The organism is Hahella sp. KA22 (assembly GCF_004135205.1).
Taxonomy (GTDB): domain Bacteria; phylum Pseudomonadota; class Gammaproteobacteria; order Pseudomonadales; family Oleiphilaceae; genus Hahella.
In genome coordinates this window covers 6,542,078-6,657,420 of sequence record NZ_CP035490.1, presented here as the reverse complement: position 1 = coordinate 6,657,420, position 115,343 = coordinate 6,542,078, and the positions used below count along the sequence as shown (strand labels likewise).

At 53.6% G+C, this 115,343-nt stretch carries 111 protein-coding genes and 5 tRNA genes (2 of these 116 running past the window's edge); 89 read left to right on the top strand and 27 right to left on the bottom strand.

Features of this window, described 5'->3' with window-relative positions:
* From EUZ85_RS29515 to rplQ, 47 genes are all read left to right on the top strand, one after another.
* A protein-coding gene (locus EUZ85_RS29515; RefSeq protein WP_127973672.1) for a hypothetical protein crosses the window boundary here: on the top strand, positions 1–10 show its final stretch. The gene continues 710 nt to the left of window position 1, outside the view; the window shows 10 of its 720 coding nt (coding positions 711–720); the start codon falls outside the window, past its left edge; its stop codon occupies positions 8–10.
* A gap of 33 nt (positions 11–43) precedes the next feature.
* Positions 44–119, top strand: a tRNA-Thr gene (locus EUZ85_RS29510).
* 42 nt (positions 120–161) lie between these two features.
* Positions 162–245 (top strand) — tRNA-Tyr (locus EUZ85_RS29505).
* A gap of 11 nt (positions 246–256) precedes the next feature.
* Positions 257–331: transfer RNA gene (locus EUZ85_RS29500), tRNA-Gly, on the top strand.
* 20 nt (positions 332–351) lie between these two features.
* Positions 352–427 (top strand) — tRNA-Thr (locus tag EUZ85_RS29495).
* A gap of 52 nt (positions 428–479) precedes the next feature.
* Positions 480–1,673, top strand: a complete 1,194-nt coding sequence (gene tuf, locus EUZ85_RS29490) for an elongation factor Tu (RefSeq protein ID WP_011399922.1) — start codon at positions 480–482, stop codon at positions 1,671–1,673.
* A 13-nt stretch (positions 1,674–1,686) separates the two neighbouring features.
* Positions 1,687–1,762 (top strand) — tRNA-Trp (locus EUZ85_RS29485).
* A gap of 25 nt (positions 1,763–1,787) precedes the next feature.
* Complete coding sequence (gene secE / locus EUZ85_RS29480) at positions 1,788–2,156, top strand: preprotein translocase subunit SecE (RefSeq protein ID WP_127973671.1); 369 nt, start codon at positions 1,788–1,790, stop codon at positions 2,154–2,156.
* A gap of 10 nt (positions 2,157–2,166) precedes the next feature.
* Positions 2,167–2,700, top strand: coding sequence for a transcription termination/antitermination protein NusG (gene nusG, locus EUZ85_RS29475; protein ID WP_127973670.1), 534 nt, complete (start codon positions 2,167–2,169; stop codon positions 2,698–2,700).
* 96 nt (positions 2,701–2,796) lie between these two features.
* Entirely contained in the window at positions 2,797–3,225 is a 429-nt protein-coding gene (gene rplK / locus EUZ85_RS29470) for a 50S ribosomal protein L11 (RefSeq protein ID WP_127973669.1), read from the top strand.
* A gap of 3 nt (positions 3,226–3,228) precedes the next feature.
* Positions 3,229–3,927 carry a 50S ribosomal protein L1 gene (gene rplA / locus EUZ85_RS29465; RefSeq protein ID WP_127973668.1) on the top strand — a complete coding sequence of 233 codons (699 nt, stop codon included), beginning with the start codon at positions 3,229–3,231 and terminating at the stop codon, positions 3,925–3,927.
* Between the two features lie 195 nt (positions 3,928–4,122).
* Positions 4,123–4,653, top strand: coding sequence for a 50S ribosomal protein L10 (rplJ, locus tag EUZ85_RS29460; protein WP_127973667.1), 531 nt, complete (start codon positions 4,123–4,125; stop codon positions 4,651–4,653).
* Positions 4,654–4,689: 36 nt separating this feature from the next.
* Positions 4,690–5,064, top strand: a complete 375-nt coding sequence (rplL, locus tag EUZ85_RS29455) for a 50S ribosomal protein L7/L12 (protein WP_127973666.1) — start codon at positions 4,690–4,692, stop codon at positions 5,062–5,064.
* Positions 5,065–5,247: 183 nt separating this feature from the next.
* Complete coding sequence (gene rpoB / locus EUZ85_RS29450) at positions 5,248–9,321, top strand: DNA-directed RNA polymerase subunit beta (RefSeq protein WP_127973665.1); 4,074 nt, start codon at positions 5,248–5,250, stop codon at positions 9,319–9,321.
* A 120-nt stretch (positions 9,322–9,441) separates the two neighbouring features.
* Complete coding sequence (rpoC, locus tag EUZ85_RS29445; protein WP_129498774.1) at positions 9,442–13,632, top strand: DNA-directed RNA polymerase subunit beta'; 4,191 nt, start codon at positions 9,442–9,444, stop codon at positions 13,630–13,632.
* A gap of 134 nt (positions 13,633–13,766) precedes the next feature.
* Positions 13,767–14,141 carry a 30S ribosomal protein S12 gene (gene rpsL, locus EUZ85_RS29440; protein ID WP_127973663.1) on the top strand — a complete coding sequence of 125 codons (375 nt, stop codon included), beginning with the start codon at positions 13,767–13,769 and terminating at the stop codon, positions 14,139–14,141.
* An 87-nt stretch (positions 14,142–14,228) separates the two neighbouring features.
* A complete protein-coding gene (gene rpsG / locus EUZ85_RS29435; RefSeq protein WP_011399924.1) occupies positions 14,229–14,699 on the top strand; it encodes a 30S ribosomal protein S7 in 471 nt (156 codons plus the stop codon).
* An 18-nt stretch (positions 14,700–14,717) separates the two neighbouring features.
* On the top strand, positions 14,718–16,817 hold the full coding sequence (fusA, locus tag EUZ85_RS29430; protein ID WP_127973662.1) for an elongation factor G: 2,100 nt from the start codon (positions 14,718–14,720) through the stop codon (positions 16,815–16,817).
* 55 nt (positions 16,818–16,872) lie between these two features.
* Positions 16,873–18,066 (top strand): elongation factor Tu, encoded by a 1,194-nt coding sequence (gene tuf / locus EUZ85_RS29425; RefSeq protein WP_011399922.1) that lies wholly within the window; start codon positions 16,873–16,875, stop codon positions 18,064–18,066.
* A gap of 154 nt (positions 18,067–18,220) precedes the next feature.
* Entirely contained in the window at positions 18,221–18,532 is a 312-nt protein-coding gene (gene rpsJ, locus EUZ85_RS29420) for a 30S ribosomal protein S10 (RefSeq protein WP_011399921.1), read from the top strand.
* Between the two features lie 92 nt (positions 18,533–18,624).
* Positions 18,625–19,263 (top strand): 50S ribosomal protein L3, encoded by a 639-nt coding sequence (gene rplC, locus EUZ85_RS29415; RefSeq protein ID WP_127973661.1) that lies wholly within the window; start codon positions 18,625–18,627, stop codon positions 19,261–19,263.
* A gap of 12 nt (positions 19,264–19,275) precedes the next feature.
* On the top strand, positions 19,276–19,884 hold the full coding sequence (rplD, locus tag EUZ85_RS29410) for a 50S ribosomal protein L4 (protein ID WP_127973660.1): 609 nt from the start codon (positions 19,276–19,278) through the stop codon (positions 19,882–19,884).
* Positions 19,881–20,177 (top strand): 50S ribosomal protein L23, encoded by a 297-nt coding sequence (gene rplW, locus EUZ85_RS29405; protein WP_127973659.1) that lies wholly within the window; start codon positions 19,881–19,883, stop codon positions 20,175–20,177. The genes rplD and rplW overlap by 4 nt, the downstream gene beginning before the upstream one ends.
* A gap of 14 nt (positions 20,178–20,191) precedes the next feature.
* Positions 20,192–21,016, top strand: coding sequence for a 50S ribosomal protein L2 (gene rplB, locus EUZ85_RS29400; RefSeq protein ID WP_127973658.1), 825 nt, complete (start codon positions 20,192–20,194; stop codon positions 21,014–21,016).
* An 11-nt stretch (positions 21,017–21,027) separates the two neighbouring features.
* Positions 21,028–21,303, top strand: a complete 276-nt coding sequence (rpsS, locus tag EUZ85_RS29395) for a 30S ribosomal protein S19 (protein WP_011399916.1) — start codon at positions 21,028–21,030, stop codon at positions 21,301–21,303.
* A gap of 12 nt (positions 21,304–21,315) precedes the next feature.
* On the top strand, positions 21,316–21,648 hold the full coding sequence (gene rplV, locus EUZ85_RS29390) for a 50S ribosomal protein L22 (protein ID WP_011399915.1): 333 nt from the start codon (positions 21,316–21,318) through the stop codon (positions 21,646–21,648).
* A gap of 10 nt (positions 21,649–21,658) precedes the next feature.
* Complete coding sequence (gene rpsC, locus EUZ85_RS29385) at positions 21,659–22,342, top strand: 30S ribosomal protein S3 (RefSeq protein ID WP_127973657.1); 684 nt, start codon at positions 21,659–21,661, stop codon at positions 22,340–22,342.
* Between the two features lie 11 nt (positions 22,343–22,353).
* The gene (rplP, locus tag EUZ85_RS29380; RefSeq protein ID WP_127973656.1) at positions 22,354–22,767 is read left to right on the top strand and encodes a 50S ribosomal protein L16; all 414 of its coding nucleotides are present in this window, start codon (positions 22,354–22,356) and stop codon (positions 22,765–22,767) included.
* Complete coding sequence (gene rpmC, locus EUZ85_RS29375) at positions 22,768–22,959, top strand: 50S ribosomal protein L29 (protein ID WP_127973655.1); 192 nt, start codon at positions 22,768–22,770, stop codon at positions 22,957–22,959.
* 1 nt (position 22,960) lies between these two features.
* Positions 22,961–23,227, top strand: a complete 267-nt coding sequence (rpsQ, locus tag EUZ85_RS29370; protein ID WP_011399911.1) for a 30S ribosomal protein S17 — start codon at positions 22,961–22,963, stop codon at positions 23,225–23,227.
* A gap of 30 nt (positions 23,228–23,257) precedes the next feature.
* On the top strand, positions 23,258–23,626 hold the full coding sequence (gene rplN / locus EUZ85_RS29365; RefSeq protein ID WP_011399910.1) for a 50S ribosomal protein L14: 369 nt from the start codon (positions 23,258–23,260) through the stop codon (positions 23,624–23,626).
* Positions 23,627–23,640: 14 nt separating this feature from the next.
* On the top strand, positions 23,641–23,958 hold the full coding sequence (gene rplX / locus EUZ85_RS29360; protein ID WP_011399909.1) for a 50S ribosomal protein L24: 318 nt from the start codon (positions 23,641–23,643) through the stop codon (positions 23,956–23,958).
* Between the two features lie 17 nt (positions 23,959–23,975).
* Positions 23,976–24,515 (top strand): 50S ribosomal protein L5, encoded by a 540-nt coding sequence (gene rplE, locus EUZ85_RS29355; RefSeq protein ID WP_127973654.1) that lies wholly within the window; start codon positions 23,976–23,978, stop codon positions 24,513–24,515.
* An 11-nt stretch (positions 24,516–24,526) separates the two neighbouring features.
* Positions 24,527–24,832, top strand: a complete 306-nt coding sequence (rpsN, locus tag EUZ85_RS29350) for a 30S ribosomal protein S14 (RefSeq protein WP_011399907.1) — start codon at positions 24,527–24,529, stop codon at positions 24,830–24,832.
* 75 nt (positions 24,833–24,907) lie between these two features.
* Positions 24,908–25,300, top strand: a complete 393-nt coding sequence (gene rpsH, locus EUZ85_RS29345; protein WP_127973653.1) for a 30S ribosomal protein S8 — start codon at positions 24,908–24,910, stop codon at positions 25,298–25,300.
* 9 nt (positions 25,301–25,309) lie between these two features.
* The gene (rplF, locus tag EUZ85_RS29340) at positions 25,310–25,843 is read left to right on the top strand and encodes a 50S ribosomal protein L6 (protein WP_011399905.1); all 534 of its coding nucleotides are present in this window, start codon (positions 25,310–25,312) and stop codon (positions 25,841–25,843) included.
* Positions 25,844–25,852: 9 nt separating this feature from the next.
* Positions 25,853–26,203, top strand: coding sequence for a 50S ribosomal protein L18 (rplR, locus tag EUZ85_RS29335; RefSeq protein ID WP_127973652.1), 351 nt, complete (start codon positions 25,853–25,855; stop codon positions 26,201–26,203).
* A 12-nt stretch (positions 26,204–26,215) separates the two neighbouring features.
* Positions 26,216–26,719 carry a 30S ribosomal protein S5 gene (gene rpsE / locus EUZ85_RS29330; protein ID WP_011399903.1) on the top strand — a complete coding sequence of 168 codons (504 nt, stop codon included), beginning with the start codon at positions 26,216–26,218 and terminating at the stop codon, positions 26,717–26,719.
* A gap of 3 nt (positions 26,720–26,722) precedes the next feature.
* Complete coding sequence (rpmD, locus tag EUZ85_RS29325) at positions 26,723–26,914, top strand: 50S ribosomal protein L30 (protein WP_127973651.1); 192 nt, start codon at positions 26,723–26,725, stop codon at positions 26,912–26,914.
* Between the two features lies 1 nt (position 26,915).
* Positions 26,916–27,350 (top strand): 50S ribosomal protein L15, encoded by a 435-nt coding sequence (rplO, locus tag EUZ85_RS29320; RefSeq protein WP_127973650.1) that lies wholly within the window; start codon positions 26,916–26,918, stop codon positions 27,348–27,350.
* Positions 27,351–28,682: a preprotein translocase subunit SecY gene (gene secY / locus EUZ85_RS29315; protein ID WP_127973649.1), complete on the top strand. Its 1,332-nt coding sequence runs from the start codon at positions 27,351–27,353 to the stop codon at positions 28,680–28,682.
* A 44-nt stretch (positions 28,683–28,726) separates the two neighbouring features.
* On the top strand, positions 28,727–28,843 hold the full coding sequence (gene rpmJ / locus EUZ85_RS29310) for a 50S ribosomal protein L36 (RefSeq protein WP_011399899.1): 117 nt from the start codon (positions 28,727–28,729) through the stop codon (positions 28,841–28,843).
* A gap of 104 nt (positions 28,844–28,947) precedes the next feature.
* Positions 28,948–29,304 carry a 30S ribosomal protein S13 gene (gene rpsM, locus EUZ85_RS29305; RefSeq protein ID WP_127973648.1) on the top strand — a complete coding sequence of 119 codons (357 nt, stop codon included), beginning with the start codon at positions 28,948–28,950 and terminating at the stop codon, positions 29,302–29,304.
* Positions 29,305–29,320: 16 nt separating this feature from the next.
* Positions 29,321–29,710 carry a 30S ribosomal protein S11 gene (gene rpsK / locus EUZ85_RS29300; RefSeq protein ID WP_011399897.1) on the top strand — a complete coding sequence of 130 codons (390 nt, stop codon included), beginning with the start codon at positions 29,321–29,323 and terminating at the stop codon, positions 29,708–29,710.
* A 15-nt stretch (positions 29,711–29,725) separates the two neighbouring features.
* Positions 29,726–30,346: a 30S ribosomal protein S4 gene (rpsD, locus tag EUZ85_RS29295; protein ID WP_127973647.1), complete on the top strand. Its 621-nt coding sequence runs from the start codon at positions 29,726–29,728 to the stop codon at positions 30,344–30,346.
* Positions 30,347–30,379: 33 nt separating this feature from the next.
* A complete protein-coding gene (rpoA, locus tag EUZ85_RS29290) occupies positions 30,380–31,384 on the top strand; it encodes a DNA-directed RNA polymerase subunit alpha (protein ID WP_011399895.1) in 1,005 nt (334 codons plus the stop codon).
* A gap of 34 nt (positions 31,385–31,418) precedes the next feature.
* Positions 31,419–31,808, top strand: a complete 390-nt coding sequence (rplQ, locus tag EUZ85_RS29285) for a 50S ribosomal protein L17 (protein ID WP_011399894.1) — start codon at positions 31,419–31,421, stop codon at positions 31,806–31,808.
* Between the two features lie 121 nt (positions 31,809–31,929).
* Here rplQ and uvrA read toward each other — a convergent pair whose 3' ends face one another.
* Entirely contained in the window at positions 31,930–34,755 is a 2,826-nt protein-coding gene (uvrA, locus tag EUZ85_RS29280) for an excinuclease ABC subunit UvrA (RefSeq protein ID WP_127973646.1), read from the bottom strand.
* Between the two features lie 144 nt (positions 34,756–34,899).
* On the opposite strand from uvrA, the gene EUZ85_RS29275 reads away from it, so the two are divergent.
* The 4 genes from EUZ85_RS29275 to EUZ85_RS29260 all read left to right on the top strand — a co-directional run bounded on the left by EUZ85_RS29275 (position 34,900) and on the right by EUZ85_RS29260 (position 38,571).
* Positions 34,900–36,282, top strand: a complete 1,383-nt coding sequence (locus tag EUZ85_RS29275; protein WP_127973645.1) for an MFS transporter — start codon at positions 34,900–34,902, stop codon at positions 36,280–36,282.
* 15 nt (positions 36,283–36,297) lie between these two features.
* Positions 36,298–36,930, top strand: a complete 633-nt coding sequence (gene ssb, locus EUZ85_RS29270; protein WP_127973644.1) for a single-stranded DNA-binding protein — start codon at positions 36,298–36,300, stop codon at positions 36,928–36,930.
* 110 nt (positions 36,931–37,040) lie between these two features.
* Complete coding sequence (locus tag EUZ85_RS29265; protein WP_127973643.1) at positions 37,041–38,036, top strand: D-alanine--D-alanine ligase; 996 nt, start codon at positions 37,041–37,043, stop codon at positions 38,034–38,036.
* A gap of 169 nt (positions 38,037–38,205) precedes the next feature.
* On the top strand, positions 38,206–38,571 hold the full coding sequence (locus EUZ85_RS29260) for a hypothetical protein (protein WP_127973642.1): 366 nt from the start codon (positions 38,206–38,208) through the stop codon (positions 38,569–38,571).
* 63 nt (positions 38,572–38,634) lie between these two features.
* Here EUZ85_RS29260 and EUZ85_RS29255 read toward each other — a convergent pair whose 3' ends face one another.
* Complete coding sequence (locus EUZ85_RS29255; protein ID WP_127973641.1) at positions 38,635–39,081, bottom strand: hypothetical protein; 447 nt, start codon at positions 39,079–39,081, stop codon at positions 38,635–38,637.
* A 479-nt stretch (positions 39,082–39,560) separates the two neighbouring features.
* Here EUZ85_RS29255 and EUZ85_RS29250 point away from each other — a divergent pair, with 479 nt between their 5' ends.
* Positions 39,561–40,637: a beta-galactosidase gene (locus tag EUZ85_RS29250; RefSeq protein WP_164887392.1), complete on the top strand. Its 1,077-nt coding sequence runs from the start codon at positions 39,561–39,563 to the stop codon at positions 40,635–40,637.
* A gap of 42 nt (positions 40,638–40,679) precedes the next feature.
* Here EUZ85_RS29250 and EUZ85_RS29245 read toward each other — a convergent pair whose 3' ends face one another.
* The 12 genes from EUZ85_RS29245 to EUZ85_RS29190 form a co-directional block, all read right to left on the bottom strand.
* Positions 40,680–41,336, bottom strand: a complete 657-nt coding sequence (locus tag EUZ85_RS29245) for a hypothetical protein (RefSeq protein WP_127973639.1) — start codon at positions 41,334–41,336, stop codon at positions 40,680–40,682.
* Between the two features lie 34 nt (positions 41,337–41,370).
* Entirely contained in the window at positions 41,371–41,964 is a 594-nt protein-coding gene (locus EUZ85_RS29240; RefSeq protein ID WP_127973638.1) for an SIS domain-containing protein, read from the bottom strand.
* Positions 41,965–41,989: 25 nt separating this feature from the next.
* The gene (locus EUZ85_RS29235) at positions 41,990–42,751 is read right to left on the bottom strand and encodes a nucleotidyltransferase family protein (RefSeq protein ID WP_164887391.1); all 762 of its coding nucleotides are present in this window, start codon (positions 42,749–42,751) and stop codon (positions 41,990–41,992) included.
* A gap of 20 nt (positions 42,752–42,771) precedes the next feature.
* Complete coding sequence (locus tag EUZ85_RS29230) at positions 42,772–44,403, bottom strand: glycosyltransferase family 39 protein (protein WP_127973636.1); 1,632 nt, start codon at positions 44,401–44,403, stop codon at positions 42,772–42,774.
* The gene (locus EUZ85_RS29225) at positions 44,400–45,893 is read right to left on the bottom strand and encodes a hypothetical protein (protein ID WP_127973635.1); all 1,494 of its coding nucleotides are present in this window, start codon (positions 45,891–45,893) and stop codon (positions 44,400–44,402) included. The genes EUZ85_RS29230 and EUZ85_RS29225 overlap by 4 nt, the downstream gene beginning before the upstream one ends.
* A gap of 2 nt (positions 45,894–45,895) precedes the next feature.
* Positions 45,896–47,152, bottom strand: coding sequence for a M48 family metallopeptidase (locus EUZ85_RS29220; protein ID WP_127973634.1), 1,257 nt, complete (start codon positions 47,150–47,152; stop codon positions 45,896–45,898).
* A gap of 4 nt (positions 47,153–47,156) precedes the next feature.
* A complete protein-coding gene (locus EUZ85_RS29215) occupies positions 47,157–48,617 on the bottom strand; it encodes a flippase (protein ID WP_127973633.1) in 1,461 nt (486 codons plus the stop codon).
* Positions 48,618–48,620: 3 nt separating this feature from the next.
* Complete coding sequence (locus tag EUZ85_RS29210) at positions 48,621–49,988, bottom strand: TolC family protein (RefSeq protein ID WP_127973632.1); 1,368 nt, start codon at positions 49,986–49,988, stop codon at positions 48,621–48,623.
* 7 nt (positions 49,989–49,995) lie between these two features.
* Positions 49,996–51,117, bottom strand: coding sequence for an efflux RND transporter periplasmic adaptor subunit (locus EUZ85_RS29205; protein WP_127973631.1), 1,122 nt, complete (start codon positions 51,115–51,117; stop codon positions 49,996–49,998).
* Positions 51,114–51,692, bottom strand: a complete 579-nt coding sequence (locus tag EUZ85_RS29200; protein ID WP_127973630.1) for a metal-dependent hydrolase — start codon at positions 51,690–51,692, stop codon at positions 51,114–51,116. Before EUZ85_RS29200 ends, EUZ85_RS29205 begins: the two co-directional genes overlap by 4 nt.
* A 10-nt stretch (positions 51,693–51,702) precedes the next feature.
* On the bottom strand, positions 51,703–52,278 hold the full coding sequence (locus EUZ85_RS29195) for a serine O-acetyltransferase (RefSeq protein WP_127973629.1): 576 nt from the start codon (positions 52,276–52,278) through the stop codon (positions 51,703–51,705).
* A gap of 213 nt (positions 52,279–52,491) precedes the next feature.
* Positions 52,492–53,769 (bottom strand): glycosyltransferase family 4 protein, encoded by a 1,278-nt coding sequence (locus EUZ85_RS29190; protein ID WP_127973628.1) that lies wholly within the window; start codon positions 53,767–53,769, stop codon positions 52,492–52,494.
* A gap of 874 nt (positions 53,770–54,643) precedes the next feature.
* Here EUZ85_RS29190 and cysC point away from each other — a divergent pair.
* The 25 genes from cysC (at position 54,644) to EUZ85_RS29065 (ending at position 80,022) form a co-directional block, all read left to right on the top strand.
* Positions 54,644–55,306: an adenylyl-sulfate kinase gene (gene cysC, locus EUZ85_RS29185; protein WP_127973627.1), complete on the top strand. Its 663-nt coding sequence runs from the start codon at positions 54,644–54,646 to the stop codon at positions 55,304–55,306.
* Positions 55,307–55,382: 76 nt separating this feature from the next.
* Positions 55,383–56,447, top strand: coding sequence for a GHMP kinase (locus tag EUZ85_RS29180; RefSeq protein WP_127973626.1), 1,065 nt, complete (start codon positions 55,383–55,385; stop codon positions 56,445–56,447).
* A 60-nt stretch (positions 56,448–56,507) separates the two neighbouring features.
* Positions 56,508–57,317, top strand: a complete 810-nt coding sequence (locus EUZ85_RS29175; RefSeq protein ID WP_127973625.1) for a glycosyltransferase family 2 protein — start codon at positions 56,508–56,510, stop codon at positions 57,315–57,317.
* Between the two features lie 17 nt (positions 57,318–57,334).
* Positions 57,335–58,774 (top strand): class I adenylate-forming enzyme family protein, encoded by a 1,440-nt coding sequence (locus tag EUZ85_RS29170; protein ID WP_127973624.1) that lies wholly within the window; start codon positions 57,335–57,337, stop codon positions 58,772–58,774.
* A gap of 30 nt (positions 58,775–58,804) precedes the next feature.
* Entirely contained in the window at positions 58,805–59,386 is a 582-nt protein-coding gene (locus EUZ85_RS29165; protein WP_127973623.1) for a chorismate lyase, read from the top strand.
* A 74-nt stretch (positions 59,387–59,460) separates the two neighbouring features.
* Entirely contained in the window at positions 59,461–59,712 is a 252-nt protein-coding gene (locus tag EUZ85_RS29160) for an acyl carrier protein (protein WP_011399865.1), read from the top strand.
* Positions 59,713–59,734: 22 nt separating this feature from the next.
* On the top strand, positions 59,735–60,334 hold the full coding sequence (locus EUZ85_RS29155) for a serine O-acetyltransferase (RefSeq protein ID WP_241566891.1): 600 nt from the start codon (positions 59,735–59,737) through the stop codon (positions 60,332–60,334).
* 9 nt (positions 60,335–60,343) lie between these two features.
* Positions 60,344–60,925, top strand: coding sequence for a serine acetyltransferase (locus EUZ85_RS29150; protein WP_127973622.1), 582 nt, complete (start codon positions 60,344–60,346; stop codon positions 60,923–60,925).
* On the top strand, positions 60,918–61,763 hold the full coding sequence (locus tag EUZ85_RS29145; RefSeq protein WP_127973621.1) for a sulfotransferase: 846 nt from the start codon (positions 60,918–60,920) through the stop codon (positions 61,761–61,763). Before EUZ85_RS29150 ends, EUZ85_RS29145 begins: the two co-directional genes overlap by 8 nt.
* 363 nt (positions 61,764–62,126) lie before the next feature.
* Positions 62,127–63,056, top strand: coding sequence for a hypothetical protein (locus tag EUZ85_RS29140; RefSeq protein WP_127973620.1), 930 nt, complete (start codon positions 62,127–62,129; stop codon positions 63,054–63,056).
* The gene (locus EUZ85_RS29135) at positions 63,056–63,745 is read left to right on the top strand and encodes a hypothetical protein (protein ID WP_127973619.1); all 690 of its coding nucleotides are present in this window, start codon (positions 63,056–63,058) and stop codon (positions 63,743–63,745) included. Before EUZ85_RS29140 ends, EUZ85_RS29135 begins: the two co-directional genes overlap by 1 nt.
* The gene (locus EUZ85_RS29130; RefSeq protein WP_127973618.1) at positions 63,742–64,380 is read left to right on the top strand and encodes a type II secretion system protein M; all 639 of its coding nucleotides are present in this window, start codon (positions 63,742–63,744) and stop codon (positions 64,378–64,380) included. The genes EUZ85_RS29135 and EUZ85_RS29130 overlap by 4 nt, the downstream gene beginning before the upstream one ends.
* On the top strand, positions 64,373–64,744 hold the full coding sequence (locus EUZ85_RS29125) for a general secretion pathway protein GspB (protein ID WP_241566890.1): 372 nt from the start codon (positions 64,373–64,375) through the stop codon (positions 64,742–64,744). The genes EUZ85_RS29130 and EUZ85_RS29125 overlap by 8 nt, the downstream gene beginning before the upstream one ends.
* Positions 64,745–64,746: 2 nt before the next feature.
* Positions 64,747–66,432: a pilus (MSHA type) biogenesis protein MshL gene (gene mshL, locus EUZ85_RS29120; protein ID WP_127973616.1), complete on the top strand. Its 1,686-nt coding sequence runs from the start codon at positions 64,747–64,749 to the stop codon at positions 66,430–66,432.
* Between the two features lie 18 nt (positions 66,433–66,450).
* Positions 66,451–67,299, top strand: coding sequence for an ExeA family protein (locus EUZ85_RS29115; protein WP_127973615.1), 849 nt, complete (start codon positions 66,451–66,453; stop codon positions 67,297–67,299).
* Positions 67,296–68,627 (top strand): lipopolysaccharide assembly protein LapB, encoded by a 1,332-nt coding sequence (locus EUZ85_RS29110; protein WP_127973614.1) that lies wholly within the window; start codon positions 67,296–67,298, stop codon positions 68,625–68,627. Before EUZ85_RS29115 ends, EUZ85_RS29110 begins: the two co-directional genes overlap by 4 nt.
* Before the next feature lie 34 nt (positions 68,628–68,661).
* Positions 68,662–70,398 (top strand): GspE/PulE family protein, encoded by a 1,737-nt coding sequence (locus tag EUZ85_RS29105; RefSeq protein WP_127973613.1) that lies wholly within the window; start codon positions 68,662–68,664, stop codon positions 70,396–70,398.
* Between the two features lies 1 nt (position 70,399).
* Positions 70,400–71,629 carry a type II secretion system F family protein gene (locus EUZ85_RS29100; protein ID WP_127973612.1) on the top strand — a complete coding sequence of 410 codons (1,230 nt, stop codon included), beginning with the start codon at positions 70,400–70,402 and terminating at the stop codon, positions 71,627–71,629.
* 2 nt (positions 71,630–71,631) lie between these two features.
* Entirely contained in the window at positions 71,632–72,201 is a 570-nt protein-coding gene (locus tag EUZ85_RS29095) for a hypothetical protein (protein ID WP_127973611.1), read from the top strand.
* A gap of 84 nt (positions 72,202–72,285) precedes the next feature.
* Positions 72,286–72,744, top strand: coding sequence for a type II secretion system protein (locus tag EUZ85_RS31950; RefSeq protein WP_127973610.1), 459 nt, complete (start codon positions 72,286–72,288; stop codon positions 72,742–72,744).
* Positions 72,745–72,774: 30 nt separating this feature from the next.
* Complete coding sequence (locus tag EUZ85_RS29085; protein WP_127973609.1) at positions 72,775–73,296, top strand: Tfp pilus assembly protein FimT/FimU; 522 nt, start codon at positions 72,775–72,777, stop codon at positions 73,294–73,296.
* Complete coding sequence (locus tag EUZ85_RS29080; RefSeq protein WP_127973608.1) at positions 73,274–73,777, top strand: prepilin-type N-terminal cleavage/methylation domain-containing protein; 504 nt, start codon at positions 73,274–73,276, stop codon at positions 73,775–73,777. Before EUZ85_RS29085 ends, EUZ85_RS29080 begins: the two co-directional genes overlap by 23 nt.
* 8 nt (positions 73,778–73,785) lie before the next feature.
* Complete coding sequence (locus tag EUZ85_RS29075) at positions 73,786–74,568, top strand: type II secretion system protein J (RefSeq protein WP_127973607.1); 783 nt, start codon at positions 73,786–73,788, stop codon at positions 74,566–74,568.
* Positions 74,558–74,983, top strand: a complete 426-nt coding sequence (locus EUZ85_RS29070; protein WP_127973606.1) for a hypothetical protein — start codon at positions 74,558–74,560, stop codon at positions 74,981–74,983. The genes EUZ85_RS29075 and EUZ85_RS29070 overlap by 11 nt, the downstream gene beginning before the upstream one ends.
* Positions 74,983–80,022 carry a LamG domain-containing protein gene (locus EUZ85_RS29065; RefSeq protein ID WP_127973605.1) on the top strand — a complete coding sequence of 1,680 codons (5,040 nt, stop codon included), beginning with the start codon at positions 74,983–74,985 and terminating at the stop codon, positions 80,020–80,022. The genes EUZ85_RS29070 and EUZ85_RS29065 overlap by 1 nt, the downstream gene beginning before the upstream one ends.
* 568 nt (positions 80,023–80,590) lie before the next feature.
* Here EUZ85_RS29065 and EUZ85_RS29060 read toward each other — a convergent pair.
* Positions 80,591–82,078 (bottom strand): AAA family ATPase, encoded by a 1,488-nt coding sequence (locus EUZ85_RS29060; protein WP_127973604.1) that lies wholly within the window; start codon positions 82,076–82,078, stop codon positions 80,591–80,593.
* A gap of 168 nt (positions 82,079–82,246) precedes the next feature.
* Here EUZ85_RS29060 and EUZ85_RS29055 point away from each other — a divergent pair, with 168 nt between their 5' ends.
* On the top strand, positions 82,247–83,110 hold the full coding sequence (locus tag EUZ85_RS29055) for a phosphoribulokinase (protein ID WP_127973603.1): 864 nt from the start codon (positions 82,247–82,249) through the stop codon (positions 83,108–83,110).
* Positions 83,111–83,141: 31 nt separating this feature from the next.
* On the opposite strand, the gene rrtA is transcribed toward EUZ85_RS29055, so the two are convergent.
* The 3 genes from rrtA to EUZ85_RS29040 form a co-directional block, all read right to left on the bottom strand.
* A complete protein-coding gene (gene rrtA, locus EUZ85_RS29050) occupies positions 83,142–83,732 on the bottom strand; it encodes a rhombosortase (protein WP_127973602.1) in 591 nt (196 codons plus the stop codon).
* Positions 83,733–83,776: 44 nt separating this feature from the next.
* Positions 83,777–84,571: an adenosylmethionine decarboxylase gene (gene speD, locus EUZ85_RS29045; RefSeq protein ID WP_127973601.1), complete on the bottom strand. Its 795-nt coding sequence runs from the start codon at positions 84,569–84,571 to the stop codon at positions 83,777–83,779.
* A 504-nt stretch (positions 84,572–85,075) separates the two neighbouring features.
* Positions 85,076–85,507: an OsmC family protein gene (locus EUZ85_RS29040; protein ID WP_127973600.1), complete on the bottom strand. Its 432-nt coding sequence runs from the start codon at positions 85,505–85,507 to the stop codon at positions 85,076–85,078.
* 560 nt (positions 85,508–86,067) lie between these two features.
* Between EUZ85_RS29040 and crp the strand changes: the two genes are divergently transcribed.
* Positions 86,068–86,715: a cAMP-activated global transcriptional regulator CRP gene (gene crp / locus EUZ85_RS29035; RefSeq protein ID WP_011399839.1), complete on the top strand. Its 648-nt coding sequence runs from the start codon at positions 86,068–86,070 to the stop codon at positions 86,713–86,715.
* A 68-nt stretch (positions 86,716–86,783) separates the two neighbouring features.
* Here crp and EUZ85_RS29030 read toward each other — a convergent pair whose 3' ends face one another.
* Both EUZ85_RS29030 and EUZ85_RS29025 read right to left on the bottom strand, forming a co-directional pair.
* A complete protein-coding gene (locus EUZ85_RS29030) occupies positions 86,784–87,539 on the bottom strand; it encodes a hypothetical protein (RefSeq protein WP_127973599.1) in 756 nt (251 codons plus the stop codon).
* A gap of 322 nt (positions 87,540–87,861) precedes the next feature.
* Positions 87,862–88,071, bottom strand: a complete 210-nt coding sequence (locus EUZ85_RS29025; RefSeq protein ID WP_127973598.1) for a DUF1127 domain-containing protein — start codon at positions 88,069–88,071, stop codon at positions 87,862–87,864.
* A gap of 86 nt (positions 88,072–88,157) precedes the next feature.
* Between EUZ85_RS29025 and EUZ85_RS29020 the strand changes: the two genes are divergently transcribed.
* The gene (locus tag EUZ85_RS29020; protein WP_241566888.1) at positions 88,158–89,060 is read left to right on the top strand and encodes a LysR substrate-binding domain-containing protein; all 903 of its coding nucleotides are present in this window, start codon (positions 88,158–88,160) and stop codon (positions 89,058–89,060) included.
* Between the two features lie 26 nt (positions 89,061–89,086).
* Here the strand turns inward: EUZ85_RS29020 and trpC are convergent, their stop codons facing one another.
* The 7 genes from trpC to EUZ85_RS28985 form a co-directional block, all read right to left on the bottom strand.
* The gene (gene trpC / locus EUZ85_RS29015) at positions 89,087–89,884 is read right to left on the bottom strand and encodes an indole-3-glycerol phosphate synthase TrpC (RefSeq protein WP_127973596.1); all 798 of its coding nucleotides are present in this window, start codon (positions 89,882–89,884) and stop codon (positions 89,087–89,089) included.
* Positions 89,885–89,894: 10 nt separating this feature from the next.
* Positions 89,895–90,935: an anthranilate phosphoribosyltransferase gene (trpD, locus tag EUZ85_RS29010; RefSeq protein WP_127973595.1), complete on the bottom strand. Its 1,041-nt coding sequence runs from the start codon at positions 90,933–90,935 to the stop codon at positions 89,895–89,897.
* An 89-nt stretch (positions 90,936–91,024) separates the two neighbouring features.
* Entirely contained in the window at positions 91,025–91,615 is a 591-nt protein-coding gene (locus EUZ85_RS29005; protein ID WP_127973594.1) for an aminodeoxychorismate/anthranilate synthase component II, read from the bottom strand.
* Between the two features lie 52 nt (positions 91,616–91,667).
* Complete coding sequence (gene trpE, locus EUZ85_RS29000) at positions 91,668–93,143, bottom strand: anthranilate synthase component I (protein WP_127973593.1); 1,476 nt, start codon at positions 93,141–93,143, stop codon at positions 91,668–91,670.
* A gap of 255 nt (positions 93,144–93,398) precedes the next feature.
* A complete protein-coding gene (locus tag EUZ85_RS28995; RefSeq protein ID WP_127973592.1) occupies positions 93,399–94,442 on the bottom strand; it encodes an ACP S-malonyltransferase in 1,044 nt (347 codons plus the stop codon).
* Between the two features lie 72 nt (positions 94,443–94,514).
* Positions 94,515–96,752 (bottom strand): thiamine pyrophosphate-dependent enzyme, encoded by a 2,238-nt coding sequence (locus EUZ85_RS28990; protein ID WP_127973591.1) that lies wholly within the window; start codon positions 96,750–96,752, stop codon positions 94,515–94,517.
* A gap of 69 nt (positions 96,753–96,821) precedes the next feature.
* Positions 96,822–98,009 (bottom strand): acyl-CoA dehydrogenase, encoded by a 1,188-nt coding sequence (locus EUZ85_RS28985; protein WP_127973590.1) that lies wholly within the window; start codon positions 98,007–98,009, stop codon positions 96,822–96,824.
* Between the two features lie 142 nt (positions 98,010–98,151).
* On the opposite strand from EUZ85_RS28985, the gene EUZ85_RS28980 reads away from it, so the two are divergent.
* The 9 genes from EUZ85_RS28980 to EUZ85_RS31770 form a co-directional block, all read left to right on the top strand.
* On the top strand, positions 98,152–99,021 hold the full coding sequence (locus EUZ85_RS28980; protein WP_127973589.1) for a LysR family transcriptional regulator: 870 nt from the start codon (positions 98,152–98,154) through the stop codon (positions 99,019–99,021).
* A gap of 169 nt (positions 99,022–99,190) precedes the next feature.
* Positions 99,191–99,772, top strand: coding sequence for a zinc ribbon domain-containing protein (locus tag EUZ85_RS28975; RefSeq protein WP_127973588.1), 582 nt, complete (start codon positions 99,191–99,193; stop codon positions 99,770–99,772).
* A 108-nt stretch (positions 99,773–99,880) separates the two neighbouring features.
* Complete coding sequence (locus tag EUZ85_RS28970; protein WP_127973587.1) at positions 99,881–103,255, top strand: zinc ribbon domain-containing protein; 3,375 nt, start codon at positions 99,881–99,883, stop codon at positions 103,253–103,255.
* Positions 103,252–104,436 (top strand): DUF1266 domain-containing protein, encoded by a 1,185-nt coding sequence (locus EUZ85_RS28965; protein WP_127973586.1) that lies wholly within the window; start codon positions 103,252–103,254, stop codon positions 104,434–104,436. Before EUZ85_RS28970 ends, EUZ85_RS28965 begins: the two co-directional genes overlap by 4 nt.
* A 213-nt stretch (positions 104,437–104,649) precedes the next feature.
* On the top strand, positions 104,650–106,857 hold the full coding sequence (locus EUZ85_RS28960; RefSeq protein ID WP_164887390.1) for a type I secretion system permease/ATPase: 2,208 nt from the start codon (positions 104,650–104,652) through the stop codon (positions 106,855–106,857).
* On the top strand, positions 106,854–108,224 hold the full coding sequence (locus EUZ85_RS28955; protein ID WP_127973584.1) for an HlyD family type I secretion periplasmic adaptor subunit: 1,371 nt from the start codon (positions 106,854–106,856) through the stop codon (positions 108,222–108,224). The genes EUZ85_RS28960 and EUZ85_RS28955 overlap by 4 nt, the downstream gene beginning before the upstream one ends.
* A gap of 1 nt (position 108,225) precedes the next feature.
* Positions 108,226–108,753, top strand: coding sequence for a hypothetical protein (locus EUZ85_RS28950; RefSeq protein WP_127973583.1), 528 nt, complete (start codon positions 108,226–108,228; stop codon positions 108,751–108,753).
* Between the two features lie 304 nt (positions 108,754–109,057).
* On the top strand, positions 109,058–114,820 hold the full coding sequence (locus EUZ85_RS28945) for a calcium-binding protein (protein ID WP_127973582.1): 5,763 nt from the start codon (positions 109,058–109,060) through the stop codon (positions 114,818–114,820).
* Positions 114,821–115,025: 205 nt separating this feature from the next.
* Positions 115,026–115,343 carry the 5' portion of a calcium-binding protein gene (locus EUZ85_RS31770; protein WP_127973581.1) on the top strand. 2,862 nt of this gene lie beyond the right edge of the window, so only the first 318 of its 3,180 coding nucleotides appear in the window; the start codon lies at positions 115,026–115,028; its stop codon lies off the right edge, out of view.

Sequence of the window (115,343 nt, the reverse complement as noted above, 5' to 3'; positions counted from 1 at the left end):
ACTTCCCTAATATAGCGGCCTCGCGAAACAGGCGAGATGTAGAGCTGGTGTAGCTCAGTTGGTAGAGCAGCTGACTTGTAATCAGCAGGTCGGGGGTTCGATTCCGTCCACCAGCTCCATTTTTTTTAGGGTTTCACTTTGTGGTGGGTGAGCCTGTTCTGGGAGGGGTTCCCGAGTGGCCAAAGGGATCAGACTGTAAATCTGACGCGCAAGCTTCGCTGGTTCGAATCCAGCCCCCTCCACCACTTATTCAAGCGCGGGCATCGTATAGTGGCTATTACCTCAGCCTTCCAAGCTGATGACGCGGGTTCGATTCCCGCTGCCCGCTCCACGCTTTGTGGTATTGGTTTTGCTCATGTAGCTCAGTCGGTAGAGCACATCCTTGGTAAGGATGAGGTCACCGGTTCAATTCCGGTCATGAGCTCCACTAATTAATTCACTGAAGTCTCGGCTGCTGCATTTCTTTAGGGGATGGTCAAATGGCAAAAGAAAAGTTTGAGCGTAGTAAGCCTCACGTAAACGTAGGCACCATTGGTCACGTTGACCACGGTAAGACTACTTTGACAGCGGCCTTGACCCGCGTGTGTTCTGAAGTTTGGGGTGGTCAGGCGGTAGCGTTTGACGGTATCGATAATGCTCCAGAAGAAAAGGCGCGTGGTATCACTATCGCGACTTCTCACGTTGAGTACGAATCTCCCATTCGTCACTATGCGCACGTTGACTGCCCTGGGCACGCTGACTATGTGAAAAACATGATCACTGGTGCGGCGCAGATGGATGGCGCTATTCTGGTATGTTCCGCGGCTGACGGCCCTATGCCTCAGACTCGTGAGCACATCCTGCTGGCGCGTCAGGTTGGTGTTCCATACATCGTTGTGTTCCTGAACAAAGCGGACATGGTTGACGACGAAGAGTTGTTGGAACTGGTTGAGATGGAAGTTCGCGACCTGTTGAGCCAATACGAATTCCCCGGTGACGATACTCCAATTATCGTTGGTTCTGCGCTGTTGGCGTTGGAAGGTAAAGACGATAACGGTATGGGCACCAGCGCTGTTAAGAAGCTGGTGGAAACTCTGGATGCATACATCCCAGAGCCTGAGCGTGCAATTGACAAGCCGTTCCTGATGCCGATCGAAGACGTATTCTCTATCTCTGGTCGCGGCACAGTTGTAACTGGTCGTGTAGAGCGCGGCATCGTCAGGGTTGGTGAGGAAGTTGAGATTGTTGGTATCAAAGATACTACTAAGACTACCTGTACTGGCGTTGAGATGTTCCGTAAGCTGCTGGACGAAGGTCGTGCAGGTGAGAACGTTGGTGTGTTGTTGCGCGGCACTAAGCGTGATGACGTAGAGCGTGGTCAGGTACTGGCCAAGCCAGGAACTATTACTCCGCACACTGTGTTTGAGTCAGAAGTATACGTTCTGAGCAAAGACGAAGGTGGACGTCATACTCCTTTCTTCAAAGGCTACCGTCCTCAGTTCTACTTCCGTACAACGGATGTGACTGGTGCGTGTGAACTGCCAGAAGGCGTCGAGATGGTTATGCCTGGCGACAACGTAAAAATGAAAGTCAGTCTGATCGCTCCAATCGCGATGGAAGAAGGTTTGCGCTTCGCAATTCGTGAAGGCGGCCGTACAGTTGGCGCTGGCGTTGTTGCTAAAATTTTCGAGTAACCTTTTTTAAGGTAGGCCAGTAGCTCAATTGGCAGAGCGGCGGTCTCCAAAACCGCAGGTTGGGGGTTCGATTCCCTCCTGGCCTGCCACCTTAAATTTTGGGTTTGGGTGGTTATGTCTTCAAACGTAGAGAAAAGTTCTGGAGCTTTCGATAAGCTGAAGTGGCTGCTTGTTGTTGCTTTGGTTGCCGTAGGGGTTGTTGGTAACTCCTTTTACGCTGATCAGTCGCTTCTTTATCGTGTGCTTGCTCTGGTAGCTTTGGCTCTGGTTGCGGGTTTTGTGGCAGTGCAGACTGAGAAAGGTAAGTCCTTTCTGGTTTTGCTTAAAGAAGCTCGTATGGAGATAAGGAAAGTGGTTTGGCCAACCAGGCCCGAGTTGACTCAGACAACCCTGATAGTAGTTGTTTTTGTCCTTGTTGTGGCGTTGTTGCTATGGGTCATTGATTCCCTGATCAGCTGGCTCGTGTCAGGCTTAATAGGGTAGGAGAAGGCCTTTGTCTAAGCGATGGTTTGTTGTTCAAGCCTATTCCGGCTTCGAGAAGCATGTTATGCGCTCCCTTAAGGAGCGTATAGTGCTTAAAGGGATGGAAGATCAGTTTGGTGAGATCTTGGTTCCTACCGAAGAAGTTGTGGAGATGAGAGAAGGGAAGAAGCGTAAAAGTGAGCGCAAATTCTACCCGGGCTATGTGCTTGTCCAAATGGAAATGAATGACGACACTTGGCATTTGGTTAAGTCCACGTCTCGTGTGCTGGGCTTTATAGGTGGTACTCCTGATAAACCGGCGCCAATAAGCGATAAAGAAGCTGAAGCAATTCTTCGTCGAGTTGAAAGTGGCGCTGATAAGCCCAAGCCGAAGACGTTGTTTGAAGCCGGTGAAGTTGTTCGTGTTATTGATGGTCCTTTTGCCGACTTTAATGGTGTCGTTGAGGAAGTCGACTACGAAAAGAGTCGAGTGAAGGTGGCGGTTCTCATTTTTGGTCGTTCAACGCCAGTCGACTTGGAGTTTAGTCAGGTCGAAAAAGATTAATGATTGCATGACGACTGCTCGCTTCGCCTTAGGTGGGGCGAGCTTTTTGTGTCTGTTCGGGGAGCACTAAGTGCGTTACACCCATTAGGAGGAAAAATGGCTAAGAAAGTTAATGCCTATATTAAGTTGCAAGTAAAAGCCGGTCAGGCTAACCCTAGTCCACCTGTTGGTCCTGCATTGGGGCAGCATGGTGTGAATATCATGGAATTCTGTAAGGCATTCAACGCCAAGACGCAAAATCTTGAGCCTGGTTTGCCGACTCCGGTTGTAATTACCGTATACAGTGACCGTAGTTTCACGTTTATTACAAAAACTCCACCTGCTTCAGTGCTGCTTAAGAAAGCTGCTGGTATTAAGAGCGGCTCTGGTCGTCCGAATACAGAAAAGGTAGGTACAGTGAATCGTGCGCAGTTAGAAGAAATTGCGAATGTTAAAATGCCTGACTTGTCTGCGGGTAGCCTCGACGCTGCTGTTCGAACTATCGCTGGCACAGCTAGAAGCATGGGTCTGAACGTAGAGGAGTAAAACGTGGCTAAGTTGACTAAGCGCCAAAAGGCGATGCGTGAAAAAGTACAAGCTGGTAAGGCGTACAGTGTAGAAGAGGCTGTGACTCTTCTAGCTGAGTTGTCCGGCTCTGTGAAATTTAAAGAATCTATTGATGTTTCTGTGAACCTTGGTGTAGATGCTCGTAAATCGGACCAAGTGGTCCGCAGCTCTACTGTATTGCCAAACGGGACGGGAAAAACTGTTCGCGTTGCGGTGTTCACTCAGGGCGCAAATGCCGATAAAGCAAAAGCAGCCGGCGCAGATATCGTAGGTATGGACGACTTGGCTGAAGAAGTTAAGAAAGGCAACCTGGATTTTGACGTTGTTATCGCAACTCCAGACGCTATGCGGGTTGTTGGCCAGCTGGGTCAGATTTTAGGCCCTCGCGGTCTTATGCCTAACCCTAAAGTGGGCACCGTAACTGCTGATGTTGAATCGGCGGTTAAGAATGCTAAAGCAGGCCAGATTCGTTACAGAACTGATAAAAACGGCATCATTCACGCTCCTCTGGGCAATGTTGAGTTCTCTGCGGAACACATTAAACAGAACTTGGAAGCGTTGATTGCTGATTTGAAAAAGATTAAGCCTTCTTCAGCGAAAGGTGTTTACCTCAAGAAGGTTACTATTTCATCAACAATGGGCCCGGGCCTGTTGATTGATCAAAATAGCTTGGCAGTATGAATATGAAGATTTTGGTAGTCTTTCGGCATAAGCCGTAGGCTGTCCAAGACCGCAGGCTTTTCCCGGCGTAAGCCAGGAAGATTAAAGGTTCCTGCGCAGACGGCTGGTAGTAGTTTTCCTGCTTAAAAGCCGTAAACGTCTCAGTGAGACATAGTACGACTAACCGGCTTGGCCGGTACACATAGGAGAAATCCGGTGGCAATTAGACTCGAAGACAAGAAAGCGATTGTCGCTGAAGTCAATGAGACTGCCAGTAAGGCCTTGTCATTGGTGATTGCCGACTATAGAGGCGTAACCTCAAATAAAATGTCTGAACTGCGCGCAAAAGCTCGTGCAGAAAGCGTTTCTTTGAGGGTTGTGCGTAACACTCTGGCTCGCCGTGCTGTTGAAGGCACTGAGTATGAGTGCGCGCGTGAAGCTTTTGTTGGCCCCACAATCTTGGCGTTTTCAATGGAAGATCCTGGAGCGGCAGCTCGTCTGCTCAAGGATTATGCAAAGGAAAACGACAAGTTTGAAATCAAGGCTCTTGCTGTTGGTGGTGAGATGCTTGCTGCTGATCAAATTGATCGTCTGGCCAAACTCCCGACAAGGGATCAGGCACTGGCGATGTTGATGAGCGTAATGCAGGCTCCCGTCACCAAGCTTGCACGTACACTGAACGAAATTCCTTCGAAAGTGACTCGTGCGGTTGCGGCAGTTCGCGACAAGAAGCAAGAAGCGGCATAACGGTTTTTTATTTTTGGCTTTTAGGAGATTTTAGAAATGGCTCTGTCAAAAGACGATATCCTTAATGCAATCGCAGAAATGAGCGTAATGGACGTAGTTGCGCTTGTTGAAGCAATGGAAGAAAAGTTCGGCGTTTCCGCTGCAGCTGCAGTAGCAGTAGCAGCAGCACCTGTTGGTGAAGCGGCAGCTGTTGAAGAAAAAACCGAATTTGACGTAATTCTGCAGTCTGCAGGCGAGAAGAAAGTGAACGTGATCAAAGTAGTTCGCGGTATCACTGGTCTGGGTCTGAAAGAAGCTAAAGATCTGGTTGACGGCGCGCCTTCAACTGTTAAAGAAGCTCTTTCCAAAGACGACGCAGAAAAAGCTAAGAAAGAACTTGAAGAAGCCGGCGCTACGGTTGAACTCAAGTAAAACTTTGCTAGCTTTAGGCTATTAAAGAAGAATTCGGCTGGCGTTTATTCAACGTCAGCCGTTTTCCGTTGTGCAAGCTATAACTTTGCGACCAAAATTTCGCACGAACCGTAATAAGCATTTGCGGTTGTCGAACTCCTTCGAGCACACCAGAGTCAGTTTGAAGAAAGCTGGGGAATATCGATGACATACTCCTATACCGAGAAAAAACGAATTCGTAAAGACTTCGGAAAGCTTCCAGCAGTAATGGACGTTCCGTACCTCCTGTCCATACAGCTAGACTCCTATCATGATTTTTTACAGCAAAGCGTAGCAATCGAAGACCGGCAGGAAGTCGGCTTACACGCTGCGTTCAAGTCGGTATTTCCAATTGTCAGCTTTTCGGGAAATGCGGCCCTAGAATATGTAAGTTACCGGCTGGGCCAGCCCGTATTTGATGTAGCTGAATGTCAGCTGCGAGGCGTAACCTATGCAGCGCCCCTAAGAGTTAAAGTTCGCTTGATTATCTATGATAAAGAGTCGTCCACCAAGGCGATTAAGGATATCAAGGAACAAGAAGTGTATATGGGCGAAGTTCCGTTAATGACCGAGAACGGGACTTTTGTTATCAATGGGACTGAGCGTGTCATCGTATCTCAGCTCCATCGATCTCCAGGCGTATTTTTCGACCACGATAAAGGTAAGACCCACTCATCGGGCAAATTGCTTTACTCTGCGCGCATAATTCCTTATCGCGGTTCTTGGCTTGACTTTGAGTTCGATCCTAAGGACTGCGTGTTCGTTCGTATTGACCGTCGTAGAAAGCTTCCAGCGACAATACTTTTGCGCGCTTTGGGATATGCTGCTGACGAAATGCTCGAAATGTTCTTCGAGAACAGCCTGTTTGAAGTAGAAGGCGGCGAATACTTTTTAGATTTGGTTCCTAGCCGTTTGCGCGGCGATATCGCTATCTTTGAAATTAAAGATGACGAAGGCAACCTCATCGTAGAAGAAGGGCGTAGGGTTACGGCCAGGCATATTCGTCAAATGGAAAAGGCGGGCCTTAAGCGTCTGCGCGTTCCAAGCTCCTATCTATTAGGCAAAGTTACTGCAACTAATATTGCTGACCCGTCAACTGGGGAAGTTATTGTTGAGTGTAATACTGAGATTACTGACGACGTTATCGAGAAGTTTGAAAAAGCGGGCATTAAGAGAATTGAGACGCTTTATACCAACGACTTGGATTGCGGACCCTTCGTTTCTGATACTCTGAGAATCGATGCAACGCGTTCTCAGTTAGAGGCCTTGGTCGAAATCTATCGCATGATGCGTCCGGGTGAGCCACCGACGAAAGAATCAGCGGAAAATCTATTCAACAATCTGTTCTTTTCTGAAGAGCGCTATGACCTCTCTGCCGTCGGACGTATGAAGTTCAACCGTAGACTGGGGCGTGAAGAAACAGAGGGGCTGGGCGTCCTGAGTCATTCAGATATTATTGATGTTTTGAGAACATTGATAGATATCCGTAACGGTAGGGGCGTGGTGGATGATATCGACCACCTTGGTAACCGTCGTGTTCGTTCCGTCGGCGAGATGGCTGAGAACCAGTTCCGTGTAGGGCTGGTTCGCGTTGAGCGTGCGGTGAAAGAGCGTCTGAGCATGGCTGAGTCTGAAGGGCTTATGCCTCAAGATTTGATCAACGCCAAGCCGGTTGCCGCAGCAGTAAAAGAGTTTTTCGGATCCAGTCAGCTGTCTCAATTTATGGATCAGAACAACCCTCTGTCTGAAGTGACGCATAAGCGTCGGGTTTCTGCTTTGGGGCCGGGTGGTTTGACTCGTGAGCGCGCAGGCTTTGAAGTGCGCGACGTACATCCGACTCACTACGGGCGTGTTTGTCCTATCGAGACGCCTGAAGGTCCAAACATCGGTTTGATCAACTCTTTGGCGACCTATGCTCGCACAAATGCCTACGGTTTCTTGGAAAGCCCGTATCGTAAGGTTGTTGATGGCTTGGTGACTGACGACATTGAGTACCTGTCGGCTATTGAAGAGAGCGATTATGTCATTGCTCAGGCAAGTGCTGCAGTTGACGAAAACGGTCGTTTGATTGATGAGTTGGTGACAGTTCGTCATAAGAATGAATTTACCGTAATGCCGCCGGAAAAAGTGACTCTGATGGATGTATCTCCCCGTCAGGTTGTATCTGTGGCGGCGTCTTTGATCCCGTTCTTGGAGCACGATGATGCTAACCGAGCTTTGATGGGATCGAACATGCAACGGCAGGCAGTGCCTACGCTGAAGGCGGAAAAGCCTTTGGTTGGTACAGGTATGGAGCGTTACGTGGCGCAGGACTCTGGCGTGTGCGTGGTTGCGCGGCGCGGTGGGGTTGTTGTTAGCGTTGACGCTGCTCGTATCGTTGTTCGCGTGAGCGATGATGAAACTGAGGCTGGAGATGCTGGGGTTGATATCTACAACCTCACCAAATACCAGCGCTCCAACCAGAATACCTGCATTAATCAGCGCTCTCTGGTAATGGAAGGTGATGAAGTTGCGCGTGGCGACGTACTTGCCGATGGCCCATCTGTTGATTTGGGTGAGCTGGCTCTGGGGCAAAACATGCGTATCGCGTTTATGCCGTGGAATGGTTACAACTTCGAGGACTCCATCCTTGTTTCCGAGCGAGTTGTACAGGAGGACCGGTTCACCACGATTCACATTCAGGAACTAACCTGCGTTGCAAGGGATACCAAGCTGGGGCCAGAAGAAGTCACGGCGGATATTCCCAATGTAGGTGAAAGTGCGCTGGCGAAGTTGGACGATTCCGGAATTATCTACATCGGAGCTGAGGTTGAGCCAGGCGATATCTTGGTTGGTAAGGTAACGCCGAAAGGTGAGACGCAGTTGACTCCAGAAGAGAAGCTGCTGCGCGCTATCTTTGGTGAGAAGGCGTCTGATGTGAAGGATACTTCCTTGCGTGTATCGACTGGTATGCGTGGAACAGTTATCGATGTGCAGGTCTTCACTCGTGATGGCGTTGAGAAAGATCAGCGTGCGAAGGAAATCGAGCAGACTGAACTGAATAAGTTCCGTAAAGACCTTAACGACGAGTACAAAATTGTTGAGGGCGCAACGTTCGAGCGCTTGCGGTCCGCGTTGCTTGGGCAGTCTGTAATTGGTGGTCCTGGTCTGAAGAAAGGGGATGCGCTGACAGAGGTTCACTTCAACGCATTCGAGAAAGAGGAATGGTTCAAGCTGAACATGGCGGACGAGCAACTGAATGAGCTGCTTGAAAAGGCGGAAGGTCAGTTGCAAGAGCGTCGCAAGAGTATTGAAGACCGTTACGAAGATAAGAAGCGCAAGCTGCAGTCTGGCGATGACTTGGCTCCAGGCGTTTTGAAAATCGTCAAGGTATATGTTGCTGTGAAGCGTCGTATTCAGCCTGGTGACAAAATGGCGGGAAGACACGGGAACAAAGGTGTTATCTCTGCGATCAAGCCAGTTGAAGATATGCCTTACGATGAGCAGGGCAACCCGGTCGATATCGTATTGAACCCGTTGGGCGTACCATCTCGTATGAACGTGGGGCAGGTTCTTGAGACTCACTTGGGTGCAGCGGCGAAAGGGCTTGGTGATAAAATCAACAGGATGCTGGCGGAGCAGAAGCAAGCTGCGGAAATTCGCAAGTTCCTGCACGAGATTTATAACGGAATCGGTGGGCGCAACGAAGATTTGGACTCATTGTCCGACTCCGAAGTTTTGGTTTTGGCGGCCAACCTGAAGAAAGGCGTGCCTATGGCTACACCTGTTTTCGATGGCGCCAAAGAGAAAGAAATCAAAGAGATGCTGCGTCTTGCAGACATGGATGATAGCGGACAGGTTTGGCTGTATGACGGCCGTACCGGTGAGCGTTTCGAGCGTCAAGTAACTGTGGGCTATATGTACATGCTGAAGTTGAACCACTTGGTCGACGATAAAATGCATGCTCGTTCTACCGGCTCTTACAGTTTGGTTACGCAGCAGCCGTTGGGCGGTAAAGCTCAATTCGGTGGACAAAGGTTCGGGGAAATGGAGGTCTGGGCACTGGAAGCATATGGCGCAGCGTATACGTTGCAGGAAATGCTTACGGTTAAATCCGATGACGTTAATGGCCGTACGAAGATGTACAAGAACATCGTTGACGGTGATCACCGTATGGAGCCGGGTATGCCAGAGTCCTTTAACGTATTGGTTAAAGAGATCCGCTCTTTGGGTATCGATATCGAGCTCGAGGCCAACTAAGACGTGGCATGAACCTTCACAAACACCCGCAACTGAAGTAAGGAGCGGGTGTTTGCTGCGAACCGAATTAACTAAGGGGCGAGAAAATCGCTTCTATTGATCAGTCAGAGGCCTTAGCCAATGAAAGATTTGCTGAACTTACTTAAAAATCAGAACTACGCTCACGAGTTTGACTCGATTCGTATCTCCTTGGCGTCGCCTGATATGATCCGTTCATGGTCATTTGGTGAAGTCAAAAAGCCCGAAACTATTAATTACAGAACTTTCAAGCCGGAAAGGGATGGGCTTTTTTGCGCCAAAATTTTCGGCCCAATCAAAGATTATGAATGTCTTTGTGGGAAGTATAAGCGTCTCAAGCATAGGGGCGTTATTTGTGAGAAGTGCGGCGTAGAAGTCGCTCCGGCCAATGTTCGTCGTGAGCGTATGGGTCATATTGAATTGGCCTCGCCAGTTGCGCATATCTGGTTTTTGAAATCTTTGCCTTCGCGTATCGGCTTGCTGCTGGATATGACCCTGCGAGATATCGAGCGCGTTTTGTATTTCGAATCATTTATCGTTATTGATCCAGGTATGACGACCCTTGAAAAGGGGCAGCTACTTTCGGATGAGCAGTATTACGAAGCGTTGGAGGAGTTCGGCGATGAGTTTGATGCACGCATGGGCGCTGAAGCAATTCAAGGGCTGCTGGCTGATTTGGAGTTAGAGGACGAAATTGAACGTCTTCGTGAAGAGATTCCTAATACTAACTCCGAGACTAAAATCAAAAAGCTGTCCAAGCGTTTGAAGCTTATGGAAGCTTTTGCTGAGTCTGGAAACCATCCGGAATGGATGATCCTTACTGTATTGCCAGTTCTGCCGCCTGATTTGCGTCCGTTGGTGCCTCTTGACGGCGGTCGATTTGCTACAAGCGACCTGAATGACCTGTATCGTCGTGTCATCAACCGAAATAATCGTCTGAAGCGCCTGTTGGAGCTTAATGCTCCCGACATCATCGTGCGTAACGAGAAGCGGATGTTGCAGGAGTCTGTGGATGCACTATTGGATAACGGTCGTCGTGGTCGTGCGATTACTGGGTCCAATAAGCGCCCGTTGAAGTCTTTGGCTGACATGATCAAAGGTAAGCAGGGCCGTTTCCGTCAGAACCTTCTTGGTAAGCGGGTTGACTACTCTGGTCGTTCCGTAATCGTTGTGGGGCCGACGTTGCGTCTGCACCAGTGCGGTTTGCCCAAGAAAATGGCGCTGGAGCTATTTAAGCCGTTTATTTTCTCCAAGCTTGAGCATCGTGGTTTGGCTACAACGATTAAAGCCGCCAAGAAGATGGTCGAGCGTGAAGAGGCTGTGGTTTGGGATATTCTGGATGAAGTTATCCGGGAACACCCTGTTATGTTGAACCGCGCGCCAACTCTTCACCGTTTGGGTATTCAGGCGTTTGAACCTGTTCTTATCGAAGGTAAGGCGATACAGCTGCATCCGCTTGTATGTACAGCATATAACGCTGACTTTGACGGTGACCAGATGGCTGTTCACGTGCCTTTGACGCTGGAAGCTCAGCTGGAGGCGCGGGCGTTGATGATGTCTACAAACAACATCCTTTCGCCAGCTAACGGGGATCCTATTATTGTTCCTTCGCAGGACGTTGTTCTTGGTCTCTACTTTATGAGCAGAGAGCGAATTAATGCAAAGGGCGAGGGAATGGTTTTCTCTGATATTAAAGAGGTCCAGCGCGCCTACGGAGCTAAGAAAGTTGATCTCCAAGCGAAGGTCAAAGTTCGGATTCGCGACGTCGTAATTGACGAAGATCGTAATAAGACCGTTACTGTGTCTGTACTGGATACGACCGTTGGTCGAGCGCTACTGTTTGATATTTTCCCTGAAGGTCTCGCGTTCTCGCTAGTTAACCAGAACATGACCCAAAAGGCGATTTCGCGTTTGATAAACGCTTGCTATCGTCGAGTTGGTCTAAAGGAAACGGTCATTTTTGCTGACCAGATCATGTACACGGGCTTTTATTACGCGACTCTCTCTGGCGCATCAATTGGTGTGAATGACTTCGTTATTCCTGATGAGAAGGCGAAGATTATTGACGCTGCGGAAAATGAAGTTAAAGAGATTGAGTCGCAGTTTGCTTCCGGTCTGCTAACTCAAGGTGAGAAGTACAACAAGGTTATCGATATTTGGTCGCGCGCCAACGATAAAGTTTCCAAAGCGATGATGGATCGTCTTGGGAAAGAAAAAGTCGTTAATAAAGATGGTAAAGAAGTCGATCAGGATTCCTTTAACTCCGTTTATATCATGGCTGACTCTGGTGCGCGGGGTTCTGCGGCTCAGATTCGTCAGTTGGCTGGTATGCGTGGCCTGATGGCGAAGCCCGATGGATCTATCATCGAGACGCCGATTACGGCTAACTTCCGGGAAGGTCTGAACGTTCTCCAGTACTTTATTTCTACGCACGGTGCGCGTAAGGGTTTGGCGGATACTGCATTGAAGACTGCTAACTCTGGATATTTGACTCGTCGTTTGGTTGACGTCGCCCAAGACTTGGTTGTAACTGATTTGGATTGCGGCACTTCCGAAGGTCTGCTGGTTACTCCTCATATCGAAGGGGGGGATGTTGTTGTTCCTTTGGGTGATCGAGTGCTGGGGCGTGTCACGGCAAGTGATGTGTACTCTGCATCCGACAACCAAAATGTTGTTGTTCCAGCGGGAACATTGCTTGACGAGACTACCGTAGAAACGCTTGAAAAGGCCGGTGTTGACGAGATTTTGGTTCGTTCACCTATTACTTGCGAAACCAAATATGGCGTCTGTGCAAGCTGCTATGGTCGTGATCTGGCGCGTGGTCACTTGGTGAATGTAGGCGAAGCTATTGGTGTAATCGCTGCTCAGTCTATCGGTGAGCCTGGAACCCAGCTTACAATGCGTACGTTCCACATCGGTGGTGCTGCATCTAGGGCATCTGCAGTCGATAACATTCAAGTTAAGCATGGCGGAACTGTTCGCTTGCATAACCTTAAGCACATCGAGAGAAAGAATGGCAATTTGGTTGTTGTCTCTCGGTCATCGGCCTTGGCTATTGCAGACGAAGCTGGTCGGGAAAGGGAGTGGTATAAGCTTCCATACGGTGTTGAGCTGAGTGTGAAGCAGGGTCAGCAGGTTGCGGCAGGCGAGATCGTCGCCAAGTGGGACCCGCATACGCACCCGATTATCACAGAGGTTGGCGGTAAAGCGATTTTTGTTGGCGTTGAAGAAGGTATTACTGTTAAGACCCAGACAGATGAAATTACAGGTCTGTCTAACATCGAGGTAATGGATCCGAAAGATCGCCCGGCTTCTGGAAAAGATATTCGTCCGATGCTGCAATTGCTGGATGCTAATGGCAAAGAGATGAAGTTCCCGGGCACCGATACGCCTGTACAGTACTTCCTGCCTCCCAACTCATTGTTCAGCTTGAAGAATGGGGATACTGTTGAAGTTGGTGATGTAATTGCGAGGATTCCGCAAGAGTCATCGAAGACGCGCGACATCACAGGTGGTTTGCCGCGAGTTGCTGACTTGTTCGAGGCTCGTAAGCCTAAAGAGCCATCAATTCTTGCTGAAATTTCAGGGATCGTTTCGTTTGGTAAAGAAACCAAAGGCAAGAAGCGTCTTGTTATCACACCAACCGATAATACTGATCCGTTTGAGATTTTGATTCCTAAATGGCGTCAGCTAAACGTATTTGAAGGCGAGAGCGTAGAGAGAGGAGAGGTTATCTCTGACGGCCCATCTAATCCGCACGACATCTTAAGATTGTTGGGCGTCGGTGAGTTGGCCAAGTACATCATTAACGAAATTCAAGACGTATACCGTCTCCAGGGCGTTGTTATTAACGATAAACATATTGAAGTTATCGTACGCCAAATGATTCGTAAGGTTGATGTATTGAGTTCCGGAGACACCACCCTCATTAAAGGCGACCAGGTTGAACTGGTAAAAGTTCTGGAAGAAAACGAGAAAGCTGAAGAAGAAACGAAGATGCCTGCGCGTTACGAGCGAGTATTGCTGGGTATAACTAAAGCATCTTTGGCGACAGAAAGCTTCATTTCCGCTGCATCATTCCAGGAGACTACTCGTGTTCTGACTGAGGCGGCTGTAACTGGTAAGCAGGACCACCTGCGTGGTCTGAAAGAGAACGTGGTTGTAGGTCGACTTATTCCTGCTGGAACCGGGTCTGCGTACCACCAAGAGAGAAGACGCAAGCGTATGCAGAAGGAAGGCGGCGTTAGCGCGGCAGATGTTGTTCAGGCGTTGAGCGCAGAACTGAATAAATAATCTGCAATGTCGAAGGCGGCTGGTGGTTTTTTAGCCTCGGTCGCCTTGACTCGTTGAAAGGGCGTCAGTACACTTGGCGCCCTTATTATAGTTGGGCACTAAATATCTATCTGTTGTTAACGGAGTAAGCTTGAATGGCAACCATTAACCAATTGGTACGCAAGCCTAGAAGCCGCAAAGTCGCGAAAAGCGATGTTCCTGCGCTTCAAGGTTGTCCGCAGCGTCGCGGCGTATGTACCCGTGTGTATACGACTACCCCGAAAAAGCCGAACTCAGCTTTGCGGAAAGTATGTCGTGTTCGTTTAACAAATGGCTATGAAGTAACTTCCTACATTGGTGGTGAAGGTCATAACCTGCAAGAACACAGCGTTGTGCTGATTCGTGGCGGCCGGGTAAAAGACTTGCCAGGCGTACGTTATCACACTGTACGTGGAACTTTGGATACTGCTGGCGTAAACGATCGTAGACAAGGTCGTTCTAAATACGGCGCCAAGCGTCCGAAGTCTTGATCATAGTTGTTGGATAAGAGTAAGGCTGGCTGGCTTGGAGTCATGTCAGATTTACCTGAAGACCTTTTTTATTTTTGAGGGCTTATCATGCCAAGAAGAAGAGTCGCTGCGAAGCGTGAAATCCTGCCGGATCCTAAATTCGGAAGTAAGAAGCTGGCTAAGTTTATTAACCATGTAATGGAAAGTGGTAAGAAGTCAGTGGCGGAGCGTATTGTTTATGGTGCTCTGGATATTGTGTCCAACAAAGCCAAAAAAGAGCCGATTGAAACATTTGAGCTTGCTCTGGAAAACATTCAGCCTCTGGTTGAGGTCAAATCCCGCCGTGTGGGTGGCGCTACATATCAGGTGCCTGTAGAAGTTCGTCCATCTCGTCAAATGGCGCTTTCAATGCGCTGGTTGGTTGAGTACTCCCGTAAGCGTGGTGAGAAGTCTATGGCTGCTCGTCTGGCGGCTGAGATGTTGGAAGCTGCTGAAGGTCGTGGAGCTGCTGTCAAGAAGCGTGAAGACGTTCATCGTATGGCGGAAGCTAACAAGGCTTTCTCCCATTACCGTTTTTAATCTTTGGAGTAATTAATCGTGGCACGTAAAACTCCCATAGAGCGCTACCGTAATATCGGTATCTGTGCTCACGTTGACGCAGGTAAAACCACGACAACTGAGCGTGTTCTGTTTTATACCGGTCTTTCTCATAAGATTGGTGAGGTGCACGACGGCGCAGCAACGATGGACTGGATGGAGCAGGAGCAGGAGCGGGGTATTACTATTACCTCTGCGGCGACAACTTGTTTCTGGGCTGGTATGCAGCAGCAGTTTGATCAGCATCGCGTCAATATCATAGATACTCCAGGGCACGTTGACTTTACGATTGAAGTTGAGCGTTCTTTGCGTGTTCTGGACGGTGCAGTAGTCGTACTTTGTGGTTCTTCCGGTGTTCAGCCGCAAACTGAGACCGTCTGGCGTCAGGCTAATAAGTACGAAGTTCCTCGCATGGTGTTCGTAAATAAAATGGACCGTGCAGGCGCTAACTTCGAGCGTGTTGTTAAGCAGTTGAAAGATCGTCTGGGCGCCACCCCGGTTCCTCTTCAGATGACTATTGGTGCTGAAGACGAGTTTAAGGGTGTGGTCGACTTGGTTAAAATGAAGTCGATTATCTGGAATGAAGCTGACCAAGGCATGACTTTTGAGTACCAGGATATTCCTGCGGACCTTCAAGAGAAGTGCGCCAAGCTTCGTGAGCAATTGGTTGAGGCTGCTGCCGAAGCTAATGACGACTACATGAACAAATATTTGGAAGAAGGCGAGTTAACCGAGGAAGAAATCAAAGCAGGCATTCGTGCCCGCACCTTGGCTAATGAAATTGTTCCAGTGCTCGGTGGTTCCGCATTTAAGAATAAGGGTGTTCAGGCGGTGCTTGACGCCGTTATTGAGTATCTGCCTTCGCCAACAGAAGTTAAGGCGATCGAAGGTATTTTGGATGATGGGGAAACTGTCGCAGTACGTAAGTCTGACGATAATGAGCCTTTCTCTGCGTTAGCATTTAAGATTGCTACGGATCCATTCGTTGGCACGCTTACCTTTATTCGTGTTTATTCTGGTGTTCTGGAATCTGGTACGGGCGTTTATAACCCGGTTAAAAGTAAGAAAGAGCGGATCGGTCGAATGGTGCAAATGCACTCTAATAACCGTGAAGAGATCAAAGAGGTTCGCGCTGGTGACATCGCGGCAATGATTGGTCTTAAGGATGTTACAACCGGTGATACTTTGTGTGATCCGAATAACATTATTACTCTGGAGCGCATGGAATTCCCAGATCCAGTAATCTCTGTTGCAGTGGAGCCTAAGTCTAAAGCGGATCAAGAGAAAATGGGTATTGCTCTGGGTAAATTGGCTCAGGAAGATCCATCTTTCCGTGTTAAGACGGACGAAGAGACTGGGCAAACCATTATCTCGGGAATGGGTGAGTTGCACCTTGATATTATCGTTGACCGTATGCGTCGCGAGTTCAAGGTTGAAGCGAATATTGGTAAGCCTCAGGTTGCGTACCGTGAAGCTATTCGCAATACCTGCGAAATCGAAGGTAAATTTGTTCGTCAGTCAGGCGGTCGTGGTCAGTATGGTCACGTATGGATCAAATTTGAGCCGCGCGCAGAAGGCGAGGGGCTGGAGTTTGTGAATGAGATTGTGGGTGGTGTGGTTCCGAAGGAATATGTTCCCGCAATTCAGAAAGGGATTGAGGAGCAGATGCAGAACGGTATCCTTGCTGGCTATCCCTTGTTGGCTTTAAAGGCGACTGTTTTTGATGGATCCTACCACGACGTTGACTCTAATGAGATGGCGTTTAAAATTGCCGCCAGCATGGCTACCAAGCAGCTTGCAGGCAAAGGTGGTGCCGTACTGCTTGAGCCTATTATGAAGGTTGAGGTGGTCACTCCTGAAGAAAATATGGGTGACGTAGTGGGTGATTTGAACCGACGTCGCGGCTTGATTCAGGGTATGGATGAAAGCGTGTCTGGTAAGGTTGTGAATGCAGAAGTGCCTTTGGCCGAGATGTTTGGCTATGCCACTGATCTGCGCTCAGCAACTCAGGGTCGTGCAACATATACTATGGAGTTCGCCCAGTATGCGGAGGCTCCAAACAATGTTGCTGAAGCTATTATTAGTGCACGTAGCAAATAGTTTAATCATTCGTAGTTGAAACTTTTTAGAATAGTGATTTAGAGAGGAACTGACTGTGGCAAAAGAAAAGTTTGAACGCAGCAAGCCGCACGTAAACGTAGGCACCATTGGTCACGTTGACCACGGTAAGACTACTTTGACAGCGGCCTTGACCCGCGTGTGTTCTGAAGTTTGGGGTGGTCAGGCGGTAGCGTTTGACGGTATCGATAATGCTCCAGAAGAAAAGGCGCGTGGTATCACTATCGCGACTTCTCACGTTGAGTACGAATCTCCCATTCGTCACTATGCGCACGTTGACTGCCCTGGGCACGCTGACTATGTGAAAAACATGATCACTGGTGCGGCGCAGATGGATGGCGCTATTCTGGTATGTTCCGCGGCTGACGGCCCTATGCCTCAGACTCGTGAGCACATCCTGCTGGCGCGTCAGGTTGGTGTTCCATACATCGTTGTGTTCCTGAACAAAGCGGACATGGTTGACGACGAAGAGTTGTTGGAACTGGTTGAGATGGAAGTTCGCGACCTGTTGAGCCAATACGAATTCCCCGGTGACGATACTCCAATTATCGTTGGTTCTGCGCTGTTGGCGTTGGAAGGTAAAGACGATAACGGTATGGGCACCAGCGCTGTTAAGAAGCTGGTGGAAACTCTGGATGCGTACATCCCAGAGCCTGAGCGTGCAATTGACAAGCCGTTCCTGATGCCGATCGAAGACGTATTCTCTATCTCTGGTCGCGGCACAGTTGTAACTGGTCGTGTAGAGCGCGGCATCGTCAGGGTTGGTGAGGAAGTTGAGATTGTTGGTATCAAAGATACTACTAAGACTACCTGTACTGGCGTTGAGATGTTCCGTAAGCTGCTGGACGAAGGTCGTGCAGGTGAGAACGTTGGTGTGTTGTTGCGCGGCACTAAGCGTGATGACGTAGAGCGTGGTCAGGTACTGGCCAAGCCAGGAACTATTACTCCGCACACTGTGTTTGAGTCAGAAGTATACGTTCTGAGCAAAGACGAAGGTGGACGTCATACTCCTTTCTTCAAAGGCTACCGTCCTCAGTTCTACTTCCGTACAACGGATGTGACTGGTGCGTGTGAACTGCCAGAAGGCGTCGAGATGGTTATGCCTGGCGACAACGTAAAAATGAAAGTCAGTCTGATCGCTCCAATCGCGATGGAAGAAGGTTTGCGCTTCGCAATTCGTGAAGGCGGCCGTACAGTTGGCGCTGGCGTTGTTGCTAAAATTTTCGAGTAAGTCTAGCCAGTCGTAAGGTAAAGGGGGAGTTTGCTCCCCCTTTTTTATTGAGCTGTTTAAAAAGTGCTCTTGACAGGAAGTGGCCAGCTGCTTAAAATGCGGCTCCTTTTTGTAGGGTATGGCTGTCTTCCGTCGTTGGATTCGGAGTAAATAAATGCAAGGCCAGAAAATTAGAATCAGGCTAAAAGCGTTCGACTATCGTTTGATCGATCAGTCTACGCAAGAGATCGTTGATACGGCAAAACGTACTGGTGCGCAAGTTCGCGGGCCGATTCCTTTGCCAACCAAAAAAGAGCGCTTTACGGTGTTGATATCTCCGCACGTAAATAAAGATGCGCGCGATCAGTATGAGATTCGCACTCATAAGCGCTTGTTGGATATTGTTGAGCCTACAGAAAAAACTGTAGACGCACTAATGAAGCTGGATCTTGCTGCGGGCGTTGATGTCCAAATTAGCCTAGGCTAAGCAAGGTTGACGCATATTGCGTCGCTTCATTGGTGTAACACTTTTGTATGTGGCCATAGAGGGTAAAAGCCCCGTGCACTAAGAGGTGAAAAATGGCGATTGGTTTGGTCGGCCGTAAGGCTGGCATGACTCGTTTGTTTGAAGATGACGGCGCAGCCGTCCCGGTCACTGTGATTCAGGTCGAGAAAAACGTCATTGCTCAGGTTAAAAGTCTTGAGGTTGACGGTTATCGGGCAATTCAGGTGGCTTCTGGTTCAGTGAAAGCGTCACGCGTAAATAAGCCCATGGCGGGCCATTTTGCTAAAGCTGGCGTTGAAGCTGGGCGTGTTGTTTGTGAATTTACTTTGGACGCCACTGACTCTGCTGAGTACAAGGTTGGCGACGAAGTTCCCGTCACTATCTTTGAAGCCGGACAAAAAGTTGATGTGTCTGGACGTTCAAAGGGTAAAGGTTTTGCTGGCGTTATCAAACGCTGGAACTTCTCTACTCAAGATGCCACTCACGGTAACTCTCTTTCTCATCGCGCTCCTGGCTCTATTGGTCAGAACCAGTCTCCTGGACGAGTGTTCAAAGGCAAGAAAATGGCTGGCCAGATGGGCAATAAAAACGTCACTGTGCAGACTCTTAAAATTGTAAGAGTCGACGAGGAGAAAGGTTTGCTTCTGATTAAGGGCGCAGTTCCTGGAGCGACCGGCGCAGACGTGGTTATCAAGCCCGCGGTTAAAGCATAAGAGGGGTGAGAGATGGAGTTAACGATTAATGGTGCGGGTAAGGGTACTGTTTCAGTATCTGACGTGGCCTTTGCAAGAGATTTTAACGAAGCTCTGGTTCACCAAGTAGTTACTGCTTATTTGGCTGGTGGTCGTCAGGGTTCGAAAGCCCAGAAGACACGTTCCCAAGTGAGCGGCGGTGGAAAAAAACCATGGCGTCAAAAGGGTAGTGGCCGTGCTCGTGCAGGCACTATTCGCAGCCCTATCTGGAGAGGCGGCGGCAAGACATTTGCTGCTACGCCGTTGGATCACTCTCAGAAAGTGAACAAAAAGATGTACCGCGCAGCAATGCAGTCAATTCTGTCTGAGCTTGTTAGGCAGGAGCGTTTGGTTGTTGTTGAGGAAATGTCTGTAGATGCTCCAAAGACCAAGCAGTTCAATGCGAAGTTGAAGGGCCTTGGGCTGGAGAATGTATTAATAGTAGCGGATGCGGTTGATCAAAACCTGTATTTGGCATCCCGTAACATTCCGCATGTCGATGTGTGTGACGCTGTTGCTATTAACCCTGTCAGCCTTATCGCGCATGACAAGGTGCTAGTTACTGTCTCTGCGCTTAAGAAAATTGAGGAGATGTTGGGATGAACCAAGAAAGGCTCTATAAGGTTTTGCTTGGGCCCCATATTTCGGAAAAGGCCACATTGTTAGCGGAAATCAACAATCAAGTGGTCTTCCGTGTGGCGGCCGATGCCAAAAAGCCCGAGATTAAAAAAGCGGTTGAAGCTTTGTTTGATGTTAAGGTTGAGTCGGTGCAGGTTGTGAATATCAAGGGTAAAACCAAGCGTACCGCACGTGGTATGGGTAAGCGCAATGATATTCGTAAGGCATATGTTCGTCTTGCCTCCGGTCAATCTATCGATTTTGTAGATGTCGAGTAAGGGGGGAGCGAATAATGCCAGTTGTTAAAACTAAACCAACATCTCCCGGTCGTAGACATGTAGTGGCTGTTACAAATCCATCACTGCATAAAGGCGCTCCTTTGGCGTCGTTGACTGAGAAAAAACGTAAGAACGGCGGACGCAACAACGCAGGTCGAATTACTGTGCGCCATCAGGGCGGCGGTCATAAGCAGTTGTATCGTGTTGTCGACTTTAAGCGCACCAAGGATGGCATTCCTGCTGTTGTTGAGCGCTTGGAATATGACCCTAACCGTACCGCGCATATTGCTTTGTTGAAATATGCCGACGGAGAGCGTCGTTACATTATTGCTCCTAAGGGCGTATCTGTAGGTGACGCAATCGCTTCCGGACAAGAAGCTCCGATTCGCGTGGGAAGCTGCTTGCCTCTGAGAAACATTCCCGTAGGTTCTGTCGTTCATTGTATCGAAATGAAGCCAGGCAAGGGCGCCCAGATTGCTAGAAGCGCTGGCGCTTCGGCCCAGGTCGTTGCTCGTGAAGGGGCATATGCAACAATCCGTTTGCGCTCCGGCGAGATGCGTAAGGTGCTTGTAGAGTGTCGCGCTACATTGGGCGAAGTATCCAATAGCGAGAACAACCTGCGTGTATACGGAAAAGCTGGTGCTAAACGCTGGCGTGGGGTAAGACCTACCGTTCGTGGTACTGCGATGAACCCAGTTGACCACCCGCATGGTGGTGGTGAAGGGCGTAACTTCGGTAAGCACCCGGTTACTCCTTGGGGTGTTCCTACGAAGGGTTACAAAACTCGTAAGAACAAGCGTACAGACAAAATGATTGTGCGTCGTCGCAAAGCTAAGTAAGGGGGTCTCTCGTGCCACGTTCCTTAAAGAAAGGTCCATTTATTGATCTTCACCTTCTCAAGAAAGTGGAGACAGCGGTAGAAGTCAAAGACAAGAAGCCAATTAAAACTTGGTCTCGTCGTTCCACTATTTTTCCGGAAATGGTTGGCTTGACTATCGCAGTTCATAACGGTCGTCAACATGTTCCTGTCTATGTGACTGAAGACATGGTCGGCCATAAACTGGGTGAATTTGCAGCCACACGTACTTATCGCGGACACGCTGCAGACAAGAAAGCTAAACGGTAAGAGGGTATAGAGATGGAAGTAGCGGCAAAATTATTTGGTGCTCGCTTATCTGCTCAGAAAGCTCGTTTAGTTGCAGATCAGGTGCGCGGTAAGCGGGTTGAAGAAGCGTTGGACATATTGACCTTTAGTCCCAAAAAGGCTTCTAGCATTATCAAGAAGGTGCTGGAGTCAGCTATCGCCAATGCTGAGCATAACGAAGGGCTGGATGTTGATGAGCTGAAGGTGGCCACTATCTGCGTAGACGAAGGTCCTACAATGAAGCGGATTAAGCCTAGAGCGAAAGGCCGGGCGGATCGCATTTTCAAGCGGACTTGCCATATCACCGTCAAGGTAGCCGAAGAGTAGGAGATAGCAGATGGGTCAAAAGGTTAATCCGGTCGGTATTCGGCTGGGGATCGTTAAAGATCACAATTCAGTCTGGTACGCAGACAAAAAGAACTATTCAGATCATTTGCTGACTGATATCAAGGTTCGCGAGTTTCTGATGAAGAAGCTTGAAAAAGCTTCCGTGAGCAAAGTTATCATTGAGCGTCCACCTCAAAACGCCAAGATTACTATTCATACAGCCCGTCCGGGTATTGTAATCGGTAAGAAAGGTGAAGACGTAGATAGACTGCGTCAGGAAGTAGGCGAGTTGATGAAAGTGCCTGTGCACATCAACATAGAAGAGATTCGTAAGCCTGATTTGGACGCTAAACTGGTTGCTGCTGGCGTTGCTGGCCAATTGGAGCGCCGCGTTATGTTCCGTCGTGCAATGAAGCGCGCAGTTCAGAATGCGATGCGTCAAGGCGCCAAAGGTATCAAAATTCAAGTTGGCGGCCGTTTGGGCGGTGCAGAAATTGCCCGTACCGAATGGTACCGTGAAGGTCGCGTACCTTTGCACACTCTTCGTGCGGATATCGACTACGCTACGCACGAAGCGCATACCACTTACGGTGTCATCGGTGTGAAGGTTTGGATCTTTAAGGGCGAAATCCTGGGTGGTATTGAGCAGGTTCGCGCTGAAAAGAAAGCAGCTAAAAAGAAAAGTTCTAAGTAGGGGGCAGTGAAATGTTGCAACCTAAGCGTACGAAATTCCGCAAAGTTCACAAAGGCCGTAACACTGGCTTGGCGCAACGCGGAAACAAAGTAAGTTTTGGTGAATTTGGTTTAAAAGCGACTGGACGTGGACGCATAACTGCCCGACAAATCGAAGCAGCGCGTCGTACTATGACTCGTCGTATTAAGCGTGGCGGTAAGATCTGGATTCGTATATTCCCGGATAAGCCGATTACCAAGAAACCTCTAGAAGTCCGTATGGGTAAAGGTAAAGGTCCAGTTGAGTACTGGGTGGCGGAGATAGAGCCAGGCCGTATGCTGTACGAGATGGAAGGGGTAAGTGAGGAATTGGCCCGCGAGGCGTTTGCGCTTGCAGCGGCTAAACTTCCTGTCGCAACTACTTTTGTGACAAGAACGGTGATGTAAATGAAAGCTGCAGAATTGAGAAACAAAACTCAGGAAGAGCTCAGTAATGAACTGATCTCTTTGTTGAAAGAGCAATTCAACTTGCGGATGCGCAAGGCGACGGGCCAATTAAATCAAGTCCATCTTCTGCGTAAAGTGCGTCGTGACATTGCTCGTGTCAAGACAGTCTTAAATCAGAAGGCAGGTGAGTGATATGACCGCGAACGAGAAAAGCGTGCGCACTGAGACCGGTAAGGTCGTTAGTGACAAAATGGATAAGTCCATTGTGGTCTTGGTTGAGCGTCGCGTGAAGCATCCCCTGTACGGCAAGTATGTTAAGCGCTCAAGCAAGCTTCATGCTCATGACGAGAACAACGAGTGTCGCATTGGCGATACCGTTCAAGTTCAAGAGTCTCGTCCTCTTTCCAAGACTAAGTCATGGAAGCTTGTGAACATTGTTGAGCGGGCCGAAAAAGTCTAGTCAAGCAAAGCTGTTAGGTGGAGATAACCGATGATTCAGACGCAAACCGTGCTTGACGTGGCCGACAACAGCGGAGCCCGTCGAGTAATGTGTATTAAAGTGCTGGGTGGTTCACACCGTCGTTACGCAAGTATCGGCGACGTGATTAAAGTTTCTGTTAAAGAAGCTATTCCCCGCGGAAAAGTAAAGAAAGGTCAGGTTCTTAAAGCTGTCGTAGTTCGCACTCGTAAGGGCGTACGTAGACAGGATGGTTCCTTGATTCGATTTGATGGCAATGCCGCTGTTCTTTTGAATAACCAGGAACAGCCCATCGGTACTCGTATCTTCGGGCCGGTGACACGGGAACTGCGTGGCGAGAAATTTATGAAAATTATCTCGCTGGCCCCGGAAGTGCTATAGGAGTCAGACCAGATATGAACAAGATCAGAAAAGGCGACGAAGTTGTCGTCATAGCAGGCAGAGATAAAGGGAAGCGCGGTAAAGTAAATCGCGTCCAGAAAGACGGCAAGCTGGTTGTCAGCGGCGTCAATATGGTTAAGCGTCATACCAAGCCAAACCCTATGTTGGGTACTGCTGGCGGCATCGTCGAGAAAGAGGCGCCCATTCAAGCTTCAAACGTGGCGATCTTTAATTCAGCCACCGATAAGCCTGATCGTATTGGCTTTAAGATTCTTGAAGACGGTAAGAAAGTGCGCATCTTCAAGTCGACAAACGAACTTGTCGATAACTAAAGGTTAGGTGGTTGATTATGCCAAAGTATAAAGAGGTATATCAGAAAGAGGTTATTCCTGCGCTGATGAAGGAAATGTCCTACAGCAGCGTTATGCAGGTGCCTCGTATTGAGAAGATTACCCTTAACATGGGGGTCGGCGAAGCTCTTGGCGATAAAAAGCAGATCGAAGCGGCGGCGGCAGATTTGGAAGCTATTACCGGTCAGAAGGTTGTGGTAACCAAAGCTCGCAAATCCGTAGCTGGCTTTAAAATTCGTCAAGGTTTTCCTATCGGTTGCAAAGTTACTTTGCGTGGCGATCGTATGTGGGAATTCTTTGAGCGTCTTGTTGATGTAGCTATTCCTCGTGTACGTGACTTCCGTGGTTTGAACCAGAAGTCATTCGACGGACGTGGAAACTACTCTATGGGCGTGAAAGAGCAGATTATCTTCCCGGAGATCGATTACGATAAAATCGATAAAGTCCGCGGAATGGATATCACCATTACGACCTCCGCAAACACTGACGACGAAGGCAGAGCGTTGCTTAGCGCGTTCAGCTTCCCGTTCAGAAAATAAGGTGAACTGATATGGCAAAAGTTGGAATGCGTGAGCGTGAGCTCAAGCGTGAAAAAACCGTAGCGAAATACGCTGAAAAGCGCGCTGCGTTGAAGGCCATTATTGCAAATCCGAACGTCTCTGATGAAGAGCGTTGGGAAGCGCAGATGAAGTTGCAGAAGCTACCGAGAGACGCTAGTCCTTCAAGACTGCGCAATCGCTGCCAAGTAACTGGTCGTCCGCATGCGGTATTGAGAAAGTTCCGTCTGTCCCGAATTAAACTTCGCGAAGCCGCAATGCGTGGTGATGTGCCTGGTTTGAAAAAGGCAAGCTGGTAACGCTCGACCGTTGGTAAGCGTCTTTCGGCCGTTAGGCCGAAAGCGCTGCACAACTAAAATGTTTGGAGCTATTAAATGAGTATGCAAGATACCTTGGCGGATATGTTTACCCGTATCCGTAACGCACAGATGGCGGAAAAAGAGACTGTGCGTATGCCCTCCTCAAAGATGAAGGTCGCTGTGGCCAACGTCTTGAAAGAAGAAGGTTTTATCACTGACTTTCAAGCTAGTGAAGAAGTAAAACCTGTTCTTGAGATCACACTGAAGTACTACCAAGGCACTCCGGTTATTGAGAATATTAGCCGAGTGAGCCGTCCAGGTTTGCGCCAGTACAAAGCCGCTAATGACCTGCCTACCGTAAATGGTGGTTTGGGTATCGCGATCGTATCCACTTCCAAAGGCGTTATGACTGATAGAGCAGCTCGTAAAGCCGGCGTTGGTGGTGAAGTTATTTGTACCGTCTTCTAGGAGTGAATCATGTCTAGGGTAGCAAAAAATCCAGTACAGATTCCCGCTGGCGTAGAGGTTAAGTTCGACGGTCGGCTGGTAAATATCAAGGGCGGCAAAGGCGCTCTTTCTTTGTCTGTTCATCCTTCTGTTGAAGTGAAGCAGGAAGATGGCGCATTGACGTTTGGTCCAAAAGAAGGCTCCAACCAAGCACGTGCATTGGCTGGAACCACGCGTGCGTTGATCAACAACATGGTTCTCGGCGTTACTCAAGGTTTTGAGCGCAAGTTGGAACTGATTGGCGTAGGTTATAGAGCGCAGGCTCAAGGCAAGGCGATCAACCTGACTCTTGGCTTTTCTCACCCTGTAGTATTCGAAATTCCCGAGGGAATTACAGCTGAGACTCCCACCCAAACTGAAATTGTGATTCGTGGTATCGATAAGCAAAAAGTTGGGCAGGTTGCTGCTGAAATCCGTAGTATCAGACCGCCTGAACCATATAAAGGAAAGGGTGTTCGCTACTCCGGCGAGCAAGTTCGAGTTAAAGAAGCTAAGAAGAAGTAGGGCGCGGCTATGAGTGACAAAAAGATTTCTCGGTTACGTCGGGCTAAGAAAACCCGTTATAAAATTCGTGAACTCGGTGTCGACAGATTGAGTATCAATCGGACGCCGCGTCATATCTACGCGCAAATTATCAGCGCGGATGGAAGCAAGGTTTTGGCTACAGCTTCCACTCTGGATAAAGATTTGCGTGCAGGAGCTACCGGTAACGTAGACGCTGCAGGTAAAGTTGGCGCAATGATCGCGGAAAGAGCTAAGGCTGCAGGCATTACCAAAGTGGCTTTTGACCGTTCCGGCTTCAAGTACCATGGTCGTGTAAAAGCGTTAGCTGATGCTGCGCGGGAAAACGGACTCGAGTTTTAAGAGGTTGAATATATGACAAATAACGAGCAGCAAAAGGGAGCAGAGCTCCAAGAGAAGCTTGTTCAGGTCAACCGCGTGGCTAAGGTTGTTAAAGGTGGTCGTATTTTCGGCTTCACAGCTTTGACCGTAGTTGGCGATGGGAACGGTAAAGTAGGTTTTGGTCGTGGTAAAGCGCGTGAAGTGCCTGTTGCGATTCAGAAAGCTATGGACGCGGCCCGCAAGAACATGATTACCGTAACCTTGAACGGCAATACCTTGCAGTATCCAGTCAAGGCGCGTCATGGCTCCGCTAAGGTGTTTATGCAGCCTGCTTCTGAGGGTACTGGTATTATCGCAGGCGGTGCAATGCGCGCTGTATTGGAAGTAGCTGGCGTACAAAACGTATTGGCTAAGTGTTACGGCTCAACCAACCCTGTTAACGTTGTTCGCGCCACGTTCGAAGGCTTAAAAGCCATGCAAGCTCCTGAGGAGATTGCAGCTAAGCGTGGTAAGACTGTGGAAGAGATTCTGGGGTAAGTCATGGCCAATGCAGCAAAGACTATTAAGGTAACTCTGGTAAAGAGTACTATCGGAATCCTGCCCAAGCACAAGGACTGCGTTCGCGGTTTGGGTTTGAGAAAAATTAATCATACTGTAGAACTAGAAGATACAGCTTCAGTAAGAGGTATGATTAACAAGGTTAACTATCTGGTGAAGGTGGAAGGAGAGTAATATGAAAATGAATACTCTCAAGCCGGCCGAAGGTTCCAAGCAGTCTCCTAAAAGATTGGGGCGTGGAATCGGTAGCGGGCTGGGTAAAACCGGTGGCCGTGGTCACAAAGGTCAAACTTCCCGCTCTGGCGGAACTATCAGACCTGGCTTTGAAGGCGGTCAACAGCCTTTGCAGCGTCGTCTGCCCAAGTTCGGCTTCACCTCAAGGGTTGGCCGTTACTCTGAAGAAGTTAGACTGAGTGAAATCGACAGCCTTGGTACTGATGTTATCGATTTGGCGGCTTTGAAAGCGGCTAGCATCGTTGCTCAACAGGCTAAGCAGGTCAAGGTTATTCTGTCCGGAGAGATTACCCGTGCGGTGACTGTTAAAGGACTGAAAGTGACCAAAGGCGCGCAAGAAGCAATCCAAGCCGCAGGTGGCAAAGTCGAGGAATAAATGGCCAAACTAAACGCATTACCCGCAGGTGCAGGTAAAGGCCTTGCCGAGCTTCGTGCTCGGCTTTGGTTTGTACTGTTGGCGATACTCGTATATCGAGTTGGCGCCCACATACCTGTACCAGGAATTAATCCCGATAGACTCGCGGCGCTCTTTGATCAGAATCAAGGCACTATCTTGAGCTTGTTTAATATGTTTTCAGGGGGAGCCCTGGAGCGTATGAGTATCTTTGCTCTTGGTATCATGCCTTATATTTCTGCATCGATCATTATGCAGTTGTTGACTGTCGTTAGTCCGCAACTGGAGCAACTGAAGAAAGAGGGTGAAGCGGGGAGGCGCAAAATCAGTCAGTACACTAGATATGGTACAGTGCTGCTTGCGACCGTTCAGGCGTTTGGTATTTCCGTCGGTCTGGCGAATCAAGGTGTCACCTTTACAACCGGACCGAGCTTCTTCTTTGTCGCTGTCGTTACCTTCGTTTGTGGCGCCGTATTTTTGATGTGGGTTGGCGAGCAAATTACTGAGAGGGGGATCGGTAACGGGATTTCGTTGCTGATTTTTTCTGGTATCGTTGCAGGTTTACCTGGTGCGGTTGGTCAGACATTCGAGCAAGCGCGTCTTGGCGAATTGAGTGTTCTGACATTAATTGCAGTTGCAGTATTCGCAGTAGCAATTATCGCGTTCGTGGTTTTCATGGAGCGCGGGCAACGCCGTATCACTATCAACTATGCGCGTCGTCAACAAGGCCGCAAGGTATATGCTCAGCAAAGCAGCCATCTTCCCTTGAAGGTGAATATGGCTGGTGTAATTCCTCCTATATTCGCTTCTAGTATTCTTTTGTTTCCAGCATCACTGGGGCAATGGTTTGGCAAGGGCGAAGGAATGGAGTGGTTGCAGGTTGTTTCGCAGGCGCTTGGTCCAAGCCAACCGCTATACATTATTCTGTTTGCGATAGCAGTGGTATTCTTCTGCTTCTTCTACACAGCATTAATGTATAACCCCAAGGAAGTTGCCGACAATTTGAAGCGTTCTGGCGCATTTGTTCCTGGTATTCGTCCTGGGGAAAACACTGCTAAATATATTGATGGCGTTCTTACCCGCTTAACGGTGTTCGGCGCTTTGTATATTGCAGCTGTGGCGTTACTGCCACAGTTTTTAGTGGTGTCTTGGAATGTTCCTTTCTATTTTGGCGGAACTTCCTTGTTAATTGTTGTAGTTGTGGTCATGGATTTCATGGCCCAGGTTCAGTCGCACCTCATGTCGCATCAATATGATTCGCTCATGAAGAAGTCGAACCTGAAGAATTACGGCAAAAGCGGTTTGGTCCGATAGTCGAGCAAGTTTTAAAGTAATCGGCGTGAGACTGGAGAATAGCAATGAAAGTTAGAGCATCAGTAAAGAAAATGTGTCGTGGGTGCAAAATTATCCGTCGTAATGGCGCGGTAATGGTAATCTGCAGCACAGAACCAAGACACAAGCAGAAACAAGGCTAATATTTAGCTCTGTTGCTTGATTTGTATACACGAAGGCGCTATCATTCTGCGCCTTTTAATTTGTTGGTAATTATTACCAATAACATTTATGCGGAGTAAGATGGATGGCACGTATAGCGGGTGTCAATATCCCCGATAACAAGCACACAGAAGTGTCCCTGACCTATATTTATGGGATCGGGCGCACCACTTCACGTGGCCTTTGTGAGAGAACCGGCATCAGCCCTCAATCTAAGGTTAAAGACCTGTCTGAGGAGCAGCTGGACGTACTGAGGAACGAAATTGCCAAGATGGTTGTTGAAGGCGATTTGCGTCGTGAAGTGCAAATGAACATTAAACGGCTGAAGGATCTCGGCTGCTATCGCGGTTTACGTCACCGTCATAGCTTGCCGGTACGAGGGCAGCGCACTAAGACAAATGCGCGCACCCGCAAAGGTCCTCGTAAGCCTATTCGTAAATAAGTATCAGGAATAGAGCATGGCAAAACCAGGTACACGTACCCGTAAAAAGGTGAAAAAGACTGTTGTTGACGGCGTAGCGCATATCCACGCTTCATTCAACAACACTATCGTAACCATTACCGACCGTCAGGGTAACGCTCTAAGCTGGGCGACTTCTGGTGGTTCAGGATTCCGTGGTTCCAGAAAGAGCACACCTTTTGCTGCGCAGGTAGCAGCTGAAAGAGCCGGTAATGCGGCTGCTGAATACGGCCTAAAAAACCTAGATGTTTTGGTTAAAGGACCTGGACCCGGTCGCGAGTCCGCAATTCGTGCATTGAACGCATGTGGGTATAAGATCACTAACATCACTGATGTTACTCCGATCCCACATAACGGATGCCGTCCTCCCAAAAAGCGTCGAGTTTAAAGAGGAAGAAGTCTAATGGCTCGTTATATTGGACCGAAGTGTAAATTGTCTCGCCGTGAAGGCACAGACCTGTTTTTAAAGAGCGGAGCTCGCGCACTTGATAGCAAGTGCAACATGGAGACCGCTCCTGGGCAACATGGCCAACGTCGTGGTCGTCTATCCGACTATGGTCTACAGTTGCGTGAGAAGCAAAAAGTACGTCGTATGTACGGAGTTCTGGAAAAGCAATTCCGTAGCTACTACAAAGAAGCAGCCCGCATTAAAGGCGCTACAGGCGAGAACCTGCTCCAGTTGTTAGAGCGTCGTCTGGATAATGTTGTATACCGTATGGGATTCGGCTCCACCCGCTCCGAAGCCCGTCAGTTGGTGTCACACAAGGCGATTCTGGTGAATGGTAAGGCTGTAAATATTCCGTCCTATCAGGTCAAGCCTGGCGATGTAGTAAGCATTCGCGAGAAATCAAAGAATCAGCTTCGCATTAAAGGCTCTCTTGAGTTGGCCGCACAGCGTGCAACTCTGGAGTGGATTGAAGTTGATGCTGCGAAGATGTCTGGAACCTTCAAATCAGTTCCTGAGCGTACTGATCTGTCTCCAGATATTAACGAAAACCTGATTGTGGAGCTCTACTCTAAGTAAGGCCAGCAACTAATTCAGCCAGTAGGGGCGTCTATGCAGCGTTCATTAAACGAATTTCTTACACCTCGTACTATCGAGGTGAATCAAATCAATGCGACTCACGCAAAGGTGACCCTGGAACCGCTCGAACGCGGTTTCGGGCATACTTTAGGAAGTGCATTACGCCGCATTTTGCTGTCTTCAATGCCGGGTTGCGCTGTCGTCGAAGTTGAGATCGATGGCGTTCTTCACGAGTACAGCACCGTTGAAGGTGTGCAGGAAGATGTTATCGAAATTCTTCTGAACCTGAAGAATCTCGCCATCAAAATGCACAACCGTGATGAAGCAACGTTGTCCCTGAACAAGAAGGGCGCTGGTCCAGTATTGGCTAGCGATATCCAACTTGATCATGATGTTGAGATTGCGAACCCAGACATGGTTATTTGCAATCTTAACTCGAATGGCGACGTTAAGATGAAACTGAAAGTGGCTCGTGGGCGTGGTTATGAGCCTGCGGATCAGCGGAACTCAGCTGATGACGAAACAAGAGCAATTGGAAGATTGCAGCTTGATTCTTCTTTCAGCCCAGTGCTCCGTGTTGCTTATAACGTTGAAAGCGCTCGGGTTGAGCAGCGTACCGATTTGGACAAGTTGGTTATCGACTTGGAGACAAACGGAACGATTGATCCTGAGGAAGCAATCCGTAGGGCAGCGACAATTCTGCAACAGCAGCTTGCTGTCTTTGTAGATTTTGATCAGCAAAATGAGCCAGAAAAAGTTGAAGAGCAAGAAGAAATCGATCCGATTCTTCTGCGGCCGGTTGATGATTTAGAACTGACTGTGCGTTCAGCGAACTGCTTAAAAGCTGAGAACATCTACTATATCGGTGATCTCATTCAACGCACTGAGGTGGAGCTTTTGAAGACTCCTAACCTAGGCAAGAAATCATTAACCGAAATTAAAGACGTGCTTGCTTCACGCGGCTTGTCTTTAGGTATGCGTCTTGAAAACTGGCCTCCGGCCAGCATTCGGGGCGATGATCGGGTATTAGGCGGCTAATGCGCGCCAACAGTGTAGTTGAAGGATAAAGAAGATGCGTCATCGTAAAAGTGGTCGTAAATTTAACCGGACTAGCGCGCATCGCAAGTCGATGTTCCGGAATATGGCGGCATCGTTGGTAGAGCATGAGCTGATCAAAACCACGGTGCCCAAAGCGAAAGAACTGAGAAGAGTGGCTGAGCCTCTGATCACTTTGGCTAAAAGTGATTCTGTAGCTAACCGCCGTCTTGCTTTCTCTCGTCTGAGAAGCAGAGATGCAGTGACCAAGCTGTTCGAAGAGATTGGTCCTCGTTACAAAGATCGCCCTGGCGGCTATCTGCGTATTCTCAAGTGTGGTCTGAGACCGGGTGACAGTGCTCCAATGGCTTTTGTAGAGCTAGTGGACCGTCCGGTAGTTGAAGCCGAAGGCGACAACGAAGAGTAAGATCTTCTTGGATATTAAAAAGCCGCTTTTAGCGGCTTTTTTTGTGCCTGTGCCATATGCAGGCCTTTTTCGAGATAAGGGAGCGTTGATTTCTCGCAGCTCCTTTATCATTTTTTACCAGCTAGCTTTCCAGAATGCGTTTCAAGAAATGAGCGGTATGCGACTTGTCATTGTCTTTGACTGTTTCTGGAGCGCCTTCGGCGATAATCAATCCGCCCCGGCTTCCTCCCTCTGGGCCAAGGTCGATGATCCAATCCGCTGTTTTAATCACATCAAGGTTATGCTCGATTACAACAATGGTATTTCCGTGATCACGCAGGCGATGTAGTACCTTAAGCAGCTGATCAATATCAAAGAAATGCAGACCAGTCGTAGGTTCGTCAAGAATGTACAGAGTTTTACCTGTATCTCGCTTAGACAGTTCTCGTGAAAGCTTGACGCGTTGAGCTTCGCCTCCCGATAAGGTGACTGCGCTTTGGCCTAGGCGGATGTAAGAAAGACCAACATCAATCAACGTCTGTAGCTTTTTGGCGATGGCTGGAATGGCGTCGAAAAACTCCCGAGCATCCTCAACCGTCATCTCCAGAACGTCATGAATGGACTTTCCTTTGTAGGTGACTTCAAGAGTTTCACGGTTATAGCGTTTTCCTTTACATACATCGCAGGGAACATAAAGATCGGGTAAGAAGTGCATTTCTACTTTGATAACGCCGTCACCCTGGCAGGCCTCACAGCGTCCCCCCCGTACGTTAAAGCTGAATCTTCCCGGTTTGTAGCCGCGAGATCTCGCTTCTTGAGTCGCTGCAAAAAGTTCTCTTATGGGGGTGAATATGCCGGTGTAGGTCGCGGGGTTGGATCTTGGAGTACGTCCTATTGGGCTTTGGTCGATATCAATAACTTTATCGAAATGATCCAGTCCCTCAATAGATCCATAGGGCTCAGGGGTAAGGGTGGTCGCCATGTTGAGCTTGGTGGCGGCGATTGGATAGAGCGTACTATTGATCAGCGTGGATTTACCTGATCCCGACACCCCAGTGATGCAGGTAAACAGTCCCACTGGGACTTTAAGCGTGACGGACTGCAGGTTGTTCCCGGTCGCCCCGGTAATAATCAGCTGCTTGTCAGGGTCCGGTTGCACTCTTTGTTCCGGCACAGCAATGCAGCGCGTTCCCTTCAGATATTGGCCTGTGATGGACTTATCACTTTCCATCACCTGTTCAGGAGAGCCGTGGGCGACGATTTCTCCGCCATGTACTCCCGCTCCTGGCCCGATGTCTACGACATAGTCCGCCATGCGGATGGCGTCTTCGTCGTGCTCAACCACGATTACTGTGTTGCCGAGATCCCGCAAGTGGGTCAGCGTGGCCAACAGACGGTCATTGTCTCTCTGGTGCAGGCCAATAGAAGGTTCGTCAAGCACATACATGACCCCAACCAGACCCGCGCCTATCTGACTGGCCAATCTGATACGCTGGGCTTCTCCTCCAGAAAGAGTCTCTGCGCTGCGATCCAGAGTCAGATAATCCAGTCCGACGTTAACAAGAAATTGCAGGCGTAGCTGGATTTCCTTAACGATTTTCGCCGCGATCTCTCCTTTGCGACCAGGCAAAGATAGATGGTGAAAGAAGCTGGACGCGTCGCCGATGGCCATGCGGGATGTATCCGGCAGGCTCTTATTGTCGATAAACACATGACGAGACGAACGCTTTAGCCGACTGCCGTGGCAGTCTGGGCAGGACTTCTGGGTGAGGAACTTGGACAGTTCGTCTCGCACCATTTGCGAGTCCGTTTCCCGATAGCGACGTTCAATATTGGGCAATATGCCTTCGAATGGGTGCTCTCTGAAGACTATATCTCCGCGGCTATTCACATATTTAAACTTTATATCGGTGCGTCCGCTGCCTTTTAGCAGCGCATTTTGAAAAGATTCCGGAAGCGCTTCAAAAGGCGTTTCAATGTCGACTTCATAATGGTCCGCAAGGCTGGTCAGCATTTGAAAGTAGAATACGCTGCGCCTATCCCATCCTTTTATAGCGCCTTCAGCCAATGTCAGCTCTGGACGTTCTACGAGTTTATCGGGGTCAAAATACTGCTTTACGCCAAGTCCATCACAACTTGGGCAGGCTCCAGCTGGATTGTTGAAAGAGAAGACTCTCGGTTCGAGTTCGCTGACGCTGTACCCACACTCAGGACAGGCGAATAGTGCTGAAAAGATCAGTTCTTCGCCGTCTCCGTCCATTGGCGCGGCGATAACGACGCCTTCGGCTAACTCAATACAGGTTTCGATCGACTCGGCCAATCGTGTCTGAATATCTGCGCGGATTTTGAGTCGGTCTACTACAACCTCTATGGTGTGCTTACGTTTCTTGTCCAGCTGGGGGACGTCGTCGAGGTCAGTCACGATGCCGTCGATGCGCGCACGAATGAAGCCTTGCGCGCGTAGTCCCTCGATCACATGCAGGTGTTCGCCTTTACGATTACGTATGACTGGAGCCAGCAACATCCACTTGCTTTCCTGAGGCAACTCAAGGATTCGGTCAACCATCTGGCTGACCGTTTGGGCTTCGAGCACGATGTCGTGATCCGGGCAGCGAGGCTCGCCAGCGCGTGCGAACAGCAGACGCAGGTAATCATAGATTTCTGTAATGGTGCCGACAGTGGAGCGAGGGTTATGGGAGGTGGACTTCTGCTCGATGGAAATGGCGGGGGAGAGACCCTCTATATGGTCAACATCCGGCTTCTCCATCATGGACAGAAACTGTCTGGCGTAAGTAGACAGCGACTCCACATAGCGCCGCTGTCCCTCCGCGTACAGCGTATCAAAAGCCAGGGATGACTTTCCGGAGCCTGATAGCCCGGTAATGACGATGAGCTTGTCTCTCGGCAAGTCCAGGTCGACATTCTTAAGATTGTGAGTTCGGGCTCCGCGGACTTGGATCGTGTCCATAAAATTCTTTTTCACCTCCGGAATTTACAGCCGGTCATTATATAAGTAGGGAAACAGGATGAGCAAAGCGACAGCGAATCGATTAATAAGTGGCTGGTCAAATGCTACAATGTGCGCTTTTTGATGGACTGGTACGGTAGTTAAATGCAAAAGACGCAGAGGTTTATGCCCCAGGAGCGCCGCGCTGTCTCCGCGCTGGCTTCGTTGTACGCCATGCGAATGCTTGGGCTGTTTATGGTGCTGCCGGTTTTCATGGTGCTGGGCAGAGAGCTTGAAGGCGCAACGCCCGCGCTGCTGGGCCTGGCCATAGGCGTTTACGGCTTGAGCCAGGCAGTCATGCAGGTGCCTTTTGGAGCGCTGTCTGATCGTTTTGGTCGGAAGAAACTGATATTGATTGGATTGGGATTGTTCTGCCTTGGAAGTGTCGTTGCTGCATTGAGCGATCATATTTATGGGGTTATCTGTGGTCGTCTGTTGCAAGGAGCGGGCGCCATCGCCAGCGTATTAATGGCGTTGCTCAGTGATTTGACGCAGGAAGAGAACCGCACCAAGGCGATGGCGACCGTTGGAATGACGATTGGGCTGTCATTTGCGCTGGCGTTGGTGCTGGGACCATTCATCTCAGGCTTTGCAGGATTGTCTGGACTGTTTTGGGCGACGGCGTGCATGGCGTTGTCAGGAATGGTTTTGTTGTATAAAGTGCCGACCCCGTTGCAGCAGCGGCGTAACTTGGAAACGATAGTGCTTCGCTCCGCCTTGCGGGATGTCTTTCAGCATAAAGAGCTGATGCGTCTGAACTGGGGAATATTTTCGCTGCATATGATACTGACGGCGATGTTCGTCGCAATGCCGGTTACATTGGCGGATAAATTTAATATGGCCGCGGATCGACATGGCTGGTTTTATCTGGCGGTGATGGGCGGAGCCTTCGTATTCATGATTCCGCTGATCATCATTGGTGAGAAAAAGCGGCTTTTGCGACAGGTTTTCACCGGAGCTGTCTGGTTAATGGCGGCGGCTCTCATGATTGTAATGAAAGGGGTGAACGACTTTATCGGGTTTACCCTGGCTGTATTCGGCTTTTTCTTGGCTTTCAACTTCTTGGAAGCGACTCTGCCTTCTTTGGTTAGCAAGGTGGCCCCTGCGGGAATGCGGGGAACAGCGATGGGAGTGTACTCCAGCTCGCAGTTCTTCGGCGCCTTTCTAGGGGGCGTCCTAGGTGGACTGGCTTACCAGAAGTTTGGTTTGATGGGAGTGTATGGTCTTTGTACAGTGATGGCGGTAGTATGGGGCGGAGTGTCCCTGTTCATGCCTGATCCTCCCTATACAGCGAGTTATGTGCTGCCGCTGCAGCCGTTCAATGTGGACGCAGCGGATAAGATAGCGCAGGAACTGACGCAAATTCATGGTGTTGAAGACGTCACTCTGGTGATTGAAGAACACTTGGCGTATTTAAAGATTGATAGACAGCGCTTTGATGAGAAAGCGCTGGTAAATTACCCTCTCACCGCCCAGGTTGAGGGATAACGTTTGGAGAGCGATATGGCGCGTGGTGTAAATAAAGTAATTCTAATTGGTAATTTGGGTAGCGATCCGGAAACACGTTATACCCCCTCCGGCAGCGCGATTTCCAACCTGAGGTTGGCGACTGACGAGAGCTATAAAGACAAGCAGACGGGACAACTGGTGCCTCGTACAGAATGGCACCGGGTTGTGCTGTTCGGCAAGCTGGCGGAGATTGCCGCTCAGTACCTGAGAAAAGGCTCCAAAGTATATATTGAAGGTCGTCTGCAAACGCGCAAATGGCAGGACCAGTCTGGACAGGATCGTTACAGCACAGAGATTGTTGTCGACATGCAAGGTCAGATGCAGATGCTCGACAGCCGCAGTGGCGGCGGTGGTATGGATAACTCGCAAGGTTACAACGACGGTTGGCAGCAATCCGCTCCTTCCGGCGATAGCTACGGCGGCGCTCCAGCCGCTGCGCCTGCCGGTAACTATGGCGGCGCTCCCTCCAACAACAATTATGGCGGCGCTTCCAATAACAACTATGGCGCCTCAAGCGGCGGCTATTCCGCTCCGAACCAGGGGCAACAACGCCCACAACAGCCTCAGCAACCAAAGCCGCCCATGCCAGAGCCTATGGACGACTTTGACGACGATATTCCATTTTAACTTGAAAGCTAAAGAATATTTAAGATATAGAGCTGTGACAGCCTGACTTGAAAGCCCCATTATTTTGGGGCTTTTTTGTTTTTACGTCTGGGGTGAGGAGAATAAGGACCATGAAAATCGCGGTATTATTCGGCGGCACGAGTGAGGAGCGGGACGTCTCAATCGCCAGCGCCGCGCAAATTATTCCGGCGCTGCGAAGTCTGGGGCATGAGGTCTTTTCTGTGGATACGGCTACTGGGCGGCTATCTGCAGCGGATGAAGCGCGTCTTTTGCAAGCCGGTGTGGGGCCAGAGCCGCCGTCGACTTCGGTTATCGCTGATGTGAGGGGGCGGGCCATTGCTTTGTCTGCGGAGGCTTTCAATATTCGTGACGTTGATGTCGTTTTTCTGGCGTTGCATGGCGGCCCCGGAGAAGACGGGCGGATTCAGGCGATGCTGAACCTGGCGGGACTTGCCTATACCGGCAGCAATCATATTGCGAGCGCGGCGGCCATGGATAAGGACCTGAGTAAGCGCCTATTTCGGGCCGCAGGCGTACCCACGCCGGATTGGCTGATGGCGCCGGCAAGCAGCGATGAGGTCGCGGAGAAATTGGGCTGGCCAGTAGTGGTCAAGCCCAGTAAACAAGGCTCCACCGTTGGCTTAAGCGTAGTGCGCGAAGCGTCTGAACTGGCGCGAGCGATAGCGCTTGCCAGTGAATACGACGATGAAGTGATGATTGAAAAGTTTGTCCCCGGACGAGAATTCACGGTCGGAATATTGGAAGGACAGGCATTGCCGGTTGGAGAGATTATCGCCCCTAACGAGATTTTCGATTACCAGGCTAAATATCAGGTAGGCGGCGCCCGTGAGATATTTCCGGCAGAGATTTCCGAGGCTGACGCCATCGTCATGCAGGAAATGGCATTGCGGGCTCATGCGGCGCTGAAGCTGGGCGTATACAGCCGGATTGACTTCCGTGTCGAAGATAACGGCGCAGTGTGGTGCCTGGAGGGGAACTCCTTGCCGGGTATGACCGCGAATAGTCTATTGCCGCAAGCAGCGAAGGCCGCAGGTATTGAGTTTGCCGAGCTATTGGAGCGAATCTGCCGCGGCGCCGTGCGTTGAACATTGCCTGGAGTAGGGAGGGTGAGCCACTGAAAGGTAACTGTGGCGAAACCAGGTGGGGAGCATGCGGCCAAATCTATCGTTATAGTATGTCATAATGCTGGAGACAGGCCGTCAAGGCGCGACGGTCTTATTAGAAAAATTAACAGCAGAAACAAGGGAGTAGGATATGACTACAATTTTGGATATCGCAAAAAAAGACTTTGAGACCGGCACGGAATATCAAGTGGAATTGATCACTAAGGAAGGCTCTAAAAATGGTAAGCCTTCGCCGTGTCTGGAAGTTTGGGAAAGAGCGAGAGGGACTCGCACAATCCTGGGTAGAGTCTTTCAGATTGATATGGAAGAAGCGCTATATCATGCGTCTAAAAATGGCGCTGAAGAAGTTCTCATCGGCAAACGCGGTAAAGATGACGTTGCTTTCTCAGAAGGTAAGATCGTGCTCGAAGGCGGCGCCCCGGCGAAATTGATGCTGGCGCTGAAAGTCACTTCTTCACCCGCACCGGAGGTGAAAGAAGCCGCATATCCCTGGTAAGTCGGTGTGATACCTCAAGGCGAAGCGGTGTAGTGGCGCTTCGCTATCCCTTGTAAACCTCTCCTACCTCTGATGTGACTGAATCCAATGCAAATCCACCCGTTCATTGGACTCCGCCAATAAGTCTCCTTCGTGAGAATACAGCTGAATCGTGAAATGATGGCCTCCCAGTAGATCCTGAGCGGTTGTTACATCGGTGTGATAGCCGTCGTTATTCGCTTTATCGGCTAGCGCGGTAATGAGGATGGCGCGTTCCTTTTCCCAGTCGAAGCCTGCTAAAGTTTTTAACTGCTCACGAAAAATCTGACTGTCGCTTTGCGCTGCGACTAATACTGCATGCTCGATCGGAAATGCTTCCCCGTAACAGGTATGAATGTCTTGCCGCAGACTGGTGATTCGGTACTCGCAAGAGGAGGCGTCGTAAAAGCGGACAGGTTGAGAGTACGTGGCGCAACCCAGAATACTGGCGTTCAGGGCGATGGCCAGCGCCAGCTTTATTATGCTTTTCATATTGTCTTCCCTTTGGTGATTTGAGGCCTCCCGCAGCATCGTTGTTGCAGGGCGACAGACATGCTTTTTATTGGCTATTTTAGCGTTGCATATCTTAATAAAAGAAGACTATGACTCACTCGTTGCAACATATCCTTCTGAATTTATTGCTGTTTGTTTGAGTATGGTTACGGCGGCCGCTATACCCCCCGTTTTTACAAATTGTTTCTTTTTTGATCACTTCCATCCTTATATGATGCCCTCGCCAAATGTCCGTGTTCAGGCAGTTGCGGGCGATGGATTGCATGTTTGCCGGTAGGTCCGGCGCTGAAGTTATGGGATGAACTATGTTGTTGCGAACTTATCAATGGTCTGAGGCATTGGTGCGATCAGGCCTCATGGCGGCGAGATTATTACTAGCGACTCTATTTTTGACTCTATGCGCTTGTGGTGGCGGTGGCGGAAGTACTGATAACGGCTCCGGCTCAAATGGGGAGGTTGTGGATACCCAAAGCGCCCCCTCGGCCAGCATCGATCCAGACGACCTGGAACCAACAGGCAATGGGAATAGCGATGGCGATGTCGGACAGGACGATATCGTCGATGATTCCGGGCGCACCGAACCACCGAAAACCTACGAGCTGGCGGGTATCTACTGCAGTTGCGGTCCCACTAACAGCACCTCCTCCTCAGTGTTTAACAATATCGAAGAAGCGGCCTATCTGGATGGCGTATTGGTGCGTATTCCCTGGGCGGAAATGGAGCCATCTCCCGGCGTCTATGACTGGACATTGCTGGATCAGCAGTTGGGCAAAGCCAAGGCGCAGGGGCTGCATGTCACCTTCGCGCTGCTAAATGGATACGCCGCGCCGCCCTGGCTGGAATCCGAAGGCGCGGACATGCTGGATTACATCTTTCGCGGGGACATTCCCCGGCGGCTGCCGATTCCCTGGGATGAAACCTATCTGCGTTACCTGACAAACTTTATTACGGCCTTGGGCGCTCGCTATAGTGGCGAGGAGGCGCTGCAGTTGGTGCATATGACTAACTCCACCACCAATGGCTTTGAAATGCAGTATTTTTTTGATGCTCAGGCGGAGGCGGACTTCTACGCGAAAGGATACAGCGAGTCTGTGTTAATAAATTCATGGAAGCGGATTCTGGATGCATACAGCCAAGCTTTTGATGACACGCGTCTGGATCTGGATGTGCATCCGGTACTGGGTTCGCCGACGGTGGCGGAGCAGGTTGTCGCCTATGGGCAAGCCGCCATTGGGGCGCGCTTTGGCGTATTCGGGGCTTGGTGGAGTCGTCGCAATGCGGAGGTGGCGTACCCGGAAATGTATAGCCTGCTGTTGTCCGGCGCAGCATCCAGCTTTGCTGGCGTGCAACTGGTCGGCACGGCTTCCACCCGGGCTTATAACGAAATTACCCGGGAAGATTTGCTCGACGCCATCAAGTTTGCCCTGCAATCGGGCATTTACTATATCGAAGTCTGGAACCAGGACTTATTGAATACGGATATATCACTTCAAATGGGCGGCTTTCACACCAGCGTGAACAATGCGATCAAGTAAGCGGCCAACCCGGAGGCGAGGCCTCCGGGTCCTGTACTGGAATTAGCTGGTGACGGCGTTCAGAGTACGGGTGTGAGCGCTTTCCGGCAGCAGTATTTTCAATGGCGGCATGGCGTCTATTTTTGCGGCCACATCGCCGTAGATCAGCTGCAGCCCTTCAATGATGCGTGAAGGCTGATCCACCCAGGAAGAATTACGACGTTTCAATTCGAACGGTTCCTCGCATTGGAAAAACTCCAGCACCTTGTCGATGGTCGAACCCAGGCTCTCGTATTTGATCAGGATAGTCGGGTGTTTGGGGGACAGATTGCTGACCCAATTATCAAACTGGCGCTCGATATTGAACTCATCCACGCCTCTTTCCAGATACTCTTCCAGCGTCATGCCGCGCAGCGAACGCGCCGGAGTGGGGCTGTTCACGTTCATGGCTTTCGCGTGCATGTCCTGATAATTGCGGCGAAACAGTGAGAGCACCGCGTCGTAAGGATTGCCGAACATGTAACCGAGCCGGATATCGACCTCATCGTCATACACGTCGGGCGTATAGGCGTGTTCGCGGATGGTTTTATCGGAGATGGAGCCGATATGACGCGCCAGGGCGGTGGAGCCGACGCCGCCCATTGAGCACATGGCGCAGCGCACAGCGGCCTTTTTTCGGAACAGCTTTACTCGGGAGAGGAGTTGCGGTATGTCCAACATAATCGTGTCCTTGTCAGTTTGTGTGAGTTCCAGTTCAGGCGGCGGCTTCGCCAAAGATCGCGTCTTCCACGATACCGCAGATAATGTGTCCGATCATGATGTGGCATTCCTGAATTCTTGGCGTATGTGTGGAGGGCACGTTGATGACGTGCTCCGCCAGCGCCTGCACTTTGCCGCCGGAACCGGCGAAGGCGGCGGTGATCAGGTCCATTTCTTTGGCGCTTTCCAGAGCGACCAATATGTTCTTGGAATTACCGGATGTAGTGATGCCGATGAACAGGTCGCCGGGTTTGGCGTTAGCCTCCACCTGGCGTGCGAAAACCCGTTCGTAGCCGTAATCATTGCCGATGGCCGTGAGCATGGACGTATCCGTCGTCACCGCCAGGGCGGGCAGGCCGGGGCGGTCGAATTCAAAGCGGCTGACGAACTCCGCCGCGATATGCTGCGCGTCCGCCGCGCTGCCGCCATTGCCCGCCAGGATAACCTTGTTGCCCCTTTTATAAACCTCCACGCAGACTTGTCCCAGACGGAGCACTTTCTCCATCAATGGTTCGTCCGCGAGCAGGCGTTGTTTGACTGCAATCGAATCTCTGATGCGTTCTTTTACATAGTCCATGTCAATGTTCATTGGTCATCCTCCTGGTTGTCCGGGCTCAGTTACTGAGCGCAGAAAGGGTAGCTTTCCGCTGGGGAAAGAACTGTTCCTTGTGAGCGCATAAAAAGTCATAGTCTTCGGGTATGCCGATATCGATAAAGGGGCCGGCTTTGGTATAGGCGTATAACCCTCCGCCCACCAGCGCCGGAAAGGCGGTTTGTTCGAAGGAAAACGCGCCTTGTTGCGGACAATGTTTATGTAAGAACTCGGCGCTGAGGAAATAGACGCCGGCGTTAATCAGGCCGGGGCCGGCGTTCGGCTTTTTCTCCTCAATCATGATCACTTTGCCGCTGTGTTTGTGTACGGTGAGCTTGCCGTAACGGGAGCAATCAGGCTGTAGCGCGGCCAGCATGCCGTTGGTGAACTCGCTGCGATAGACGGAGGAAATAAAGTCCTGTAAATCGGTATCGCAGAAACTGTCGCCATTGAGCACCAGATAATAGGGTGCGGGATGCTGTTCCGCCGCCATGCGAATAGCGCCGCCGGTGCCCATGGGCGCGTCTTCAATTACGAAATTCAGGCGCTGAGTGGCGCGGGGACGCTCCTCAAAATAGCGGACGATGTGCTCGCTTTTGTAGCCGAGAGACAGCACGATATCGTGGATATTCTGGTGTTCCAGCTGATCCAGCAGCAGCTCCAGAAACGGGCGATCAGCCACCGGCGCCATGGGTTTTGGCAGATCCGCAACCCGCGAGCGCAGCCGGGCGCCTTTACCGCCGGCAAGAATGATGCAACGTACATGCGTTGCTCTGGCTTCCATGTTCATTTCATTCCCCTTGTTTATTTCTGCCATAAAAAGAGTCTGGCGTCGTAACTCTCATCCACCACGCGCATGCTGCGTTGGACGAATTGCAAGGTGTCCGCGTCGATGACCAGTGTCATCGCATTCCAGGGGGAGGCCACCAGCCAGACACGATTATTCTGGTTCAGCACGTCCTGTAGCTCCCTGTCGCTGCGAAGCACCACCGTGCCCAGAAACTTGTCCCGATAGAAGGGGGAATCCAGGTTACGGTCGTAGACGATCTTGCGATCGGTAATGGTCTGCAGGAAATAGTCCGGCGTAATCCCGGAATACAGCTTGGTTGGCATTGGCGCCATGCTGATGACTTTATCGCCTTCGCGATAGCCCTGTTTTAACGTGGCGGACACTTTGCGATAGTCCACGCCGGCGAAGCCGTCCCGATAGTCAGAACGAAAGCCCAGGTGGCCCAGGTTGCCGATGCTGTAAAAATGAATCAGGTTTGAGTTCATCGACATCACCGCCATCAATAAGAGCGCCGCCAGATTGAAGCTGGCGACTGCTGTCGCCGCCGGAGCTTTCACCCGGCTGGTGAGGCGCGTTACGTCCTCAATCAAAAACGTAAGAATGGCGCCGACGCTGATGATGAAAAACGGATAGATGAAGAACACGTAGTGGGCGTTGTAGAACAGTAAAAAATTACTGAGGCACAGAAGCGTGATGAGGAACACCAGATAGTAAAAACGCAGCGTCGGACGCTTCCAGGCGTAGTAAGCGCCGAGCAGGAAAATGGCGCCAGTGATGAGATGGGTTTCCATGCCAAAGAAGTTGATAAAGTAAAAGCCTGGCTCCCAACTGTCCTTAAGAAAGCCCAGCTGCGGCAGACTGACATCGCCTTTGCCGGAACCCAGCATCAGGTGCGGCTGCTGCAGCACTACCCGACGCACGCCTTGGGCGACCAGCGTTAATATCACCAGCAGATACATCACCCAGAGATTGCGCTGGAAGATCCAGACCAGATTGTCCCGTTTGAAGATAAGCACGATGACGGCCATTACTGGAAGCAGAAACCCGGAGCCTTCCCAGCTCAAATAGGTCACAGTGAATAGCGCCCAGACTAATAACGCGAATCGCAGGCGAACCCGTTCCTGCTGTAACAGATGGTAGACCGCCGTGGCGGTGAGCAGAGTAAAGAACTGTGTCTGCGCCGGGTGAAATGCGTTCTGCGACCAGTAGATAGACCAGGTTGAAAGGCTGTACAAGAGACCAGCGATAATCGCCGCCGCCAAGCCAAAGCGGCGCAGGCTGATCCAGAAAATCAGGCTCAATACGCCAGTGGAGAATAGCAGCGCCGGCAGGCGCAAGGTGAACTCGGAAAAACCGCCCAACTTGACCGATAGGGCCAAGAAATATGGCACCAGTTCGTAGGTGGCCAATGGCACTTCCATGGTGCTGACGTAGATATAGGGATAGCCCTTATCTAATACGCCTTCTACAAAACTGGCGATAGTGGCTTCGTCGATAGTGAGCGCGCGCGCCTCCAGGCCGCCGATGCGCAGACTGAAAGAGAGAGCAATCAGCACTGTGGCGATCAGTATGATTACCGGAAAGGAATTAGCCTTGGCGCGCATCAGCGGCCATTTCACCCATTGCGACTCAGCGCGGCTGTTCATAGGCTTTTCTCCAGAACTTTGGCGGCTCCGCTGACATAGGCGGTTGCGCAACTTTCGCGCCCGATGGCAAAGCGTGATGAGCGCAACTGCAGCGCTGACAGGGCCTGGGCCAGGAGCGCCGCGCCGAACAAGGCGGTGACGACGCCCAGATTAAACAGGCTGGTCGTAAGCAGGCGCGCATCCAGGGCGAGCGCGCAGAGCAAGGCGCCGGAGCAGGTAAGTGAGGTCTGCAGCAGATTGATCGCCGCGATAAGACGGGGCAGACCTCCCAGCGCCAACAACAGTCCTGTGCTGGTAAGAACGTTGAGCAATAACCAGATTGCACACCATTTCAGCGCACGCAAAATCAATTCGGGGTAACTGATTTGCCGCATGACCTCCAGGCTGGGGTCTTCGAAACGAATTGGCGCGCTTTCCGCTGACTCCGTCGCTACCTGACGGATATGTGGCGTATAGGCGGGGCGCTCGTATTGCGCCGGCGCATCCGTAGCGCTGACCGGACTGACGCGCCAGTCTATGCCGGGAAAACTGATGAAGCGATCTTCCCCGGTCTGTACGACGGCCTGCAAGCCCATACCCAGGGCCGGGTCGCAATCCGCGAACACTTCAATCTGGTTAGCGGGCGCGGCGCCTAGCGGTTGAAACAAGTTAATGACTTTGATCTGCGGATAGTCGCTGGCGTAGTCGCCCAAACGGCGTTGATTAACGTTAACCTTGAAGGCGCCGTTGCATTGCGCCATCAACCAGGCGTTTTGCAGCGCGGCGCGAGAGAAGGGCAATGTCAGCACAAAACGGGCTTCCGACGCATTATCGCCAGCGCCGCTGCGCCAGACTGGCTGCAGCGCGCTGGTGCGGCTCCACAGGAAATAGCCGTAATCCACATTGCCGCTAATCGCAGGCGGCTTTAACCCATTAGCTAACTGCGGCGCCCGCCAGTCCTCGTCATAAAACCCGTATTGATACCAAACCCGGGCGTCGGCGCCGCCATTGGCGGGGGTGAAGGACGCCTTCCAGGCGTTATCGCTGACCAGACGCTGCTCCTGTCCTTGGCTGTCTTGAACATGCAGGGAAAGTATCATCGCCGGCGCGGCGCCGAGAGTGGATTTTTCCACCCGAACGGCGACGACGTTTTTACCGGGGCGTAAGTACGACTCCACTGCGCCGAGCCAGATGGGCTCAGAGGTGGCGGCGGATTTCACGGCAACTTCCACGCCGTTGATATAGAGCTTGTAATTTTCCGTCCCCGCTAGCTTCAAGAAGGCTTTATAGGGCGCGGCGCGCACGATGAATATCTTGCGGAAATAGCTGACGGCGCGAGCGTCTGGCGCAGTGATCCACTGGGCTCCATCCCAGTTCAAGCGCACGCCTTGCTGGTTCTTTAGCTCCAGTGCGTAAGTCGTCATCAGTCCCAGCAACAGGGAAAAAGCCAGCAACGCCGGAAAGATTTTGCGGCTCGCCTGCAGTCCCTGTCGCGCGCTTCGCCACAGCATTGTCATGACCCGCTGAGTCCGCGTACGGCGCGCAGATTGCGCACGCTGTCCGCGTCAATGGAAAGCTGGAATGACTCCCGCGCCTGATCCACTTTACCCATCATCATCAGGCATTCTCCCTGGGTCGCCAGCAAGTCGGCGCGCAGGCTGGAGCCTTGAATTCGTTCGAGCGAAGTGGAAACGCTGGACAGGCAGCTTTCCGGCACGCCCTGGCGGATATAGGCGAGGCTGGCCATCGCCCGCAAAGTGTCGCTTTCTGGATAGACCCGCAGCATTTCCTGCAACGCCAGCAAGGCCTCATCCCATTGCTCGTGACGGTAATTGCGGCTGATCACCCGGTCAGTCAGGATAGCGAGCCGGCGCTTGGTATGGTGCGCCACATAAGGGAAAAACTCATCTTCGCGCCGGTGTTGCAGCGCTGTATGCAGCGCGTCCAGCGCTTCCTGGCGCTTGCCAGCGGTTTCCAGTTGCGCTGACTGGTACAGCGCAGCAGCCGGGTTTTCCGGTTTGAACACCATCGCGTTCAATTGTGAGAAAAGCCGGCTGGCCTGCTCGGAGTATGTCAGTAGTGGGTCGAGCTTGAAGGCGATGACCATGGCGCCAAAAGCGGAGGCCGGCGCGCCCTCGGTCAATCGCCATTGCGCATCCTGTTTGTATTTGGTCGCTTGCATGGTCGGGTAGAGCGTCAGCGCCGGCGGCGTGATCAGAATGAGCAGCGCAATGGGATAAAAGCGCAGGCGCGCTTTGGACAGCGTCATCATGAAGAGAATGGCGGCGGCGCCCGTGGCGATATACCAGCCCCATTCCAGACACAGGAACGCCAGCTCCAGGCGACCGCCCAATGAATCAAAGTTGGCGGTGTCGGGGAGTGCGATAGCCTGGCCTTTATTGGGTGTGAAGAAGGAATTGAAGAACCGCTTCAACGTCCGGTAGTCCTCAATATTGTCGGCGTAGGTTGGCAACGTATGGGGGTCGAGGGCGACGAGGTAACCAGGCACGCACGCCAGGAACGCGAGGACGAAGGCGGCGCTTGTCAAAGCAAGATTCGGCTTGTTGAAGTGGACGCTGATCACCAGCAACGGTGCGGCGATTAAAAGTAATAAGGCGGGGCCCAGCATGTCAGGGTGAGACAGCGCCATCGAAGCGGCGTACTGGACGCCGGACTCGCCGCCGGCGAAGGGCAGATTGATCCAGGGAGCAAGGAACGCGCCCAGCATCGCCAGAATCAGACCCGCCTGCACTCCCGCCAGCATCTTCATAGGATTATTGCATCCCTTTGCCGACAGGACGACGCTTTATCAGCGCCGTCAGGAAAGCCAGCTCGCGCTGATCGAGTGTCTTGCTGACTAGAATCAGAATCAGATAGGCGACGGCGAACAGCAGTGACGCCAGGATAAACTGCAGCAGACCCGGGGAGGCGAAAGCCGCGTTCACTGCGTAGCCCGCCAGCAGCGCGGCCAGTAACGGCTTGTAAGACATGCGCGCCCATTGCACCGGCACAGACTGGCGATACAGGAACCAGAGCGATCCAGCGATAAACAACGCTTCCGCCGTCACTGTGCCCACCGCCGCGCCAAAGGCGTGTAGATGTGGAATCAGCAGAATATCCAAGATGGCGTTGGTGGCCAGGGTGGCGATGGAGATCAACGTGAACAGGCGTTGCCGTCCCATGGCGGAATACACGTAAATCATGATGGAGGAGGGAAAAATAAAGAAGATCGCCACCGCCAGCGCTTGCAGAATATTGGCGGAAGAAGCGAACTCCGGCGTATACATCAATCCAATAATGTCCTCGGCGAAGACAAACACGTAAGCCACAATGGGCAGTGACAAAATGGCGTAGAACTTCAGCACCTGATTGAGAAAACGACTGAATTCCGCTTTATCGCCAAGAGCCAGGCGCGCCAGTTTGGGATAGATCGGAATAGACAACGTGAAAGGCAGCATTTCGATGATCTGTATCACCCGATAGGCGGCGTTGAACAGCCCCAGGGCGAGTGGCGCCGCCATCGCTTTCAGGATAAGCGTGTCCACGTGCAGGGTGGCGCGACGACACATCATGGATAAACCGATAGGAACGGACTCGAACAGCACGTATTTCCACAGACCGGGATCAAAGCGCCAGGGAATGCGTTTGAAAACCGCCAGGCTGCAGGCGTAAAACAGCAGGAACTGACAGACATTCGCCAGCAAATAGTAACCGCACAGCGCCAGAATGCTGGGATCGTGGTCGCGCCAATACAGGGTGAGCGCCAATAGAATCACTTTGTGTATGACGAAAATGGCGGCGTTGAATTCCATGCGTTCGAAGGCGCGAAACAGCGCGCCATAGATCACGCTGTGAAATACGATCAACGCGGCGACCGTCATAATAAAAAGACTCATTCCGAAGTCGCGGTCCTCCAGAATCAACAGGCAGACAACAGCAGTGGGCGCAGTGGCCACCAGGGTGACCGCCCAGGCCAGCAGGCGCACATTGCCGAAGAAGTGCTTGTATTGCTCCGCCTTCTGCGCGATTTCCCGCACCAACAGGTTGGTGACGCCCATGTCGGTGACCAGCTGCAACAGGCCGACAAACGCCAGAATGAAGGCGAAGTCGCCGAAGGATTCCGGACCCAGAGTGCGGGCGATCAAGACGATGACATAGATGTTGAGCAGCGCCCCCACGCCCTCGCCGAGCAGGGTGGCGATGATATTGCGGAAAATCTTCTTATTCGAAGACATTGATTAATCTCCCTCTACGGAGCAGGACCATCGCGCGCCCGGCGTCAGCCGGAATTGCAGCAGCCACAGCTTGGCGTAGGCGTCCAATTTGCCCAGCTCAATTTGTCGGATATCGGAACGGGATTCGATCACCTCACTGACGCCCACCTTGCCCAGTCGAAACAGCTCCTGGTTCTTCTCCAGTTCGGATCTGGCGCGATCCAGGGCGCTGAGCGAGTTTTTCAGGGTCAGTAATTGCTGTTGATAGTCCCGATAATTTTGCAGGGTGACGATGCGTTGATTCGCCCTGATCAGATCCAACTGCCTCTGTTCTTTTTCCACCTGCAGCGCCCAATAGCGAGACTTGCCGCTGGCGCGCAGGGTGTCTTGCAGCTTCACCTCAAGACTGACTCCCACTGTGGTGAGATGCTTGCTCTCGCCAAAGTCTTCGTCCGCCACCCCGCGGACGGAACCGCTCAAGCCGAACGCCACGCCGTTATCATGGCGCGCCTGATCGTACTGGCGACGGGCGATGGCGAGTTGGGTTTGCTGCAGAATGACGTCGATGCTGCCGTTCTCCGCCGCATTAACGAGGGTTTCCAGGTCTCCGGCGGGAGGCAGGGATTCCAGTTTGAAGTCCGGCGTCGGCATGGCGTCGGCGGTTTGCGCCAGGAAGGCGAACTTCTGGCTCAGATAGTCACGGTTATTCGCGGTTTGTTGTAGCTCGCCTTCCAGTTCAGAGACGGCGCCTTCCGCTTCCAGCAGATCTGAGCGTTCGATCAAACGAGCGCGGGCGGCATTACGTGCAATGTCCAATTGCGACTGGGCGTCCGCCAACAGTTCCTGTAGCAGAATTTCCTGTTGCTGCGCCTGTTGCAGAGACACCAGTACCTCCACCAGCTCCAGCAGGCTTTCCTGAAACAGCTTCTGATGCTTGGCGGTTTCATACTCGATGCGCTGCCGTAGAATCGCGGCGTCGTCGGTTTCCTGTCCCACCCAACGGCTATTGCGATAGATCGGCGCGTCCAACGCCACTTTGGCCTGATTCACAAACCCGGAGCGGCGTCCGCTGACGGAGGTTTCATTGTCTGAGTCGATGAAGGCGCTCTGATTCTGCTCGAAGGCGAAGTTCCCCACGGATTCGCCTTCATAGTACTGCGGGCCTGCGCTCAGAGTCACTTCTGGATACCACGCCTGTCCCGACGTGTATTCAAATTCTTTGCGTAAAGACGCGATTTCCAGTCGCTGCACCTGCAATTGCGGGCTGGTGCGGCACATTTTACTCAACAGGGCTTTAAACTCGGGGCGGTCTTCAAAGCCATGACAAACTCCCGCACTCAACGTCATGCAGACGCCGGCGGCGAGTGATAGCGACAACCTGGCTGACATCATGAATTCCTTATCCTTTTACCTTATCTCCGGCTTTCAGACTCTGCTGTCCCGCCACCACGATTTCATCCCCCACATGCAGACCTTCAATGATTTCCACATAGCCGTCGCCGGAGATGCCTACCTTCACTGGGGTTAACTCCGCTGCGCCGGACTCGCTGACCCGAAACACCACCGCGTCGTCGTCAAAGCGATTGATCAGGGCGATGGAAGGGATGCGCACGGTGTTTTTGTTCTGTTCCAGATACACCGTGCCGGTCATGCCGGGCTTTACGATCAGCTCGGGATTAGGCGCCTGCACGTAGACTCGGGCGGCGCCCTGGCTTTCATCCAATTCTGGGTCCACCCGATAGATCGTTCCGTGCAGAGTGGTGCTGGTGAAGGCGGACAGGCGTATATCTACGGCTTTGCCCAGTGAGAAGTTGCCCAGTTCTTTTTCCGGCAGCAGAATCTTGAACAGAATTGGGTCGATGGAATTGATGACCAGCGCTTCTTCGCCCTTCTTGATATAGACGCCGGGGAAGCTCTTTACTTCGCTGACGACGCCGGAGATCGGCGAGGAAACCTGGGTTTGTTTAAGTTCCTGGCTGGCGTTGTTGAATTGGTGAGTGGCTTCGGCGAGGCTGCTTTGCGACTGGGTGAAGTTGAGAAACGCGGTCTTATACTGCTCCTGAGAAATATATTCGCCTTCCAGCAGACTCTTCATTTCACTGAGATTGGCGCTGTAGTAGTCCAGCAAGGTTTTGCGGTTTTCCACCAGGGATTTCGCCAGGGTGTAGTTGGATTTATAGAGTGTATCGTCCAGTCGGAACAACTCTTGGCCCTCGACCACCAGATCGCCCAGTTTGACCGGCTGCGCCCTGATAGCGCCTTCGATTTGCGGACGTATCGCGACGGAGACCCCTTCCGTGGCGACGGCGGTGGCGGCGAAGCGCGAGGTGACGTCGCCTGCGCCAACCTTGTGCAGTTCCACTGGCGCGGCGTTCCCCACATTGCGGGCGATTTCCGTGTTGGTGATTTCCATATGCTTCTTGGCGGACAGCAGCAGGTAGCCGATCAACCCGACGATCGCCACGATGAATACGGAAAATACGAAATTGCGCTTCATGATGTTCAGCATGCGTCCAGTCATTTGAATCCTTCTATGGTGTTGCGGGCCCCGCGCGCCTGCCGCCAAAGCAACCAGGTGAGCGGCGCGAACAGCAATAATTCGGACGCCACCGCCCACACATTGCGCCAGCCGACAAAGCGGGCCAGGGTGTCGTGGTGAGGTCCAATCAATAAAGTGAACGGCGCGGAGATACGCGCATCGCTTAACGGCCAAAGCAGCGGCGCGCCAAAACTGCTGTGCAGCCCCCGTTGCGGGCCGGTGAAAAAGTCCAGCACGGTGTGGCTGAGCAGGGCGCAGGCGATCACTGCGAAGCGTTGCGTGTAGCCAGACCAGAGCTTCAGCAGTTTCCAGCGCGGGCACGCCAATAAGGCGGCCAAAGCCCATAACGTCGCTGGCGCATGAGATGCGCGACTGTGGTAGGCGAGATGGTCGCCGCTGACCACATATCCGACCAGCATATCCAGATCCGGCGCATTGCCGAGCAGTGCGAAAAACGCCAGTGCGGCCGCCCCGGGCGCAGGCGCACCGCCACGCAGCGCATGGGCCGCCAGGAGACAGTCGATACCGCAAAGTGCGTGGGCCACAGTGGTCGCCATAAGTACGCCGTCAACTCTTGGGCTGTTTGAACTTCAGATAACTGCTGGTGTTGTTGCGCGAAACGATTCGGGCCGGCGCGCCGACGACAGTGCAGTTGTCCGGAACTGAATCAATCACCAGCGCGTTGGAGGCGATTACTACGTTATCGCCGATGTCGATGTCTCCCAGAACCTTGGCGCCGGAGCCAATAAAGACATTGTCGCCGAGCCGGGGGCGGCCTTTGCGTTGATAGTCCGGGCCGACAGTGACGCATTGGTTGACGGTGCAGTCTTCGCCCACGATTTCCGCGTCGATAAAAACGCCGGAGAAATTATGAATGACCAGACCGGGGCCGATAGCGACCCGGGGAGGAATGCGAATGCCGGTAATGGAGCCCAGCAGAAACTCGGTCGGAAAATATAAAAGCCACGCCGCCAGCTTTAACAAGGGATTGCGCGCGCGCGCGGCGTAGTGCCCCAGACGGTACGAGCACAGATAGAGCGTGCCCAGCTGGAACGTGATTTTCAGGTACTTGTTGACGAAATTGTCGATGCGCACATAGTGTGAACGCTTCCTGCGGATATCCGCCGCCAGTAAACCGGCCATGGTTACCTAACCTCCATATAAATCGGCTGCAAGAGCCTGTTCCCTGGGCTGGCGCTGACGCCAGGCCCCACCGGCGTGACGCGGACGCCGGCTTCGCCGTTGCATGTGGGCGAATGGGCAGATTGCCAGAATCCGCGCATTCGCGCCAGCGTTTCAATGACGTTGGAAAAGGACGGTTCGCTCCCTTGCCGCACTACATTCCTTTTATACACTTCAAGATCTTACGTCGTTTGGAGAGTAGGTCTCCAGAATGAACTCACGCAGCTTTTCCTTGGGCGCGCGTTCTCCACCCGTATACAAATGTTCGTACAGCACCTCAATGCCTTGCGCCAACTGTCGCCAGGTGTAGAACTTGTCCACGACTTGACGGGCGGCTTGTCCCAGACGCTGGCGCTTGGCGTCGTCGTCCAATAGTTGAATCGCCGCGTCGGCGAGCGCGTCGCAGTCATGGTTATCCACGATCAGCGCATTGCTCTCATGAGTCAGTCCTTTGGCGCCGCCGCGAAAGCCGGCGATTGCGACGCCGGCGGACATGTAATTCAACACTTTCACCGGGTGTCCCGGGCACTCCGGACGGGGAATCACCGCCACATCGGCGACCGCCAGATAATCTGGCAGTTCATCCAGGGGCACCTGATCACAGAACAACACCTGCTGGGCGATGCCGAGTTCCTCCGCCATGCGCTGGTATTTGCGGTGGGCTTCCGGGTTGGAGATATTGCCTACCAATAGCAGCTTCACGTCATCGCGGCGGGCGGCTACTCGCGCCATTGTCTCCAGCAGGTAGTCGATTCGCTGAAAGGCGTCTAGACTGCCTGTGTAAATCAGATAGTGGTCGTCTTTGCTTAGCTGGTGACGGGCGTAGATACGCTCGGGATTGGGGTTATCAAACATCTCCGGTACGACCCCGGCGGGCAGTACGGTGACTTTGTCCGCGTCCACGCCCAGTTCCACCAGAAAGTGTTTGAGATCATCAGACACGGCGGTGACATGGTCGCCTTTGAAGGGCAGGGTTTTGTCCAGAAAAGTCGCCAGCTTGCGGGCGAAATCTTTGTTTTTGAAGAAGTCGTAGGTAGGCAACTCGTCGGTCATACTGTTGACCGCGTTATACAGCAATGGCCGGCGCGTGATCAGCTTGGCCAGCCAGCCGATCAGCACGCCTTCATAATTGTGGGCGTGAATAATGTCGATATCGTATTTGAGGATGACGCGTATGAGCTTGAACACCATCAGCGGGTTGAACAGAAACTTTTCAGGAGAAGGGCCGACCCGTATGGCGTTTTTCCTGAAACCTGGAACCCGCACTCGATGTATGTGGGGCCCGACGACGGGAATATCCTCTTTAATAGGGTAGGTGACGATATGGACTTCATTGCCCAGGCTCACCAGCGCTTCCGACATTTCCCTTATGGAGGCTGGCGATCCATGATTGGCGGGGAAAGGGCAGGCCGCCACCATGGCGATTTTAAATTTCCTTTTTTCTGGCTTCACTTTGTATGCATTCCTTCTAAAAGTGACGTAGATCCTGGCTGAAAAGCAAACAGGCTTAACCTGTTATTAACTCCGAAAAAGGCAATATTCGAGCCAAAGGAGGAGGGGCAGGATGACAGGTTTGTAAAATGAAAACCCGTGGCGATGACGATAAATGAGCGCAAATTCTCCTTTTTGACGCCAGCTTTTTCTCGCCGAAATACCCGATTTATAGAGGCTGTGGGCTGGAAACCCTTTAATGGCGCGGGATATGGCGAATAAGCTGACTGGGTGGTCAAAAGTGGTGCAAAAACGAAGTGTAAAAAATATCAACGCTTCCGGTTTTGTTTGTCGTTAAAAGTAATCAAAACATTTACAGAGATTAATAAGTGAACAGAGAAAGTGGCCAAAGCGTAAACTGAATCGACATTCATCTTATTATTTTCTTTACACCCAGCGCATAAGCGGCTGCCCTTTTTTCCCTATCGGCGCCCTCAAATGAATCAAAAATTGACGTAAAAATCGGGCTGTTTTCATTCCGGTACGTGAGAAAAAATTCATTTTTTCTAGGTGTTTTATACGGAGGCGGAGGCTCAAAGTCGTGATCTCTTATCTCGACTTCTTCCCGCGTAGGTCATCGTTAAACCGGTCTTAAGTGGAAGATAAAACAGCTCTTTATTTGTTCAGATCGTAACCGGCGCTCGTCGGCTTTGCGATTTCCTCTGACTGTCATATAAGCGTCATCTGCGCTTTTTCCTTGTTTTGGGCCTTGCTCGGGCATGCTTTTTGCCTCGCTGAGGACATTGGGCTGCTGCTTTACTCTGCTGAGATTGCTCCCACGGATAAGGAAATGAACGCGGATTTGCGTTTCGCATATGGCTTCAGGAGTACGACGGTGGCTAAGGAATATACAATAAAGTCTGGGAATGACGTCTGCGCCGACATTGTCTGGCATCAGCACAAAATCAGTAAATCCCAGCCTGCGTCCATCAAGACGCAAAAGCCTTGTCTACTGTGGTTCACCGGCCTTAGCGGAGCAGGCAAATCCACGATCGCCAATGCGGTGGAGGCGCAGCTGTTTGAGTTGCAGCGCCACACCTATCTGTTGGACGGTGACAACGTCCGTTATGGGCTGAACAAAGACCTGGGTTTCTCCGACGAATCCCGGGTTGAGAACATCCGCCGAATAGGCGAAGTCGCCAAGCTGTTTGTCGACAGCGGCATGATCGTTCTGAGCGCTTTCATCTTCCCCTTCCGCGAAGATAGAAAAATGGTGCGTCAAATGCTGGAGCCCGGCGAATTTGTCGAGGTCCATGTTTCGACGCCTCTCAACGTATGTGAACAACGCGACCCCAAAGGCCTCTACAAACAAGCCCGCGCAGGCCGTATAGAAAAGTTCACCGGCGTTGATTCTCCTTATGAACCGCCAGTCAATCCGGAATTGACTCTGAATACTGATGCAGTATCCCTGTCCGAATGCGTGGAGAGGGTTATCGGTTATCTCATTGCACAGCAATTTATTGTTGAAAGGGACGCAACACTGTATCGCGCTTCCTGAGCGCAAGGACTGCAGTTTGTTGTAACTGGACGTATTCAAAATGATTAGGTTACAAAACTAGGGAAAGGACTACTTTATGTTTTACCGATCAAAAGCTCCGCTAAGGATCAGCTTCGCCGGAGGCGGCACCGATATCGCCAGCTACTCCGACATTTATGGCGGCAATGTTCTGAACGTCACCATAAACAAATACGCATACACCCATCTGGAGTTGCGGGAAGTTCCGCAAATAGAAATCTACTCGCAGGATTTCGAAAGCATCACTCGCATCAAAGCCAACAAGGACCTTCAATTCAATGGCGAGAGCGATCTGGCCAAAGGTGTGATCAAGCGCTTTTACGAAGGTTCCGCCGGTTTACGCATAGTCACCCACAATGACGCCCCGCCAGGTTCCGGTCTGGGCTCTTCGTCAGCTATGGTGGTGTCGTTAATCGGCGCTTTCCGGGAACTCAAAAACCTGGCGTTAAGCCCTTATGACATCGCCCGTCGCGCCTGTGAAATCGAGCGCGGCGACCTGGGGATTCTGGGGGGCATGCAGGATCAGTACGCCAGCGCTTTCGGCGGCTTCAACTTCATGGAGTTCCAGAAAGACCATGTCATCGTCAACTCGCTGCGCATCGATCCCTGGGTTATTCATGAACTCGAATACAACCTGATTCTGGCGTACACCAGAAAGAACCGGTTGTCCTCGCGCATCATCGAATCTCAGGTCAAGAACGTGGAGCGCAACGATCAGGCGAGCCTGAACGCCATGCACAACCTCAAGGCGCATGCCGTAGAGATGAAAAAAGCGCTGCTGACCGGTCGCCCGAATGAATTCGGCAAGCTGCTGGATTACGCATGGCAAGAGAAGAAGAAAATGGCGGCGACCATTTCCAACGGTCAACTCGACCAGATTTATGAAGACGCGATTAAAGCCGGCGCCTTGGGCGGTAAAGTCAGCGGCGCGGGCGGCGGCGGCTTCATGATGTTCTATTGTGAGTCCACCCGTAAACGTCGGGTGATGGAAGCGCTGGTAAAAGCTGGCGTGGAAGTGATGTCTTTCAACTTTGAACTATCTGGCGTGCAGTCCTGGCGCAGTTCCCGTGAGCTGCGAACGCCGCAAACGGTGTTCACCAAGGACAAATTTCTGGCTGCGTGATTTACGGGTAGTTAAGTCAACGCCGCAATGGAATAACCCAGCGAAACAAAGGACAGTTCAATGGAAGCGGACATCATATTACGTAAGGTGGATAAGGCGCCCAGAGAGGATGCCCAGACGGAAGCTTCGGTTTCCCCGCAAAATAAGAAATTATCTAGCGTATCTGTTGTATTTCCCGCCTATAACGAAGAAACGAATATAGAAATGACGGTCCTGAAGGCGATAGGAGCGTTTAAGAGGCATTTTGAAACCGTAGAGGTCATTGTCGTCAATGACGGCAGCTCCGATGGCACGCGGGATATCCTGGAACGCCTGCGTCAGGAGCATGAGGAAGTGCGCCCCATTCACCATGTGCAGAACAAGGGATATGGCGGCGCGGTCAGGACCGGTCTGAAGTCGGGGCGAGGAGATTTTATTTTCTTCTCCGATTCTGATGGTCAGTTTGACCTGGAGGAAGTCGACCTGCTGCTGCGGCACATCAACGATTACGACATCGTGGTGGGTTACCGGGCGCAGCGCGCCGATCCCTGGCATCGCAAGCTGAACGCATACTGTTGGGGAACCCTGGTGCGCTACCTGTTCGGTATTCGGGTGCGGGATATTGATTGCGCCTTCAAGATTTTTCGGCGCGACTTTATCCAGAGCATTCGAATTGAGGCGGAAGGCGCCATGATCAACACAGAGATTCTGGCCCAGGCGGGCATGATGCATTGCTCTATCAAGCAAGTGCCCGTCAGCCACTATCCCAGGTTGTCAGGCTCCGCCACCGGCGCCAATCCCTTAGTCATCTTCAAGGCGTTTGTAGAGCTGTTCAATCTCTACGGCAAATTGAAGGCCACCGGCTATAAAGAGCTGCAAACCAAAGCATAGAGTGAAGTCGTAAGCATATGTTATTTGCACGTTTTGTTGAGCAGGCGCAACGGTTTCCCGAAAAGGAAGCCGTTGTTTGGCGCGAGACTTCCTATAGTTATCGCGAAATGATCAGCGCCGCCGTCGGATACGCCCGCGTATTGCGGGCGGCTGGCGTCGGTCCCGGCGAGGCGGTGGCGGCGCTGGTTCCCAACTCCATTTACTTCGTGGCGACCTCGCTGGCGGTCTGGGCCAACGGCGGCGTACTGTTACCGTTAAACGTGGCTTACACGCAGGAGGAAACTGCGCTGTACCTCGACAACGCCCGAGTGCGCTTCGCCTTTGTCGTTCCTGAAGCGGAAGCGAAGCTGCCCGCTGAAATGGCTCGTTGTGTGATTGGCTTGGATGATCCCTTGCCCGTGGCGGATGAGGCCGCGTCGGAAAGCGGTTATCCGGGAGAGGCGGACGCGGTCATTATGTTTTCGTCCGGCTCCACCGGCGCGCCCAAACAAGTGGTGCGCACGCAGGCGCAGGTGCTGGCGGAAGTGGAAGGCTCCGCCGCGACGCTGAGCATCACCCATGAAGATGTTATTGCCTGCAGCGTACCGCTGTTTCACGCCCATGGCTTTGGCAACTGTTTCCTGGCGGCGTTGATGAATGGCGGAACTCTGTTGATTCATCATGGCGAGTTCAATGCGCGAAAAATGATGCGGCTGGTGTCGGAGCATCAGGCGACCTTGCTGCCTTCCGTGCCGTTTATGTGCAAAATGATGGCGATGACGCCATTCAAGCAGGCGCCGGATCTGAGTCGATTGCGTTTGGCGTATACGGCTGGAGCGCCCCTGGAGGCAGACATATTCACTGGCTTTCGCGAGGCCTTCGGTATTTCTCTGGGGCAATTGTACGGCTCTACAGAAACCGGCGCCGCTGCGGTGAATGCAAATGTCTCGGTCGCCAATTTCCGTTCTGTCGGCAAGCCGGTGTCTGGCTCCGTTATCCGTCTGGTGGACGATGAGGGAGTGACTGTCGCGGCCGGACAGGAAGGCGAGGTGGTGATCGACTCCCCGGCCATGACCCATGAGTACCGGGGGCTGCCGGAATTAAGTGCGGAAACCTTTCGTAAAGACGGTTACCATACGGGAGACTTGGGGCGTCTGGATGAGGAAGGCAATCTGATCATTGTTGGGCGCAAAAAGCTGATGATCAATGTGGCCGGTCATAAAGTCGATCCCGCGGATGTCGAGGAAGTGATCCGGCGTATTCCCGGTGTGTTGGAAGTGGTGGCTTTGGGCAAACCCGACGGGATGTACGGCGAGATGGTCAAGGTGGCGGTGAAGGCCGGCGCCGGCGTCACCAGGGAGATGGTGGCGGCCTGCTGCGCGGAGCGCCTGGCGGCCTATAAAACGCCGAAAATTATCGAGTTCGTAGACGAAATTCCAAAGAGTCCTCTGGGCAAGGTGCTCAGAAAATATCTTTAAATCCGCAAAGTTAAGTACAAGGTGGAGAGCATGTTAGATTGTTTTAAAGCAAAGGGATATATTGCTGGCGGCATCATTACCAACAAGCGCGATGAGAGTCTCGACATCGCTGCGATGCCGCCGATTTTGCGGACGCTGCTGGTCACCGACGGCACCGTGACCAAAACACTGGAAGCCTATTATTGGGAGCCGTTGATGGTCGAGCAACTCGGCCAGAGCGAACAGGCGTTGGAAGAAGACGTGGAAGAGATGTCCTGCCACAAAGGCGACACCGTACTGCGACGCAACGTCTGCATCCGCGGCGTGGACAGCGGCGACATATACGCCTACGCCACTTCAATCATCAAAACCCAAGACCTTCCCGAGCAAATCAGCGATCAATTACTGCAGGGTAAAATCGGTATTGGCGAGCTGCTGCGGGAAATGGGGCTGGAAACCTATCGTCAGGTCGCGGACATCTACCGTGAAATCAAACAGGAAGTGGTCCCGGGCAGCTCCAGTTACTACTGCGGAGAACTGATCTGCCGCACCTACTATATCTACGTGGGGCACAATCCGGTGATTCAGGTGACGGAGAAATTCCCCTACCGCCTGTATATCAAAAAGGGCTGACGCTTCGTCGCGCAGTCCGCAGGAAGGGTTACGGAAACAAAGGCTTAAACGGAAGTGAACATGGAGAAAATAATATGAGCCAATCGGATACGCTAGAACGCTTGAAGTCAGTCGTAGGCGGCGTCACCCGCGTCGATTATGAAGGAGTGGGTCTCGACGAGCCTCTGAATCTGGATTCCATTCAGCGCATTTCGCTGATTGTGGCGTTGGAAGGGGAGTTCGATATCGAGATCGACAGTGAGAGTCTGGAGCCGGAAACGTTCGACACCTTCGGCGCCATGGCGACCTATGTGGCGGGGTGCGTAGCGGAATCCGCCGGCGTCTGAGCAACGGACAGCAAAAGGACTTATGCAAAAGATGGGACTTATCAGCCTGATCAAGGCGGACGTCAAATTCAAGCAGCAATGGTTTCTCAGCCAGAAAAGCTGGTTCACCCGTAACGTGCGGGTATTTCTGGAGCCGGGCACCATCGCCGTCATCGTCTATCGTTACGGGAGCTGGGCGCGCACCATCAAGCCCGCTCTGCTGCGTATTCCTCTGTATATTCCCTACGCTCTGGGCAAGGTCCTGGTGGTGCTGGGATTCGGCATCTACATTCCCTCCAAGGCCAAAATCGGCCCGGGACTCGTCATTCACAACTTTTCCAACATCTTCATCAGCGAAGGCGAAATAGGCAGCAACTGCATCGTGTTCCAGGGTGTGACCACCGGTCACCTGCGTGAACAGCCGGAGCCGCCGAAGCTGGGGAACAATGTGTTTCTCGGCGCCGGCGCCAAGGTGTTGGGCAGTGTAAAGATCGGCGATAACGTCGTAGTCGGCGCCAATTCGGTGGTGATCTCCGACGTGCCGGATAACTGCACGGTGATGGGGAACCCCGCCCGCATTATCTCCCGGGAAACCAACTGGATGGCGGAGAAGCGGGAAGGCAAGAAGGTGGTCAATTACTGAAGACGGAACATGATAACGAACATTAAACAGGATGTGAGGCGCAAGGCGGAGCTGCTCTACGGCGACGCCTCCACCGCCAATTGTCTGCGCGCATTGCCGCACAGAGGGACGCTCGCGGCGATAGTGTATCGCTTTGGGAGACAGGCGGCCGCCGTCAAATTCAAACCCTTGTCGTTGCTGCTGAAAGTAGCGTACTTCGTTTTGTTTTATCTGGTGCAAATGTTCACTGGCATCAGCATCCAGAGCTACGCGCGGATCGGCAAAGGCATGGTGGTGTGCAACTTCTCCGGCATCTTTGTGCTGGCGGAGGAAATCGGCGAGAACTTCACCGTGTATGAAGGCGTCACCGTCGGCAACATTCGCGGCAAGCCGCGTCTGGCGATCATTGGCGACAACGTCACGCTGGAGCCCGGATGCAAGGTGCTGGGCGACGTCACTATCGGCGATAACGTGGTGGTGCGCGCCAACAGTCTGGTGATCACGGACGTGCCCGCCAACTCGATCGCGATTGGCAATCCCGCGCGCATCGTTCCCATGAAGACTGAGGAAAAAGTGGAAGAGCCCAAGGAGAGGATGGCGCAACATGGCTAAACCATTCAACGTCGATTTTATCGGCATCGGTTCAGGAAAATGCGGGTCCACCTGGTTTTTCGAAAATTTGGTGCAACACCCGGAAATATTCGACGGCAACCCGAAAGAAATTAACTATTTCAGCGATTTGTACGATCAGCATGAATTAGCCTGGTATGAGTCGCAGTTCAAAGGCTGCGACGACCGCCTGTTGAAAGGAGAGTTCTCGGTAACGTACATGTATCGGCCGGGAACAGCGGAGCGCATACGCCGCCATTTCCCGGAGGCCAAGATCATCGCGATTGTGCGCGATCCGGTGCAGCGCACGTTTTCCGATTATCTGCATGCTATCCGCAAAGGCGATATCGCCGGCAGCACCTCTTTCGCGGAGTTTATCCGCAATGAGGAGCACCTGAAGTTCGGCTGCTACACCCAGTATCTGGAGCCTTTTTTTGCTAGCTTCCCCAAGGAGCAGATCAAAATCATCGTGCTGGAGGATTTCAACAAGGACTACGCCAGAGGTTTTCGGGAAGTCTACGAATTCCTCGGCTGCCAGGACGTGAACTTCCTGCCCGAAGGCGTGGAGCAGCGCAGAAACCAGGCGCGCTCCTACCGTTTTCTGTTTCTGGAAAACATCATGGTGCGCACCTATCGAATGCTGGCTAAATCCGGCTATACCCGTCTGACGGAAGTCATCAAGCGCACTGGCGTGCCTGAGCTGTTGCGGCGTTTGAACGTGAGTTCCAGACCGCTGCCTAAAATCGACCCGGACAGCCGGGAAGTGCTCAGCAGCTACTACTCCGGCGAGAAGAAATTCGTCGCCGAATTGACCGGTAGTAATCTGTCGGCCTGGCAGTAAAAAACTCTTGTTTGCATCTTCGCCCGTAAGGGCTTTCAAGGGGCGCGGCGGCGCCCCTTTTTTGTTGCGGCGCCTAACGTTTGCGTATCGCGCGCGCTGAAACGGCTATCGCAATGCGCCTTCTCAACGCGAATTCTTCACTTGGCTGAAAGCCCTTAAATGGCGTTGCATGTCACTGCTCGGGACGCCCGGAAAACGCCGTTTTTGTCAAATCCTTTTTTACACTTTTACATTTGCAACAATAAGTTAGTGGTCTAAGCTGAAGTTATGTAAAAACTAGGATCAGTGTGCCCGTTGTAAGGATACCGGCCGTTAAATATCACTCTGTGATGCGGCTGTCGGCGCTTAAAACGAGGTATTAGATTGCTTTCATGGCTTTCCTTTTCCAAAGGCAAAAAAGGGCTGGTCGGCATTGAAGTACGGCCGGACGGAATGGCTATCGCCGTCTCGGAGCCGGCCGGCGGGCAATCACAAATCCGCGTCATCGACTATCTGGACGCCCGCGCTGCGCAGCGGGCGGCTGCGCTCAAGGCTTTCGTGAGCGAGCGCAAACTGGAGAAAATGGCCTGCAATCTGGTGTTGCCGCCGGAAATGTACGCCCTGCATCAAATCGAACGACCCAGCGTTGAAGAAAGCGAACTGCGCGAAGCGGTGCGCTGGAAAGTGAAAGATCTGCTGGATTACGCCATCGACGACGCCATCGTGGATGTATTTGAGTATCCCAGCGACGCCCTGCGCGGCAGAGCCGCCCAGATTAACGTGGTGACCGCCCGTAAATCCCTGCTGAAAGAACTGATTCGCGTCATCAACGACAGCGGTCTGGTGTTGTCCTCCATTGATATCACGGAGCTGGCGCTGCGCAATCTGGCGCAGCCTTTCGAAGAAGACGGCAAATCCCTTGGTCTGATGATGATGCGGGAAAACACCGGCCTTATGCTGTTAATCAAAAACGGCTCTGTCTACCTGTCCCGTCGTCTCGATGCGGACATGGAAGCGCTGGCCGACCCTGAGCGTAAATCCTGGGTGGGGCAGCAACTGGCGTTGGAAGTGCAGCGCTCCTTTGACTATTTCGAAAGCCAGATGGGCCAGGCGCCCCCCCGCCGACTGATGGCGGGCTCCGTGGTGAATGAAGCGGAACTCTTGTCGCAATTGGATGAAGCGCTGGGACTGACCGTACAAACCTTGCAGGAAGACAAAGTCGGACTGCCGGACGATCAACTCGCATCGGCCATTCACTGGGTGGCCTGCGGCGCCGCCATGCGCAAAGCCGTCGGGGGAAGGAAAAGCGTCTGATGCAGCAGGTCAACTTATACGTTGAAGAGTTCCGCCCGCGGCGAGATCTGCTCTCCATCCCCGTGATGATCGCCGCTGTGGTGGCGGTGATGGTGATATGCGGCTGTTACACCGGCTATCTGGTATGGCGCAGCGCCGACGTGACCATGAGCCAGTTAACCGCCGAATCCCGCAAACAGGCGTTGGGAGTGGAAATAGACAGCATGCGCAAGCAACTCGAAGCTCGCGCCAGAGATACCCGTCTGCAGTCGGACAATGACCGTCTGCGCCTGCAAATGCAGAACACCGAGGCGTTGCTGGCGGCGCTGGAATCCGGCCTGAAAGCGGATGGCGGCGCCATGTCCTACAGCGAGCTGATGATCGCCCTGGCGCGGCATCGCCAGGAACCTTTGTGGTTGCAGCGTATTCGGATTCAACAAGGAGGCGAACGTCTGATTTTCAGCGGGACCACCGTGCAACCGGACTTACTTCCCGCTTATCTGCAGGCGCTGGGGGATGAGCCTGCGTTACGCGGTCGCGCCTTCAATATGCTGACCTTGAAGCCGGAACAGGAAAGCGCCAGCGCCCGGTTATTCGAAGTGGACACCTATGTGGAGACGCCCGAGGCGGAAGCGCAGGCGTCCCGTCCTGCGGCGGGCGGCCGTGCGCTGAATCAACCCGTGGTCAGCGCGGGAGGCAAACAGCCATGATGAAGAAATGGATCTCCCGGGTGAACCGCTTCAGCTTGCGGGAAAGAGCCATCCTGCTGGCGACAGTCATTGTCGCGCTGATATTGCTGTACGCCCAGTTCGCCTGGGACCCGCTGTGGCGCAGTAATCGCTCGGCGGAGCAGGCGATAGCCGCCGCCAATCTGGAGCTGCTGGACCTTAGCGCTCAGGCGGACGTGCTGCGCAAGCAATTGGCGCAGGACCCGGACGCCGCGCTGCGAAAAGAGAACGAGCGTTTGCGCAATCAACTCAACGCCCGCCAGGAACGATTAAAGCAAAGCCTTTCCCGTCTGGTGGCCCCGGAAGAAATGCCCGAATTGCTGATGGAGTTGTTGCGCAAACATCCCGGTTTGCAGGTGGTGGCTGTCGCCAAACTGCCGCCGCGGAAAATTCAGCATGGCGAAGGCGAAGCCGCGGCGGTGTTGTTCAGTCACCGGGTGAAAGTGGTGCTCACCGGCGGCTACTTCGACACTCTGCAATACATTCAGAAGATTGAGCGCAATGAATCCCGTCTACGCATTGTGGACATGGATTACAAGGTGGACGCCTATCCCAGGGCGGAAGTGACGCTGGAGTTCGAAACGCTGGGGCTGGATGAGAGGTGGCTGGGTGTTTGAAGTTAAGAAATGGTCGCTGAGTCTATTGCTGTTGGGCGTTGCGATGCTTGGCCGCGCAGAGAGCTTCCGGCTGCCGGATGGCGAAGTCCTGGCGGACCCCACACGGCCCATGGGATGGCGCGCGGATGGCGTGATGGTCAGCGGGGCGCCCAGTCGTCCGGCGATCAGTGTGGATTCGATCCTGTATTCCTCCACCCGCAAGGTGGCGACGATTAACGGCGTCGCCCTGGCGGAAGGGCAGCAAACCGGCTCCGTGCGCGTGGTGAAAATCGAGGCGCGCAGGGTGTTATTGGACTGGCGCGGTCAGCGCTGGTACGAAAGTGTGCAAGGCGCGTCCCAGGATGCGCTGATTATTCGGAGATAAGAATGAGAAGTCTTTGGCGGACCTTGTTGTCAGTTTGGGTCGGCTTCGGTCTGGCGGCGTGCGCCAGTCAGCCTGCTACGCCCAAGAAGGATGAGCCCGAGCCGCCGCCGACCAGCGCGCAGGCGATCGGGCAGGCGATGCAGGAAGCCGAAGACGCCATGGCGCAGGCGCAGCAGCCCGCGCCGCCGCCGGACGTCATGCAGGCGCTGCTGCCGACCATGCCGGCGGCTGAGACAATGCAGGCGGCGGAGCGTTTTGACATTACCGTCAATAACGCGCCGGCCAGAGATTTCTTCATGGGACTGGTAAAAGGCACCGGCTACAACATGGTGGTGCATCCAGCTGTGGAAGGGGCGATTTCCCTGGACCTGAAAAACGTCACCCTGGATGAAGTGATGGAAATCGTCCAGCAGCTCTATGGCTATGAATACCAGCGTAAGGGCAATCTCTTCAAAGTCTTGCCCGGCGGCGTGCAAACCCGCATCTTTCAGATCGACTACCTGAACGTCAAACGCAAGGGCGCGTCGGACATCATGGTCAGCTCCGGACAGCTGTCCAACTCCTCGGGCTCTTCTTCCAGCAGTTCCAGCAACAGTAATAGTAACAACAACAGCAATAATTCCGGCGGCTCCACCAATGCAGTGCTGTCGCGCATCACCACGCAAACCGATTCGGATTTCTGGACCGCACTGCAGGAGACCCTGATTACGATTGTCGGTAATGAAGAGGGCCGCAAAGTCGTGACGAACGGCGGCGCGGGCATTGTGGTGGTGCGGGCGACGCCGAGTGAACTGACGGCGGTGCAGGAGTATCTCGATAAGGCGCAGCTGATTATGCAGCGGCAGGTGATTCTGGAAGTAAAAATTCTGGAAGTGGTGCTGAACAAAGGCTTTGAGCAAGGCGTGAACTGGTCTTACTTCGATGAATTCACTTCCAAAGTGGACGCTTCCGGCGATCCCACCAAAAGTCTGACGCTGGGACAGACTTCCAGAAGCATCACCAACCCGGGATTTGAAGGCGTTTTCAGCGCAGCGCTGCGCATCAACGACTTCACGACCCTGCTGCAGCTGCTGGGCGAGCAGGGCACGGTACAGGTGCTGTCCAGCCCTCGCATTTCCACCATTAACAACCAGAAAGCCGTGATCAAGGTAGGGGATGACGAGTTCTTCGTCACGGGCATTGAGACTAACGACGCCACCACCACCAGCGGAACCAGCAACCTGATTTCGGAAGTGGAGATCACGCCGTTTTTCTCGGGTATCGCCCTGGACGTCACCCCGCAGATTGGCGAGAACGGCGACGTGACGCTGCACGTGCACCCGACGGTGAGCGATGTGGAGGATCAGACCAAGACTATCTCTCTGGGCTCCAATGATCTGGTGCTGCCGTTGGCGTTCAGTTCCGTGCGGGAGACCGACAGTGTCATCAAGGCCCGTAATGGGCAGGTGGTGGTGATTGGCGGCCTGATTCGCAATCTGACGGAAAAAAAGCAGGCGAAAGTGCCGCTGTTAGGGGATATCCCATTGCTGGGGCAGGCGTTCAGACAGAAACGCGACACCGAACTAAAGAGCGAGCTGGTGATTCTGATCCGGCCGATTATCGCCGACAGCGAAAGTTACCGTCAGGATCTGCGCGGCAGCCGTCAGCGCATGGACAAACTGCAACACCGGGCGAGCGAGCAATTCTGACCGGCGAAAGGAGGGCGTATGTACGAAACACATTTCGGATTGCGCGAGGCGCCGTTTTCCCTCACGCCCAATACGCATTTTTATCTGGACGCGTCCACTCACCGTAACGCCTTTGAAACGGTGCGCGCCGCGCTGGAGAGCATGGAAGGCTTTATCAAAGTGGTCGGCGAGGTAGGCACGGGGAAAACCCTGCTGTGCCGTCGCTTGTTGAATTTTCTCGATGGCGATTACGTGTCCGCCTACATTCCCAATCCGCGCCTGTCGCCACAGGATCTGTATTTGGCCCTGGCGGACGAACTGCAGGTGGACCTGGGCGAACTGAATGGCGGTCGTCATCAATTGTTGAAGCTCATCAATGAACAACTGATCGCCCACTGCGCGGAAGGCCGGCGCGTTGTGCTGGTGATCGATGAAGCACAGGCGATGCCCGAGCAGACAATCGAGGCGCTGCGTTTACTGACCAATCTGGAAACCGAATCGCGAAAGTTGCTGCAAGTCGTGTTGTTCGGGCAGCCGGAACTGGACGTCATGCTGTCGGAGCCGCAATTGCGGCAGCTGAAGCAACGCATCACGTTTCAGGAATATATCCGTCCGCTGGATAAATATTCGGTGGAGCAATATCTACGGCACCGCCTGATGGCCGCCGGTTACAACGGCGACAGCCTGTTTCGCGCCGACGCCGCCAAGCTCATATTTCGCGCCAGCGGAGGCGTCCCCAGGTTGGTGAACGTACTGGCGCATAAGGCCATGCTCGCCGCCTACGGCGATGGCGATAAAACCGTCGCGCCGGGCCATGTGCGGCGCGCGGTGAAGGATACGGAAAGCGCCCGCCCGCTCAGGTTCGCCTGGTTGGGAGGTTGGGCGTGAGCTTACTCAACGATGTGCTCAGAGATCTGGACAAACGGGAGTCGGCGCCGCGGACGCCAGTCCCGCACAGCTTGCAGAAAGCGTCCCCAGGCGCGACCCGACGTTGGCCTGGCGTGCTCGCATTAGCGCTGGTGACGGCGGGACTGGCCGGCGGTTACTGGTGGATGAAAGCGCCAGCGGAACCGCCGACGCCAGTGGTGTCCCAGGTGGCGATGGTGAATACATTATCGGCGCGGGATGAGAAGCCAAGTGCGCCTGATCACAGGATAGAGACTCCATCTGAAGTGACGGAATTGGATACGCCTGTTGTCGCAGAGGTTGCGCCGCCTGTCAGAGAAATAGCGCCGCAGCCGGCTTCCCAGGCTGTCGTCGCGGCGCCGCAATACGCTCAGGAACCGGCGCGACAAACACAACTCAAGCAAGAGCCAGTCGTGATCGTCGAGGACGCTCCGCTGCAACCCATGACGACGACGCAGAAAGCGCCTTCCACCGTCAAGCAGGAAAGCCCGGTCCTCAGTGAAGCGAAGATGAATGGCGCCAATGTTGATAGTGAGCCCAAGGAGCAAGCCAGGACGGCGCCGGCTTTTCGTAATGAGCTGGAGGAGGCTCATGCGCCGCTTGCGGTGGCGCCGGAACCAGCTGCAGAAACGCCAGCTACGCTGACGCGCCACATTGATATCGCCGCAACTCCGGCGGAAGAGGCGGCGCCCTCTTCAGCCGCGATGAACATTGCGCCGTCGCAAACCCCGGAAGCAATCGCCGCCCGCGCTTTGCAGCAGGCGCGGGAGTCTTATCGCCAGGGAGAGGTTGAGGCGGCTAGACAACGTTTGCGGGATTTGCTGACGTCGATGCCAGAACATGAAGCCAGCCGTTATCAGTTGGCGACCTGGCTGATCGGCGCTGGAGATTACCCTCAGGCGCTGCAAGTAATGCAGAGCGTTGACGCGTACAGCAGCGTGGACTTTAAGTTGATGAAAGCGCGTACTTTGGCGGCGACTGGGATGGCGGCGCAGGCCATCGCGCTGTTGGAAAGCGAGGCCCCGAAAGTGGAGGCGGCGCCGGATTATCACAGTCTGTTGGCCGGCCTTTACCACCAGGCGCGTCGTTATGAAGACGCCATCGCTACTTATGCGGCTCTGATTGAAGCACATCCACATAAGGGTGACTGGTGGGCGGGTCTGGGCATCGCCCTGGATCAGACCGGGCGCAGCCAATCCGCATTGCAAGCCTATCGTCAGGCGGTGGGCGATCCGGAATTACAGACGACTCTGGCGCAGTACGCCAGCCGCCGCATCCAACAGTTGGAGCCGGGCGGCGGAGGCGGCTGACACCGCAAGCGCAGCGGAGAGATAGAGAGTAATTATGGTCGAACCGAAAAAGAAAATACGTTTGGGCGATTTGCTGGTGCAAAACGGCGTCATCACGGAAGAGCAATTGATGACGGCGCTGAGCGAGCAGAAGAAGGCGGGCCGCAAGCTCGGCCGCACCCTGATTGACTTGGGGTATATGGACGAGGACAGCCTGCTGCGTTTTCTATCGCAGCAAATGGGGATTCCTTTCGTGCAACTGCGCCATTACCAATTCAATCAGGAGCTGATCAAACGCCTGCCGGAAACCGCCGCGCGCCGTTTCCGCGCGATTGTGCTGTCGGAAGAGAAAGGCGAGTTGCTGGTGGGCATGTCGGACCCCATGGATATCTTCGGCTACGACGAACTGGTGCGGGTGCTGAAACAACCCATACGCCAGGCGGTAGTTCGCGAAAGCGAGCTGCTGGACACGCTGGATCTGGTGTATCGGCGCACGGAGGAAATCGCCAGCATCGCCGGCGAACTGGAAGATGAGTTGGGCGAAGACGCCTTTGACCTGGCGGAACTGGCGGCGGGGGGCGATGACACCGAAGCGCCGGTGGTGCGTCTGTTGCAATCCATATTTGAAGACGCCGTGGTGGCGCGCGCATCAGATATTCACATCGAACCGGACGAAAACGTGGTGCGTCTGCGTCAGCGTATCGACGGCGTGCTGCACGAACAGGTGATGAAGGAGAGGCGCGTCAACGCGGCGCTGGTGCTGCGTCTGAAACTGATGTCAGGCCTTAATATTTCCGAAAAACGTCTGCCCCAGGACGGCCGTTTTAACGTGCGGGTTAAAGGCCGCTCCATCGATGTGCGTCTGTCCACCATGCCGGTGCAGTATGGCGAGTCGGTGGTCATGCGTTTGCTGGATCAGACCGAAGGCATGTTGAACCTGGAAGCCACCGGGATGCCGAAAAAACTGCTGGACAGGCTACGCATTCTGATCAAACGGCCCCATGGCATTCTGCTGGTTACCGGGCCTACCGGCAGCGGCAAAACCACCACGCTGTACGGCGCCTTGACGGAGTTAAATCGACCGGAAGTGAAGGTCATCACTGCGGAAGACCCGGTGGAATACCGCTTGCCCCGGGTGACCCAGGTGCAGGTGAATCCAAAAATCGGATTGGACTTTGCGTCGGTGCTGCGCGCCGCGCTGCGGCAAGACCCGGATGTGGTGCTGGTGGGAGAAATGCGCGATCAGGAAACCGCTGAAATCGGTTTGCGCGCCGCCATGACCGGTCACTTTGTGTTATCCACGCTGCACACCAACGATTCCATCTCCAGCGCCATGCGCCTGATCGACATGGGCGCGGAACCCTACCTGGTGGCCAGTGCGCTGACGGCGGTGGTGGCGCAGCGTCTGGTGAAACGTATTTGCGATAACTGCAAGCAGCCCTATCAGGCCAGTGAACAGGAGAAAATCTGGCTGCACGCCATGACGCAGGAATCCCTGCCCACGCATTTCTTCAAGGGCGCAGGCTGTTATCAATGCGGCAACTCCGGTTATCGCGGTCGTATCGGGGTCTACGAACTACTGGAAATGAGCGACGCGCTATTGGACGCGCTGCGTAAGAATGACCAGAGCGCTTTCACTCACGCCGCCAGACGTTCGCTGCATTACCGCCCACTCGCGCTCAGCGCGTTGGACTATGCGCGTGAAGGCGTCACCACACTGGATGAAGTGTTCCGCATTTCGGCGTCGCTGGGCGATCTGCCGCACTCACCGAGCCATTTGGAGTTCAGCTGACGTGGCGAATTTTGCATTCAAAGGGCGGGACAGCAAGGGCGCGCTGATCGAAGGCGTGCAGGAGGCCGTCAACCGGGAGGCGCTGGCGAATGAACTGCTGCGCAAAGGCGTGACGCCCACCAGCATTCAGGAACAGGAAGCGCAAACTGATGTGCTGCTGTGGCTGAAGAAACTGCCCATCTTCCGTAAAAAAGTGACGCTGGATGAGCTGGTGATTCTCTGTCGTCAGATGCATGCGCTCAGTCGCGCCGGTATTCCTATTATTCGCGCTATTCGCGGGTTGGCGGAGTCTACTCGCTCCGAGACACTGGCGGAAGTGCTGGACGATGTGGCGCGGCGTCTGGAGGGCGGGGTGAATCTGGCTACCGCCATGCGCGCCCATCCCCGCACCTTCAATGAATTGTTCGTCTCCATGATTCTGGTGGGAGAAAACACCGGGCAACTGGAAGAGTCATTTCGTCAGCTGGGGGAAAATATCGAGCTGGAGCGAGATACCCGTAAGCGGGTGGCGCAGGCGGTGCGATATCCCATCATGGTGGTGGTGGCGATCACCATTGCGCTACTGGTGGTTAACTTTTTCGTGATTCCCGCCTTCGCCGGCGTATTCGCCAAATTCGGCGCCGACCTGCCGCTACCCACCAAGATTCTGGTGGCGACGTCCAGCTTTCTGATCAATTACGGCTGGTTCGTGGCGGCGGGGTTGGCGGCCGCGATTTATGGATTCATCCGCTGGAAAAAAACGCCTCAGGGCGCCTATCGCTGGGACCGTTTCAAGCTGCGTATTCCCATCGTCGGTCCTTTGTTTGAACTGGTGGCGTTGTCCCGCTTCTCCCGTAACTTTTCTATGATGCTGGCGGCGGGGCTACCGGTGACTTCCGCGCTGACCCTGGTGGCGGAAGCGGTGGACAACAAATATGTGGGCTCCGCTATTGCCGACATGCGCAACGGTATTGAGCGCGGCGACACCCTGGTGCGTACGGCGCGCGCCACCAACATGTTCTCGCCATTGGTCATGCAGATGCTGGCGGTGGGAGAGGAAACCGGCGCAGTGGACAGTCTGCTGGTGGAAGTGGCGAATTTCTATGACGAGGAAATTGAATACTCCCTGAAACGCCTGGCGGAATCCATTGAGCCCATTCTTTTGGTGGTGATGGGCGTGATGGTGCTGATTCTGGCGCTGGGCGTGTTTCTGCCCATGTGGAGTCTGGGGCAGGCGGCGCTGGGTAAATAATCATGGCGGGACGTTGGCTGAACCAGTTTCTGCGAGTGGAGATATGGTTGATTGGAGCGCTGATCGCTGTGCTGATAGCTGTGTTTCTGCGTTCCATGGATAACCTGGTGGATAACGCCGGCGAGTTGCGCGCGCAGCAGCTGAAGGCCGCGTTTCTCACCAGTTTGCGACTGGCCCATACCACCTGGCTGGCGAAAGGCGGACGCTCAGACTCGGTTGAGTTGGGGACGCTGGCGGCGGGGGCGGATTTCAGTCCCGAAGATTTTCAGGAACAGGGCGGCGGCATATTGAGAATGAACGCGCAGGGGTGGCCGGTCGATGTTGGCGATAGCCATCCCGTAGCGGCGGCGATGACGGATGAAAGCTGCCGGCGTTTGTATTCCACACTGCTGTTGCGCCGCAGCGGCGCAACGGAGGCGGCCTTGCAGGAGAAGGTGGAAGCATTGGCTGTAGGAACGGTTTGCGCCTATCAGATTGGCGTACAGGGGAAGGACTTTTTTTCATTGCTGTATAACGCCGAAAGCGGCGAAGTGAGGCTGTCCATACAACGCAAAAGCGCTGATAACGATTGAAATATTTAACTATTTTACAAACAGAAGAATAACTTGGCGTCTATACTTGATTAAAAGCTTATATGTTCTCGTGGAGGGACAACTATGCAAAAGCAGATAAAGACACAGCAGTCGGGCTTTACGCTGATCGAGCTGGTCATGGTTATCGTTATTCTGGGAATACTGGCGGCGTTTGCACTGCCGAAATTTGCGGATTTATCTTCTCAGGCTGAGGCGGCGACCCGCTCCGGCATAGAAGGGTCAGTAAGGTCAGCATCAGCGATTATTCATGCCGCTTGTTTGGCTACTACAACTTGCGATGATCAGGCTGCAACCAGTACGGTGACTGTAGATGGAACATCGATTGATGTCGTGTTTGGATATCCGGCTGGCACCGCGACGGGAATAGAAGCTGCATCGCAAGTTGATGGCGGAAATGTCTCGGTCGCCCACTCGGGCGGAACCACTACCGTGACTGTCGCGACCAACTGTACCGTTACTTACGCGCAATCCGCGGCAGCAAATACCGCTCCTGTTATTGGCGGTACGACCACTTGCCCTTGATCGTTACCTTAAGCTGAGTCAGGTCCGTGTGTGAAGGTATTCCGACGGCGAAGGGGAGGCAAAGCTCTCAATAGCGGTTTCACCATGATCGAGATGATCATGGTGATGATCTTGCTCGGAATTCTGTCCGTCACGGCCATTAGTCTTTTCGCCACACGGGACGCATATTCGGCCCGTGTGGTCGCCGATCAAATCCTTTCTCAGGCGCGTTTGGCGGAGCAAGTCGCCATTGGCCGCCGCGCGGCAACCACCACCACTCTGACCCTGTCGCTGTCCGGCGCTGACTTTTCTGGCGTGGTGGCTCAGGGCGGCTATGTTTCGCAACGGGATGTCGACGCTTCCGGCGTCAGCATCAACTGGAGCCAGAGCGCCACCACCTCCTGTGCGGGAAGCGCTTTGCCGGCGACCATCACCTTTAATCAGGATGGCGACGTGATCAATCCTGCCTCCAGCGGAACAACCAACACGCTCATCTGCGTCAGCGGCGATACGGTTTACCCGATTTGCATCACCACCTTGGGGTACGCCTATGAAGGCTTTTGCGAATCCTGAGCGACAACGCGGCGTTACCCTGGTTGAGCTGGTGATCACCATTATCGTGATTGGCATTGCCTTGGTGGCGATCGTCACGGCCATGAGCGGCAGCATCGGTCGCAGCAGTGACGTACTGTTGCGCAATCGCACGATTCAATTGGCGCAGGCGTATCTGGATGAAATTCTCGGCAAACGTTATGACGAGGCGACCCCATCCGGCGGCGTGCCGCCAGTGACCAGTTGCAATATCGTCACCGAGGAGGGCAGTCGCGACGAGTATGACGATGTGGACGACTACGACGGCATCGTCAATGAAGCGCCGCGCTCGCAGACTGATGCGGATTTTAATAATTATCCCGGCTATCTGGTGAGCGTGTCTGTGACCTGCGCGGGGGCGGACATTGGTTTGTCGGCGTCGAACGCCAAGCTGGTGAGGGTGACGATAACGCCGCCTTCCGGTCCGGCGATGACCTTTTCCGCCTATCGGGCCAATTTTTGAGGCGTAGTATGAAGACAGGACGCTCCCACGGGTTTACATTGATTGAATTGGTGATGGTCATCGTCATCGTCAGCGTGCTGGCGGTGGGTGTGACTCGTTTTATCACCGCGACCGTGGGAGGTTATGTGGACACGGCGGAACGTCAGCAAATGGCGACGGCGGGGTTGATCGCAGCGGAAAAAATGTCGCGCGCGATCCGTTCTGCGCTGCCCAATTCGGTGCGGGTCGCTAGCGGTTGCATCGAGTTCATTCCGGTGATCGCCGGCACGGACTATGTCAGCGCTCCCATTTCCAGTCCCGCCGCCAGCATTGACGCAGTGGGCGCTCGTCTGGATAACGCGGTGATTGGACGAGCGGCTATTTATCCTATTGATCAGACTGAGCTGTACAACCCACAAAGTCCGGGGCCCAACTCTTTATCCGAGGCGCTGGCGCAACTGCCCACGGGTTCTGATAACGTCACAGTTACTTTGTCGGCGAATCACCAGTTTCCTACGGATTCTCCCGCACGCCGAATGTATCTGGTGGGAACGCCAGTGGCTTACTGCCAGTCAGGTACGGCGATTTATCGCTATGTGAATTATGGTTTCAACGCCACGCCGGACCTGCCTCCTTCCAGTGGCGCGGTGCGGGAAATGCTGATCAATCTGGTGGCGGCGGGCACGACGGATTTCAATTACACCCCGTCGTCTCTGGTGCGCAATGCGGTGGTGCAGATGAGCTTCCGGGTCTCCGATAGCGGTGAAAGCTTCGACATCCAGCAGGAGGTGAACATTCGCAATGTGCCCTGATCGTCGCCTCATCCATCCGATACGTCGCCAGCGGCAGGCGGGCCTGGGCTTGCCTGCGGCGCTGTTTGTCATCGTGATTCTGGGGTTATTGGTGGTGGCGATCACTGAGTTGGAGCGCTCTACGGCGGAAGGCGTGTCGATGGACATTCTCTCCACACGGGCTTTTTATGCGGCGGAAACCGGCGCACAGGCGGCGTTGGGTCGATTATTTCCGGCTGGCGGGACCGATAACAATTGTTCCGTGGGGTTTCCCGATTTAAATTTTACTGCAGATGGTTTGGCGGGATGTTCCGCGTCGGTGGTGTGCCTGACGGACTCCGCTGGCGGGGATGACTATTTCACCCTGCGCAGTACGGGAAGCTGTGGCGGCGGCGATGAAACGGCCTCACGCACCATTGAAGTGAGGGCGCACTGATGCTTCGGCGGCGCCAGACTCTGCTAACGTTCATGGCGTTGTTCTGCTTATGCGTCGCCAGCGCGCGTACGTATGCCGCCTATGTGGTGGAAACGGTGTCCGGCACGGCCTTTGACTCGACTTCGTCGACCGTCACCTGGAATCGGGACAGCTCATTGACCGGTTATCCGCGTGACGACGACTTCCAACTGGTGAATATTGGTTTTACGTTTTACCTGGGACAAACCGGCTACACCCAGGTGCGTATTCTCTCCAACGGCGCATTGCACTTCGGCGCCGACCAAGGATTTTATAAAGACTACACCAATGAAGCGCTGCCAATCGAAGGCGCTTGTACAGGTACTTGTCCGGGTTATGAAGAGCCCGCCGACAGGGCCATATTGGGCTATTGGGATGATCTGGAGCCCTCTCTGGGAGGCAGCGTCACATACAGTACCTTAGGCAGCGCCCCCAACCGGCGCTTTGTCGCATCCTGGAATGGAGTGCCTCGCTACAACGGGGCGGGCACCAGTTACTCCCTGCAAATCGTGCTATATGAAAACGGCAATGTGCTGTTCCGATACGGCAATGACAACGCCAATGGCGCCAGCGCGACCATCGGCATCGAGGTGGATAACTCCGACTATACCCAATACTCCTTTGACACGGTTTCCGTCAACGACGCCACAGATTTGCTATGGCGGCGGGAGTTTCCCGCCTTGTCCGCCGCGGCGGCCAGCTGTACGACGCCCAACCAGGTCACGGTGGATTTCGCCGCTCCGGTGTCGCCGGCGCGGGCGGTCGACGTATCCAATTACAGCCTGGACAACGGCGCGTCGGTCTTGAGCGCGTCTCTGGTGGACTCAGATACGGTGCTGCTCACCACCAGTTCGTTGAGCTTGGGCGTTACCTATACGCTGCAAACCACCTATCCCACTCAGAGCCTGTCCTTTAGTCTGGACGATCCCACCAGCGCAGATTTTAGCGACGATTTTAGCTCCGGCGGCTACAGCGGCGGCTCTGGAGCCTGGAGCGGCAGCTGGCAGGAAGTGGATGACAACGGCAGCGCCAGTTCTGGCTTTGTTCGGGTTAGCGGAGGCGCAGCCCGCTTTAATGGTTACTTCAGCTTCGGCTATCCCGGGTTATACCGGGAAGTGGATCTTTCGTCCTATTCGTCAGCGACGCTGACCTACAGTTACAGCACCACCAACAATCTGGAAGGTTCGGACAGCTTTGGCGTGGAGGTTTCCGCCAACGGCGGCTCCAGTTATACGGTGGTGGCGTCCTATTCCAATGAGGCGAGCGGAACCGCGACGATTGATCTGACGCCTTATCTTTCCGCCAATACCCGCATTCGCTTCCGCATCAGCAGTAATTACAACAACTACGATGAGTTCATGTACATCGATAACGTGACCATCGCCGCCCGTGGGGCGCCCAGTGCGTGCGGATTTTCCGCCATCGCCATCTGGCGCATGGAAGATGAGGTCTGGAACGGCTCCGCCGGCGAAGTCAGTGACGCCAGCGGCAACAACCTGAGCGGCCGCGCCTATAACGGCGCGCAGACATTGGATGCAGCCCCGGCGATCGCCAGTGATCCCGGCACCTGCGCCTACGCTGAATTTGACGGCAGCTCGCAGTATATCGAAATCGCCGATAACAACCTGCTGGACATCACCGATAACCTGACTGTTAGCGCCTGGGTATACCCCACGCAGATCCCCACATCGGAACTGAAAACCATTCTTTCCAAAGATGAAAACTACGAGTTCCATATCGATAGTTCCGGTGAGATCTACTGGTGGTGGAACGACAGCAGCGGAACGTCGCGTTCGATCACCACCAGCGGCGCCAATATGGTCGCCAACGCCTGGCGTCATGTGGTCATCACTTATGAAAGCGGAGCGCAAAGAGTCTATGTGGATGGTGTGGTGCGCGGCTCCTCTTCCTATACCGGGACGTTGTTGACCAACTCCGATCCGCTGCAGATCGGACAGGACCAGGGCTACTCCGTGCGCTACTTCAGCGGGCGTATCGACGAAGTGCAGATATACAACAAGACGTTGTCCGCAACAGACGTTGGTGATCTTTATGTCGAAACACACCCCTGTGAGGGCAGCGGCGCCTGTCTCGGAACATTCCCGGACGCCATCTCCAGTCACTCCACTGGAACCATCAGCTTTGGCTATAACTCTCAGGTGATCGACAGCCCCGATAACATTCTGGAAGCAGGAACCGTATCGGTGACCGGCAGCTCCTCGGTGTTGAGTTGCACCTCCACCACCTGTGTGGCTTCCGGTGGCGCTGTGGATGCGCTGAATCCGGGAACCTTTCCCGACACCAGCGTCTATGTGACGGACTTGAGTGTGAGCGGGGCGGGCACGCTGGGCGGCGCCACTAATCAATATCGTACGGTCTCCGTCAGCGACGCTTCGGTCATGAACGTATCGAGCGCTTATTCCGAGTACTTTATCAATCAATTGAGCATTGGCTATCAGGGCAAGGTTAACCTGCAACCGGGCGACTACTGGATTAACCAGCTTACGTTAGGCAGTGAAGTGGAAATCAATGTGACGGGATCGGGGACGGCGCGCCTTTTCGTCAATCAGTCCTTGTCAATTGGTTACCAGGACTATCTGAACGCCCCCGGCGGCTCACCTTCCAACGCCAGCCGATTGTTGCTGTACGCCTATGGCAATGTGATATTCAGCTCCGCAGTGACATTTTCCGGCGTGCTCTATAGCGCTGGAGATGTGAGTCTGGGTTATCAGAACAAGATCTACGGCGCGATCACGGCGGAGGATGTAAGCAGCAACAGTGACGTCGACGTCACTTACAATTCCGGCAGTGTGTCTGCGTTGGATTATGGCGCACTTTGCAGCGTTGGCGCCTTGAATCGTTTTATCATCACCACCGGCTCCACCGCCAGCACCTGTCTTCCGCATACTGTGCGCATCGAAGCCCAGGATTCCAGCGGCGCCACCTTATCGACCTATGCCGGTACGGTGGCGTTGAGCACCTCTCGCTCTCGCGGAGTCTGGGCGGTGCAGACCGGCGCGGGAACCTTGTCGCCTGATCCCGATAGCAGCGACGATGGCGCTGCCGCCTACACATTCTCTGCGGCGGACGCCGGTGTGGCGGAACTTACCCTCAGCAATAATCTGGCGGAGTCGCTGACCCTGTCGGCAACGGATACAGACGCCTCCATCAGCGGCGTGGGCGGCCCTATCCAGTTCCTCGACAATATTCTGTATATCGAGGAGAACGACAGCCTCGATTACGACCTGATTGCGGGACGTCGCCATAATTTCAAAGTCTCCCTGATCGCCAAGGACCCCGGCGCCGCCGGTAGTTGTGGGCCGGTGGAGGAATACGATGGGGGCGTCAACCTGAAGGCCTGGCTGACGCGCAGTAGCGCTGATCCGGCGGGCGTAGCGCCGCAGATAGTGGGCAATAGCACTGCAACGCTCCCTGACAGTCAGCCTGCCAGCGCTAATCTCAATCTCAGTTTCACCAGTGGCGAAGCGACCTTTGCCTGGGATACGTCCGATGTGGGCGCTTATGTGTTGAACCTGCGGGATGACAGCAGCGGACTGATTCTGGATGAGTCGGATAATCCTCTGACCATCGCCAGCGACAACGCCTCTGCGCCCTGGATTGTCAGGCCGTTCGTCATTCGGGTTGATGCGGTGGGCAATCCCGCCGCCACTGGGCCCAGTGGCGGGGCATATCGTAAAGCCGGGGCGGACTTTACCCTGAATGTGGGCGGCCTGCTGTATCAGACAGCGGATGACCTGGATGGCGATGGACAGGCGGACGCTGGCGCGGACTTGTCCGGCAATGGCCTGGCGCCTGCCTTTGGCAATGAAGGGGAGACGGTGCAGCTGTCCGTATCGAGTATTGCGCCGGCGCCCAATGGCGCATTATCTGGAGACTTGAGTCTGCCGGGAGGCTCGACCTTATTCAGTGGCGGCCAGGCCAGCGGCGTCTATCAGTTCAGCGAAGTAGGCGTGATAAATCTGAGCGCCGTTATCGACGACAGTAACTATCTGGGCGCCGGCTCCGCCAGAACCGCGAAAATCAGCGGCGCCAGCGGCGATATCGGACGCTTTTACCCCGCCTATCTGGCGGTATCCGCCAACACGCCCACATTTACGCCACCCTGGGCTTGCGCGTTCACCTATCAGGATCAGAGTTTCCCTTATGACGTGAGTCCGGTGTTGACCCTGGTTGGTAAAAACGTTGCGGGGGCCACGACACTGAACTATGACGCGGCCTACTTTAAATTCAGCAACACGTTGCAAAGCAATAGAAGCTACAGCGACGCCAGCGGGCGCAGTTCGATACTCAGCTTCGATAGCAGCGGCGCGTCGCTGTCCTTGAGCACCGGCGCGGCTTATGACGGCTCTGGAACCCTGTCCCTGTCAGGCGATGTGTTTACTTATCAGAAAACCAACTCACCGCCCTTGGCGGACGACGATCCTTTCGCCGCCAATGTGAATCTTACTTTCGCTGCAACGGACCTGCAGGACAGCGATGGCGCCTGTTACAAAACCAGTGACGCGGACGCCTGCCTGGACTTCGCCATCACTGGCATCGCCGGAACCGAAATCCGTTATGGCCGCCTGCGCATGGAAAACGCCTATGGGCCGGAAACATCCAGCCTGGAACTGCCCATGTACATCGAACATTGGAACGGCGCCCGTTTCGTCGAGAACGCCTCAGACAGCTGCACTAGCTACAGCAGCAGTCCCGCAACCCTGGCGATGAGTAGTTACAGCGGCAATCTCAACTCCGGCGAAACCCGGGCGGAAGTGGCCGGTAACCCCGGCGCCGGCGGCGCCTTCGCCTCAGCTGTATACCCTGATGGACAGGAGGTTTACCTGACCAGTCCCGGCATCGGCAACGAAGGGACTGTAGGCCTGCGCTACAACACCGATCTATGGCTCCGCTTCGACTGGGATGGCGACAACAGCCTCGACAACCCCTCCGCCACCGCCACCTTCGGGCAATACCGGGGCCACGACCGCATCATCTACTGGCGGGAAGTAACCCAGTAAAGAAAAAAACCGTCCCAACCCGTTTTTACTCTCCACCGTTCGTCCTGAGCCTGTCGAAGGACTTCCCAGAACGCCAGACCTACTTCAGTGGGGTAACCATTGATACGTCTGTAGTGCATAACGCCCTTCGACAAGCTCAGGGCGAACGGGGTGCATGTTATCAGTGCCCGATTCGCTGGTGTTTCTTGGTTGGTATGGAATGTGTGTTTGACGAGGAGGGATTCGGAGGGGATTCGCGTGCTACGGTTAACTCACCATTAATGCATGTTCGAACAATAATAGACCACCGCCCCTAAATTTCCCCCGTTCGTCCTGAGCCTGTCGAAGGACTTCCCAGAGCGCCAAACCTAGCTACTGGTTTCTTCAGTAAATTTTAGCCTGGGTTAACCATTGATACGTCTGTATTGCATAGCGCCCTTCGACAGGCTCAGGGCGAACGGAGTAGGAGGGGTAGTGCTCTCTGGCGTTCTCGGTTGGTTTTAATCGAGCGGGTTGAGGTGTAGGGGGAATTCAAAGCAAAGGCGGCGGGCCTTGATTGGCCGCCGCCATGTCGGTATCGAGACAGGGCTCAGTCCGCCGGGACGCAGCGGGCGGCGGCCCAGGCGCGCAGGGCCAGCATGTCTTCCGCCATTACGACGGAGAGAGGTTGGGTATTGCTGATTTCCTCCAGCACCAGTTCTGTGGTCAGCGGCTGTCCCAGGGCGGCGGCGGAGTAGAGGGCGGATACCACCGCTTGCTCGATTTCCGCGCCGGTGAAGCCATCGGTGGACTCCGCCAGCAACTTCGCGTCGAAGTTGGCGGGGGAGAGTCCGCGTTTTTGTAAATGAATGTCGAAAATAATCTGACGTACATCCAGGGTGGGCAGGTCTACGAAGAAGATCTCGTCAATACGGCCCTTGCGCATCAGCTCCGGCGGCAGCGATTTGATATTGTTGGCCGTGGCGACCAGGAAGACCGGATGTTTGTTCTCCGACATCCAGGTAAGCAACGTGCCAAGCACCCGCTTGGAGACGCCCTGGTCGTTGCCGTCCTGTCCCAGGCCTTTTTCGATCTCATCAATCCACAGCACGCAGGGCGACATCAACTCCGCCAGCTGCAGCGCTTCGCGCATATTTCTTTCGGTTTCACCGAAGAATTTGTTGTACAGCGCGCCCATGTCCATGCGCAACAGCGGTAGGCCCCACATTCCTGCGACGGCTTTGGCGGCGAGACTCTTACCGCCGCCCTGCACGCCCAGCAGCATAATGCCCTTGGGCGGGTCCAGTTGCGCTTCCGATTTACCTTCGACGAAAGCGACCCGGCGTTGCTGCAACCATTTCTTCAGCGACTCCAGTCCCCCCACATCGGTGAATTTGGCAGTGTCGTATTCAAAACTCAACACGCCTTCCATTTCCATCAGCTCGAACTTGGCCCGATTGACTTCAGGAATGTCCGACTGCGTGATGGCGCCATCATCGAAGATGGCGCCGCGAGCCAGCCGCCGGGCTTCTTCGAAGGTGACGCCGGACATATTGCGCACCAGCTGCTGCAGGGTTTTGTTGTCGGTTTTCACCTTCTCGCCATAATGCTGCTGCGACCAGCGGGCGGCCTCTTCACGCACGATATTGATCAACTGGTCGGCGTTGGGCAGCCGCATCTTGAAGTTGGCGCTCAGATGTTTGAGTTCCCCCGGAATCTCCAGAGAGTGACTCAGCAGGATCACTGTGTGCCCATTGTTGCGATGGGTGAGGGCGATGTCCTTGAGCAGACGGATATGTTTAGGCTCATCGTCCAGGAATGGGTGGTAATCGCAAAGAACAAAGATACTGGCGGTATGGCTGCGCTTGATGTGCTCCAGAATCTTTTCTGGATCTTTCAGCTTATCCTCCTGTTCCAGATCAAAGCCGAAACCCATCCGCTTCAGGCCGTCCGTGACGGTCCAGGCGAACAGCGGCAGGCTTTTCTTGATCGCCAGACGGGTGACGGTGTCCAGCACCCGGGTCTCCTCATGGCTTTGAATCACTATCAGGGGGATTCGGGAATCAATCATCAGTCCCAGGTCATGTACTTCGGGCATAGGCGCCTCTGCTCTCTGCGGTATCGTCAAGGTTGTGTTTATCCTGAAAGCAAGATTACCATAGCCCCAGCCTCGGCATGAACCGCCGCGCGCAGCCAGTTCAGTAAACGCACGGAAACAGTCACGTATAAGGCTCTCCAATGGGAAGCCGTAGAAGGATACGCATTCATGTCCGCCCGCCACCCCATTATCGCTCTGACCGGATCTTCCGGCGCCGGCACTACTACCGCCAGCCGCACCATGCAAAAGATCTTCGTGGAAGAGGGCGTGAATGTCGCTATTGTGGAAGGCGACAGCTTTCATCGCTATACCCGCGAGCAGATGGCGGAGCTGGCCCAGCAGGGGCGCTATGGTCAGTGGAATCACTTTTCTCTGGCCGCCAACCATATCGATAAACTGGAAGAGCTGTTCTGCGATTACGGTCAGAACGGCCAGGGTCGCTTTCGTCATTATATTCATGACGACGATATGGACCTGATCCGGGGCGGTGGCGCGCCAGGCACGTTTACTCCCTGGCAATCGTTGCCCAAGCAGACGGACTGTCTGTTTTATGAAGGACTGCATGGGGGCGTCAGCACTGACGATTACGATATCGCCAGCCATGTGGACTTACTGATCGGCGTGACGCCGATTGTTAATCTGGAGTGGATTCAGAAGATTCACCGCGACACTCATGACCGCGGTTATAGCCAGGAAGCGGTGGTGGCGACGATTCTCAATCGTATGGAGGACTATGTGCGTTGCATCGTGCCGCAGTTCTCTCAGACCCATATCAATTTCCAGCGGGTGCCGACGGTGGATACATCCAATCCTTTCATCATGCGGGAGATTCCCAGTCATGATGAAAGTTTTGTGGTGATCCGTTTCCGCAATCCCCGGGAAGTGGACTTTCCTTATCTGATCAACATGATCGCCAACGCCTTCGCGTCCCGTCACGATACCCTGGTGGTGCCCGGCAACAAGCTGGCGCTGGCCATCGACCTGATTATCCGGCCCATGGTGCTGGAGATGATTGAGCGCAGTCGGACGTAGCCCTGAAAAGCGCTCCAGGGCTGACGCGCTCTTAGCGAAACTTCCCGAGAAAGCGGACGACTACGGCGATAATCACGCCGCTGAAATAGCCGAGCAGGTGGGCCTGTTCCGCTACGGGGCCGCCAATCAGGCGCGCTATCTGGCCTTCATCGTAGTAGGGCGTTTGTTCCCAGATAATCTTGGCGGTGACGCCGACGAACAGCGCGATTAATACCCAGCGCGGAAAGCGCCCGCCCGCCAGTACGCCGAGCACAAGCAGTCCGTGTAATACGCCGGATAGACCGACATAGGTGCGGGTGGTCTTGTAAAACAGCAATAATCCGATGGATATCAAAAGACTCAGCAGTCCCAGATAGAGAGGAAAACGCCAGTTTTTGAAATTGTGGTCGAAAGAGTCGTAAATCAGATAGGCCGCAACAGCGTTCAGGGCCAGATGAATCCAGCTCAGATGTACGAAATGGCCGCTGATCAGACGCCAATAATCGCCGCTCATGATCTCCGGGCGATTGAAATTGAGCAGGTAGCCGTACCAGTGAGAGATGACTTGCATTAAAACAAGAAGGGCTGCGAAAAGCAGCCCAATCTTGTTCAACGTCAGGGATAAAGATACGCGATTACTCATTTATGCCTGTTCCGTCGAACTTACGCCTGTCCTGATTGAATGAATCAGTAAGGCATATTGCGGGAATAGAAAATCTCCAGCATTTCCTTTTGCAGACGTTCCCTGATGTTGGAGGCTTCGTTGGCGTTCAGTTCGCTGACGCCGGTTCCGAACAGATAATTATCCAGGTTAAATTCCTTCAGAATCATCTTGGTATGGAACAGGTTCTCCTGATACACGTTCACGTCAATCATCTGATAGGCTTCCTGAGTGTCTTCACTGAGGAAGTTCTGAATCGAGTTGATGTCGTGATCGATGTACAGCTTGGCGCCGTCGATGTCACGGGTGAAACCGCGTACGCGGTAGTCGACGGTGACAATGTCGGAATCGAAGCTGTGAATCAGGTAGTTCAGCGCCTTCAACGGAGAGATCAGACCGCAGGTGGACACGTCAATGTCCGCGCGGAATGTGCTGATGCCGTTGTCGGGGTGGCTTTCCGGATAGGTGTGCACGGTCACATGGCTTTTATCCAGGTGAGCAACCACTGCGTCGGGGAGCGGTCCGGGCGATTCTTCGCTGGAGTCCGCTGGCGGAGGCACTTCGTGTTCGGCGATCAGCATGGTGACGCTGGCGCCGTGTGGATCATAATCCTGCCTGGATACGTTTAGAATGTGGGCTCCGATAATTTCCACAACGTCGGTCAGAATTTGTGTGAGGCGCTCGGCATTATATTGCTCATCGATATAAGCAATATATTCCTGTCGGTGTTTCTCCGATTGCGCGTAGCAAATGTCGTAAATATTGAAACTTAGCGATTTCGTCAGATTGTTGAAACCGTGGAGTTTGAGCTTTTCAGACATCTCAGACCCTCAGTAGATTTGCTGTTCAACACATCGCCGGAAGATCCGGCGCCTACATTCACACAGTGTTCAGACCTGCTCTTCAGACAATCCGGCGAAACCGGAGAATGCGCCGGACGACTGCCCGGAAAAGAGGTCCCGGACGGCATTTGTCCCGGCTGCGGAAAAGCCGCATATTATGCAGGCTAAGATAGCCGTTGGATAGTGCAATTTAATGTCGCGTTTATGAGTTTTTCTTATCAAAACCCGAGCGGGCGATTATCAACTTCATTAAACGGGCGGCGTATTGCGCCCGTATAAAGAGTAATCGATGGTGACAGTGTAAATATTTGAGGAAGGTGGGGTTTTATTAAAGTGGCAATGATATTGGCATGTTAATCATCAGGCGCATGGACGCGCCTGCGCGGCGTTAAGCCGCGGGAGACAGGGCCTGACATGTGCAGGCCCTGTCGTTGCAGACAAATAGAAGGAAGCTATTTGTCTGCCTGATTAATAATAAACCGTTTACTGGGCGTCCTCAGGGGCGCGAATTTCAAAGTCGTGGGTGATTTCCACGCCGCCTTTCTCCAGCATGATGGAGGCTGAACAGTATTTCTCGGCGGACAGGTCCACAGCGCGTTTCACCACTGGATCGCGCAGATCCCGACCGGTGACGACGAAATGGATATGAATCTTGGTGAAGACCGCAGGAACGGCGTCGGCGCGCTCGGCCGTGATTTCCGCTACACAGTTGGTAACGTCGGCGCGGGCTTTGGTCAGAATGCTCATGACGTCAAAAGAAGTGCAGCCGCCAAGTCCCAGCAACAACATTTCCATCGGGCGCGGGCCTTGATTCTGACCGCCGTGATCGGGAGGGCCGTCCATCACCACGTCATGGCCGGAGCCGGTCGTTCCAATGAATTTGGCGTCGCCGCCCCAGGTAATGGTCGCTTTCATCTCATACTCCCACTGGATTTTCTGACTCGCTATAGCCGCAACTGGGCGGGGCGGTCAGAGTAGCATAACTCCTTGTCGTGGAAAATATTTCACAAAAGATGGTCTATACTTGTGGGTAGTAGTAACCCGCAGTAAACGCCTGCAGGCGGATATTTACGCCTGAGCGTCGCATGACGGTGAAACGCAATCACCGGCGTCCGGCAAACTGAAATGTTGAAATAACCGAAATATGTTGAAATAAAAGATGGCCGGCGGACGAGATATTCACACTTATGTGATGCAGGCCGCATTGACGCCCCATGACCTGCGTCAGGCGCAGGGGGAAGGGCGGGGCGTCTCTTGCCTAAAGTGATTATTCGTGCTTAATTTAAGGAACATCTTGATAATTAAGCGGTTGCGGCCAAGCGCCGATCGGCTTCGGAGCGACTCCAAAGCGCCGGATACCGGAGTCGAAACGCCTGTGATGGTTATTAAACAATTAGAAAAACGTTATACCGAACTCAGCGAAACATCCAAGGCGGATAAGTTTCTGCGCCTAAGGTAATGAATGGGACATTAACATGGTCACGATTGCTAAACCGGTCGAGCATAAAACCAAACATCTGGATTATTTCCTGTCGCAGTGCCATCGTCGCCGCTATCCCAGCAAAAGCACCATTATTTATGCTGGCGATAAGAGCGATTCACTGTTTTACATCGTCAAAGGGTCCGTGACGGTCATCATCGAAGACGACGACGGTCGTGAAATGATCATGGCGTATCTGAACGCCGGAGACTTTTTTGGCGAGATGGGATTGTTCGATCAGGATCAAATGGGCTCCCGCAGCGCCTGGGTCAAAGCCAAGACCGAGTGCGAAGTGGCGGAGATCAGCTACACGAAGTTTCGTGAAATCGCTCAAGAAGACCCCCGCGTACTGTATTTCATCGGCGAGCAAATGGCCTCGCGCTTGCGCCAGACCACTCGGAAAGTGGGAGATCTCGCGTTTCTCGACGTGACGGGCCGGGTCGCGCGCACCCTGCTTGATCTGTGTAAGGAACCTGACGCGATGACGCACCCGGACGGGATGCAAATCAAAATCACCCGTCAGGAAATCGGTCGCATCGTGGGCTGTTCCCGGGAAATGGTTGGCCGCGTGCTGAAGGCGCTGGAGGATCAGGGGCTGGTGCAGGTCAAAGGGAAAACCATGGTGGTGTACGGCACCCGGTAACTCTCTTCAGACAAGTGGAACCTCAAAAAACGGCGCAATGCGCCGTTTTTTTTCGCTTAACCTTTTCTCTAGCACGCCTTTGTGAGGCGGGTTGAGAAGCGTAAACCCAAGAGTCCCAGCAATAGAAGAACCAGTGCGGGGGGCTCAGGAACATTGCGAGGATCGTCTGGACCGGGGACGTCAAAGATAATGTCGTCGAAGCCTATGCCCGCCGGATCGGTGTTATAGATAGAAATCCCGGCGATATCCTGAAGCCCGCCTTCCCGGGCGAAGCCGAAATAGTCTGTGCCCAGGCTGGTGGGCATGATGGTGTCCAAGAGCGAACCATCGCGAGCCCAGAACTCAAATACGGCTGATCCGAGGTTGCCGCCCACCGACTGGAATCCGAATTCGGACTGGTCGTTGTCGAACAGAATGGCGACAGCGCCTTCGCCGATGGCGTCGAAATTTGGCCATCCCAGATGTCCGAGACCGGTGAGAACATTACCGTCGCCGCCATAGGTGAAGACGTTGAGGTTACGGCCGGCGGCTCCGACAGATAAGGTCAACGCCCCGCCTGTTGGCGTGCCGCTGAGAATATCCGAATTGCCGCTGGTGGAAAGTGTTTGACCGTCAAACTTTTCGGCGAACGACGCGCCGACCAAGTCAATGACGCCATCGTAATTCGTTCCTGGCGCTGCGCCGCCTGCAACGGATTCAAAATCAATGAGGACATTGCCGGAAAGGCTGAAATAATCCACCTGATTGATCATCGCCGCGTGGGTTACGGTCGCCGATAGGAATAGCACGGAGGTCGCCGCATAGGCTTTGAGGTTGGTTTTCATTGTCACTGCACTCCCTAATAAAACAGATGCCTGCAAAGGCATTTATTAATAGAGCGGTGTAAGGCGTTGACGCGGAGGGGCCAACGAAAGTCGTTATATTTGTTGATGCAAACAAGCACGGCGCGCTTGCCTGACAAATAGTAAGTATAGGCGCTCTACAGCGGAGAGGTTAAAAAATGTGCTAAGTTTTTCGGAGGTAGACGGCAGTTGCCTGTCTGAAAGGGAGTTATTTTGTGAGCCTGTCAGTTACAGGCGGCCTCTCTTGGCGCTGCGTCAACGAAACCGGCGTTCCCTTGCCGGTGGAGTGGGAATTCAGCAATGCTCAATTTCTCCAGAAGGGTTTGTTGGCTTCTTGCCGGCGATCCTCTTCGGTAATTCCCAGATCTCTGAGCAGGTGGTCATTCAAGCTGGCAAGTTCGCGACGGGTTCTGGCCTGCTTTCTCCATTGCTGTGTTAAATTTTTCAGTCTTGTTAGGAAATCTAATGACTCTGCTTGCTGTGCGTTCTGTGCTAATCTGATTGCGGTTTTCATATCTGGCCTCCTTTGTTTTGGAAATAGTACGGCGGCTAGACTTGGCGTTAAAACGATATGTCCTAATTCATGGATTAGTAAAACTTATGAGTAGGTTGGTTCATCAGTTGAAGTCCCTGTGGGTGTTGGATGTGGTGTTGCGCACGGGCTCATTCACTGCGGCGGCGGAAAGACTGAATGTGACTCAGTCGGCGGTCAGTCAGCATGTTAAAGCGCTGGAGGAGGAGTTCGGTCCCTTGTTTGAGCGCGGCGCGAGGAGTCTGGCGCCTACGCAGACGGCGCTGCGATTAGGTCCGCACCTGCGCAAGGGTTTCGATCACCTGGAGGAGGGCGTAGAGGCGATTCGCCGCTGCTGCAACCAGATTACCGTCAGCGTATTGCCGTCTTTCGCCAGCGCCTGGCTGATTCCCCGATTGCATAAATTCAACGCTGAGTTTCCCGACATTGATATCCGCATCACCATGTCCAATGACGTTGTGGACTTTCGTGACGCAGATGTGGACGCAGGCATACGTTTCAGCTCCCGCACCTTTCCCGAACTGATCGTGAAAGACCTGGCGGGAGAGGAAATCTTTCTCGCCGCGAGCCCGGAGCTGGCCAAAGGTATTGGTAGTGACCTTCGCGTACTGAAAGATCATGTACTGGTGGATTCAGATGCGCCGGACAGCTTCAACTGGAGCGCCTGGAAGAAAGCGGCGGGACACCCGGAGCTGGAGCCACGTCGCCGTATTATCATCTCTGACTCCAGTCAGGTGATTCGCCTTGCCCTGGCGGGGCAGGCGGTCGCACTAGTGCGCAGGATACTGGTGCAGGAAGAGCTGAGTGCGGGACGTTTGGTAAAGCTGTTCGATTTTAGTTTGCAGATAGATCAGCGCTATTTGCTGGTCATGCCTACGCGCTCCCGCGGTAATGCGGCGTTAAGGCATTTCACCCAGTGGCTGCAACAGGAGATTGAAGCGGCGTCAGCGCCGCAGCAAGGCGGCGCGTAGCAGATAAGAAGCCAGCGCGGCTGGGCTTACAGAAACAGCTCGCGCAATTTCGCTCCAGGGTCGTCCGCGCGCATGAAGGACTCGCCCACCAGGAACGTATTGACCCGGTGGTGCTGCATCAAGGCCACATCTTCTGGCGTATGGATGCCGCTCTCCGTCACAACGATACGATCTTCCGGGATGCGATCCAGCAGCTTGATCGTTGTATCAAGGGAAACGTCAAAGGTGTGCAGGTCGCGATTATTGATGCCCACCAGCGGCGTATTCAATTCCAGAGCGTATTCCAGCTCCTGAGCGTTATGTACTTCCACCAGTACGTCCAGGTCGATCTCTCTGGCTTTGGCGCAGTAGCTCATCATCTGTTGGGGTGTCAACGCCGCGGCGATCAACAGAATACAGTCCGCGTTGAGCAGGCGGCTTTCATACACCTGATACTCATCCACGATGAAATCCTTGCGCAGCACTGGCAGAGACGTGGCGTTGCGAGCCTGAATCAGGTACTGGTCGGCGCCCTGAAAGAAATCAATATCGGTGAGGACGGAAAGACAGGCAGCGCCGCCTTGTTCATAGCTCTTGGCGATGGCTTCGGGATCGAAGTTTTCCCGGATCACCCCTTTGCTGGGAGAGGCCTTCTTGATCTCAGCGATCACCGCTGGAGCATTGTGCTGAATCCGCTTTTCGATGGCGCGGGCGAATCCGCGCACGGGGCCCGCCCGGTGCAAGCTGTCTTTCAGAACGGACAAAGGCTGGCGCATCTTGCGCGCTTCCACTTCCTGTTTTTTACGGTCAATGATCTTTCTCAGAATCGTAGGCGTGTCGTTCATAGGTTGACCTTTATTCCTCTTCCTTAAAGCAGGCCGAAAAACTGGCCAGCTCTTTTAGTTTAGCAAAGGCCAGCCCGGAACCAATCGCATCCTGGGCCATTTCCACGCCTTCTTGGAAGGAGCGGGCCAGGTCTGCGGCGTAAATCGCCGCCCCAGCGTTAAGGGCGACAATGTCCCGAGCTTTTTGTGACGTTTGATCCGTCGCTTTGGTCAGCGCTGCTTCAATCAGTTTCAGGCTTTCCTCTGCGCTGGTCACGGTCAGGCCGTCCAGAGAGCGGCGCATGATTCCTGCGTCTTCTGGAGTAAGCGTGTATTCGGAGATTTTACCGTCTTTCAGCTCCGCTACATGGGTTTCGCAGGCGAGACTGATTTCGTCCAGGCCGTCCGCGGCGGAAACAACCAGGACATGAGTGCTGCCCAGGCGTTGCAGTACTTCCGCCAGAGGCAGGCACAACAAGGGGTTGAACACGCCGATGACCTGCTTGGTCACGCCAGCGGGGTTGGTCAGAGGCCCCAGCATATTGAAGATGGTGCGGATGCCCATTTCCCGGCGCGGCCCGATCGCGTGCTTCATCGCGCTGTGATGGGCGGGCGCGAATAGAAAGCCGACGCCGATTTCCTTGATGGCGCGGGCGACTTGTTCGGTAGACATGTCCAGGTTGATGCCGGCGGCTTCCAGCACATCGGCGCTGCCTGACCGGCTGCTGACGCTGCGGTTGCCGTGCTTGGCGACTTTACCGCCCGCAGCGGCCACGACAAAGGCGGCGGCGGTGCTGACATTAAACAGATTGGAGCCGTCGCCCCCGGTGCCGCAGGTGTCTACCAGATGCGGGTCGTCAATATCGACTTTGCTGGCCAGCTGGCGCATGACCTGGGCGGCGCCGGTAATTTCGCCGACGCTTTCACTTTTGAATCTCAGCGCCATCAAGAACCCGCCAATCTGTGCGGGAGTGGCCTGTCCGGTCATGATCTGCTGCATGACCTCAATCATTTCTTCGGTGGTGAGGTCTTTTCTATCGACAACTTTGGCGATAGCGGCTTTGATATCCATGGCGCAATTCCTCGTAGTTTTTAGACTATGTTGTTTTCTTTTCCGGCGCGCAATTAAACCTAAGCTTACGCCGTTGGCTGATCTCTGACTTAGCGGCTGACCGATTGCTGCAAGAAGTTGCGCAGTAAGTCGTGGCCCTGCTCCGTAAGAATGGACTCCGGGTGGAATTGCACGCCTTCTATCGCCAGTTCCTTGTGACGCACGCCCATGATTTCTTCCAGACCACCGTCTTCATTCTGGGTCCAGGCGGTCACTTCCAGACAATCCGGCAGTGTGTCCGCGCGGATGACCAGTGAATGGTAGCGGGTCGCCTCAAACGGATTGTTGAGACCTTTGAATACGCCGATGTCGTTGTGATACACCTTGGAGGTTTTGCCATGCATGACTTTTCCGGCGCGAATCACTTCGCCGCCGAACGCCTGGCCGATGCTTTGATGGCCCAGGCATACGCCCAGGATAGGAAGTTTACCGGCGAAATGTTTGATCGCCGCGACGGATATCCCTGCTTCATTGGGCGTGCAGGGTCCGGGAGAGACCACCAGGTGCTGCGGTTGCAGCGCCTCAATTTCTTCTATCGTGATCTCATCGTTGCGATAGACGCGCACGTCTGCGCCCAGCTCGCCCAGATACTGCACGACGTTGTAGGTAAAAGAGTCGTAATTATCAATCATCACCAACATGTTCAAACCCTCAAAATTCTGTCTGTGTATTTGCCGTCATGTGATCGCAGGCTCATAGCCCTTTTTGCGCCATAGCCACAGCGCGGAACACGGCGCGGCCTTTGTTGAGGGTTTCCTTCCATTCCAGGCGCGGCACGGAATCGGCGACTACGCCGGCTCCAGCCTGAATATAAAGCGTCTTATCCTTGATAACCGCTGTGCGAATGGCGATGGCGGTATCCATGTTGCCGTTCCAGGACAGATATCCGATGGCGCCGCCGTAGACGCCGCGTTTAACTGGCTCAAGTTCGTCGATGATCTCCATGGCGCGAATTTTCGGGGCGCCGCTCAGCGTACCTGCGGGCAAGGTGGCGCGCAGTACGTCAATGGCGCTCAAGCCCTGGCGTAGTTTGCCGGTGACGTTGGAGACAATGTGCATTACATGAGAGTAGCGTTCGATCACCATCTTGTCGGTCAGTTCGACGCTGCCGATATCACTGACGCGGCCAACATCGTTGCGACCCAGATCGATCAGCATCAAATGCTCGGCGAGTTCTTTGGGGTCCGCCAGCAGCTCTTCTTCCAACGCCTTGTCTTCCGCCTCGGTGGCGCCCCGCTTACGAGTGCCGGCGATAGGCCGCACGGTGGCGACGCCGTCTTCCAGGTGGGCGAGGATTTCCGGTGAGGAGCCGACGACATGAAAATCGCCGAGATCCAGATGGTACATGTAAGGTGAAGGGTTGAGGCAGCGGAGAGAACGATACAGGTTGATGGGTTCGGCGGTGAAGGGGACGGACATGCGTTGTGATATCACTGTCTGCATGACGTCTCCCGCCAGTACGTATTCTTTTATCTTCTCCACGGCGGCTTCGAAGTTCGGTTGTGTGAAGCCGGAAGCGAAATCCTCCTCGGCAATCTGCAGGTCTTGCTGGACATGCAGGTTGTGCTCGGGAATGGGGCGTCGCAACAGGGTTTCCAGTTCATCCAGACGGGCCTGGGCGCGTTCGCTGGCTTCCGCTGCGCCAGGATCGACATGATGTATCAACATCAGACGTCCGCTCAGGTTATCGAACACCACCAGCTCATCCGACACCATCAACAGAATATCCGGCGTGCCCAGAGGGTCTGGCGGCGTGCTTTTGGCCAGCTTCGGTTCAATGTAGCGAATGGTGTCGTAGCCGAAGTAGCCCACCAGTCCGCCGTTGAAACGGGGCAGGCCGTCTACGTCCGGCACTTTGAAACGTTGCTGGAAGGTCTCGATGTAGGCCAGCGGATCAGCGCTTTCAGTGGACTCGACGAGCCCATTGTCTTCATAGAAATTGATCTGATGGCCGTTAACCTTCAACACGCTGCGACAGGGCAGACCAATGATGGAGTAACGCCCCCATTTGTCGCCGCCCTGAACGGATTCCAGTAAGTAGGTATAGGGCGCGTTGGCCAGTTTCAGATAGGTGGACAACGGAGTGTCCAGGTCCGCCATTACTTCGCGGACGACCGGGACGCGGTTATATCCCGCCTGATGATAGGCGGCCAATTGTTCGGGTGTCATGATGAATCTTGCCTCCGAGCTCGAATAAGCTAAGCACTAAAATACAAAGATTTGAAATATAGGCATGCCGATGAAACGGCAAAAAAAGATGTGCGGCGCCTAGCGCCATCGAGTCCAGACGGAGGAGGGAAGAAAGATGTTCAGGACGTTTTTTATATTCACTGAAACCTGGGTCTCTGGTGCATGAACAATATCGTAACCGCCCAGTAGCTTACAAAAGCTCTGGCGGTGAATCAACAGGCAAAATCCCCGGCGTTATTTTTTACGCAGGGGAGCCGCCTGTTCTTCACGTCCCATTGCCAGCAGAACCGGATCGGCGCTTTGTCTCGTGGAGAAGCTGTGTTTATCTTCGACGCTGCGCCAGTGGATGCGCGCCATGGTTTGCGCCACTGAGCCGCCCAGGGTGTCGCCAGGGCCAAGCACGACGATGCGATCCGGAGAAAATTCTTTCAGCGTGACTTCTACCGCTTTGGTGAAATCATAGGCCTCAACGACCTGATGACCCAGCGTGTAATCCCACAATGCCTGCGTGTCCGTGCTCCAGGGCGTCCAGATGACGCCGCGACCATCCACCAGCGGCGTCTGCGGCGCGCGGAACGGCGCTGTTGGAAGTTCCCGACGCGCCTGTTGCATAACGGGATTTTGCAAAGGCGTATGGAACGCGGCGTGGTTGTGCAGCTTCATGGGAAAACGTTCCTGCTCCGGCGGCAACTGCGCCATCATCATTTTGCAGGCGCGATCGCTGCCGGCCAGCACCAGCATACCGCCCAGTTCAATGGAGACAAAGGCTTCTTCTGCGCCTAGCTCGTCATTGATGTCGTTTAGCAGCGCCAGAACCTGTTCGCGCCGACCGGGAAGCGGATTCCATTGCGGGTCGAGCAGGGTGTAGACCAACTGGCCGCCAATAAGCGCGTTGTGCATCGCCAACCCCATGTAGTTGATCAGATGCAGGGCGTCCATCGGCGCTAGCGCGCCGGCGCACGCGAGGGCGATATACCAGCCCATACTGTTGCCGGTGACGGCGACAATGTCGTAGCGGTCATGGTCGATACTGAGGAAGTCCGCGTAGGCGCAAGCGTAAATGAGAGCGGACGCGTTGTCTCCGGAAGAATGCTCTTTCAAGGAATACTTGTCGCGGCCATCCAGGTCGCTGAGCGTCACCTGTCCCTGTTGCGCCCGATAGGCGTCGAACTCGCTGAGCAAAGAGATTTTGTCGGCGTGATTGCGCTTCAGATAACCCAGTTCATTCTGGTTGTAGGTCCCGCGACCGGGGCAGACAATGGCGATTCTTTCTTTCATGTTATGTTCCGCACGCTGTTAATCGTCTCTGCGAGTTATCCGATTATTTCCACTTATTCCGCTTTCGTCCGACTATTCCGCTTTCGCTAGTAGGATATGGCCGAGCAGAGACCTGGCCGCCTCGACGATGCCGTTTCTGTCGGGCAGTGTGCAGGTGGCGGCGCGACCCAGGGGGATGAAGGAGTCTTCCGCGCACAGACGACTGACTTGCGTACGATCCCAGCCGGACTCCATGAGCAGAGTCATGATTTCCTCGCTGACAGATCCTGTGCGTCGGCACTCATCCACCACTAAAATTCGCTCACAGCCATCAATGGCTTCCAACAATGCGTCCTCGGGTAGCGGTAACAGCCAGCGCAGGTCGATAATACGCAGGCGAACGCCATCCTGCTCCAGCGTTTTCGCCGCCTGACGGCTCAGGTAGTAGCCATTGCCGTAGGTGATGATCGCCAGGTCCTTGCCTTTGCCCCACTGGCCGATTTGCCCGAAACCAATGTGCTGATTTTCCTGCGGCGGTAAGTAGGGGAAAGTCCATTGTCCATCGCCTTCTTCGTGTAAATCGCGAGTCATGTACAGGGCGATGGGCTCAAGGAATATCACCACGCGTTGCTCTTCCCGCGCCAGGCGGACGGATTCTCGCAGCATGGACACTGCATCCCAGCCGTTGGACGGACAGGCCACAACCAGACCGGGGATATCGCGAAACACATTAAAGGAGTTGTCGTTATGGAAGTGTCCGCCAAACCCTTTCTGATAGGCCAGACCTGCAATGCGCACCACCATGGGGTTGGTGAACTGTCCCTGCGAGAAGAAACTCAGAGTGGCGGCTTCCCCGCGCAGTTGGTCTTCGGCGTTGTGTACGTATGCGAGAAACTGGATTTCCACGATGGGCAGCAAACGGTTGTGGGCGACGCCAATACCCAGACCGAGAATGCTTTGCTCGTCCAACAGCGTGTCGATGACGCGATGGGAGCCGAACTTCTCCTGCAGCTTCTGGGTGACCCCGTATACACCGCCTTTGCGCCCGACATCTTCACCGGCGAGGATGATGTCGGTGTGGCTCAGCATTAAGTCGCTAAGCGCCCAGTTAATCAGGCGGGCGGTATGTTGCGGCGACTCCATCTGCACGCGCTCGCGGGCGAATATGCGCTCGCGCGCTTCCTGGTAAGCGTCGTCGTATTCCGTTTGAGGCGCGGTTGCGCGGCGCGGCGGCGTCAGGCTGGCCATTACAGATTTGCTGGTCAGTAATTTGGGGCGCTTGATGGCTTCCTCCGCCACCTTCACCACGCGCTCTGTCGTGCTCTGATACATCTCGATAATGTCGTGGGCGCTCAATATCCCATGCTCAATGAGAATACGCGCCGAGTGCAGTAAGGGGTCCTGCGCTTCATGGGCTTCGATTTCTTTCATGCTCAGATAAGCCTGCTGGGCGTCAGAGCCCGCATGCCCCATCAAACGTACGCAGGACATATGTAGAAATGCAGGTTCACGACGCTTTCTGACGAAGCTCTCAGCACGGTGGGCCGTAGCGTAGACATCCGCAAAATTCAGTCCGTCGCAGCGCAGATAATGCAGACCGGGACGGCGACTCATATTCGCCTCCACCCAGCCCTGGGGGGTGCGTACGGAAATGCCGATGCCGTTATCTTCGCAGACCCACAATAAGGGCAGCGGCACGCGCTGGTAAGCGGTCCAGCATGAGGTGTTAATGGCCCCCTGAGCGGTTGAGTGGTTCAGCGACGCGTCGCCAAAACTGCACAGAACCACCGCGTCGTCAGGCATTTCGCCATTGAGCTTGAGGCGGCGGTTGAGTCCGATGCTGTATGCCGCCCCTACTGCTTTCGGCAGGTGTGAGGCGATGGTGCTGGTTTGCGGCGGAATGAACAGTGATTTCGAGCCCAGCACTTTATGCCGTCCGCCAGCGATAGGATCTTCTGCGGATGCGGCGAAGCTAAGCAAGAAGTCCCAGGCGATAGTCTGCCCGGGAACCTGCTTGCTGCGTTGAATCATAAAAGCGGCGTCCCGGTAATGCAGAAAGGCCATGTCGTTGTGCCGGAACGCCGCAGCAATGGCGGCGTTGCCCTCATGACCCGAGCTGCCGATGGTGTAGAAACTTTCTCCCCGGGACTGCAACTTGCGCGAGTGCAGATCCAGAATGCGCGAGAGCGCCTGGGATTCGAATATCGCCGCCGCCTGCGCCGGACTTAAGCCGGCCTGTTGTGGCGATGTGTCGGACAGCGGGGCGGGTAGATCCCCTGTGCTGACGCGACGAAGAAAGTTTTGTTCCACCACTTCAGCCCGGTTTTGCATGAAGAGCTACCTCAGCCTGATTCAGTTCTTGGAAAAGCTGTTTATGTCTTGACGGCGTAGAGCCGGCGCTTAAGCGCCGGTGAATGCCTGAATGCCAGTTTGCGCACGCCCCAAAATCAGAGCGTGGATATCATGCGTGCCCTCGTAGGTGTTCACTGCCTCCAGGTTGCACACATGGCGTATGACGTGGAATTCGTCGGCGATGCCGTTGCCGCCGTGCATATCGCGGGCGATGCGGGCGATATCCAGGGCTTTGCCGCAGGAGTTGCGTTTGATCAGGGAGATCAGCTCTGGCGCGCAGCGGCCTTCGTCCATCAGGCGACCGGCCTGTAAGCAGCCCTGCAAACCAATGCCAATTTCTGTTTGCATATTGGCGAGTTTCAGTTGAATAAGCTGATTCGCCGCCAACGGACGGCCAAACTGTTTGCGGTCAAGGCAATACTGGCGCGCCTGGGTCCAGCAAAATTCCGCAGCGCCCAAAGCGCCCCAGGCAATGCCGTAGCGAGCTTTGTTAAGACAACCGAAGGGGCCTTTCAAGCCGGAAGCGTTGGGTAGCATGTTGGCTTCAGGAACGAAGACGTCGTCCATCACTATCTCGCCGGTAATCGACGCACGCAGGGAGAACTTGCCCTCAATTTTTGGCGCGGTCAGGCCTTTCATGCCTTTTTCCAAAATGAAGCCGCGGATCTCGCCATCCAGCTTCGCCCATACCACCATCACATCGGCGATAGGGGAGTTGGTGATCCACATTTTGGTTCCTTTGAGCAGGTAACCATCGGCGATCCGTTCAGCGCGGGTGCGCATGCTGCCGGGATCGGAGCCGGAATCGGGCTCTGTCAGGCCGAAGCAGCCCACCCACTCGCCGGACGCCAGCTTGGGCAGGTATTTCTTGCGTTGCTCTTCGCTGCCGTAGGCGTAAATAGGATGCATCACCAGTGAAGACTGCACGCTCATAGCGGAGCGATAGCCGCTGTCCACTCGTTCGACCTCGCGCGCCACCAGTCCGTAGCTAACATAGTTGGCGCCGGCGCAGCCATATTCTTCGGGCAAAGTGCAGCCCAATAGACCCAATTCGCCCAACTCGCTCATGATCTCGCGATGGAAGATCTCCTTACGGTTGGCTTCAAGGATGCGAGACATCAGTTTTTCCTGCGCATAGTTACGCGCCGTGTCCCGAATCATGCGCTCGTCGTCGGTCAGCTGGGTCTCCAGCAGAAACGGATCGCTCCAGTCGAATTGGGGTTTGCTTGCGCTCATTGGATCACCTTTTCCTGAATTGGGTTCGCGCCATACGCGCGCCATTTTAGGTCTAGCATACGAGCGCTTTTGGTAAAGTAGAAATATTATTTATATGCATGTGATATAGTTAATTCCTATATCAAAAGCCGGAACGCTCACTATGGATTTACGAGAACTGCGGTACTTCATTGCGGTGTATGAGTTGGGCTCTATCTCCGCCGCTGCAAGGCGTTGTTATGTGGCGCAGCCTTCTATCTCCGCCGCTATTCAGCATTTGGAGGCGCATCTGGATACGATGCTGTTTTCCCGTCACAGTAAAGGCGTTTATCCCAGTGACTCGGCGCAACGACTTTATCCTCTGGCGAAAAAGCTCACTAGCGAAGCATTGGCGATATCTCAATTATTTCGCAACAAGCCGCAACCCATGCCCTTTTCCCTCGGGCTGATGCGGTCTTTGGGGGCGGAGCGCATGAGTTTTTTGCTGAAAGAGCTGATTCAGTCGGTGGAGTCGCTGGAACTGAGTCTGGTGAACCCCGAGGAGCCCTGCGACGCCCGCATTATCACGCCGGCCTATTTGCGTGAAGACGAACGCTTTCAACCTATCTGGCTCGACCGTTATCTGTTGGCGCTGCCAGCGGGGCATTCGCTCAGTCTGCAGGAACAGGTGACATTGGAGGAACTGGATAATCTGCCCTTTATTCATCGTAGTCCATGTGACGCCCTGGAAAGCCTGCAGCAGGAATTACGGCATCGCAAAATCAGTTTTCTGACACGGGCGAATATTCGCACGATTGAGTACGCGTTGGGCCTGGTCAGCGCTGGCGTAGGCGCCGCGCTGGCGCCGGACTGGCCGGAAACCCGTGAGCGTAAGGACATCGTATTGCGCCCTCTGGTCGATGTGAAGCTGGAGCTGGAAATTGGTCTGGCGTATCCGAAGAAGCGCGCCATGGAAGGGCCCTTGGCCTGTCTGCAAGGACTGTGTCTAAGGCGCTGGGAAGAAGCGGGGACCCAGGAACGCGCTGGCGGATGACGGGTTCTGAGTAAAAACGCCGCTTGGTTTGGCTGTGCTATCGCCTAAAAATGCGCAGGGCGTATCGACATGCAAAACAGAGCCTATGTTTGAGGATAGGGCTCTGCTAAGTTTAGACATGCTCTTTCTAAACATTCCCACCTTTATCTTGACCAACGGATGAGAAGTTATGGCGTTTTCCAAACTTGAACAGAACATATTGAAAGCGAAAGGCCTCAGCGAAGACAACATTCAGTCCTTGGTGGACGCAGGCATTGAAAGCAAACAGGACTTTCAGACCGTCGGCGACGCCGCAACTCTGGCTGCATTGTCCGGACTTGAGCAAAGTGTCGCTGCTGAAGTGATGGCCTGGGCGGTTGGTCCACAAGCGGCCTCTACGTCCTCCTCTTCCTCAACTTCTTCCGCATCTGTATTAAACCCTTCCGTTGTTGTTGAAAGCGCGGACATCGTGAAGTGCGCCCATTGTCAGCAGCGCCAGCCCAAAGACTATAAAAGCGGCGACCTTTGCGTTTCCTGTGGACGTCAGGTAGAGCGCTTCGCTACCTGTCACTGGTGCGCGGCGTCCGGCCCCGGCAATTTCTGCCGCTCATGCGGCGCAGAGTTCGTACCGGTAGCGGATTTTGAAATCGCAGTATTGCTCAAGCGAGAAGGCGTCGCCAAAGATCAGATTGCACAGCGAGTCCGAGACATGTCCGCAGATGAAAAAGATACCCTGTGGGGACGGATTCGTAGCCTGCGCGGCCACTCTTAACTGCTGGCGAACTAGCTTCTCTGCGCAGCGCTCATGCGCTGCGTCTCTATTTTGCATCATCGATTGACGTGAAGCGGGCTGCGTCATGATTCAGTACAGGTGTTTCCAATGGATGTAATGTATTGCGAGCAATGTCATGCGAAGCAACCCAATGACTGGCGCGCCGGCGACAGTTGCGTGGAATGCGGCGGCATTGTGCGCTCCGATGTGCGCTGTGGCTGGTGCGCGAAACTGACCGCGCCGGGCAAGTTCTGTCGGCAATGCGGCTTTGAAATGACCAACGCGGAGCATTACGGCGTCGCTCGTATGCTGAAGCAGGCCGGGGTGGATCAACTGCAGTTAAGGGAACGTTTGCTGAGCCTGCCGCAGGATCGCATCGACCATTACAACAGCCTGTACAATCAGCATCTCACTCTGGCTTTGAACCGCATTGACGAGCTGCGTCTATGTCAGCGTTATCTGACGTTCAAGGAACATGTTTTCAATCTGGAAAATGAGCTGATCGGCCATTTGCCATGGAATGACCAACAGTCCACTCTGATGAAATCGGGACCGCAAGGGCCATTCGAAAATCAGATTGAACGACTTTCCGAAATCGCGGCTGCAAGTCCCTTGTCGTCTACCCGAATCCTCGCTTTTATTGCGTGGGTGCGCTGCCCGACAATTGAAATCAATGAAGAGTTGGAAGCGCACTGGTTCGACGCGGTTTTGGCCGGTGTGCAAACAGGCGGCGTCATTGCCAGGGAGGCTTTTCATGCCCTCGGTCATTGGCGGACGCAGGGGCGTCTGGCCGAGTCTGGGCCGCTAAAGCAGCCTGAGCGCGCGCAGGAATGTCTGCAGGCCATGTTCAGATTATGGAAGACGCAGCCAGACACTGGACGTCCCTGGCTGGCCTGCGCACTTTTGCATCTTTCCAGACTCTGCGAGTTGGACCTGCCTCAAGCCGAGCAGGACGACGTTATTTCCCTGGTCAGCGAGGCCTTGACGTCTGCGGAGGCTGACCTTCGTTGCTCGGCCGCTTTGTTGCTGGAGGATGAAGCAGTGCTTGCCGAATGCCTCAATTCGCCGCTGTCCTCCCTTGTATGCAAAGCAATTGTCGTATTGGCGCGCCAAGGCTCAGCCTCGCTGGCTGCTTATGTGTCCCGTCGAGGCGATCACTGTGAGTTTTTGTTGTGGCGTTTGATTGAGGAAAGACGTTCAGCTTTGCCGGCGGCGCTGACGTTATCCCTTTGGGGATTATTGGAGGACGAAACAGTAGGAGAGAACTCGCGTCGATACGCCATTCAGATACTCCTGGCGCTACCCCAGGAAAAACGGGATGACTCTCGTATAGCCGCGATTTGTCAGCGCAGCCAATTGTTGGATGGATTGTACACGATGCTGGCTATTGGCGACGCAGGAGCGCAACGCTGCGCCCTGGAGGCGATGGGGGAATATCCGCTGGCGCCGCAGTATTTGGAGGCTATCGCCTATGCGGCGTCCCGCACGCCCATGCCGCTGAATATGATCGAGGCCTGGCGCAAATTTATACTTGAGGCGATTGGCGCTGGAACGCTGGATCAATACAGCAAAGCGTTGGGACAGATTCTGTGTGGGCAGATTAATCTGGATGGCCATGAAGGTTTTCTGTGTTTGCGCTTTATTTTGCAGCAGAGCTTTAACGCCAAAGCTCCACTTTATGCAAACGCCTGTTTCCAGCTATTGCGCGATTCAGCGGGAACGCGCATGACCTATCGTTCTCCCGAAGACGGCTCTATGACGGAGTTGGAGATGGGGCCAGAGTTCGCGCGTCACTTCTTTGGCTCCGCTGACCTGTTCGCCACCATGTTCTGTGAACTCATTTCCCGGGCGGACGATATGCTCGTGTGGAACTGGGCGCTGGAGCAGTTGGATCGTTCGAAGTTCGACGGCGTCCAGGATAGTATCTGGATGCACATTACGCCTTCCAAACATATGTTGCTTGAACGACTCGCTATGCAGCTGATAGGACGCGCAGGGCAAGGAGATTATGATCGCAGAAAGATCGCCAGATTTATGTTTCAAGCGCCAAGCGGAATAATTTCTCCTCTGGTCCAAGCATTGGAAAAATTGAGCATCGACGCTAACAACCTGGAAGCAATTATGGATGGCGAAGATTGTGGAGAGTACTCCGCCAGAATGGTGGAAAAAATCTTTGAATTCGCCTTAACCCAGGAAAATGAAGAGACGGATCGCGCAATAGCCAAGTTTGCTGAATATCAGGCCTATCGGCGTGGAGTGGGGTCTTATCATGTCCTGCGCACGTTGCTGACGATGGCGCTGACCTATGAGTCCTCAACCTTGACACGTCGCGCAGCGAGATGGGCGCGTAACCTTTCGTTGTCCTTGCACCGCTACCGAATTTCCCCTGATGGCGAAGAACGCCCTTGCAGGCTCAGCGCGCAGTGGATCGCGGATATGTTTCATGATGAAGGTCACTTCCTGCAAAGCCTCATTAATCTGTTCTATGCGCCGCAACCGCCCATCTCGGCCGCCTGGTTTGTGGAGAAAGTAGTGCGAGAAGACGAGGACAATTATCTGTCGACCTTGCTGGCGGAGCGCCCCAACGCCGCTATCTACTTTATGTGCGCAGCGCTGAATCTGCTGCGCTTCAAAGATCTGGATGAAGACAACACGCATTGGCGCAATTACCTCAGTCGCGCCACGCAAAAAGCCTTTGATGAAAGTTATGTTTCGGAAGAACTTATCTGGCGGTTGTCGACGTTGCCGGATATCACTTCAGACATGCATTACTACATGGAAAATATGTTGGCCCGCTCACTGCGCTGGCTTGCGGAGCAAGATCCGCAGACCTGCGCTAACATGACCCAGGCCTTAATGGAGCATCCAGCAGTTAACTCAAGTCTGTTGTATGTGCTCAAGGACTTTTGGGCGGAGTGGGGAGAGGCATGGATGGCGTCTCAGCCGCAGGCGGCGGAAGCAGCGCCGGTCGAAGAGCCCGTTGAAGATTCGATTGAAGAGACGGCCTGCGAGGAAGAAACACAGGAAGACGCTCCTGCTTCATTAATTGAGCTCGCCGCTTGTTGTGATGCGTCAGAAACCTGGCTGACGGAAGTCGTAGAACGCTTGTTCGCTCCGGAGGATGAAGCCTTGCCTGTGTTGCTCGGCAGCATGCACGGGCAGGTCGACGAGTTGAAGCAGACGGTAACCCATTCTCCTGGCGTAGCGAATACGCTGTTCGCTCAATTAACTCGGTTGGTGGCCCATGCTGGCGATTTGCCGGAAGACGAGGGCATGACGGTTTTTTATCAAGCGCTGACCTTGTTTCAGCAATTGGCGGAGGGCAGTCCCTTTCGTTATCCCTACATGTTGCAATTGGCGGAGTTCCATCAGGCCCGAGAGCGTGGGCAAGTTTATGAGTTTAACCTGAACCAGATGTTTGAGGCCCTGTCCGACGATACTTGGCGGGCGATGTCGCAACAGTACAAGGGAACGCTGCAATGATAAACCACAACCAAATCAGCGAAACGGTTATTGAGCGAGTTGTGGATGATCCGCTACTGCAGGCCTATTGGCTGGTATGTCCGGCTGAAAATATTCCTTATCAGCGAGTGGGGCAGGTGTCGCTAGGTCTGCATACAATCCGCTGGCAATACAATCTGGAAAAAGGGCAGTACTATCTGCTGCCTTTACGGGTGGACGGCGCTTTGTTTCTGGAATGGTTGAGCAGTGACGCGACCATGGGCTGCATTTTATGGACGCATTGCGACCTGGAAACCGTGGCGAAGCATCTCCGCTTTCGTCGCGACGCCGGTGAAGAAGAATGGCTGGCGACGGATATGCGGCATTGGGCCTGGACGATGGACGGACTCACGCCGCAAGGCCTCGGTCGATTTCTCGGGCCGATAGAGGCGCTTTGGTCGCATCACCCTGACGGAGACTGGCGTGTTTTCACCAACTCAGCCCCGGATAGCGGCAATGACTCCCCACGCAGAACACCTTCTGATAAACCCTTGTCTGACGTTCAACTCTGGGGATTGGCGGTTTCCGCTATCTTGACTGAGTTCAATCGAGCCAGGCATGACTTGCTGGGGAGTGAAGTGACGACGCCGGAAAGCGTGCAGGCCTGGAAGGAGGGGTTGCAGGAATGGTGGTCGGTGACGGACAGAGACAGCCTGTTGGAGACATTGGACTTTTTACTCGAAGGCGGCCATCGGGCGGGCTTTGATAAGCTGCGTGAGCAGGTCATGCCGCTGACGGCGGAGCAATACAAAGCCGCCTGGGAAGCGAATGAAGATGAAGCGCTTCGCGCTAATATGAAAATCATCCGTCGTTTTTCCAACGCATTGGGCGAAGCTGGCATCGCCGCCTGGGATATCGCGCGCTATATTTCCCTGTGCCGCTGGGGGTATTTGGTAGGCATGATGTCCGAAGAGGAGGCCTGGGAGCGTATCCTGCACGCGTCGCGGGCGGTGCAGAGCATGTACCATAGCTGGCGGCAAATGGGCCTGGGATACGTCGTCGGGCGCATGTACTGGCAATCCGACGCCAGCGATGAGCATATGACAAGGTTTTTCAATCTGCTGCGACGTCAGACAGTCAGTCCTGACAGCTATTGGGTGAAGTTGCCCTGGGACCTTGATCTAGGCGGCGAAGAAGAGGAAAACCATGGCGCGGTGCACTAGCCGCGCCTGTTTCCTACTGGGTTCATTGCTTTATTCCTGTCACGCAATCGTCAACTCCTGTCGTTTTACTCTGGCATAATTTCGTCTCTTCATAGCAATGAAATTGACGGCGGGAACGCCGTTGCAGTTTGTCATTTTTATGGTTGATAGAGGCGGGTGATCAAAATATAATCCGCCCCCGCTCACCCATCGTTAGTTGTCATGGTAGTCAGGATGTCTGAAAAAAATTCCACAGGGAGGTTGGATACCGGCCTCGCTGCGTTGGTGATGTTGGCCCGGTTTCACCAGGTCGCCGCCGATCCCGCCCAGATTCAACACCACTTCGGTACTCACGAAAACGCCTTTACTGAACAGGCGCTTATCCGTGCTTCCCGGCATCTGAAATTGAAAGCCAAAGCCTTTACTTCTTCCTGGGAGAAGCTGGCTCATATCGCTTTACCGGCTATAGCTGCGACGCAAGATGGACGCTATGTCGTGCTTGCTCGCGCGGCGGAAGACAAAGTTCTGATTCAGGACCCGGCAAGTCAGGGCCCGCAGACTTTATCCAAAGATGAGTTTATGGCGCTTTGGTCAGGACGGTTAATCCTCATTACGAAACGTTCAGTGTTGCCAGGCATGAGCGGGAAGTTTGATATCAGCTGGTTTATTCCCGCCATCCTCAAATATAAGTCCCTGTTGCGGGATGTAATCATCGCCTCGTTTTTTATCCAGCTTTTTGCGTTGATTACGCCTCTGTTTTTCCAGGTAATCATTGATAAAGTGCTGGTGCATAAGGGCTTAACCACACTGGATGTGCTCGCTTTCGGGCTGATTGTCCTCTCTATATTTGATGTGGTGTTGAACGGCCTGCGGAACTATGTGTTCAGTCATACCACCAACCGGGTTGATGTGACCCTTGGCTCTAAGTTGTATCACCACCTGATTCATCTGCCGATTTCCTACTTCCTGATGCGCCAAGTGGGCAATACCGTAGCCAGGGTGCGGGAGCTGGACACGATTCGGAACTTTATCACCAGTTCTGCGTTGACTCTGGTGATTGATCTATTTTTCACCATCGTCTTTTTTGTGGTGATGTACTTTTACAGCCCGACCCTGACATGGGTAGTGCTGGGCTCGATACCTTTCTATGTGGCGCTGTCCGTCTATATCACGCCAATCCTGCGCAACCGTCTGGATGAGAAGTTCAAGCGCGGGGCCGAAAACCAGGCGTTTCTAACAGAGTCCGTGTCCGGCATGGAAACTGTGAAAGCCATGGCTGTGGAGCCGCAGATGCAGCGTCGCTGGGAGGAGAATCTGGCGGCATATGTCGCGGCGTCTTTTAAAGCCAGTAACCTGGGCAATATCGCCAGCCAGTCCGCACAGCTAATCAATAAAATTGTAACGGTGTTGATTCTGTGGATTGGCGCCACATTGGTCATGCAGAACGATTTGAGCATCGGTCAGCTTATCGCTTTCAACATGATCGCGGGGCGCGTTAGCGGTCCAATTCTGAAGCTCGTGCAACTGTGGCAGGACTTCCAGCAGGCGGGTATCTCCATTGCGCGACTAGGCGACATTCTCAATACTCCGACGGAGCCTGGGCATAATCCCAACCGCACCACCTTGCCGCAAATCCAGGGACAAGTCAGCCTAGAGAATGTCTCCTTCCGTTATAGCCCTGATCAGCCTCATATCTTGCGCAACCTGTCTCTGGACGTGAAGCCGGGCGAAGTTATCGGCATCGTTGGTCGTTCCGGTTCTGGCAAAAGTACGCTGACCAAGCTGGTGCAGCGTCTCTATGTCCCACAAGCTGGGAGAGTATTGGTTGATGGCGTGGATCTGGCGCAAATGGAGCCCGCCTGGCTGCGCCGTCAGGTTGGCGTTGTATTGCAGGAGAACCGGCTATTTAACCGGTCGGTGAAAGACAATATAGCCCTGGTCGACCCAAGCTTACCCATGGAGCGGGTTATTCAGGCTGCGAAACTGGCCGGCGCTCATGAGTTCATCGTGCAGCTGCCGCAGGGATACGACACGGTTGTGGGCGAGCAGGGCGCGTCTCTGTCTGGAGGTCAGCGTCAGCGCATCGCCATCGCCCGGGCGTTGATCTGTAATCCGCGCATTCTGATTTTTGATGAAGCCACCAGCGCTTTGGATTATGAGTCTGAGCGAGTCATTCAGGAAAACATGCGCCATATGTGTCGCGGCCGTACTGTGTTCATTATCGCGCACCGGCTTTCCACCGTTCGTCAGGCGGATCGTATTATCGTGGTGGATAAAGGCGAAATCGTGGAAAGCGGTAATCATGACCAACTGCTGCAGCAGGGTGGCTACTACACCAAGCTCTACAGCTATCAGAATCATACTCCCGCAATACGTAAAGTGGAGACGACTGCGCCAATCGAAGCCGTTATCGGTAATGCTGAGAAGGGAGGCGCACAATGAGTCAGACGCAACCCCAACCGCAAAAAAAAGAAATTCTTTCCCAGCAGGAAATTCTGGAGTTTCTGCCGGCGGCGATTGAGATCGAGCAAACGCCTGCGTCTCCGTTGGGGAGAGCCATTCTTTGGGCGATTGTCCTGTTATTCAGCATCGCCGTGGTCTGGGCGTGCTTCGGCAAGATCGACATCGTCGCCGTTACGCAGGGCAAAGTCATTCCCAGTGAACGAGTTAAAACAATTCAGCCCTTGGAAACTGCTGTCATATCTAAAATTCATGTTGGCGACGGTCAACTGGTCAAGGCTGGCGACTTGCTGATAACCCTGGATGGGGCGCAGGCGGAAGCGGACTTGCGTCGATTGGACGGCGAGTGGCGGGAAAGCGCGGCTCAGGCGCAACGCTACAAAGCCATGGCTGACTGGCTGCAGCAGGAGCGTAAAGACGTTCCTGTCATGCCTGAAGATGAAACGCTGCCAGCCATTCTGCAGCAGCAACATCGCAACTTGCTGCAACAGGAAGCGGCCGAATTTATTGCCCGTTTGAACGCCTTGGAGCGCGAGGCGGCCCGGCTGAACGCGGAGCATGACATGACCGTGGCCGAGATCACCAAGCAAAGCCGTATTCTGGAAGTGCTGCGGGAGCGGGTGAATGCCTTGGATATCATGCAAAACCGTAAGCTAGGCTCGCGTGTTCAGTATCTGGAGCTTAAACAGGAGCTAATTGAAGTCGAACAGGATCTGGCGGTGCAGCAAGCGCGCTTGAAGCAGCTTGGCGCCTCTCTCGCCGCCAATGAAGCTCAGCAAGAAACCCTGTTGCATGAACAGTATAAAAATACACTGGCGCAATGGCGGGAAGCGGACACCCGCGCCGCCTCGCTGCAGGAAGAACGCATCAAGGCGGAACAGCGTAGTCGTCAAACCCGCCTGACCGCACCCATTGATGGAACCGTCCAGCAATTAGCGGTGCATACGGTTGGCGGCGTTGTGACCCCGGCTCAGGAATTGATGCTAATCGTACCGGAACACAGTGAAATGGAAGTTGAGGCGTTAGTGCTTAACAAAGACATCGGCTTCGTTCAGGAAGGGCAATCCGCAGAAGTAAAAGTAGACACCTTCAACTTCACCAAGTATGGCGTTATCGACGCGGAACTCGTCGACCTATCCGACGACGCCATCCAGGACGAAAACCTCGGCTTGGTATACAAAGCCAGACTCAAACTCAAACAAGATGGACTGACGGTGGAAAACAAATACGTCCGCCTAAGCCCCGGCATGTCCGTCACCAGCGAAATTAAAACAGGTCAAAGACGATTAATTGAATACTTCCTGTCTCCGTTGTTGCGGTATAAGCAGGAGAGTTTGGGGGAGAGGTGATATGAAAAACTTAGTATTAATCCTGATCTTGTCGGGTGTTGCGCATTTCGCTTGGAATAAAGTAACTGAAGAAAAACCAGACTGGTTTCTGGATTTTGTCGCTGACTCAATACTATTTGATTCAACTGTTAATATAAATCTTAGTGCAGATCCAGGATGGACGGAGAACCAATTGGTTCAGCAATTTGACCACCTTTATCTTGTTTGTCAGAACGAATCTTCAGACTTGGGAGATCGGGTATGTTGGACGCGTATATCGTCACTCAATGGCGTTCCCGCCAAGGACATTGCTTTTTTCTTTCGAGATGACAGGTATCGCTTCCTTAGAGTAACGTTCGATGTGGAAAAGCACAGAGACCTTAAGTCTTATTTGGATGATAACTTTCGTTATGTCGGGATTTCACCTGGATCCAAAGAGAAAGTCGGTCAAGAGTTAGGTGTATGGAAAACGCTAAAAAGTACATTGGCGACTTATGTGGAAGCGCCTAGGGGAGAAGATGAAGTTATGTTGACTTGGTCTGTGTACTGAATCATTTAATCATCTTATTGACTGGTTTTTTGGCGGTAAATGGATGAAATATTTCTAACTGCTATATAGACGAAAGGCCTGAAAAGACAGGTATGCTGTTAGAGAGAAGCGGCGGTCGCTGTTGTTTGGCGGCTTGGATAGAGCAGGGGCAAGTTTTGTCTCCTGGGAGGTCATATGGCAAGCGGGCATTATAGAATGCTCGCTTGATAGATTCTTATGATATTGAACCTCTGATCCTCATGGTTTTTATGTATGTAAAATAGCAAAACGCTATATAGAAAATATTTATACTTAGGAGTTGTAAGTGAGCGCAGGAATTAATATTGGAACTGATGGAAGTGTAACCATAAATGATGGTGCTGGAGGCTCTATTCAGATTTCTCCAGATGGCAAGGTCGACATCAGTGGCGAGAATGGAAAAGTTCACTTTGGTGATGGAAATGCTAGCGGAACTATTAAGTTTGGCGATAGTGAAATCAGTATTAGTAGTGATGGAAAGATCTCTTTAGACGCTTCTTTGGGGGCCACCTCTAATCTTAAGCTTGATGCGACTATTGGCCCAAATGGCGTGCAACTGGATAAGGTCCGGTATGATAGTCCAGACTTTGGTGTCAGTACCCGATTATATGGAATTATTCCCGTTGGTATAAAGGGTGAATTAGTTCTTGAGTATACGCCGGATAAAGGGCTTGAATTATCTGTAGATGTTGGTTTCACCGCTTTCGAAATGACAGTCGAGGAGTGGGCTGATAAGGCTTATGATGTGATAGAGGGCTCTTTTACTGGGCAACTATTCGCCACAAGAGCTGCTTGGAATGAAGCATTTGTCAATGGCGAAACTACGCTGTCGCACACAGAGTGGTTGAAACAGAAAATGAGGGCGGGAATAGATCCGGAATCCAATAATGAGTTTCATAAAGGAAAGAGCTGGGTTCAACGTAAAGATCCGTTGATTTTGGATCTAGATGGAGACGGTATAGAAACAACTCCAGCGGATGGCTCTGTCCTTTTCGATCATGATGGCGATGGCATTAAGAATGCGTCAGGCTGGATTAAGTCCGATGATGGCATATTAGTTCTTGATCGTAACGGCAATGGCGTTGTGGATAATGGCTCCGAGTTGTTTGGAGATAACACCATCAAGACTAATGGAGATAAAGCCAAGAACGGCTTTGACGCGTTGGCTGATATGGATAGCAACGGTGACGGTGTTGTTAATGCAAGTGACGCCCAGTTTGGGGGTCTTCGTGTATGGAGAGATTTGAATCAGGACGGCGAAAGTCAGGCCAATGAACTTTTCAAACTGTCAGATTTGGGTATCACTGCAATTGGTACATCCCATAAGGAAGGGACAATTAATGTTGGCAATGGCAACCAGTCAATAGCGCAAGGTCAATTTACGAAGTCTGATGGAACAACTGGGGAAACGGGAGCGGCGGAAAGCTTAAACCTGTCATCGAATAATTTTTATAGAGAATTCACGGACACGATTGCGATCCCTGAAGCCCTTCAAGGGTTGCCTGATATGGCAGGGTCAGGCGCCGTGCGCGACCTGATCGAGGCTGCGGCATTAAATTCAGACCTGGCGGAAGTGCTAACAGAATATGCAAATGCATCGACTAGAGATGCGCAACTCGGGTTGCTGGATAAGCTGATCGACGTATGGGCGGATAGCGCCGACTTCGATGACTGGTTGGAGCGCATCGCTGACGCCAAGATGGGAATTCGGGATGTTGAGTTTAGAATATCGAGTCCTGAGTCTACAAATACTGCAGATGTATGGATTGTTGATAAAGATAGCAATAGCAGTTCTGGAGGTACATCGGATAGGCCTAATTACCTTAATACTATCTCAGGATATGACTTGAAAGTCGGAGACTATGCAGCTGATGTTCAGCTAAACACTCTGGCTAAGATTCGAGTTCTGGAAGTATTTAATGGTGAAAACTTTTTTGAATTCGGATTTGAAGAAGATCAAAAGAACGGAATATCAGATGTGAGCCTGAAAGTTGGAAGTACAGGACGCAGATATAGAATGGGGGTAGCTTTTGGACCCATTATTATTACGCAAAAAGCCTTTGGTTTTAGTGAGCAGCAAATAGTCTTTATAGACAAATCTTATCAGTTATTATCATCTTCGATATATTCCTCATTGGCAAATCAGACTCGCCTTAGGCCTTATCTGGATAAGTTGCAGCTTAACGTCAATGATAATGGCGAACTAGGTGTGGACTTCAGCGGCCTAGAAGAATTTATAAAGCAGAAAGAGAGTGCGGATTTATTAAACGCTACTTATGACGTTGCTGAGTTATTCCACTTTAATGGAGAAAGGCTTTTTAAAGCTGGGTGGCGCAATGGCGTCGCCATACTTGAGTCTCAACTGGAGCGCTTGCGGAGAGTAAATGGCGAGGCGGCGGTTGATGAGTTAATTCAGCATATCAATAGATTTAGCGGTGATATCTCCAACTTATCCGATGCAGATACCACAGAAAAAGGCGACTCTGGCTTCAATATATTAATTGGCTTAGCTGGTAATGACCGTTTGGAAGGCGGTGGTGACGACGACGTGCTGCTGGGCGGCGCGGGTGATGACGTGCTGGTGGGCGGCACAGGCGCGGATGTGTTGCACGGCGGCGCAGGCAATGACGTGCTGAATGGAGAGCGTGGCGCGGACGTCTTTGAGTTCAACCTGGGCGACGGCCAGGACCTGATTCACAACTATGACGATGATCATAGCTTGATGAACCGCTTGAAACTGGGAGCGGGGATCAAGAAAGAGGACCTGAGCTTTACGCGTCATGGAGCGGACCTGGTGATGACGATTGGAACCGGCGGTGAGCAGGTGACGATCAAGAACCACTATTCTCGCGATGTTTATCAGATCGAAGAGATCGAGATCGAAGGAACGGCGATGCTGCTGCAGGATCTGTTGAAAGAGCAGAGCGAAGTGAAGATCGCGGGCCTAACGGAAGGAAACGACACGGTGTATGGAACGCACGAGCGCAATCGCATGGAGGGGTTGGGCGGGAACGACACCCTGATAGGCGAAGGCGGCGATGACGAGCTGCTGGGCGGCGCCGGCGACGATACGCTGAATGGCGGCTTGGGCGACGACCGTCTGGAAGGCGGGGAAGGAAACGACCGCTTGGAAGGAAAAGAGGGCGACGACGTGCTGCTGGGCGGCGCGGGCGACGATGTGCTGGTGGGCGGCACAGGCGCGGATGTGTTGCACGGCGGCGCAGGCAATGACGTGCTGAACGGCGAGCAGGGCGCGGACGTCTTTGAATTCAATCTGGGCGATGGCCAGGATCAGATCTTCAACTATGACGATACGTCTAGCGTGATGAACCGCCTGAAACTGGGCGCGGGGATCAAGAAAGAAGACTTGAGCTTTACGCGTCATGGAGTGGACTTGGTGATGACGATAGGAACCGGCGGCGAGCAGGTGACGATCAAGAACCACTATTCTCGTGATGTTTATCAGATCGAAGAGATCGAGATCGAAGGCGCGGCGATGCTGCTGCAGGATCTGTTGAAAGAGCAGAGCGAAGTGAAGATCGCGGGCCTGACGGAAGGAAACGACACGGTGTATGGAACGCACGAGCGCAATCGCATGGAGGGGTTGGGCGGGAACGACATCCTGATGGGCGAAGGCGGCGATGACGAGCTGCTGGGCGGCGCCGGCGACGATACGCTGAATGGCGGCTTGGGCGATGACCGTCTGGAAGGAGGGGAAGGGAATGACCGCCTGGAAGGGAAAGACGGCGACGACGTGCTGCAGGGCGGTGCGGGGAACGATACGCTGATCGGCGGCACGGGCGCGGATGTCCTGCACGGCGGCGCAGGCAATGACGTGCTGAATGGAGAGCGTGGCGCGGACGTCTTTGAATTCAATCTGGGCGATGGCCAGGATCAGATCTTCAACTATGACGATACGTCTAGCGTGATGAACCGCCTGAAACTGGGCGCGGGGATCAAGAACGAAGACTTGAGCTTTACGCGTCATGGAGCGGACCTGGTGATGACGATTGGAACCGGCGGTGAGCAGGTGACGATCAAGAACCACTATTCTCGCGATGTTTATCAGATCGAAGAGATCGAGATCGAAGGAACGGCGATGCTGCTGCAGGATCTGTTGAAAGAGCAGAGCGAAGTGAAGATCGCGGGCCTGACGGAAGGAAACGACACGGTGTATGGAACGCACGAGCGCAATCGCATGGAGGGGTTGGGCGGGAACGACATCCTGATGGGCGAAGGCGGCGATGACGAGCTGCTGGGCGGCGCCGGCGACGATACGCTGAATGGCGGCTTGGGCGATGACCGTCTGGAAGGAGGGGAAGGGAATGACCGCCTGGAAGGGAAAGACGGCGACGACGTGCTGCAGGGCGGTGCGGGGAACGATACGCTGATCGGCGGCACGGGCGCGGATGTCCTGCACGGCGGCGCAGGCAATGACGTGCTGAACGGCGAGCAGGGCGCGGACGTCTTTGAATTCAATCTGGGCGATGGCCAGGATCAGATCTTCAACTATGACGATACGTCTAGCGTGATGAACCGCCTGAAACTGGGCGCGGGGATCAAGAAAGAAGACTTGAGCTTTACGCGTCATGGAGCGGACTTGGTGATGACGATAGGAACCGGCGGCGAGCAGGTGACGATCAAGAACCACTATTCTCGCGATGTTTATCAGATCGAAGAGATCGAGATCGAAGGCGCGGCGATGCTGCTGCAGGATCTGTTGAAAGAGCAGAGCGAAGTGAAGATCGCGGGCCTAACGGAAGGAAACGACACGGTGTATGGAACGCACGAGCGCAATCGCATGGAGGGGTTGGGCGGGAACGACATCCTGATGGGCGAAGGCGGCGATGACGAGCTGCTGGGCGGAGCCGGCGACGATACGCTGAATGGCGGATTGGGCGACGACCGTCTGGAAGGAGGGGAAGGGAATGACCGCCTGGAAGGGAAAGACGGCGACGACGTGCTGCAGGGCGGTGCGGGGAACGATACGCTGATCGGCGGCACGGGCGCGGATGTCCTGCACGGCGGCGCAGGCAATGACGTGCTGAACGGCGAGCAGGGCGCGGACGTCTTTGAATTCAATCTGGGCGATGGCCAGGATCAGATCTTCAACTATGACGATACGTCTAGCGTGATGAACCGCCTGAAACTGGGCGCGGGGATCAAGAAAGAAGACTTGAGCTTTACGCGTCATGGAGCGGACTTGGTGATGACGATAGGAACCGGCGGCGAGCAGGTGACGATCAAGAACCACTATTCTCGTGATGTTTATCAGATCGAAGAGATCGAGATCGAAGGCGCGGCGATGCTGCTGCAGGATCTGTTGAAAGAGCAGAGCGAAGTGAAGATCGCGGGCCTGACGGAAGGGAACGACACGGTGTATGGAACGCACGAACGCAATCGCATGGAAGGGCTAGGCGGGAACGACATCCTGATGGGCGAAGGCGGCGATGACGAGCTGCTGGGCGGAGCCGGCGACGATACGCTGAATGGCGGATTGGGCGACGACCGTCTGGAAGGAGGGGAAGGGAATGACCGCCTGGAAGGGAAAGACGGCGACGACGTGCTGCAGGGCGGTGCGGGGAACGATACGCTGATCGGCGGCACGGGCGCGGATGTCCTGCACGGCGGCGCAGGCAATGACGTGCTGAACGGCGAGCAGGGCGCGGATGTCTTCGAGTTCAACCTGGGCGACGGCCAGGATCAGATCCATAACTACGATGACGATCACAGTTTGACAAACCGTCTTAACCTTGGAGAGGGAATCGAAGCTGAAAACCTTTGGCTTACCCGCAATGGTAATGCTCTTGATATCGCCTTGCTGGGTTCTTCTGGTGACAGTGTTCGTATCAATAACTGGTACTTAAAGAGTCATTACCAAATCGAAGAAATCCACACCCAGGACGCCATGCTTGACCACTCCAAAGTGGAGGCGCTAGTCAACGCTATGGCTGCTTTCGGCGCGCCATCAGGCGGAGAGATTACGTTGACCGATGAAGAGCGTAGTCAGGTGAATGCCGCGATCGCTGCCGCTTGGCAATCCATCTAATCACACCGCGGGACTTTAAGTCCCGCTTGTAACTTAACTATCCCATATAGAGCTATTTGGGATTGAGTTATTTATCGAAAGCTATAAATGGCTTTTCGGTGACTGCTTACCTATGACGTAAGTCGTGCATAAAGAAAACAGTTCCAGCAATGAGGGGTTCCCATTGCTGGAAGTATATGATGCTTAATCTTTGGTGAAGTTGAAAATGGAAGGCAATAAAAATTCTGCTCAATTATCGAACTCAAAAATGGGTGCAACGAGCTCAACTATTAATCCATTTAATCACGAGTTCAGATTACCAGAAGGAAGTAGGCAGGCATTTATTGGTGAGTCTGATCTTGAAGGAGACTGGACATTAGAAGTACTTGTTAAACGTGCGCCGGATGAAGATGGCGCCTCTGTGTTATTGAATTCACCTTCTACATCAATACGTCTCTCTCAATGGGGTAGTAACGGCAAAGTAGGAATAACCTCCTATGGAGACAAAGACCACCAGTTTGATTATTCCGCTCCTGTGAATGAG

Coding starts and splice junctions, on each gene's coding strand:
- EUZ85_RS28995 (WP_127973592.1), bottom strand. CDS start 94,442: ATGAAAGAAAGAATCGCCATTGTCTGCCCCGGTCGCGGGACCTACAAC.
- crp (WP_011399839.1), top strand. CDS start 86,068: ATGGTCACGATTGCTAAACCGGTCGAGCATAAAACCAAACATCTGGAT.
- EUZ85_RS29265 (WP_127973643.1), top strand. CDS start 37,041: ATGAAAATCGCGGTATTATTCGGCGGCACGAGTGAGGAGCGGGACGTC.
- EUZ85_RS29180 (WP_127973626.1), top strand. CDS start 55,383: ATGTTTTACCGATCAAAAGCTCCGCTAAGGATCAGCTTCGCCGGAGGC.
- rpsC (WP_127973657.1), top strand. CDS start 21,659: ATGGGTCAAAAGGTTAATCCGGTCGGTATTCGGCTGGGGATCGTTAAA.
- rplL (WP_127973666.1), top strand. CDS start 4,690: ATGGCTCTGTCAAAAGACGATATCCTTAATGCAATCGCAGAAATGAGC.
- uvrA (WP_127973646.1), bottom strand. CDS start 34,755: ATGGACACGATCCAAGTCCGCGGAGCCCGAACTCACAATCTTAAGAAT.
- EUZ85_RS29005 (WP_127973594.1), bottom strand. CDS start 91,615: ATGTTGGTGATGATTGATAATTACGACTCTTTTACCTACAACGTCGTG.
- rpsM (WP_127973648.1), top strand. CDS start 28,948: ATGGCACGTATAGCGGGTGTCAATATCCCCGATAACAAGCACACAGAA.
- EUZ85_RS29080 (WP_127973608.1), top strand. CDS start 73,274: ATGAAGGCTTTTGCGAATCCTGAGCGACAACGCGGCGTTACCCTGGTT.
- rpsN (WP_011399907.1), top strand. CDS start 24,527: ATGGCAAAAGTTGGAATGCGTGAGCGTGAGCTCAAGCGTGAAAAAACC.
- EUZ85_RS29095 (WP_127973611.1), top strand. CDS start 71,632: ATGGCGGGACGTTGGCTGAACCAGTTTCTGCGAGTGGAGATATGGTTG.
- EUZ85_RS28970 (WP_127973587.1), top strand. CDS start 99,881: ATGGATGTAATGTATTGCGAGCAATGTCATGCGAAGCAACCCAATGAC.
- EUZ85_RS28950 (WP_127973583.1), top strand. CDS start 108,226: ATGAAAAACTTAGTATTAATCCTGATCTTGTCGGGTGTTGCGCATTTC.
- rpsH (WP_127973653.1), top strand. CDS start 24,908: ATGAGTATGCAAGATACCTTGGCGGATATGTTTACCCGTATCCGTAAC.
- EUZ85_RS29220 (WP_127973634.1), bottom strand. CDS start 47,152: ATGAAGATGCTGGCGGGAGTGCAGGCGGGTCTGATTCTGGCGATGCTG.
- EUZ85_RS29135 (WP_127973619.1), top strand. CDS start 63,056: ATGCAGCAGGTCAACTTATACGTTGAAGAGTTCCGCCCGCGGCGAGAT.
- EUZ85_RS28960 (WP_164887390.1), top strand. CDS start 104,650: ATGTCTGAAAAAAATTCCACAGGGAGGTTGGATACCGGCCTCGCTGCG.
- rplO (WP_127973650.1), top strand. CDS start 26,916: ATGAAAATGAATACTCTCAAGCCGGCCGAAGGTTCCAAGCAGTCTCCT.
- rplF (WP_011399905.1), top strand. CDS start 25,310: ATGTCTAGGGTAGCAAAAAATCCAGTACAGATTCCCGCTGGCGTAGAG.
- mshL (WP_127973616.1), top strand. CDS start 64,747: ATGAGAAGTCTTTGGCGGACCTTGTTGTCAGTTTGGGTCGGCTTCGGT.
- EUZ85_RS29055 (WP_127973603.1), top strand. CDS start 82,247: ATGTCCGCCCGCCACCCCATTATCGCTCTGACCGGATCTTCCGGCGCC.
- rplV (WP_011399915.1), top strand. CDS start 21,316: ATGGAAGTAGCGGCAAAATTATTTGGTGCTCGCTTATCTGCTCAGAAA.
- EUZ85_RS29115 (WP_127973615.1), top strand. CDS start 66,451: ATGTACGAAACACATTTCGGATTGCGCGAGGCGCCGTTTTCCCTCACG.
- rpmJ (WP_011399899.1), top strand. CDS start 28,727: ATGAAAGTTAGAGCATCAGTAAAGAAAATGTGTCGTGGGTGCAAAATT.
- EUZ85_RS29075 (WP_127973607.1), top strand. CDS start 73,786: ATGAAGACAGGACGCTCCCACGGGTTTACATTGATTGAATTGGTGATG.
- rpsQ (WP_011399911.1), top strand. CDS start 22,961: ATGACCGCGAACGAGAAAAGCGTGCGCACTGAGACCGGTAAGGTCGTT.
- EUZ85_RS29205 (WP_127973631.1), bottom strand. CDS start 51,117: ATGACTGGACGCATGCTGAACATCATGAAGCGCAATTTCGTATTTTCC.
- rpsE (WP_011399903.1), top strand. CDS start 26,216: ATGACAAATAACGAGCAGCAAAAGGGAGCAGAGCTCCAAGAGAAGCTT.
- rplX (WP_011399909.1), top strand. CDS start 23,641: ATGAACAAGATCAGAAAAGGCGACGAAGTTGTCGTCATAGCAGGCAGA.
- rplB (WP_127973658.1), top strand. CDS start 20,192: ATGCCAGTTGTTAAAACTAAACCAACATCTCCCGGTCGTAGACATGTA.
- rpsK (WP_011399897.1), top strand. CDS start 29,321: ATGGCAAAACCAGGTACACGTACCCGTAAAAAGGTGAAAAAGACTGTT.
- rplP (WP_127973656.1), top strand. CDS start 22,354: ATGTTGCAACCTAAGCGTACGAAATTCCGCAAAGTTCACAAAGGCCGT.
- EUZ85_RS29210 (WP_127973632.1), bottom strand. CDS start 49,988: ATGATGTCAGCCAGGTTGTCGCTATCACTCGCCGCCGGCGTCTGCATG.
- rplR (WP_127973652.1), top strand. CDS start 25,853: ATGAGTGACAAAAAGATTTCTCGGTTACGTCGGGCTAAGAAAACCCGT.
- EUZ85_RS29225 (WP_127973635.1), bottom strand. CDS start 45,893: ATGCTGTGGCGAAGCGCGCGACAGGGACTGCAGGCGAGCCGCAAAATC.
- EUZ85_RS29235 (WP_164887391.1), bottom strand. CDS start 42,751: ATGGAAGCCAGAGCAACGCATGTACGTTGCATCATTCTTGCCGGCGGT.
- rplQ (WP_011399894.1), top strand. CDS start 31,419: ATGCGTCATCGTAAAAGTGGTCGTAAATTTAACCGGACTAGCGCGCAT.
- EUZ85_RS28985 (WP_127973590.1), bottom strand. CDS start 98,009: ATGAGCGCAAGCAAACCCCAATTCGACTGGAGCGATCCGTTTCTGCTG.
- EUZ85_RS29025 (WP_127973598.1), bottom strand. CDS start 88,071: ATGAAAACCGCAATCAGATTAGCACAGAACGCACAGCAAGCAGAGTCA.
- rplK (WP_127973669.1), top strand. CDS start 2,797: ATGGCTAAGAAAGTTAATGCCTATATTAAGTTGCAAGTAAAAGCCGGT.
- EUZ85_RS28965 (WP_127973586.1), top strand. CDS start 103,252: ATGATAAACCACAACCAAATCAGCGAAACGGTTATTGAGCGAGTTGTG.
- EUZ85_RS29030 (WP_127973599.1), bottom strand. CDS start 87,539: ATGAAAACCAACCTCAAAGCCTATGCGGCGACCTCCGTGCTATTCCTA.
- EUZ85_RS29070 (WP_127973606.1), top strand. CDS start 74,558: ATGTGCCCTGATCGTCGCCTCATCCATCCGATACGTCGCCAGCGGCAG.
- EUZ85_RS29060 (WP_127973604.1), bottom strand. CDS start 82,078: ATGCCCGAAGTACATGACCTGGGACTGATGATTGATTCCCGAATCCCC.
- EUZ85_RS29170 (WP_127973624.1), top strand. CDS start 57,335: ATGTTATTTGCACGTTTTGTTGAGCAGGCGCAACGGTTTCCCGAAAAG.
- EUZ85_RS28975 (WP_127973588.1), top strand. CDS start 99,191: ATGGCGTTTTCCAAACTTGAACAGAACATATTGAAAGCGAAAGGCCTC.
- EUZ85_RS29275 (WP_127973645.1), top strand. CDS start 34,900: ATGCAAAAGACGCAGAGGTTTATGCCCCAGGAGCGCCGCGCTGTCTCC.
- EUZ85_RS29020 (WP_241566888.1), top strand. CDS start 88,158: ATGAGTAGGTTGGTTCATCAGTTGAAGTCCCTGTGGGTGTTGGATGTG.
- ssb (WP_127973644.1), top strand. CDS start 36,298: ATGGCGCGTGGTGTAAATAAAGTAATTCTAATTGGTAATTTGGGTAGC.
- EUZ85_RS28980 (WP_127973589.1), top strand. CDS start 98,152: ATGGATTTACGAGAACTGCGGTACTTCATTGCGGTGTATGAGTTGGGC.
- speD (WP_127973601.1), bottom strand. CDS start 84,571: ATGTCTGAAAAGCTCAAACTCCACGGTTTCAACAATCTGACGAAATCG.
- rpsL (WP_127973663.1), top strand. CDS start 13,767: ATGGCAACCATTAACCAATTGGTACGCAAGCCTAGAAGCCGCAAAGTC.
- rpsJ (WP_011399921.1), top strand. CDS start 18,221: ATGCAAGGCCAGAAAATTAGAATCAGGCTAAAAGCGTTCGACTATCGT.
- secY (WP_127973649.1), top strand. CDS start 27,351: ATGGCCAAACTAAACGCATTACCCGCAGGTGCAGGTAAAGGCCTTGCC.
- EUZ85_RS29065 (WP_127973605.1), top strand. CDS start 74,983: ATGCTTCGGCGGCGCCAGACTCTGCTAACGTTCATGGCGTTGTTCTGC.
- EUZ85_RS29245 (WP_127973639.1), bottom strand. CDS start 41,336: ATGTTGGACATACCGCAACTCCTCTCCCGAGTAAAGCTGTTCCGAAAA.
- rpoA (WP_011399895.1), top strand. CDS start 30,380: ATGCAGCGTTCATTAAACGAATTTCTTACACCTCGTACTATCGAGGTG.
- rplW (WP_127973659.1), top strand. CDS start 19,881: ATGAACCAAGAAAGGCTCTATAAGGTTTTGCTTGGGCCCCATATTTCG.
- EUZ85_RS29145 (WP_127973621.1), top strand. CDS start 60,918: ATGGCTAAACCATTCAACGTCGATTTTATCGGCATCGGTTCAGGAAAA.
- EUZ85_RS29215 (WP_127973633.1), bottom strand. CDS start 48,617: ATGTCTTCGAATAAGAAGATTTTCCGCAATATCATCGCCACCCTGCTC.
- rrtA (WP_127973602.1), bottom strand. CDS start 83,732: ATGAGTAATCGCGTATCTTTATCCCTGACGTTGAACAAGATTGGGCTG.
- EUZ85_RS29150 (WP_127973622.1), top strand. CDS start 60,344: ATGATAACGAACATTAAACAGGATGTGAGGCGCAAGGCGGAGCTGCTC.
- trpD (WP_127973595.1), bottom strand. CDS start 90,935: ATGGATATCAAAGCCGCTATCGCCAAAGTTGTCGATAGAAAAGACCTC.
- EUZ85_RS29255 (WP_127973641.1), bottom strand. CDS start 39,081: ATGAAAAGCATAATAAAGCTGGCGCTGGCCATCGCCCTGAACGCCAGT.
- rpmD (WP_127973651.1), top strand. CDS start 26,723: ATGGCCAATGCAGCAAAGACTATTAAGGTAACTCTGGTAAAGAGTACT.
- rpmC (WP_127973655.1), top strand. CDS start 22,768: ATGAAAGCTGCAGAATTGAGAAACAAAACTCAGGAAGAGCTCAGTAAT.
- EUZ85_RS29230 (WP_127973636.1), bottom strand. CDS start 44,403: ATGAACAGCCGCGCTGAGTCGCAATGGGTGAAATGGCCGCTGATGCGC.
- EUZ85_RS29105 (WP_127973613.1), top strand. CDS start 68,662: ATGGTCGAACCGAAAAAGAAAATACGTTTGGGCGATTTGCTGGTGCAA.
- tuf (WP_011399922.1), top strand. CDS start 480: ATGGCAAAAGAAAAGTTTGAGCGTAGTAAGCCTCACGTAAACGTAGGC.
- rplD (WP_127973660.1), top strand. CDS start 19,276: ATGGAGTTAACGATTAATGGTGCGGGTAAGGGTACTGTTTCAGTATCT.
- EUZ85_RS29130 (WP_127973618.1), top strand. CDS start 63,742: ATGATGAAGAAATGGATCTCCCGGGTGAACCGCTTCAGCTTGCGGGAA.
- trpC (WP_127973596.1), bottom strand. CDS start 89,884: ATGAACGACACGCCTACGATTCTGAGAAAGATCATTGACCGTAAAAAA.
- EUZ85_RS29160 (WP_011399865.1), top strand. CDS start 59,461: ATGAGCCAATCGGATACGCTAGAACGCTTGAAGTCAGTCGTAGGCGGC.
- rplN (WP_011399910.1), top strand. CDS start 23,258: ATGATTCAGACGCAAACCGTGCTTGACGTGGCCGACAACAGCGGAGCC.
- rplE (WP_127973654.1), top strand. CDS start 23,976: ATGCCAAAGTATAAAGAGGTATATCAGAAAGAGGTTATTCCTGCGCTG.
- EUZ85_RS31950 (WP_127973610.1), top strand. CDS start 72,286: ATGCAAAAGCAGATAAAGACACAGCAGTCGGGCTTTACGCTGATCGAG.
- rplC (WP_127973661.1), top strand. CDS start 18,625: ATGGCGATTGGTTTGGTCGGCCGTAAGGCTGGCATGACTCGTTTGTTT.
- trpE (WP_127973593.1), bottom strand. CDS start 93,143: ATGACACCCGAACAATTGGCCGCCTATCATCAGGCGGGATATAACCGC.
- rpsD (WP_127973647.1), top strand. CDS start 29,726: ATGGCTCGTTATATTGGACCGAAGTGTAAATTGTCTCGCCGTGAAGGC.
- rpsG (WP_011399924.1), top strand. CDS start 14,229: ATGCCAAGAAGAAGAGTCGCTGCGAAGCGTGAAATCCTGCCGGATCCT.
- EUZ85_RS29195 (WP_127973629.1), bottom strand. CDS start 52,278: ATGGCCGGTTTACTGGCGGCGGATATCCGCAGGAAGCGTTCACACTAT.
- EUZ85_RS29165 (WP_127973623.1), top strand. CDS start 58,805: ATGTTAGATTGTTTTAAAGCAAAGGGATATATTGCTGGCGGCATCATT.
- EUZ85_RS29040 (WP_127973600.1), bottom strand. CDS start 85,507: ATGAAAGCGACCATTACCTGGGGCGGCGACGCCAAATTCATTGGAACG.
- secE (WP_127973671.1), top strand. CDS start 1,788: ATGTCTTCAAACGTAGAGAAAAGTTCTGGAGCTTTCGATAAGCTGAAG.
- EUZ85_RS29240 (WP_127973638.1), bottom strand. CDS start 41,964: ATGAACATTGACATGGACTATGTAAAAGAACGCATCAGAGATTCGATT.
- rpoB (WP_127973665.1), top strand. CDS start 5,248: ATGACATACTCCTATACCGAGAAAAAACGAATTCGTAAAGACTTCGGA.
- EUZ85_RS29155 (WP_241566891.1), top strand. CDS start 59,735: ATGCAAAAGATGGGACTTATCAGCCTGATCAAGGCGGACGTCAAATTC.
- EUZ85_RS29175 (WP_127973625.1), top strand. CDS start 56,508: ATGGAAGCGGACATCATATTACGTAAGGTGGATAAGGCGCCCAGAGAG.
- EUZ85_RS28955 (WP_127973584.1), top strand. CDS start 106,854: ATGAGTCAGACGCAACCCCAACCGCAAAAAAAAGAAATTCTTTCCCAG.
- EUZ85_RS29200 (WP_127973630.1), bottom strand. CDS start 51,692: ATGGCGACCACTGTGGCCCACGCACTTTGCGGTATCGACTGTCTCCTG.
- EUZ85_RS28990 (WP_127973591.1), bottom strand. CDS start 96,752: ATGCAAAACCGGGCTGAAGTGGTGGAACAAAACTTTCTTCGTCGCGTC.
- rpoC (WP_129498774.1), top strand. CDS start 9,442: ATGAAAGATTTGCTGAACTTACTTAAAAATCAGAACTACGCTCACGAG.
- EUZ85_RS29260 (WP_127973642.1), top strand. CDS start 38,206: ATGACTACAATTTTGGATATCGCAAAAAAAGACTTTGAGACCGGCACG.